General features: G+C 40.5%; 125 protein-coding genes, 4 tRNA genes and 1 other RNA gene (2 of these 130 only partly in view). 84 read left to right on the plus strand and 46 right to left on the minus strand.

Features of this window, described 5'->3' with window-relative positions; genetic code table 11:
* Positions 1-1,760, plus strand: the 3' portion of a protein-coding gene (locus M0R36_03745) for a protein kinase (GenBank protein ID MCK9554917.1). 1,060 nt of this gene lie to the left of the window's left edge; 1,760 of the gene's 2,820 nt are visible here — the last part of the coding sequence; its start codon lies beyond the left edge, outside the window; it ends in the stop codon at positions 1,758-1,760.
* A gap of 22 nt (positions 1,761-1,782) precedes the next feature.
* Here the strand turns inward: M0R36_03745 and lpdA are convergent, their stop codons facing one another.
* Entirely contained in the window at positions 1,783-3,156 is a 1,374-nt protein-coding gene (gene lpdA / locus M0R36_03750; protein MCK9554918.1) for a dihydrolipoyl dehydrogenase, read from the minus strand.
* Between the two features lie 301 nt (positions 3,157-3,457).
* On the opposite strand from lpdA, the gene M0R36_03755 reads away from it, so the two are divergent.
* Complete coding sequence (locus tag M0R36_03755; protein MCK9554919.1) at positions 3,458-4,051, plus strand: hypothetical protein; 594 nt, start codon at positions 3,458-3,460, stop codon at positions 4,049-4,051.
* Positions 4,052-4,157: 106 nt separating this feature from the next.
* Positions 4,158-4,961 carry a pyruvate, phosphate dikinase/phosphoenolpyruvate synthase regulator gene (ppsR, locus tag M0R36_03760; protein MCK9554920.1) on the plus strand — a complete coding sequence of 268 codons (804 nt, stop codon included), beginning with the start codon at positions 4,158-4,160 and terminating at the stop codon, positions 4,959-4,961.
* A 474-nt stretch (positions 4,962-5,435) separates the two neighbouring features.
* Here the strand turns inward: ppsR and M0R36_03765 are convergent, their stop codons facing one another.
* The 4 genes from M0R36_03765 to M0R36_03780 all read right to left on the minus strand — a co-directional run bounded on the left by M0R36_03765 (position 5,436) and on the right by M0R36_03780 (position 10,592).
* On the minus strand, positions 5,436-6,347 hold the full coding sequence (locus M0R36_03765) for a lysophospholipid acyltransferase family protein (protein ID MCK9554921.1): 912 nt from the start codon (positions 6,345-6,347) through the stop codon (positions 5,436-5,438).
* Positions 6,348-6,542: 195 nt separating this feature from the next.
* Positions 6,543-8,063, minus strand: coding sequence for a radical SAM protein (locus tag M0R36_03770; GenBank protein MCK9554922.1), 1,521 nt, complete (start codon positions 8,061-8,063; stop codon positions 6,543-6,545).
* Positions 8,044-9,561 carry a radical SAM protein gene (locus tag M0R36_03775; protein MCK9554923.1) on the minus strand — a complete coding sequence of 506 codons (1,518 nt, stop codon included), beginning with the start codon at positions 9,559-9,561 and terminating at the stop codon, positions 8,044-8,046. The genes M0R36_03770 and M0R36_03775 overlap by 20 nt, the downstream gene beginning before the upstream one ends.
* A 188-nt stretch (positions 9,562-9,749) precedes the next feature.
* A complete protein-coding gene (locus tag M0R36_03780) occupies positions 9,750-10,592 on the minus strand; it encodes an OmpA family protein (protein ID MCK9554924.1) in 843 nt (280 codons plus the stop codon).
* A gap of 159 nt (positions 10,593-10,751) precedes the next feature.
* On the opposite strand from M0R36_03780, the gene M0R36_03785 reads away from it, so the two are divergent.
* On the plus strand, positions 10,752-10,973 hold the full coding sequence (locus tag M0R36_03785) for a hypothetical protein (protein ID MCK9554925.1): 222 nt from the start codon (positions 10,752-10,754) through the stop codon (positions 10,971-10,973).
* Between the two features lie 48 nt (positions 10,974-11,021).
* Here M0R36_03785 and M0R36_03790 read toward each other — a convergent pair whose 3' ends face one another.
* Positions 11,022-11,594, minus strand: coding sequence for a hypothetical protein (locus tag M0R36_03790; GenBank protein ID MCK9554926.1), 573 nt, complete (start codon positions 11,592-11,594; stop codon positions 11,022-11,024).
* 130 nt (positions 11,595-11,724) lie between these two features.
* On the opposite strand from M0R36_03790, the gene M0R36_03795 reads away from it, so the two are divergent.
* The 5 genes from M0R36_03795 to M0R36_03815 all read left to right on the plus strand — a co-directional run bounded on the left by M0R36_03795 (position 11,725) and on the right by M0R36_03815 (position 16,126).
* Positions 11,725-12,180: a PTS sugar transporter subunit IIA gene (locus tag M0R36_03795; GenBank protein ID MCK9554927.1), complete on the plus strand. Its 456-nt coding sequence runs from the start codon at positions 11,725-11,727 to the stop codon at positions 12,178-12,180.
* Positions 12,181-12,188: 8 nt separating this feature from the next.
* Positions 12,189-13,889 (plus strand): cation:proton antiporter, encoded by a 1,701-nt coding sequence (locus M0R36_03800; GenBank protein MCK9554928.1) that lies wholly within the window; start codon positions 12,189-12,191, stop codon positions 13,887-13,889.
* A gap of 2 nt (positions 13,890-13,891) precedes the next feature.
* A complete protein-coding gene (mutT, locus tag M0R36_03805; GenBank protein ID MCK9554929.1) occupies positions 13,892-14,305 on the plus strand; it encodes an 8-oxo-dGTP diphosphatase MutT in 414 nt (137 codons plus the stop codon).
* Positions 14,306-14,508: 203 nt separating this feature from the next.
* Positions 14,509-15,159 carry a class I SAM-dependent methyltransferase gene (locus M0R36_03810; protein MCK9554930.1) on the plus strand — a complete coding sequence of 217 codons (651 nt, stop codon included), beginning with the start codon at positions 14,509-14,511 and terminating at the stop codon, positions 15,157-15,159.
* Position 15,160: 1 nt separating this feature from the next.
* Positions 15,161-16,126, plus strand: coding sequence for an AEC family transporter (locus tag M0R36_03815; protein ID MCK9554931.1), 966 nt, complete (start codon positions 15,161-15,163; stop codon positions 16,124-16,126).
* Positions 16,127-16,128: 2 nt separating this feature from the next.
* Here M0R36_03815 and M0R36_03820 read toward each other — a convergent pair whose 3' ends face one another.
* The 3 genes from M0R36_03820 to polX form a co-directional block, all read right to left on the minus strand.
* Complete coding sequence (locus M0R36_03820) at positions 16,129-17,319, minus strand: hypothetical protein (protein ID MCK9554932.1); 1,191 nt, start codon at positions 17,317-17,319, stop codon at positions 16,129-16,131.
* Between the two features lie 16 nt (positions 17,320-17,335).
* The gene (gene nth / locus M0R36_03825) at positions 17,336-17,977 is read right to left on the minus strand and encodes an endonuclease III (protein ID MCK9554933.1); all 642 of its coding nucleotides are present in this window, start codon (positions 17,975-17,977) and stop codon (positions 17,336-17,338) included.
* Positions 17,978-18,286: 309 nt separating this feature from the next.
* On the minus strand, positions 18,287-20,014 hold the full coding sequence (polX, locus tag M0R36_03830; protein ID MCK9554934.1) for a DNA polymerase/3'-5' exonuclease PolX: 1,728 nt from the start codon (positions 20,012-20,014) through the stop codon (positions 18,287-18,289).
* An 82-nt stretch (positions 20,015-20,096) separates the two neighbouring features.
* Here polX and folE point away from each other — a divergent pair, with 82 nt between their 5' ends.
* From folE to M0R36_03845, 3 genes are read left to right on the plus strand one after another with little or no spacing between them, the layout of a single operon-like run.
* A complete protein-coding gene (gene folE, locus M0R36_03835; GenBank protein MCK9554935.1) occupies positions 20,097-20,651 on the plus strand; it encodes a GTP cyclohydrolase I FolE in 555 nt (184 codons plus the stop codon).
* Between the two features lie 5 nt (positions 20,652-20,656).
* Complete coding sequence (locus M0R36_03840; GenBank protein ID MCK9554936.1) at positions 20,657-21,382, plus strand: cytochrome c biogenesis protein CcdA; 726 nt, start codon at positions 20,657-20,659, stop codon at positions 21,380-21,382.
* Between the two features lie 13 nt (positions 21,383-21,395).
* A complete protein-coding gene (locus tag M0R36_03845; protein MCK9554937.1) occupies positions 21,396-21,710 on the plus strand; it encodes a hypothetical protein in 315 nt (104 codons plus the stop codon).
* Positions 21,711-21,716: 6 nt separating this feature from the next.
* Here M0R36_03845 and M0R36_03850 read toward each other — a convergent pair whose 3' ends face one another.
* The 10 genes from M0R36_03850 to M0R36_03895 form a co-directional block, all read right to left on the minus strand.
* Positions 21,717-21,971: a hypothetical protein gene (locus M0R36_03850; GenBank protein MCK9554938.1), complete on the minus strand. Its 255-nt coding sequence runs from the start codon at positions 21,969-21,971 to the stop codon at positions 21,717-21,719.
* A 34-nt stretch (positions 21,972-22,005) separates the two neighbouring features.
* Complete coding sequence (locus tag M0R36_03855; protein MCK9554939.1) at positions 22,006-22,938, minus strand: thiamine pyrophosphate-dependent enzyme; 933 nt, start codon at positions 22,936-22,938, stop codon at positions 22,006-22,008.
* Positions 22,939-22,947: 9 nt separating this feature from the next.
* On the minus strand, positions 22,948-24,135 hold the full coding sequence (gene porA, locus M0R36_03860; protein ID MCK9554940.1) for a pyruvate ferredoxin oxidoreductase: 1,188 nt from the start codon (positions 24,133-24,135) through the stop codon (positions 22,948-22,950).
* Between the two features lie 24 nt (positions 24,136-24,159).
* On the minus strand, positions 24,160-24,486 hold the full coding sequence (locus M0R36_03865) for a 4Fe-4S binding protein (GenBank protein MCK9554941.1): 327 nt from the start codon (positions 24,484-24,486) through the stop codon (positions 24,160-24,162).
* Positions 24,486-25,067 (minus strand): 2-oxoacid:acceptor oxidoreductase family protein, encoded by a 582-nt coding sequence (locus tag M0R36_03870; protein ID MCK9554942.1) that lies wholly within the window; start codon positions 25,065-25,067, stop codon positions 24,486-24,488. Before M0R36_03870 ends, M0R36_03865 begins: the two co-directional genes overlap by 1 nt.
* A gap of 142 nt (positions 25,068-25,209) precedes the next feature.
* Complete coding sequence (gene recR, locus M0R36_03875; GenBank protein ID MCK9554943.1) at positions 25,210-25,809, minus strand: recombination mediator RecR; 600 nt, start codon at positions 25,807-25,809, stop codon at positions 25,210-25,212.
* A gap of 29 nt (positions 25,810-25,838) precedes the next feature.
* The gene (locus tag M0R36_03880) at positions 25,839-26,153 is read right to left on the minus strand and encodes a YbaB/EbfC family nucleoid-associated protein (protein ID MCK9554944.1); all 315 of its coding nucleotides are present in this window, start codon (positions 26,151-26,153) and stop codon (positions 25,839-25,841) included.
* Entirely contained in the window at positions 26,154-27,821 is a 1,668-nt protein-coding gene (gene dnaX / locus M0R36_03885) for a DNA polymerase III subunit gamma/tau (protein MCK9554945.1), read from the minus strand.
* Between the two features lie 26 nt (positions 27,822-27,847).
* Positions 27,848-28,113: signal recognition particle sRNA large type (gene ffs / locus M0R36_03890), an RNA gene on the minus strand.
* Between the two features lie 47 nt (positions 28,114-28,160).
* Positions 28,161-28,237 (minus strand) — tRNA-Arg (locus tag M0R36_03895).
* A 1,080-nt stretch (positions 28,238-29,317) separates the two neighbouring features.
* Between M0R36_03895 and M0R36_03900 the strand changes: the two genes are divergently transcribed.
* From M0R36_03900 to M0R36_03910, 3 genes are all read left to right on the plus strand, one after another.
* Positions 29,318-29,776 (plus strand): nucleoside deaminase, encoded by a 459-nt coding sequence (locus tag M0R36_03900; GenBank protein ID MCK9554946.1) that lies wholly within the window; start codon positions 29,318-29,320, stop codon positions 29,774-29,776.
* 336 nt (positions 29,777-30,112) lie between these two features.
* Positions 30,113-30,201, plus strand: a tRNA-Ser gene (locus M0R36_03905).
* A 140-nt stretch (positions 30,202-30,341) separates the two neighbouring features.
* On the plus strand, positions 30,342-30,755 hold the full coding sequence (locus tag M0R36_03910) for a hypothetical protein (protein MCK9554947.1): 414 nt from the start codon (positions 30,342-30,344) through the stop codon (positions 30,753-30,755).
* Between the two features lie 5 nt (positions 30,756-30,760).
* On the opposite strand, the gene M0R36_03915 is transcribed toward M0R36_03910, so the two are convergent.
* The gene (locus M0R36_03915; GenBank protein ID MCK9554948.1) at positions 30,761-31,066 is read right to left on the minus strand and encodes a hypothetical protein; all 306 of its coding nucleotides are present in this window, start codon (positions 31,064-31,066) and stop codon (positions 30,761-30,763) included.
* Positions 31,067-31,182: 116 nt separating this feature from the next.
* Between M0R36_03915 and M0R36_03920 the strand changes: the two genes are divergently transcribed.
* Complete coding sequence (locus M0R36_03920) at positions 31,183-31,554, plus strand: PilZ domain-containing protein (protein ID MCK9554949.1); 372 nt, start codon at positions 31,183-31,185, stop codon at positions 31,552-31,554.
* A gap of 20 nt (positions 31,555-31,574) precedes the next feature.
* Positions 31,575-31,784 carry a hypothetical protein gene (locus tag M0R36_03925; protein ID MCK9554950.1) on the plus strand — a complete coding sequence of 70 codons (210 nt, stop codon included), beginning with the start codon at positions 31,575-31,577 and terminating at the stop codon, positions 31,782-31,784.
* An 11-nt stretch (positions 31,785-31,795) separates the two neighbouring features.
* Here the strand turns inward: M0R36_03925 and M0R36_03930 are convergent, their stop codons facing one another.
* Positions 31,796-32,161: a PilZ domain-containing protein gene (locus M0R36_03930; GenBank protein ID MCK9554951.1), complete on the minus strand. Its 366-nt coding sequence runs from the start codon at positions 32,159-32,161 to the stop codon at positions 31,796-31,798.
* 281 nt (positions 32,162-32,442) lie between these two features.
* On the opposite strand from M0R36_03930, the gene M0R36_03935 reads away from it, so the two are divergent.
* Positions 32,443-32,530: transfer RNA gene (locus M0R36_03935), tRNA-Ser, on the plus strand.
* A gap of 229 nt (positions 32,531-32,759) precedes the next feature.
* On the plus strand, positions 32,760-33,674 hold the full coding sequence (locus M0R36_03940) for a tyrosine-type recombinase/integrase (protein ID MCK9554952.1): 915 nt from the start codon (positions 32,760-32,762) through the stop codon (positions 33,672-33,674).
* Between the two features lie 77 nt (positions 33,675-33,751).
* Here the strand turns inward: M0R36_03940 and M0R36_03945 are convergent, their stop codons facing one another.
* The 6 genes from M0R36_03945 to M0R36_03970 all read right to left on the minus strand — a co-directional run bounded on the left by M0R36_03945 (position 33,752) and on the right by M0R36_03970 (position 40,959).
* Positions 33,752-34,306: a hypothetical protein gene (locus M0R36_03945; protein ID MCK9554953.1), complete on the minus strand. Its 555-nt coding sequence runs from the start codon at positions 34,304-34,306 to the stop codon at positions 33,752-33,754.
* 88 nt (positions 34,307-34,394) lie between these two features.
* Positions 34,395-37,508 carry an N-6 DNA methylase gene (locus tag M0R36_03950; protein MCK9554954.1) on the minus strand — a complete coding sequence of 1,038 codons (3,114 nt, stop codon included), beginning with the start codon at positions 37,506-37,508 and terminating at the stop codon, positions 34,395-34,397.
* 219 nt (positions 37,509-37,727) lie between these two features.
* Positions 37,728-37,928: a helix-turn-helix domain-containing protein gene (locus M0R36_03955; protein ID MCK9554955.1), complete on the minus strand. Its 201-nt coding sequence runs from the start codon at positions 37,926-37,928 to the stop codon at positions 37,728-37,730.
* A gap of 250 nt (positions 37,929-38,178) precedes the next feature.
* Positions 38,179-39,198 carry a hypothetical protein gene (locus M0R36_03960; GenBank protein ID MCK9554956.1) on the minus strand — a complete coding sequence of 340 codons (1,020 nt, stop codon included), beginning with the start codon at positions 39,196-39,198 and terminating at the stop codon, positions 38,179-38,181.
* A 111-nt stretch (positions 39,199-39,309) separates the two neighbouring features.
* Positions 39,310-40,017, minus strand: a complete 708-nt coding sequence (locus M0R36_03965; protein ID MCK9554957.1) for a hypothetical protein — start codon at positions 40,015-40,017, stop codon at positions 39,310-39,312.
* A 165-nt stretch (positions 40,018-40,182) separates the two neighbouring features.
* A complete protein-coding gene (locus M0R36_03970; GenBank protein MCK9554958.1) occupies positions 40,183-40,959 on the minus strand; it encodes a hypothetical protein in 777 nt (258 codons plus the stop codon).
* Between the two features lie 337 nt (positions 40,960-41,296).
* On the opposite strand from M0R36_03970, the gene M0R36_03975 reads away from it, so the two are divergent.
* On the plus strand, positions 41,297-41,554 hold the full coding sequence (locus M0R36_03975) for a hypothetical protein (GenBank protein ID MCK9554959.1): 258 nt from the start codon (positions 41,297-41,299) through the stop codon (positions 41,552-41,554).
* Positions 41,555-41,560: 6 nt separating this feature from the next.
* Here M0R36_03975 and M0R36_03980 read toward each other — a convergent pair whose 3' ends face one another.
* From M0R36_03980 to M0R36_04000, 5 genes are all read right to left on the minus strand, one after another.
* The gene (locus M0R36_03980) at positions 41,561-41,785 is read right to left on the minus strand and encodes a helix-turn-helix domain-containing protein (GenBank protein ID MCK9554960.1); all 225 of its coding nucleotides are present in this window, start codon (positions 41,783-41,785) and stop codon (positions 41,561-41,563) included.
* Positions 41,786-41,801: 16 nt separating this feature from the next.
* Positions 41,802-42,278, minus strand: coding sequence for a hypothetical protein (locus M0R36_03985; protein ID MCK9554961.1), 477 nt, complete (start codon positions 42,276-42,278; stop codon positions 41,802-41,804).
* A gap of 164 nt (positions 42,279-42,442) precedes the next feature.
* Positions 42,443-42,616, minus strand: a complete 174-nt coding sequence (locus tag M0R36_03990) for a hypothetical protein (protein ID MCK9554962.1) — start codon at positions 42,614-42,616, stop codon at positions 42,443-42,445.
* Between the two features lie 177 nt (positions 42,617-42,793).
* Complete coding sequence (locus M0R36_03995; protein MCK9554963.1) at positions 42,794-43,108, minus strand: hypothetical protein; 315 nt, start codon at positions 43,106-43,108, stop codon at positions 42,794-42,796.
* 19 nt (positions 43,109-43,127) lie between these two features.
* Positions 43,128-43,361: a DUF5659 domain-containing protein gene (locus M0R36_04000; GenBank protein ID MCK9554964.1), complete on the minus strand. Its 234-nt coding sequence runs from the start codon at positions 43,359-43,361 to the stop codon at positions 43,128-43,130.
* Positions 43,362-43,474: 113 nt separating this feature from the next.
* On the opposite strand from M0R36_04000, the gene M0R36_04005 reads away from it, so the two are divergent.
* On the plus strand, positions 43,475-44,599 hold the full coding sequence (locus M0R36_04005; protein MCK9554965.1) for a hypothetical protein: 1,125 nt from the start codon (positions 43,475-43,477) through the stop codon (positions 44,597-44,599).
* 24 nt (positions 44,600-44,623) lie between these two features.
* On the opposite strand, the gene M0R36_04010 is transcribed toward M0R36_04005, so the two are convergent.
* The 4 genes from M0R36_04010 to M0R36_04025 form a co-directional block, all read right to left on the minus strand.
* Complete coding sequence (locus M0R36_04010) at positions 44,624-45,211, minus strand: histidine phosphatase family protein (protein ID MCK9554966.1); 588 nt, start codon at positions 45,209-45,211, stop codon at positions 44,624-44,626.
* A 13-nt stretch (positions 45,212-45,224) separates the two neighbouring features.
* A complete protein-coding gene (locus tag M0R36_04015) occupies positions 45,225-45,764 on the minus strand; it encodes a hypothetical protein (GenBank protein MCK9554967.1) in 540 nt (179 codons plus the stop codon).
* Positions 45,765-45,833: 69 nt separating this feature from the next.
* The gene (locus M0R36_04020; protein MCK9554968.1) at positions 45,834-46,325 is read right to left on the minus strand and encodes an HNH endonuclease; all 492 of its coding nucleotides are present in this window, start codon (positions 46,323-46,325) and stop codon (positions 45,834-45,836) included.
* 2 nt (positions 46,326-46,327) lie between these two features.
* Positions 46,328-47,491: a DGQHR domain-containing protein gene (locus M0R36_04025; protein ID MCK9554969.1), complete on the minus strand. Its 1,164-nt coding sequence runs from the start codon at positions 47,489-47,491 to the stop codon at positions 46,328-46,330.
* 233 nt (positions 47,492-47,724) lie between these two features.
* Between M0R36_04025 and M0R36_04030 the strand changes: the two genes are divergently transcribed.
* From M0R36_04030 to M0R36_04080, 11 genes are all read left to right on the plus strand, one after another.
* Positions 47,725-48,366 (plus strand): helix-turn-helix domain-containing protein, encoded by a 642-nt coding sequence (locus M0R36_04030; GenBank protein MCK9554970.1) that lies wholly within the window; start codon positions 47,725-47,727, stop codon positions 48,364-48,366.
* The gene (locus tag M0R36_04035) at positions 48,344-49,024 is read left to right on the plus strand and encodes a hypothetical protein (GenBank protein ID MCK9554971.1); all 681 of its coding nucleotides are present in this window, start codon (positions 48,344-48,346) and stop codon (positions 49,022-49,024) included. The genes M0R36_04030 and M0R36_04035 overlap by 23 nt, the downstream gene beginning before the upstream one ends.
* 9 nt (positions 49,025-49,033) lie before the next feature.
* Positions 49,034-49,537, plus strand: a complete 504-nt coding sequence (locus M0R36_04040) for a hypothetical protein (GenBank protein MCK9554972.1) — start codon at positions 49,034-49,036, stop codon at positions 49,535-49,537.
* Positions 49,527-49,919: a hypothetical protein gene (locus tag M0R36_04045; protein ID MCK9554973.1), complete on the plus strand. Its 393-nt coding sequence runs from the start codon at positions 49,527-49,529 to the stop codon at positions 49,917-49,919. Before M0R36_04040 ends, M0R36_04045 begins: the two co-directional genes overlap by 11 nt.
* A 341-nt stretch (positions 49,920-50,260) precedes the next feature.
* Complete coding sequence (locus M0R36_04050) at positions 50,261-51,208, plus strand: aldolase catalytic domain-containing protein (GenBank protein MCK9554974.1); 948 nt, start codon at positions 50,261-50,263, stop codon at positions 51,206-51,208.
* Positions 51,209-51,215: 7 nt separating this feature from the next.
* Positions 51,216-51,836 carry a bifunctional 4-hydroxy-2-oxoglutarate aldolase/2-dehydro-3-deoxy-phosphogluconate aldolase gene (locus tag M0R36_04055; protein ID MCK9554975.1) on the plus strand — a complete coding sequence of 207 codons (621 nt, stop codon included), beginning with the start codon at positions 51,216-51,218 and terminating at the stop codon, positions 51,834-51,836.
* A gap of 45 nt (positions 51,837-51,881) precedes the next feature.
* Positions 51,882-52,448 (plus strand): hypothetical protein, encoded by a 567-nt coding sequence (locus M0R36_04060; protein ID MCK9554976.1) that lies wholly within the window; start codon positions 51,882-51,884, stop codon positions 52,446-52,448.
* A gap of 55 nt (positions 52,449-52,503) precedes the next feature.
* Entirely contained in the window at positions 52,504-52,797 is a 294-nt protein-coding gene (locus tag M0R36_04065; protein ID MCK9554977.1) for an STAS domain-containing protein, read from the plus strand.
* Positions 52,798-52,839: 42 nt separating this feature from the next.
* Positions 52,840-53,379: a DUF2062 domain-containing protein gene (locus M0R36_04070; protein MCK9554978.1), complete on the plus strand. Its 540-nt coding sequence runs from the start codon at positions 52,840-52,842 to the stop codon at positions 53,377-53,379.
* A gap of 1 nt (position 53,380) precedes the next feature.
* Positions 53,381-54,721, plus strand: a complete 1,341-nt coding sequence (locus M0R36_04075; GenBank protein MCK9554979.1) for an AsmA family protein — start codon at positions 53,381-53,383, stop codon at positions 54,719-54,721.
* A 17-nt stretch (positions 54,722-54,738) separates the two neighbouring features.
* The gene (locus M0R36_04080) at positions 54,739-54,999 is read left to right on the plus strand and encodes a hypothetical protein (GenBank protein ID MCK9554980.1); all 261 of its coding nucleotides are present in this window, start codon (positions 54,739-54,741) and stop codon (positions 54,997-54,999) included.
* Between the two features lie 7 nt (positions 55,000-55,006).
* On the opposite strand, the gene M0R36_04085 is transcribed toward M0R36_04080, so the two are convergent.
* Entirely contained in the window at positions 55,007-55,261 is a 255-nt protein-coding gene (locus tag M0R36_04085; protein MCK9554981.1) for a hypothetical protein, read from the minus strand.
* Positions 55,262-55,326: 65 nt separating this feature from the next.
* Between M0R36_04085 and dusB the strand changes: the two genes are divergently transcribed.
* Complete coding sequence (gene dusB, locus M0R36_04090; protein MCK9554982.1) at positions 55,327-56,295, plus strand: tRNA dihydrouridine synthase DusB; 969 nt, start codon at positions 55,327-55,329, stop codon at positions 56,293-56,295.
* A 35-nt stretch (positions 56,296-56,330) separates the two neighbouring features.
* Here dusB and M0R36_04095 read toward each other — a convergent pair whose 3' ends face one another.
* Genes M0R36_04095 through M0R36_04105 form a run of 3 tightly spaced genes read right to left on the minus strand, consistent with a single transcriptional unit; the run spans position 56,331 to position 62,151 of the window.
* Positions 56,331-59,480, minus strand: a complete 3,150-nt coding sequence (locus M0R36_04095; GenBank protein MCK9554983.1) for an efflux RND transporter permease subunit — start codon at positions 59,478-59,480, stop codon at positions 56,331-56,333.
* Positions 59,481-59,483: 3 nt separating this feature from the next.
* The gene (locus M0R36_04100) at positions 59,484-60,668 is read right to left on the minus strand and encodes an efflux RND transporter periplasmic adaptor subunit (protein ID MCK9554984.1); all 1,185 of its coding nucleotides are present in this window, start codon (positions 60,666-60,668) and stop codon (positions 59,484-59,486) included.
* 19 nt (positions 60,669-60,687) lie between these two features.
* On the minus strand, positions 60,688-62,151 hold the full coding sequence (locus M0R36_04105) for a TolC family protein (protein ID MCK9554985.1): 1,464 nt from the start codon (positions 62,149-62,151) through the stop codon (positions 60,688-60,690).
* Between the two features lie 108 nt (positions 62,152-62,259).
* On the opposite strand from M0R36_04105, the gene M0R36_04110 reads away from it, so the two are divergent.
* Positions 62,260-63,486 (plus strand): cation:proton antiporter, encoded by a 1,227-nt coding sequence (locus M0R36_04110; protein ID MCK9554986.1) that lies wholly within the window; start codon positions 62,260-62,262, stop codon positions 63,484-63,486.
* Positions 63,487-63,503: 17 nt separating this feature from the next.
* Here the strand turns inward: M0R36_04110 and M0R36_04115 are convergent, their stop codons facing one another.
* Both M0R36_04115 and M0R36_04120 read right to left on the minus strand, forming a co-directional pair.
* The gene (locus M0R36_04115) at positions 63,504-63,923 is read right to left on the minus strand and encodes a YkgJ family cysteine cluster protein (protein MCK9554987.1); all 420 of its coding nucleotides are present in this window, start codon (positions 63,921-63,923) and stop codon (positions 63,504-63,506) included.
* Positions 63,924-63,971: 48 nt separating this feature from the next.
* A complete protein-coding gene (locus M0R36_04120) occupies positions 63,972-64,715 on the minus strand; it encodes a PHP domain-containing protein (protein MCK9554988.1) in 744 nt (247 codons plus the stop codon).
* A gap of 86 nt (positions 64,716-64,801) precedes the next feature.
* Between M0R36_04120 and M0R36_04125 the strand changes: the two genes are divergently transcribed.
* From M0R36_04125 to M0R36_04320, 40 genes are all read left to right on the plus strand, one after another.
* Positions 64,802-65,050 (plus strand): hypothetical protein, encoded by a 249-nt coding sequence (locus M0R36_04125; GenBank protein MCK9554989.1) that lies wholly within the window; start codon positions 64,802-64,804, stop codon positions 65,048-65,050.
* A gap of 134 nt (positions 65,051-65,184) precedes the next feature.
* Positions 65,185-65,273: transfer RNA gene (locus M0R36_04130), tRNA-Ser, on the plus strand.
* Positions 65,274-67,083: 1,810 nt separating this feature from the next.
* On the plus strand, positions 67,084-67,305 hold the full coding sequence (locus tag M0R36_04135) for a hypothetical protein (GenBank protein ID MCK9554990.1): 222 nt from the start codon (positions 67,084-67,086) through the stop codon (positions 67,303-67,305).
* 108 nt (positions 67,306-67,413) lie between these two features.
* Positions 67,414-67,977, plus strand: a complete 564-nt coding sequence (locus M0R36_04140; GenBank protein ID MCK9554991.1) for a sigma-70 family RNA polymerase sigma factor — start codon at positions 67,414-67,416, stop codon at positions 67,975-67,977.
* A gap of 53 nt (positions 67,978-68,030) precedes the next feature.
* Positions 68,031-68,300: a hypothetical protein gene (locus tag M0R36_04145; GenBank protein MCK9554992.1), complete on the plus strand. Its 270-nt coding sequence runs from the start codon at positions 68,031-68,033 to the stop codon at positions 68,298-68,300.
* 87 nt (positions 68,301-68,387) lie between these two features.
* Positions 68,388-69,812 (plus strand): DEAD/DEAH box helicase, encoded by a 1,425-nt coding sequence (locus tag M0R36_04150; GenBank protein MCK9554993.1) that lies wholly within the window; start codon positions 68,388-68,390, stop codon positions 69,810-69,812.
* Positions 69,763-70,062, plus strand: a complete 300-nt coding sequence (locus M0R36_04155) for a VRR-NUC domain-containing protein (protein MCK9554994.1) — start codon at positions 69,763-69,765, stop codon at positions 70,060-70,062. The genes M0R36_04150 and M0R36_04155 overlap by 50 nt, the downstream gene beginning before the upstream one ends.
* Positions 70,055-70,234, plus strand: coding sequence for a hypothetical protein (locus M0R36_04160; GenBank protein ID MCK9554995.1), 180 nt, complete (start codon positions 70,055-70,057; stop codon positions 70,232-70,234). The genes M0R36_04155 and M0R36_04160 overlap by 8 nt, the downstream gene beginning before the upstream one ends.
* On the plus strand, positions 70,231-70,632 hold the full coding sequence (locus M0R36_04165) for a hypothetical protein (protein MCK9554996.1): 402 nt from the start codon (positions 70,231-70,233) through the stop codon (positions 70,630-70,632). The genes M0R36_04160 and M0R36_04165 overlap by 4 nt, the downstream gene beginning before the upstream one ends.
* A gap of 14 nt (positions 70,633-70,646) precedes the next feature.
* Positions 70,647-71,366 carry a hypothetical protein gene (locus M0R36_04170; GenBank protein ID MCK9554997.1) on the plus strand — a complete coding sequence of 240 codons (720 nt, stop codon included), beginning with the start codon at positions 70,647-70,649 and terminating at the stop codon, positions 71,364-71,366.
* A 63-nt stretch (positions 71,367-71,429) separates the two neighbouring features.
* Complete coding sequence (locus M0R36_04175) at positions 71,430-73,625, plus strand: phage/plasmid primase, P4 family (GenBank protein MCK9554998.1); 2,196 nt, start codon at positions 71,430-71,432, stop codon at positions 73,623-73,625.
* 257 nt (positions 73,626-73,882) lie between these two features.
* Positions 73,883-74,209 (plus strand): hypothetical protein, encoded by a 327-nt coding sequence (locus M0R36_04180; GenBank protein MCK9554999.1) that lies wholly within the window; start codon positions 73,883-73,885, stop codon positions 74,207-74,209.
* Between the two features lie 299 nt (positions 74,210-74,508).
* Complete coding sequence (locus M0R36_04185) at positions 74,509-75,807, plus strand: site-specific DNA-methyltransferase (protein ID MCK9555000.1); 1,299 nt, start codon at positions 74,509-74,511, stop codon at positions 75,805-75,807.
* Complete coding sequence (locus tag M0R36_04190) at positions 75,807-76,430, plus strand: helix-turn-helix domain-containing protein (protein MCK9555001.1); 624 nt, start codon at positions 75,807-75,809, stop codon at positions 76,428-76,430. The genes M0R36_04185 and M0R36_04190 overlap by 1 nt, the downstream gene beginning before the upstream one ends.
* Positions 76,384-78,222, plus strand: coding sequence for a phage terminase large subunit family protein (locus M0R36_04195; GenBank protein ID MCK9555002.1), 1,839 nt, complete (start codon positions 76,384-76,386; stop codon positions 78,220-78,222). The genes M0R36_04190 and M0R36_04195 overlap by 47 nt, the downstream gene beginning before the upstream one ends.
* Positions 78,223-78,236: 14 nt before the next feature.
* Positions 78,237-78,440 (plus strand): hypothetical protein, encoded by a 204-nt coding sequence (locus M0R36_04200; protein MCK9555003.1) that lies wholly within the window; start codon positions 78,237-78,239, stop codon positions 78,438-78,440.
* A gap of 36 nt (positions 78,441-78,476) precedes the next feature.
* A complete protein-coding gene (locus M0R36_04205; protein MCK9555004.1) occupies positions 78,477-78,632 on the plus strand; it encodes a hypothetical protein in 156 nt (51 codons plus the stop codon).
* 178 nt (positions 78,633-78,810) lie between these two features.
* The gene (locus tag M0R36_04210; GenBank protein MCK9555005.1) at positions 78,811-79,026 is read left to right on the plus strand and encodes a peptidylprolyl isomerase; all 216 of its coding nucleotides are present in this window, start codon (positions 78,811-78,813) and stop codon (positions 79,024-79,026) included.
* Positions 79,023-80,615: a phage portal protein gene (locus M0R36_04215; GenBank protein MCK9555006.1), complete on the plus strand. Its 1,593-nt coding sequence runs from the start codon at positions 79,023-79,025 to the stop codon at positions 80,613-80,615. Before M0R36_04210 ends, M0R36_04215 begins: the two co-directional genes overlap by 4 nt.
* Positions 80,605-81,666, plus strand: a complete 1,062-nt coding sequence (locus M0R36_04220; protein ID MCK9555007.1) for a hypothetical protein — start codon at positions 80,605-80,607, stop codon at positions 81,664-81,666. The genes M0R36_04215 and M0R36_04220 overlap by 11 nt, the downstream gene beginning before the upstream one ends.
* 12 nt (positions 81,667-81,678) lie before the next feature.
* Entirely contained in the window at positions 81,679-82,422 is a 744-nt protein-coding gene (locus M0R36_04225; GenBank protein ID MCK9555008.1) for a DUF2190 family protein, read from the plus strand.
* A 14-nt stretch (positions 82,423-82,436) separates the two neighbouring features.
* Positions 82,437-83,399, plus strand: a complete 963-nt coding sequence (locus M0R36_04230; GenBank protein ID MCK9555009.1) for a major capsid protein — start codon at positions 82,437-82,439, stop codon at positions 83,397-83,399.
* Positions 83,400-83,465: 66 nt separating this feature from the next.
* On the plus strand, positions 83,466-83,822 hold the full coding sequence (locus M0R36_04235; protein MCK9555010.1) for a hypothetical protein: 357 nt from the start codon (positions 83,466-83,468) through the stop codon (positions 83,820-83,822).
* 26 nt (positions 83,823-83,848) lie between these two features.
* Positions 83,849-84,163 (plus strand): hypothetical protein, encoded by a 315-nt coding sequence (locus M0R36_04240; protein MCK9555011.1) that lies wholly within the window; start codon positions 83,849-83,851, stop codon positions 84,161-84,163.
* On the plus strand, positions 84,163-84,768 hold the full coding sequence (locus M0R36_04245) for a hypothetical protein (protein ID MCK9555012.1): 606 nt from the start codon (positions 84,163-84,165) through the stop codon (positions 84,766-84,768). The genes M0R36_04240 and M0R36_04245 overlap by 1 nt, the downstream gene beginning before the upstream one ends.
* On the plus strand, positions 84,765-85,235 hold the full coding sequence (locus tag M0R36_04250; GenBank protein MCK9555013.1) for a hypothetical protein: 471 nt from the start codon (positions 84,765-84,767) through the stop codon (positions 85,233-85,235). Before M0R36_04245 ends, M0R36_04250 begins: the two co-directional genes overlap by 4 nt.
* Before the next feature lie 13 nt (positions 85,236-85,248).
* Positions 85,249-86,394, plus strand: coding sequence for a phage tail tube protein (locus M0R36_04255; protein MCK9555014.1), 1,146 nt, complete (start codon positions 85,249-85,251; stop codon positions 86,392-86,394).
* A gap of 8 nt (positions 86,395-86,402) precedes the next feature.
* The gene (locus M0R36_04260; GenBank protein MCK9555015.1) at positions 86,403-86,828 is read left to right on the plus strand and encodes a hypothetical protein; all 426 of its coding nucleotides are present in this window, start codon (positions 86,403-86,405) and stop codon (positions 86,826-86,828) included.
* Between the two features lie 29 nt (positions 86,829-86,857).
* Positions 86,858-87,154: a hypothetical protein gene (locus tag M0R36_04265; protein ID MCK9555016.1), complete on the plus strand. Its 297-nt coding sequence runs from the start codon at positions 86,858-86,860 to the stop codon at positions 87,152-87,154.
* Positions 87,151-88,812, plus strand: coding sequence for a hypothetical protein (locus M0R36_04270; protein ID MCK9555017.1), 1,662 nt, complete (start codon positions 87,151-87,153; stop codon positions 88,810-88,812). The genes M0R36_04265 and M0R36_04270 overlap by 4 nt, the downstream gene beginning before the upstream one ends.
* 9 nt (positions 88,813-88,821) lie before the next feature.
* The gene (locus M0R36_04275; protein ID MCK9555018.1) at positions 88,822-89,160 is read left to right on the plus strand and encodes a DUF2460 domain-containing protein; all 339 of its coding nucleotides are present in this window, start codon (positions 88,822-88,824) and stop codon (positions 89,158-89,160) included.
* Positions 89,160-89,774 carry a hypothetical protein gene (locus tag M0R36_04280; protein MCK9555019.1) on the plus strand — a complete coding sequence of 205 codons (615 nt, stop codon included), beginning with the start codon at positions 89,160-89,162 and terminating at the stop codon, positions 89,772-89,774. The genes M0R36_04275 and M0R36_04280 overlap by 1 nt, the downstream gene beginning before the upstream one ends.
* Positions 89,771-90,184, plus strand: a complete 414-nt coding sequence (locus M0R36_04285) for a C40 family peptidase (GenBank protein ID MCK9555020.1) — start codon at positions 89,771-89,773, stop codon at positions 90,182-90,184. The genes M0R36_04280 and M0R36_04285 overlap by 4 nt, the downstream gene beginning before the upstream one ends.
* Positions 90,181-93,840, plus strand: a complete 3,660-nt coding sequence (locus tag M0R36_04290; GenBank protein ID MCK9555021.1) for a phage tail protein — start codon at positions 90,181-90,183, stop codon at positions 93,838-93,840. The genes M0R36_04285 and M0R36_04290 overlap by 4 nt, the downstream gene beginning before the upstream one ends.
* 9 nt (positions 93,841-93,849) lie before the next feature.
* Positions 93,850-97,269, plus strand: coding sequence for a discoidin domain-containing protein (locus M0R36_04295; GenBank protein MCK9555022.1), 3,420 nt, complete (start codon positions 93,850-93,852; stop codon positions 97,267-97,269).
* A gap of 8 nt (positions 97,270-97,277) precedes the next feature.
* Positions 97,278-97,454, plus strand: a complete 177-nt coding sequence (locus M0R36_04300; protein MCK9555023.1) for a hypothetical protein — start codon at positions 97,278-97,280, stop codon at positions 97,452-97,454.
* The gene (locus M0R36_04305) at positions 97,451-97,696 is read left to right on the plus strand and encodes a hypothetical protein (GenBank protein ID MCK9555024.1); all 246 of its coding nucleotides are present in this window, start codon (positions 97,451-97,453) and stop codon (positions 97,694-97,696) included. Before M0R36_04300 ends, M0R36_04305 begins: the two co-directional genes overlap by 4 nt.
* A gap of 50 nt (positions 97,697-97,746) precedes the next feature.
* The gene (locus M0R36_04310) at positions 97,747-97,947 is read left to right on the plus strand and encodes a hypothetical protein (protein ID MCK9555025.1); all 201 of its coding nucleotides are present in this window, start codon (positions 97,747-97,749) and stop codon (positions 97,945-97,947) included.
* Positions 97,944-98,261 carry a hypothetical protein gene (locus tag M0R36_04315; GenBank protein ID MCK9555026.1) on the plus strand — a complete coding sequence of 106 codons (318 nt, stop codon included), beginning with the start codon at positions 97,944-97,946 and terminating at the stop codon, positions 98,259-98,261. Before M0R36_04310 ends, M0R36_04315 begins: the two co-directional genes overlap by 4 nt.
* 117 nt (positions 98,262-98,378) lie before the next feature.
* Entirely contained in the window at positions 98,379-101,039 is a 2,661-nt protein-coding gene (locus M0R36_04320) for a site-specific DNA-methyltransferase (protein MCK9555027.1), read from the plus strand.
* Here M0R36_04320 and M0R36_04325 read toward each other — a convergent pair.
* Complete coding sequence (locus M0R36_04325; protein ID MCK9555028.1) at positions 101,036-102,511, minus strand: hypothetical protein; 1,476 nt, start codon at positions 102,509-102,511, stop codon at positions 101,036-101,038. The two genes, M0R36_04320 and M0R36_04325, sit on opposite strands and share 4 nt — an antisense overlap.
* A 212-nt stretch (positions 102,512-102,723) precedes the next feature.
* Between M0R36_04325 and M0R36_04330 the strand changes: the two genes are divergently transcribed.
* From M0R36_04330 to M0R36_04370, 9 genes are all read left to right on the plus strand, one after another.
* Positions 102,724-102,957, plus strand: a complete 234-nt coding sequence (locus M0R36_04330) for a DUF2188 domain-containing protein (GenBank protein ID MCK9555029.1) — start codon at positions 102,724-102,726, stop codon at positions 102,955-102,957.
* 140 nt (positions 102,958-103,097) lie between these two features.
* Positions 103,098-104,009: a DUF5655 domain-containing protein gene (locus tag M0R36_04335; protein MCK9555030.1), complete on the plus strand. Its 912-nt coding sequence runs from the start codon at positions 103,098-103,100 to the stop codon at positions 104,007-104,009.
* Between the two features lie 36 nt (positions 104,010-104,045).
* Positions 104,046-104,858 carry a Dam family site-specific DNA-(adenine-N6)-methyltransferase gene (locus M0R36_04340; protein MCK9555031.1) on the plus strand — a complete coding sequence of 271 codons (813 nt, stop codon included), beginning with the start codon at positions 104,046-104,048 and terminating at the stop codon, positions 104,856-104,858.
* A 10-nt stretch (positions 104,859-104,868) separates the two neighbouring features.
* Positions 104,869-106,872, plus strand: a complete 2,004-nt coding sequence (locus tag M0R36_04345; protein MCK9555032.1) for a DUF87 domain-containing protein — start codon at positions 104,869-104,871, stop codon at positions 106,870-106,872.
* Between the two features lie 25 nt (positions 106,873-106,897).
* Complete coding sequence (locus M0R36_04350) at positions 106,898-108,205, plus strand: hypothetical protein (GenBank protein ID MCK9555033.1); 1,308 nt, start codon at positions 106,898-106,900, stop codon at positions 108,203-108,205.
* Positions 108,206-108,214: 9 nt separating this feature from the next.
* Positions 108,215-109,327, plus strand: coding sequence for a hypothetical protein (locus M0R36_04355; GenBank protein ID MCK9555034.1), 1,113 nt, complete (start codon positions 108,215-108,217; stop codon positions 109,325-109,327).
* Positions 109,320-110,357 (plus strand): hypothetical protein, encoded by a 1,038-nt coding sequence (locus M0R36_04360; GenBank protein ID MCK9555035.1) that lies wholly within the window; start codon positions 109,320-109,322, stop codon positions 110,355-110,357. The genes M0R36_04355 and M0R36_04360 overlap by 8 nt, the downstream gene beginning before the upstream one ends.
* 22 nt (positions 110,358-110,379) lie before the next feature.
* Positions 110,380-111,255, plus strand: coding sequence for a haloacid dehalogenase-like hydrolase (locus tag M0R36_04365; GenBank protein MCK9555036.1), 876 nt, complete (start codon positions 110,380-110,382; stop codon positions 111,253-111,255).
* A 9-nt stretch (positions 111,256-111,264) separates the two neighbouring features.
* The gene (locus M0R36_04370; protein MCK9555037.1) at positions 111,265-111,471 is read left to right on the plus strand and encodes a hypothetical protein; all 207 of its coding nucleotides are present in this window, start codon (positions 111,265-111,267) and stop codon (positions 111,469-111,471) included.
* Between the two features lie 265 nt (positions 111,472-111,736).
* Here M0R36_04370 and M0R36_04375 read toward each other — a convergent pair whose 3' ends face one another.
* From M0R36_04375 to M0R36_04385, 3 genes are read right to left on the minus strand one after another with little or no spacing between them, the layout of a single operon-like run.
* A complete protein-coding gene (locus M0R36_04375) occupies positions 111,737-112,399 on the minus strand; it encodes a hypothetical protein (GenBank protein MCK9555038.1) in 663 nt (220 codons plus the stop codon).
* A 12-nt stretch (positions 112,400-112,411) separates the two neighbouring features.
* Positions 112,412-112,837, minus strand: coding sequence for a hypothetical protein (locus M0R36_04380; GenBank protein ID MCK9555039.1), 426 nt, complete (start codon positions 112,835-112,837; stop codon positions 112,412-112,414).
* Between the two features lie 12 nt (positions 112,838-112,849).
* Entirely contained in the window at positions 112,850-114,613 is a 1,764-nt protein-coding gene (locus M0R36_04385) for a hypothetical protein (GenBank protein MCK9555040.1), read from the minus strand.
* 63 nt (positions 114,614-114,676) lie between these two features.
* Between M0R36_04385 and M0R36_04390 the strand changes: the two genes are divergently transcribed.
* Positions 114,677-115,343 carry the 5' portion of a YhfC family intramembrane metalloprotease gene (locus M0R36_04390; protein MCK9555041.1) on the plus strand. It continues 128 nt past the right edge of the window, so only the first 667 of its 795 coding nucleotides appear in the window; it begins with the start codon at positions 114,677-114,679; its stop codon lies off the right edge, out of view.

A 115,343-nucleotide genomic window follows, 5' to 3' on the forward strand; every position in this document is an offset into this window, starting at 1 on the left:
GGACTCCGATTTTTGAAGATGACTTCAACCGGCAGGAAATAGGCAGCAACTGGGAAGCGTTTGCGGGAAAAAAAGCAATAGACACGCAGGAAGACCACTCGGTCTGGAAAATAGAAAACGGGGAATTATCCGTTCAAAGCTGGGAAAACGCGTTTATAATCCTCAAAAAGATTCCTGTGTCCGGCGACCTGAAAATGACGTTTGACGCCTACACCGTCCCTCCGCACGACAATAACATACAATGTTTCATCTCTGACGAGGCAAGAACAACGGGTTATGTATTTCACATAGGCGGCTGGAAAAACCAGAAAACCGCAATAACAAAAGGTTACGCTCCCAATATCCTGAACCAGACATCGCTGCTTAAGGTCGAGCCCGACAGAAAATATAAAATAAGGGTGGAAAAAGTGGGAAAAGACGTGAGGCTCTTTGTAGACAACAGGCTCATATTGAGAATAGTGGATTATATGCCTTTCATATCAATGGAAAACCAGTACGCGGGGCTTGATACATGGGGTTCTCATGTAAGGTTTGATAATTTCAAGCTGTATAGATTAAGCACGCCTTTAAAAACATCCCCGCTTGTAGCGGGGGAAAAATTCCTGGAGAGAGGGCTGTATAATGAGGCTATAAACGAATTCAACGAAATAACCGGCACATACAATGACAGGAAAGAAATAGTTTCTCTCGGGCAATTCTGGATCGGCATAGCATATGAGAAAATGGAACAGTATCACCAGGCGATAAACGAATATAAAAAGGTTATCAATTCATTCCCTGAATACGAAGACCTCGCGGCTCATTCAATGTACCATATCGGCCTTTGCTACCTCTCTATGGGATTGGAAAAAGAAGCGGACAGGATATTTCTTGAATGCCTTAGAACATTCCCCAGGAACGCGGTTCTCAGCAATATAGTATCCACATATACAAATGTCATTAACCAAAAATTAAAAGAGGTGCGGGCCAATATCAGAGATATTTCAGCTTCGGAAATCGCTTCGCTTGAAGAAAGTCTTTCATTTCTGGTGACTAATTTTCCGGAGCATAAAAACCTCTATTGCGATACCCAGGTGCAGATAGGCGAAACATGGACTGAATTCGGAGATATGACAAGGGCAAGGCTCGCGTTCCAGAACGTCCTGCTGTATTACGGCTCCTACAGGGCCCAGTGCGCTCTTGCCTTAAACAAAATGGCAAACATCTACAGGCATCAGAAAAGATTTGAAGATGCCGTATCGACGTACGAAAAAGTCAACAGGACCTACGGCGACCAGAGATATATATGCGCATGGAACCAGATCGACCTTTCCCACTGCTACAGGCTTACGGGTAAAATAAGCAGATGTATCGAGGCATTAAAAGACTGTATGGGAAAATACAGCGATATGAAGGAGCAATACGGCTGGGCGTTGATATGGTATGCGGATGTCTGTTACGATGTAAATGACATAGATGAAGCCGAGAGGCTGTTAAAAGAGGTGGATTACCAATTTGCAAAATCCGGCTATGAAGTGATTTATTCCATCAGCCTTTTTTACCTCGGGCAGCTTTCATATGACGACCTGGAAAATGTTTTCTCAAACGGGACAAGCGAATTCAACAACGACCCTCCTTATTTTATAGGAAGAAAATTTTATTTTCAGGGTGATTTCGGCAGGACTGTCGAATATATGGAAAAATGCGTAAAAGAGACCAAAGGGATAGACTGGCCGTTAGAGCTGGCGCTGAAATATATAGAAGAGTTATCGGAACAATAAAAACAAACCGGTTTCCCGGGCCTCAGGCAATTCCCTTCGCCGCTTCCATGTTTATTTCCGAAAGAGTGGGATGGGCGTGTATCATATCCGCAATATGCCCCAGGTTCAGCCCGCCGGTCTTCGCAAGCAAAAGTTCATGTATTAACTCAGCCGCTTCCGCGCCGGCAATATAAACAGCGATAACAGCGTTATCCGAAGGATTGTACAGGATTTTGATAAATCCTTCGGTTTTATTTTCAATGACGGCTTTCGGACAAGCCTTATACTGAAAAACAATCTTTTTATAATTTGTTTTGCTTTTTATCAATTCGCCTTCCGCCGGCCCGAAACCCGCTATCTGAGGTTCTGTATAAACCACTCTCGGAACATTCGAAACATCCACACGTTTGACGGGATTTCCGCCCGCAATATAATCAGCGGCAATTTCAGCTTCTTTTGAGGCAAGATGCGCCAGAAGAGGAGAATTTATCACATCCCCCGCGGCAAACACATTTTTTTCATCGGTCTGATAATAGTCACCCACTGAAATAAACCCTTTTTCCGTTTTAACTTTTATGTTTTCAAGCCCGATGTTTTCCGTATTCGGGACCCTGCCCGCCGCAACGAGTATTTTCTCCACTGCGATATATTCTTCCTTCCCGTTCTTTTTTACCTGAACCTTAAGAGTTTTTTCATCCCCTAGCGCCAAAGCCACTGCGCTTCCCGTATAGATTTTGATACCTTTTTTTACAAATGCCCTTTTTACCACCAGAGAAGCTTCTTCATCTTCCTGCGGCAGAATCCGGTCCATAATCTCGGCAATATGAACCTCAACCCCGAAAGAGTTCATTATATACGAAAATTCCGCGCCTATCGCGCCGCTTCCTATGATTAATACGCTTTTCGGAAGCCGCTCAAGCATCAAAGCGCCGGTGGACGATAGTATCTGTTTTTCATCGATATCAAATCCTTCAACCGGCCTGGGCCTTGAACCGGTGGCAATAATCATTTTACCGGAACTGATAATTTGTTTCCCGTCAACTGATATTTCATTCGCGGATTTTATAACAGCATTACCCGCTATAAGTTCCACACCAGCCTGCCTGAGCAGATAACGGACACCTTTGGAAAGCATTTCCGAAGCCTGTCTTGATTTTTCAAAAACCCTTCTATAATTAAAAGCTCCGGTATCTACTTTAATCCCCATGTCTTTCAGCGTTTCCGACGAATTAAAGATACCGGCGTGGTGAATCATGGATTTTGTAGGAATGCAACCCGCATTCACACAAACTCCACCCGGAATATCCTTCTCAATAACAGCGGTTTTAAGCCCCAGCCTGGATGCTCTTATGCTTCCAATATAACCTGCCGGGCCGCAACCTATTACAACAACGTCGTAATCAAATTTATCCGCCATGACATATTCTCCTCAAGGTAATTCAGAGATTTTGTCAGAAAAAGTCCATTATTGCAACTATATTATTCTCCGGTTTAAAAAGCGGCTTATATGGCAGTTATTACCACATGTTTTTCGAATATGTAGGCATTATCAACACATATCAATGCTAATTCTAATAAAAATTCGTGTTATCAAAAAAAATAACACTATATCTCTTTGCGCTACAGGATATTAAATATATAAGTTAAGTTTTTCAAAGTTCTGGCACAAGACTTGCTCTATATAATAACGGCTGTCAAAAAACGGAAGGAGGAACAAAATGAAAAAGCTGTTAATAGCAACTCTAACGCTGATACTGGTACTTGGGTTTTACTCAGTGTCCACAGCGGCAACGGAACAGGAAATGCCTTTCAACGTCTACAGTGACAACATGTCAAGAGGAAATCATTTTATCCCGTCGGGCTGGATGGGAGACTTTCACGCAATCAAATTCTCTCCAACAGCAAAAGACAATCCTCAATCAGGCAATCATTGCATTAAAATCAGCTATAATCCCGGTGAAGATGTTAAAGCCGGCTGGGCCGGAATTTACTGGCAAAACCCCGCGAATAACTGGGGAAAAGTCAAAGGCGGATTTAACCTCATAAAAGCAAAGAAAGTAACTTTCTGGGCAAGAGGCGAAAATGGCGGGGAAATAGCTGAATTCAAGGTTGGCGGAATCACGGGTGAATACAGCGACACTGATTCGGCTTCAACGGGCCCTGTTGAACTTACAAAAGAGTGGCAAAAATACGAAATAGACCTTGCTGAACTTGATCTTTCTTACATAAGCGGAGGATTCTGCTGGGTTTCCAGTTATATGGACAATCCTGACGGTATCACATTATACATTGATGAGGTGAAATACGAATAACGGATAACAGGCAGATTCTTCTACCCCTCGTGAACGCCCGGTATTTTCTGCCGGGCGTTTTTTTAATTTTATTTATAAACAGCAAAAAATTTCATAATATATATATATGAAGAAATTCAGGATAATAATCATATCTGACGCCACAGGAGACCTCGGAGAGCGTTTTATAACTTCTATACTCACCCAGCTTCCAAAGGAAACCTTTGAGATAACGATTGAAAATTTCGTTAATACGCCGCAAAAACTGCGCGCCGCGCTGCAAAAAACAACTGCCGACTCACTTATATTCCATCTTACTATTTTCCCGGAACTTAAAAAAATGATAGAACGGTTTTCCGCCGAACGGAATGTGCCGAGTTATGACCTGACCGGCGGGGCTATGGATTTTATAGTCCGGGCAACAGGAATAAAACCCAGATGGAGCCTGAACAGAATACACGAGATTGACACCGAATACATCTCGAAACAGGAGTCTATCGTTTTCACAATCAAACACGATGACGGCCTGAGGCCCGAAGACCTGAACAAAGCCGATATAATACTCGTAGGCGTATCCAGGACATCAAAAACCCCGACATCCATCTATCTTGCCGCTAAAGGATATAAAGTCGCCAATGTCCCGTTTGTTTCCGTATTCTCTTTTCCGAAAGAACTGCAGGCCGTCAAATCAAACAAAATCGCGGCGTTTACCATTAATCCCAGGACCTTATTCTCCATAAGGAAGGAACGCTCCAAATCTTACAGGTCAAAGGAAGGGGAGTATTCCTTTTTAAACAGCATATCCGAAGAAATCAAGACCGCGGAAAAATTTTACGCCGGTATGGGCTGGCCCGTCCTGGATGTAACCGACAGGGCAACCGAAGAAAACGCCGCAATGGTGTTGAAGTTGCTTGGGAAAAAGAAGGGATAAAAAAAGTTCTTCCCCTCTTTTGATTCATGGGCAACATAAAAGTCGGATAAATAAGTATTTTTCACTCTCTTTTTAGTCCCCGCATCTTCATTTTGCTTTGCAAAATGGCAGGGGACATTCTCGCGGTTCTCCTCGTCCCCCTTGATTTGTTTTTAAAAATAAAAACAAATCAAAACAGTGGGGACAGGTCAATCACTGAATTTAACATTCAGTTCCCGAATCCGTTCAAAACACTTCCTTATCCTCCCTGACTTAATGTATATAGTCTAACGCTAGGCAGGGAGTAAGGTTTAAGGGGTGTCTTTTTTGTAAGCGGCCATGGTGCCCGAATGGCGAGCGAGCCCTCCACAACGCATCGGCGGGCAAGCAAAAAAGTCAAGTGTGGAAAGACTCGGCGGGGCTTTCAAACGTCCCCGAAAAACTTATTCCCTGCCTAAAGCTGTATTCAGGCCAAAAAGAGAGGAAGAACTTTTTCTACCAGCGTTTGTAAATCCAGTTCCATTGGTCGGGATACTGCCTGATAACCTGTTCCAGGCTTTCGTTCATCTGTTTTAGAATATGGAGCATATCCTTTTCCAGATTGCCGGTTCTTTTCGGCCAGATAGTCCTTTCAATAATAAACTTATGTTTCGCGTCTTCTTTTTTCCTTACAAAATAAAGGCAGACTATCGGGCACCCTGTTTTCAGCGCAAAATACGCAGGGCCTTTGTAGGTAGATGCCGGTTTGCCGAAAAAATCCAGCATAATGCCGCGTTTACGGGCATTTTCATCAAACAGAAGGCATATCACTTCGTTGGCGCGGAGCCGCCTGACAACAGAGGACAGGTCTTTTGAAATATCTATCAGTTTGTTGTTGCCTCTCAGTCCAAACCATATTTTATTCAGATAAGGGTTAGTCGAAGGTTTAAACAGGATTGACATATTAAAACCCAAACGCGACCCGAACTCCGCGAGCATCTCCCAATTACCCATATGGGCGCTGGCAAAAATCACGCCCTTTTTATGCTCTAAAAGTTCCCGGAGATAATCTATCTGTTCCTTCTTATAGTCTGTCGCCGCAAAAAACTCGTCATCCGTCATATGAGGCATCTTGGCGAATTCAAGCGAGGTGATGCCTATGTTTTTATACACATTTTTCGCGATCAGCCGGATCTCCCCGGCGGACCTTTCTTCCCCAAAAACCCTGGTAAGATTATCTGTCGCCCTTTTTTTAGCGTAACGGATAATATAAAAAGCAAATAACCCGAGCGCCTTCCCGGCTTTTACCACGACTTTCCACGGAAGAATTCTTACGATGAAACAAGCGCTTATTGAAACGACATAGACAATATACCTGCGGATATCGGTAATAAACTTATTTTTTTTTATTTTTTTAAAAAAATCCATCGGCTTTGATTAGTAAAGCGCATACATTATTCTTTTATTAACCACAGATAGCTCAGATAATCACAGATTAAATCCTATTTTACATAAATAAAATTTTGATAACTTGTGTGCTTTTAATTTTTTTTATCTGTGTGTATCTGTGTAATCTGTGGTCATAATTTCTTTGTTTTTCTGATTTCTTGAAACTATATACTTCTATCCCATTGTATTGCAGGACTCGGCATAGCTTCTGAAAGGTATGACAAAACATCCACACATCTTCACCACTTTCTTCGTGCGGGGGTCTATTCTGTAATGGTGAGTCGCGCAATAAGGCATTTTTTCCCACGCGAAATTATATTTATCCGCGCCTACAAGATAATCTAATTGCACTTTGCTGTTTCCGGTCAGGTAATCCCTCATTTTCTTTTTCCCGAAAACTGACTTTACAGCCGATGAAAAGACTTTAATCAAAAACGAAGGCCTGATATAAAACAGTGTTATTACAAAGCCGGCGGGCACAAAGAAACCCAAATCCATCACCTTCCATAAAAACTTGCCAAGAAAAATACCGGAAAGCCCGCTTTTAATATTCCCCATCCGATGGATAAGCCCCGTTATTTTCGCTCCGTACCTGTAAATATTCTTATCCGGATTTCTGATGATCATATCAATAGCGGAGAAAATCGAGCCGTCCTCGTTTCTGCATATAAAACCCGAACTCCCGCACATGGGATGCGGCATACCGTACATCCAGACGTCTTCGGACAATAATCCCGCCAGTTTCAGAAATTCCAGCAGACGCGTGTAAAAAACCAGCGCCGCGGTAGCCGCTTTCATATTGAACGCCTTTTTTACCGTACTTTCGATACACTCCGGAGTAATCCTTTTTTCCACAAGTTTTTCGGGATGTTCCTGCCTTCCGCAAAAAACCTCAACCGAAACAGAAACTTTTCTCACTACGTCGCTGTTATCCAGGGCAAATTTTATAACCTCCGGCAGTTCGCCCTCGTTCAACCCCCTGACCATAGTAACTGAAAGCACAATTTTGGCTCTTTTGAATTTTCGCAGGTTTTCTATAGTTTTTCTTGACGCTTCGTAAGAACGGTAGCTCCCTCTTATTTTTTTACAGGTTTCTTTGTTAACACCGTCAAAGGCAAGGTAATACCACCTAATGCCCGCGTCATAAACTTTTTTGCAAAACTTCTCATCCGACAATGTAATTCCGTTGGTGGCAAGATAACATCTTTTCATAAGGCCCGCGTCCCTGACCAAATCAAGTATTTTAAAGAAATCCTTATGTATAGTGGGTTCGCCGCCTATTAATACAAGATGTGTTTCGGGGTCGCTCTCTTTAACCTTTTGTATCATCCTCTTAATATCTTCAAAGGGAATATCACTGCCTTTTGTGCTGGCGTCTATATAGCAAATGGGACAGTTCATATTACATCTTGGAGTTACCTCGATAAATACGATGGGGGACCTGCGCGAAATATGGTTCTGACATGAAAAAATACCGGCGCCGCATTTGTCTATACTGCAGTTTTGCGAACAATCATCCCCGGCAAGACCCATTTTCCCGATAAAAATATCTTTATTTGAAGAAGCAATGTCATTTACCTCCCCATGTTCCGGACACTCCTTTTTTATAAAAACCTTGCCGTCTTTCTCATAAAAAAGCCCTTCGATAGGTTTGTCGCATACGGGACATATGCTTTTAAACTTTTTCTGCCACATTTTTCCCTCTTGATAACCCTTTGTCAAACCCCGGTTTATTAAATTTTTCGGCTATGTCCTTCATTACTTTCTTCTTATGGCGTTCCCACGCGCAGACCGGAATATACTTAACGTCCCCGTCTCTGGTTTCAGGATAAACAAAAGAGGATGTGCACATTTTTAACCGGACAGCTTCCGTTGTATCGTAATCTTCAAACGGGAGGACCATTACCTGAAGAGCCCCCTTCATATCCGTTTCTTCCCTGATTACATCCTTAAGTTTACGTCCAAGGAGAACCTTGCTTATTATTTTCACCCATTTGAGAAAAGCGCTTAACCCTTTCCTGCCTACAGCGTTCCCGAAATTAAAATTGCTGAACAGAATATTCAAAATCGCCAGATAGACCTTGATCTTGAACAGAAAGCCTATTTTTTTATGACGGGAAATCTCGTCCCCGACTTTTTTCAGGTCGCCGACAAGATTAAACAATCCTTTTTTAAGGAATCTTGAAACAGGGAACAATCTCTGCCCGTCGGAAACAAGGACTGTTATGCTTTCACAGTTAGGATGGACTCCTACAAAAGGCATCTCTTTTAATTTAAGCACCTTATTGAAAACCTTTATATCAAGAGAACCCAAAGGCACAAATTCAACTCCGCCTCCCACCGCATCATCAACCATATGTTCCACATCTTCGGGAGTGGTCCTCTCGGGATTATAGTCCAGCCTGTCAGGCGACCACATATGCGCCAGGGGCATAATAAAAATACCCCTTGTAATCTTCTTGTTTTTCACACAGTAATCGAACAGCTTCTTTAAATCTTCGTTATCCTGCTCTTTCGAAGCCACCGTCATTAAAATGACTTTGCCTTTCTTTCTGTGAGCAAGGTTTTCAAGGGCTTTCAGCTTAAGATCCAACGCCCCGGGCATTCCCCTGAACATCTCATACATTTTCCTGTTAAAACCATCAAATGATATAAGGATTGAGACTCCTTCTTCCACCAGCTTTTCACAATAATCCCTGTCAGCAAGTTTCAGGCCGTTTGTGACAACCCTCACCGAGAGGCCGTATGATTTAGCGAGTCTGATAATATCAAAAAGGTCTTCTCTTACAGTCGGTTCTCCTCCAAAGAGCTGAACTGACGGTTTGGGATCCAGATTTGAAAGATTTTCAAAAATAAGCCTGAAGTATTCCATGTCCGGTTCAAATTCAAATCCCATGGAAGGAACGTTAGTGATACAGATAGGACAGTTCATGTTGCACCTGTTTGTGAGTTCTACAAATGCAATATTCGGGGCTTTATGTGTGCATTCCAGACAATTTAACCCGCAGCCTTCATAAATAAGCCCGCCCATAACATTAAATTTTTGCTTATATGCTTCGGCGTCGCTTGAAATTAAAGTTTCATTATCGCCACATTTTGGGCATTGCTTAAGAAGGTATACTTTGCCGTTCCGCACAACATGTTCGGCGGGCACTGTCTGCCTGCATTTATTACAAAACGCGAAATTAGCCATAAGTTTCAATCTCCAGAAGAGAAGAAATACGAAATTCTAAATACGAAGGCCCCCGACACCGGCCTGCCGGCCTTTAGGAATCTGAAGGGTTCCGGGAGCTCCGCCCCCGGGATCCTGTGAATTTTCCGGAACCGGAAATCTTTAGATTTCACGGGGGATATTCGATATCCGTGTTTCAATGCTTATATTTAATTAAGCGGGACATTCAAGACCTGCCCCACTTTCAGGTCGTTCGGGCTTTTAAGCTTATCTTTATTCGCGTCAAATATCCTGGTCCACCTTGTGGGATCGCCGTAAACTTTCTCGGATATTTTCCAAAGTGTGTCCCCTTTTTGGACAGTGTATTCTTTAATTTCAACCCTGACTTCGGGGGCTATTTCCTTTACATCTTTCATCGCGGCTTTTGTCCATTCCGTCATCGGGACTTCAATTATATCAGCCACCATAAACTGCGCGTTCCTGTCTTTCTGCATCCCTTCTATGTCGCCGACGGGAGCAACCGCATTTAATTTTCCCTTGCTTACTATGCGTATTCTTTCTTCAGGAACACCGTGCTGTATCATATAATTTTTAACAGCTTCGCCTCTTTTTTCGCCCAGCAGTATGTTATAAGCTTCTTTGCCTCTAGCGTCGCAATTTCCCGTTATAAGAACGGCGCTCCGGGGGTTCTTGCGCAGAAGTGTCACTCCTGTTTCAAGCACGGGAACGGCGTCATTTCTTATGTCGGCTTTGTCTGTATCAAAATAAACTTTCACATTCTTGAATATTTTTTTTATGACTATCGCCGGTTCCCCTTCGGAGCCGGGAATTATTTTATTCACATATATAAAACCCCTGTTGCCGTAAGGCCTGATCTGCCCCGGATAATCCGGCCACCACCAGTATCCCCCGCGGTCATCATCTTTTACAGGACCGGGTTTGGCATCCGTAGGCCACCATTGAAAATCTTTATCCGAATTTTCGGCAGAAACCGCAAAAAAAACTGTTCCTATAATAAACAGAAACGACAGAATAGCAGCTGTTTTTTTCATATTTTCCTCCTTCATTTCGTTTTATAATATAATACCTTCCGATTAATAGCAATTATAAAATATCACAAAACCCGGTAAACCGGAAAATGTATATTTTTCATTGAATATATTTTAAAAATGAGTAAAATCGACTAAGGTTTTACATTAAAAGGAGGAATTATGGCCGAAGAAACACAGGAAAATAAGATTGAACAGAAAGAGCAGAAAAAAGACGCGGCGCCCGCGGGAACGCCGGCGGCGGAAAAAGGGCGGAAAAAACTTTCCAAAATGACACTCAGTGAAGTCGACAACGCCCTTAAAGCCGCAAAAGATTCCATGGGAGGCGGCAAATCCAGATATATAGAACATCTGGAACAAAGGAAGAAAGAACTTCAGAAATGAAAAAACGGGCTGATTTTTATCAGCCCGTTTTACAAATTCCGCGGTATGTTAACGGTCTTTCTTAAAACATTTCAGAAACAGGTTCCGGGCGGATCTTTCACCGACAAACTGCACCGCCTCATTCAAAGGCATATCGCTTTTTGTGACATTCGAACCCACATCCCCGTGCCAGAGTTTCCTGCCCTTGCCGTCGGTAATATCATATTCAATCTCGTTTTCGACATAATTCTGGTCTATCGCAATATCCATGGCAAGCCCCACGGGATTTACGGGAGTCATCCCCACGCCTATAATCCCGTCATAAACAGGGTCTTCTTCCGAATACAGAAATTTCTTTATGTCGGCGTTAACGACAATGTCCGCTTCTGACGGATCGGCAACGATCATGAAATTATGCGATGTCCTTTTCTGCAGGGCATTGACAAGTATCTGCTTCTGCACTTCGGGGCCGGCGTCGGCATTCCCCGAAGAGTTTTTAAAATCCATGATACAGACCTTGCATACTTCCAGATTATTGACATAATCGGTCAGTCTTCTTTCGTTCCTTCTCGCTACAGCGGTATCGGCGGACAACACAAAAAGCGCCGCTGTCGCAAGAATGACGGCAAATATTTTTCTCATTGATACCTCCTGTTTAATTTTGAATATTCTGAATTAAAGGATAAACCAATATCGCAAAAAAGTCAATTAAAGTGAATTGACATGGATTTGCCTTTCTGTTACCCTGAAACCCTGTATTTTACGGTTATCTATGAAAAAAGACATATCGCAATATCTTGACAGAAAAAACGTTATTTTCCTTAAAGCGTCCGCAAAGAAAGAGGCTTTATCGGAATTAACCGACGCGCTTGCGCGAAATCCGGGGATTTCGGATAAAAAGGAACTTGAAGAGGGGATATGGCGGCGCGAAAAACTTATGAGCACGGGAATCGGACTGGGCATAGCGGTGCCCCATGTCCGCATTAAATCCGTGCAGGAACCGGTGTTAGCGGTCGGACTGTCTTCCGAAGGGATAAAAGACTACGAATCCCTGGACAACAATCCTGTTAAGATAATAATCATGATAGCCGCCGGCGAAAAACAGCATGCCATGTACATAAGCCTGCTTTCAGCGGTAACCTCTGTTCTCAAAGAAGCATCCGTCAGAGAAAAAATCCTTTCGAGCGCTTCAACCGAAGAAATATACGTTACCTTGACAGGAAGTTGATTTTTCTTATGAATACTATGAATACATTGTGCGGGATCAACCTTATATCTCCCGGAACAAACCTGAATCTGATGCTTCTGCTCGGCATCTGCATACTTGCGGGCACGGTGGGAGCCCGCATATTCCAACGCCTTAAGATACCCCAGGTGGTAGGCTATATTGTCATAGGCCTCATAATCGGGGAAGCCGGGTTAAAGGTTATCTCCGCCGAAACAATAGAAGTTTTAAGGCCCCTCACTTATTTCGCCCTCGGGATAATAGGTTTTATAATAGGAGGGGAATTAAAAACAGACCTTTTCAGGAAGTTCGGGAAGCAGTTCTTTGCAATGGTTATCGGGGAAGGGATGGGGGCTTTCCTGATTGTAACACCGGTTACCGCGCTGTTCGTCTGGCTTACAACCGGTAATTTCGCCCTGAGCATTGCCATATCCATAGTAATCGGGGCAATTTCATCGGCTACAGACCCCGCCTCTACAATCCAGGTTTTATGGGAATATAAAACCCGGGGACTCCTGACCACCGCCGTCATGGCAATAGTCGCGCTTGATGACGCTCTGGCCCTTACCCTGTATGCCTTTGCCACAAACATCGCCGACATCTTTATCGGAAAAACTTCCATAAGCATATCCCATTCTATATTCCAGTTTTCATATGAGTTGTTCGGCGCGGCGGCGCTCGGCGTAATATTCGGCTATATATTAAAAAAATCTTTCAGATACCTCAATGAACATGACAAGATGCTGCCTTTTTCAATCGGACTGATCCTTGTGACCATAGGATGTTCCAGCGTGTTCAACCTGGATATAATCCTTTCCTCGATGTTTTTTGGAATAACAACCGTCAATCTAATACCTAAAAGAAGCGAAGAAACATTTGAACTGGTTAAAAAGTTCGCGCCGCCCATATATGTGCTGTTTTTTGTATTTGTGGGAGCCAGGCTGCAGCTTTCACACCTCACATTCATGATTGCAATAATAGCGGTTATATATATCATAGGGAGAAGCTTCGGCAAGATAATCGGAGCCTATATAGGAGCAAAATTCTCGGGGGCTTCGGATACCGTCAAAAAATATTCCGGATTATGCCTTTTCACGCAAGGCGGCGTCGCGGTAGGGTTATCCATTATGGCCGGGCAGAAATTCAGCCCCGAAATAGCTGACATCATTATAACCGTTGTGACCACAACCACCCTGGTTGTCCAGCTGATAGGGCCTTCTTTTGTGAAATACGCGGTAAAGAAAGCGGGGGAAATAGGCCTGAATCTAACCGAAGAAGAGTTAATCGCAACTTATAAAGTCAAAGATATAATGGATATAAACCCGCCGGCCATAAGAACCAACTCCGTATTGGGGGATATATTAAAAACTTTCAGTAAAAGCGATTATTTTGCCTATCCGGTCATTGATTCCGAAAACATGCTCGCCGGGTTTATAACCTTCCAGGAAGTAAAACACGTGCTTACGACAACCGGACTTGATACGCTTCTGCTCGCGCACGATATAATGAATCCGGTCATAGACATCACAACACCGGAAACTCCGCTTAAAGAAGCGCTTGGACAGATGAAACAGACAAACACAAATTTCATCTGCGCCGTAGAAAATGCGCAAAGCAAAAAGCTTGCGGGTTTTCTTGAACTGAACAAGGTAAATATGAAGATTGCCGAAGAGCTGATTTCGCGAAGGAAAAAAGCTGAAGGCATAGTTTGATTATGAAACCCGTTATAAATGTCTGCGCGGCGATTATCGCGCAAAATTCGAAATTTCTCCTTGCGCAGCGGCCCGCGGGCTCCCACCTTGAATTACAATGGGAATTTCCCGGCGGGAAAATAATGCCCGGGGAAACGCCGGAACACTGCATACAAAGAGAGCTTAAGGAAGAGCTTGCCATTGAGGCCGAAGCGGTAAAACACTTTGATTCAGTCTTGTTTGCCTATCCCGAGAAAGATGTGCAGATAAGTTTTTATATATGCAAAATAAAAAGCGGAACGCCGCAGCCGCTGCAGTGCGCATCTTTCGCATGGATAAAACCGGAAGAGATAAATATTGCCGATTTAGTTCCGGCAGACAGGGTTATCCTGCCTAAACTGTTGAAATTCATGGAGCCCGGCAATCCGTCTCTTTAAATTTATGCGCAACTCTTTGCCGGAAAATAAGTTAAACAATATATTATAAGTTTTATCGTTATCTAAAAAAAGTCTTTTCTTAATCTATATCCTCTTGCGCCGTAGTGAGTTAATATTGTTTGACCTTATATATGCCTGATTTTTGGACCGGTAAAGAGGTTTATTATCTTGAAAACAAAACTGTTTTAAAATAAGATATACCTATGCCAAAGAGCAAGACAGAGCTAAAAACGGATGAAAATCCTTCCCGTTCAGTTGAAGTATTTACTGAATACGCAATAAAAAATAATTTTAATATGTCCGGTAATATGTTTGAACCTCTATGCGGCTCCGGTTCAAACGGGATAGTTTTCGCTAGAATGAACATAAATTTCTTCGGACTTGACCCGGATATGGAGCGTCTTAAAGAATTCCGGGCAAAAGCGTCTTTTGAAAATCTGCTGGGAAATGTCCATCTTTATAACCAGGATGTCGCCAAAACTTTCCCTTTTGAAGATGATTTCTTCGATTTTGTGCTTGATATATCAACGTCATCAACATTTATAAAGGAGGATGCTCTCCTTTTTTACTCATCGGAAATAACACGCGTCCTTAAGCCCGGGGGGAGGTTGATGATATCATACTTTTCCGGGGATGACGGCGGGCTGAAGAAACCGAAAAAATCCTCTTCTCCCGATATATTCAGCAGCAAAATAAATGATAAGCCGATCAGGGTTTTCTCACCGCCGGATTTCAGGGAAATCTACAACCTGAAACTTATTCCCAGATTCCAGACTAAAGTTGAATACGAAGAAACGGCGGGCGGGAAAAAACTCAACAGGAAACTTTTTGTAATGATACTGGAAAAATTCTGATATGCAGAATTTTATCTCCGCTTTTCAGCAAAGCTTCACATCCGTCATTTCCATTTTCTTCATAGGAATACTCGGGTTCTATATACTTAAGAAAGGTATTTTAGGCGAATGCTGCCTGAAAACCTTAAGCGATCTGGTGATAAATATCACTGTTCCGTGCCTTATTTTCAACACTATAGTTGAAAACCTTAAACCGTCCGACCTTTTTAAAATGTGGATATTTCCCGTTATGGCAATCGTAATTTTCGTAACGGCTCTTTTAATCGCTTATCTTTATACCCTGGCCGATAAATCAATAAAGGAAAATAGCGGCGTTTTCAAGGCCCTGGTATCTCTTCAAAATTCACTTTTCCTGCCGCTGCCGATAATAACCCTGTTCTTCGAAGGAGAACAGGAAACAATAATGCTTGTGGCGCTTTTTCTCTACGGTTTGGTAAACGGCCTTCTGACATACATATTCGCGCCTCTGCTGATGTCCGTCCGCGGCAAAGAACGTATTTCCACTTTCAAGCTGGTGCTCAACATGCCCACCCTGGCTACCGTCTTTTCGATAATCTTTGTTTTTCTCAGGCTGAGACAGTTCATCCCCCATTTTATCCAATATCCGATTGAACTGGTGGGAAACGCGACCGTGCCTCTGATAATGATATCCATAGGGGGGTTTGTCCTTGTCTACTTCAGGAAAAAGCCGAAAATCAATTACCCGTTTATAATAAAGACCGTGGTCTTTAAATTATTTGTCCTGCCCGCGGTATTTCTGGGGCTGATTCTTTTTTTCAGGCCGGAAGAATCCGTAAGCTTTATGCTTATAATACAGGCTTCCATGCCGCCGGCAACCGTATTGCCGCTCCTTGCGCGGGTGTACGGCGGAAATCACGAACTTTTGAGCCAGTGCCTGATTTATAACCTTCTTGTCACAATTATAAGCTTTCCCCTGTTCATCAGCGTTTTTAAAGCGCTGTTATAACATCAGCCGAACACTTTATCCTTAAAATCGGGCACCCTGTTTATAAGTTTCCGCCAATCAGCGGCAAAATCGCCGTATTTTTTAAAGCGGTCATCTTCCTTCTCATAATCACTTTCAATCTTCGAAAGGATATCATCAACTTTGCCGGAAAAACAGTTTTCCTGAGCATCGCCGTGCCTGGATTTTAAAAACGCCGCCGATGATCTTATCCTGGGAATAAGGCCGCTTTCCAGAAACTTCCCCGGATACGGCTGAAGTGACGTAATGTACACCCTTGTGAATCCTCCCGGGTCCTCACTCTGTGTCCTTATCTTTTTTCTCATATGTATAAAAGAAGCCGCATCTTTCCTGAACCTGTCATATTCCCCGGCCTCATCATATGTTCCGGTTCCCGCAGCCAGAAACTTACCGCATATGGCAATTCCCGCGCCGTTCATTTTTGCCGAAATCATATAATCGGTATCTTCCCGGCTTTCAATAAAAGGGTCGAAAGGCACTTTCTCAAACAATTTCCTGTGAAGGACCATACATCCGCCAAAATCAACTCTTTCCCCGTCGGGGATAGCGCCGCCGCCGGAGCGCTCATAAAGCTCTTTCACGGTGTTTTCTTCATCCCATGAACAGCCTTCCGCGTCAGGAAAACCGCCATATTTTTTTCTACGCGTAAAACCCAGCACACCGTAGATGATACTTTCATCTTCAAGCCTTTTTTCAATTTTTTCCGCCGCGGCGTCCAGCGAAGGTTTTGAATCGATAAGATTAGGCCCGTCTACAAGGACTATGATTTCCGCGCCGGCGATATCCGCCGCAAGAAGCCCGAGGTTTTTCACCTGTGAAGGGTTGCCCGGCTCCACATATTTTGTCAATTCTCCGTATCCGTTTATGGTCAGGATATCTCTTACCCTCGTCATTTCCCTGTAACTGAAAACCTTTATGTCGAGGCTGCCTTTCAGCGGGCCGGTTATCTCCCTCACTTTTTTCTGGGCCTTCAGATCGTAAGCCTTATGGTTCGACACCCCGACAACTATAACTGAAGCTTCGGGTTCAATTCCGGCAATCGCGGCGAGGATTGAAGGAAGGCCGTTTTCGGCGTCAATCGGCGTAAAATAACCGAACGCATAATCTTTCTTCATATTTTCCGCGCTGTTTGAAGGCGGCCCCCAGTAAGACAAAATCACAAAAGTTTTTTTCAATGTTTACCTCCGTACGTCAGGGTTTTTCTGTTTTTTCGGGATAAGAACATATTTTAGCGATACTGCATTTATAACAAACAGGCCTGCGGGCCCTGCACACCCTCCTGCCGTGAAAAATAAGCAGGTGGGAAAACATAGTCCACTTAGTTTTATCCAGGATTTTCATTAAATCAAATTCTATCTTTACCGGGTCTTTTTCCTTTGTCAGGCCGATCCTGCCGGACAGCCTTATGACATGAGTGTCTACAACTATGCCCGGAATCCCGAAAACATTTCCGAGTATGACATTTGCCGTTTTCCGTCCGATACCCGGCAGCCCGGTCAGCTCTTCCATTGCAGACGGAACCTTTCCCCCGTGTTTCTCCACAATACCTTTGCAGCAGGCAATAATATTTTTTGCTTTGTTCCTGAAAAAACCCGTGCTTTTAATTTCCTGTTCGAGTTCATGCCGCGCCGCATTTGCGAATGCCGCGGCGGTTCGATATTTCTTAAACAAGCGCGGGGTAACGATATTAACCCTCTCATCCGTGCACTGGGCGGATAATATGGTGGCAACCAGCAGCTGAAGCGGGGTAGAGAAGTTAAGCGCTGTTTTAGCGTCCGGATATTCTTTTAAAAGCAAACCGTATATTTTCTTGGCTCTGTCCTTCAGTTCCATGAATTTCCCCATTTCGAACAAATCTATTAAACGCTGATTTACGCTGAAAAAATTATGATTAAAATACGAAAAAACTCTTGAAACTTTTTAACCACAGATAGCTCAGATAATCACAGATAAAACTTTTAAATTTTTATTATATAATTTTTACTCTCTCTTTGTTCTTTTTACTATCCCCGCCTAAGGCGGGCAAGTGTGTAAATCCCTGCCTGCCGCAGGCAGGTGTTCAGTATTTCGGATTCAGCGCTTAGGATTTTCTTATATTTTCTAATCATATCCTTCCTGTGCCGTATCTGTATCCTGTTTTAATTACCGCTTTTTAATATTATCGAAAAATTTCTTAATTTCATCGGCCGACATAGTATTCAAAACATCTTTTTTCTCAAGCCAGCCTTTTCTCGCGGCTCCCACGCCGTAAATTATATCATCCAGGCCGCCGGCATTATGGGCATCGGGATTGATTGATACGGGTACGCCGCATTCCTTCGCCAGTTTACAGAATCTCCAGTCCAGGTCAAGTCTCTGGGGATGAGAATTAAGTTCTATGGATTTCCCTTCCGAAGAACATGCTTCTATTATTTTTTCAACATCAACTTCGTACCCTTCCCGCGTCAGCAAAAGCCTCCCCGTCAGATGTCCGATCATTGTTGTATATGGGTTTTTAACCGCTTTTATTATTCTTTCAGTCATATCTTCCTTTGTCATCTTAAATTTTGTGTGAATGGAAGCAATCACAAAATCGAATTTTTCAAGCACGGCTTTATCGTAATCTATGCTGCCGTCGGGGAAAATATCGACTTCAATGCCTTTGAATATCCTGAGGTTTTTGGTTTTCGCGTTCAACGAGTCTATCTCTTCCCATTGTTTCCTGAGTTTATCCTCGTTCAATCCGCCGGCATAATAAGCGCTTTTTGAGTGATCGCATATTCCGATATATGAATAGCCTCTCTTTTTTGTTTCGGCCGCCATATCCTCAAGCGCAGTCGACCCGTCCGAATAAGAAGTATGGACATGAAGAAGGCCTTTTATGTCTTTTTCTTCGACAAGGCGGGGTATTTTCCCGTTTGAAGCCGCTTCTATTTCACCCCTGTCTTCTCTTAGTTCGGGCGGAATAAAAGATAAACCCAGGGCGGTAAATATATCTTTCTCATTTTTGCACGGGATATTTTTACCTTTCCTGAACAGGCCGTATTCGTTCATTTTCATGTTTTTTGCTTTGGCCAGAGACCTCATTGCCGTGTTATGCTCCTTGCTTCCGGTAAAATGATGCAGAGCGTACGGGAATTCCTTATCCGACACAACCCTTATATCGGCATTTATCCCCATGTCCAGTTTAACGCTGGTCTTTGTGCCGCCCCCGGCTATAACATCCTTCACGCCTTCCAAAGACGCGAAAATGTTCATAACCTTTTCGGAATCAGACGCGCCGGCGACAATATCTATATCGCCTATCAATTCTTTTTTTCTCCTTAAGCTCCCCGCTATTTCTATTCTCTTAATATTGCCCTTTCCCTTTTTCTTCAGAAGGCCCTGTATCCTGACCGCTTCCCGCAACGCGTCGGATACCAGGAATTTATTCCGGTTCGAGCTGAGGTACTGAATTCCCTTGAGGATGTTTTCCTGCGTTTTGCCGCCAAACCCGTCTAAAGACGCTATTTTGTTTTTCCTGCATGCTTCTTCCAGGCCCCGCACGGTTTTTATCCCGAGCTTTTCATAAATCGCCCGGATTTTTTTTGGCCCAAGCCCTTCTATGGAAAGCATCTCCGTCATTCCCGCTGGAATCGAGCCCTTAAGCTCATCATAGTATTTGATATGTCCGGTCTCTGAAAATTCTTCTATCCTTTCAGACAAGCCTTTGCCTATGCCCGGTATGCCGGAAAGACTTCCTTCTTTCACGGCTTTTTCCAGCGGACCATGGTACTGTCCTATCGCTCTTGCGGCGTTATGATAGGCTCTGACCTTAAAAGGATTTTCACCTTTAAGCTCTAAAAGCGTTCCGATACTTTCCAATAATTCCGCTAATCTGTCTTTATCCATATTTTACTTATGTATTTTACCTGATTATTGTATAATGTCTTTTACCAAATTAAACTATTTTTTGCAAATCTCAAAAAATATTATGGAAAAACTCATAGAACAACTTTTAAAAGAACTCGGCGAAGACCCGAAAAGAGAGGGCCTGGCCAAAACTCCTTTAAGGGTAAAAGAGTCTCTTCTATTCCTGACAAAAGGGTATAGGGAAGACCCGAATAAACTCCTGTCAGAATCCGTGTATGAGGAAAAATATGATGAAATGGTCATTCTGAAGGATATAGAAATGTTCAGCATGTGTGAACACCACCTGCTGCCGTTCTACGGCAAATGCCATGTCGCGTACCTGCCGGATAAAAAGGTCATAGGATTGTCTAAAATACCAAGGCTCGTTGAAATTTACAGCCGCAGGCTTCAGGTGCAGGAAAGACTGACCACCCAAATCGCGCAAACCCTTCAGGATGTAATAAAACCGCTCGGAGTGGCCGTAGTCATAGAAGCCTTTCATCTCTGCATGGCAATGAGAGGGGTGGAAAAACAAAACGCGTACTGCACTACAAGCGCGATGCTCGGCGCTTTCCGGTCGAACAGCAAAACAAGGATGGAATTTATCAACCTGCTCGGGGCAAGAAAGAACTTTTAATTCATATGGAACAGGAAATAAATGTTACATACTTTCTGGCATTTTTTTACGGGTTCCTGTCTTTTCTTTCGCCCTGCATTTTCCCTCTTATCCCGTCCTATATATCTTTTATGACAGGAACTTCGATTGACCAGTTGTCATCTTCGGGCAACAGGTTGAAAAATCTTCTGACCATGATCTTCAGTTCCCTGCTTTTCATACTCGGATTTTCCCTGGTATTCATCAGCCTGGGCGCCTCAGCTTCAATAATAGGGACAGCATTTTTCGGCGCTAAAAGAATTATTGAAATCATAGGCGGCCTGCTGCTTATCGTGCTCGGTATCCATATGAGCAGGCTGGTAAACATACCTTTTCTTAATTTCGAAAAAAAAATCCATATCAGGAAAAAACCTTTCGGTTTTCTCGGCTCTTTTGCTTTAGGCCTTGTTTTCGCGGCGGGATGGACACCGTGTCTCGGGCCGCTTGCCGCGGCGGTTATAACATTCGCAAGCCAGACTAAAAGTATTTCCCAGGCTGTCTTGTTAATGCTGATTTTCTCGCTGGGAATAGGGCTGCCTTTTATGATCGTATCGGTCGGGCTGCAGAGTTTTCTTCAATTCAGCTCTTTCCTGAAAAAATACCTTGGCAAAATCCAGGTAGCATCAGGCGTGCTTATACTGCTTACGGGAATCCTGTTTATCAGCGGCAAATTTGAACTGCTGACATCCTTTATAACCAATCTTTTTTATTAAACGGAGGTTAATCATGAAAGTCATAGCTGTGTTATCCTGTTTTATTCTGTTTGTGCTGGCCTTCACGGACTGCATGCCGGAAGAAAGAATTATCCGCAGGACCTATCGTTCGGGCGGACCTTTTTATGAATCCGAAGAGATAGTTACAACAGAGTATGCCCCCGTAACACGCTCTTCGCGCACAACAATAATAGAGCGCCCCGGCGAAACAGTGGTGATTTATCCTTCAAGAAGGGTTAGAGTAAACCCGAACAGAGGCTATATTTACCAGACCGACCGTTACTCGACTTCTACAGTCACGCAGGAAACTGTCGAGATAGTAGAATAGGATAAATCAGTGCAAGCGGTTATTTTTAGGAAGAAAGAAAGTTTGTTCCTGGGTTGATTCCGAAATGTCTTCCAGTATATCCGCGATTTCCTCAAAATTGATTTCGCCTGCGGGCGAGTCAAAAAGAAGAAACGATATCATGTTTTTTATCTTATCAACAGCTTCTTCAAAATTGCTGCCACGGGCCGAAACACCGAGTTCGGGACAATGAACTTCAAAACCCGAACCTTCTTTTTGGCTGACTTTTATTGAAAAACGCATTGTTATCTCCATTTAGTGAAAAGAACCTGTTAATTTATTCATTAGTGCATTTGCACATCTTTAAAACACCCTGCCATGCCTGGTCCGTATCTTTCTGAATCTCTTCAAGCAAATGTTCATTCCCTTTTTTGAAGAGATGCCTGAACCGAGCCTGTAACTTTAAAAATTCAGATACGGGTTTTTTCCGGTCTTTTGGATCGTACGTCAGTGTATACTTACCGTTTTCAACTTCATATAAAGGCCAGAAACATGTTTCTTTCGCGAGGCGACCTATTTCAATCGTTTTACTGGGATCGTATCCCCAGCCGAGACGGCAGGGTTGAAATACATTAATGAATTTCGGCCCTGTTATGGAAAGAGCTTTTTCCACTTTCTTTGTAAGATCCGCCCATTCGCCGACGACTGTCTGCGCGACATACGGCACATGATGCGCGACAAGCACCGCGGTAAGGTCTTTTCTTTTCTGTGATTTACCCTGTTCGACTTTACCCGCGGGCGCTGTTGTCGTATTCGCGCCTTTCGGAGTAGCGCTCGACCTTTGTATGCCCGTGTTCATATAAGCCCCGTTATCATAACAAACATAAAGGATATCATGGCCTCTTTCCATTGCCCCGGAAAGCGATTGGAGCCCTATATCATATGTTCCGCCGTCACCGCCGAAAGCGATAAATTTCAGATCTTTATCGTATTTTTTCTGTTTTTTCAATGATTGATAACAGGCTTCGACGCCGCTTACGGTCGCTGCCGCATTTTCAAACGCGCTGTGTAAAAAAGGGACGTTCCACGAGGTGTAGGGAAATATGGTGGAAAACACTTCAAGACATCCCGTCGCATTCACGACCACTGCATTCCCGTCCGTAGCCATCATTACCTGTCTTGCCACTATAGCGGCCCCGCATCCCGCGCAACCGCGGTGTCCGTTCGTAAAAAATTTAGGTTTTTTCGCCAATTCCTTTAAAGTAGCCATTTTCTTCTCCTATTCCCTAACACCAAGATAGGTGACATTTTCATCAAATTGCTTTTTTGCCCGGGCTAAATCATCTATATCATTATATATCGATTCAAGTTCGCTAATCTGTACGTCTCTGCCTCCTAAACCATAAACATAAGAATGTATTTTGGGTTTCCTGTCATTATTATAAAGAGCCGCTTTTGTCTCAACGGCAAGAGGCCCTTCAAGCCCGCTCATAGCGTCGGACCTGTCCATTATAGCCAGAGCTTTAAGACCGGAAACGACCTGCGCCAACTCATCGGCGGGGAAAGGCCTGAAAACACGCATTTTTATAAGCCCTACTTTTTTGCCGGCCTTTCTCATGTTATCAACCGCGACTTTTGCCGTTCCCGTTAATGAACCCATTGCAAGAATGGCGACATCGGCATCATCAATTTTGTAAGTGTCAAAGAAACTGTATTTCCTGCCGAACTTAGTCCCGAATTCTTCGCAGCACTCTTTAATAACGCCCTTTGCCCTGCGCATAGCGTCAATGGCAACCATCTTATGCTCGAAATAATAATCCTGCAGGTCAAGACACCCGATCGTTATCTTTTTCTCCGGATTCAAAAGCCATGTTTTCGGGTCGTATTTGCCTATATACTTTTTAACCTCTTCATCGGGTATAAGATCTATATTCGCCATGCAATGGGAAATAATAAAACCGTCGGTAGAAACCATCATGGGCAGTCTGATTTTTTCCGCTATTTTAATGCCCATCAATATACTGTCATACGCTTCCTGCGCATCCTCGCAATAAATCTGCATCCAACCTGAATCCCTGACAAACATCGTATCCGAATGGTCGCAATGGATGTTTATGGGAGCCGAAATTGTCCTGTTTACTTCAGGCATCACTATGGGAAGCCTGAGCGAGCTCGCGATAGGAAGCATCTCGGCCATAAGCATAAGTCCCTGGCTTGAAGTAGCGGTCATACACCTGCCTCCCGCGGCGGCGGCTCCTATTGTAGCGCTCATCGCAGAATGTTCGCTTTCCACAGTTACAAACTCGGTATCAACCAGCCCGTCGGCGACAAATCCGGCGAATATCTGGGCGATTTCAGTCGCGGGAGTTATGGGATATGCTGCTACTACGTCAGGATTAATCTGGCGCATTGCCTCAGCCATTGCCTCGTTTCCCGTCTTGGCGACTGTTAACTTTTTATCAGCCATGTTTTTGCTCCTTTTTACAAAATTCTATTTCTGAAATTTTTTTTCATCTTCCATAATTATAGGGCGCTTGGAAACATCGTCTTTGCCTTTTCCCTTGTTTACGGGGCATTCATTCGCGCATATCCCGCAGCCTTTACAGTGATCGTAGTCATAACCCGTAACTTTACCGTCTTCCACTATTATCGCCGCATCGGGACAGACAACCCAGCAGGTAAGGCATTGGATACAATTTTCCTTGTGGAAAACCGGCCTTTGGCTCCGCCAGTCGCCGGTTTTGAACTCAGCAGATGTGCCTGCTTCTATCGAATCAGCATCCGGAAGTTCTTTCCATCCCAATTTTCTCTTTTCCATCAGCTTTTTACCTCCTCATAAGCCCTTTTGATAGCTTTAAGGTTCCCATCAACTACTTCAGGCTTGTTCCTGAATTTCTTTTCGAGCTTTTTCTTCATATCCTCAAGAACATGTTCTATGTTAAGTTTGCCGTAAACTTTCACAAGGGCTCCCAGCATCGGGGTGTTGGGGATATCCCGCCCTATTTCCTTTTTGGAAATGCCCGAAGCGTCCACCGTGTAAACCTTGATGCCCTTGTCCTTAATTTTCAGTTCTTCCGCAATTTTTTCAGGTGTCTTTTCGGTGTTGATTATTATCGTGTCCCCTTTATCCAGACCCTGAAAAACATCGACGGTAGCGATCAGTGTCGGGTCAAGAACGACAACTATATCGGGATTGGTCACGCCGCAATGCAGGGTAATGGGTTCCTGGCTTATCCTGTTAAACGACTGGACAGGAGCTCCCATTCTTTCGGGACCGTATTCCGGGAATGCCTGGATATGCTGACCAAGACTCATAGCAGCTTCGCCAAAAAGCAATGCTGCCGTCTTGGCGCCCTGTCCTCCCCGCCCGTGCCACCTTATTTCAGTAAGATTGCCCATATTAAATCTCCTCACAATTGTATTTTATATTGCCGGATTATATTTGAATGATAGAAAAATATCCCGTAACGTTATCACGAGCCGATTATTTAGTCAAGCCCCTTATTTAACTGAATTTTTTAAATATATTTTCCGGAACCGGTTATATTTCCCGCCTTCCTTCAAGAGCTTTTGATATCGTTACCTTATCCACATAATCAAGCAGTCCGCCTACGGGCAAGCCGAACGCTATCCTTGTTACTTTAACTTTGAACGGCTTGATTTCTTCGGCAAGATAAACGGAAGTGGCTTCCCCGTCAACATCCGAATTAGTCGCAAGAATAACTTCTCTGAATTTTCCCTTCTTAATTCTTCCCAGAAGCTGTGTTACCGTAAGGTGTTCGGGGCCTATCCCGTCAAGAGGAGAAATCCTTCCTTTAAGGACATGATAAAGCCCGTTGTAATCCGAAGTCGCTTCAATCGAATATACTTCTTTCGGCTCTTCGACGATACACAGCATGTTCCTGTCCCTGGTTTCGGAAGAACATATATCACAAATATCGCCGTCGGAAAAAGAGTGGCACAGCATGCATTCCCTGACGGAAGAAAAAACGTCGTTTATTGAACCGGCAAGAGCAAAGGATTCTTCTTTCCCTCTTCTGAGCATATCGAGCGCTATCCTCTCGGCGCTTCTTTTGCCGATTCCGGGAAGCTTTTGCAGCTCTGATATCAATTTTTCGATAGATTTGGGATAACCGGGCATAATTTTACCAGATTCCTTTAAACAGGTCTTTACATCAAACCGGGAAGACCGCCCGCAGGGCCGGAAAATTTTCCCATAACTTCCTCTGACGCTTTCCCTGCTTTGTCCTGGGCGTCACGCAGCGCGGCAAGCACAAGGTCCTGCAGCATATCCACGTCGTTATCTTTTAAAACTTCCGGGGATATTTTAACATCCTGTATTCTGAGTTCGCCGTTACAAGCCACTTTAACGGCGCCGCCGCCGGCGCTGCCTTCAACGGCAAGCTCTGATAATTTTCTTTGCGCTTCAAGCATATCTTCCTGAAGTTTTTTTGCCTGCTTCATCAGTTTTCCGAAATTAGCCATTTATCTCTCCCTTCCGAGCTTGACATCCGTTATCTGAGCATTAAAAAGGTCAAGAATCTGATTGACATGAGGATCTTTTTTGACTTCCTGTAACATCCCTTTGCCCTCTTCAAGCGGTTTTTCCGCCGGGGCAATATCAACTTTGCCGTTAAAATCAAATGTCACGGAGAGGGCCGATCCCAATCTCATACCGAACTGCCGCTCGATAATTTTAATGTTTTCAGGGGTTTTGAGCGCGTCCAGATGTATCTTCTGGAAATCTTCGTCAAACCCGATTACAAGGTTTTCTCCGTCAAACATTAAAGGCTTTCCTTCCACAAGATACGCCTTTAAAATAGGTTTCATGCGGCTTATTCCGGCAATCGCTTCATGCCATATATTTTTAACCTGTTTAAGATTCTCGTCCCCTGATGTATTTGACGCGTTTACGGGATATTCGGTTGAAGGTTCTTTTAAGAATTCCGGTTTTTCATCGGGGATTTGCTTTTTTTTTGAATGGACGGGAGTTCCGGCATCAGAAACATTGATTTTTTTTCTGAGGTCTTCAAGTTTTTGCACAAGTTCATCAATGGGTATTCTCTGTCTTGTTTTTACCAGTTCCAGCATCCTGACTTCCAAAAATGTCTTTACGGAAAGAGAACTGCTTATTCCCGCTTCGGTATCGATCAGCAACATTATAATGTCATTCAAGGTGTCCATGCTCAGTTTTTCGGATACAGCGCGGAAGGCGGCGGCTTCTTCCTTACCAACGCCCAGTTCATCCATATTCAAAGCAGATGCCTTTATCATAAGCACCGTACGGAAATATTCTATAAGCCCGCCCAGAAATGTTCCGGGGTCTTTCCCCTCATCAAAAACCTTTTCAACCAGTTTCAATATCTCGGGAGATGCGCCCTCAACAATCGCGTTTGCGACTTTATCGATCAGATCCTTCTCCACAACCCCAAGCATGGATACAACATCCTGTTCTTTAATATCAGAGTTAGTGAAGGAGACTATCTGATCCAGAATAGATTCCGCATCTCTCATGCTTCCGTCAGCAAACCTGGCAATCATAGACAAAGCGTTTTTTTCCGCCTTTATCTTATCGTTTTGCGTTATCCTGTTTAATTTATCGGCGATAATGTTTACGGGTATTTTCCTGAAATCAAGGCGCTGGCAGCGCGAACGTATGGTCAAAGGAACTTTAAGCGGCTCTGTTGTGGCAAAGAAAAATTTAACATGGGGAGGCGGTTCTTCAAGGGTTTTAAGAAGCGCATTGAACCCTTCTTTTGTAACCATATGGACTTCATCAATGATATATACTTTGTATTTTCCCCGCGCAGGCATATACTGAACGGTTTCGCGAATATTCCTTATGTCGTCTACCTTGTTATTCGAAGCTCCGTCGATTTCAATGACATCCATGCTGCTGCCGGATGTTATTTCCAGACAGCTCGGGCACTTGCCGCACGGTTCGGCATCTTTGGGTTGGCTGCAATTCAAGACTTTCGCGAATATCCTTGCCGTGCTCGTTTTTCCGATGCCCCGGGGCCCCGAAAGGAGATAAGCATGCGCTATCCTGTCATATTTGATGGCATTTTTCAGCGTCTTGACTATATGTTCCTGACCGGCAATCTCATCGAACTTCTGCGGTCTCCATTTCCTCGCAAAAACTAAATAGTCCATTTTTCCCCTTAAAATATTTTTCTAAGCCGTGCACCCGGCTTTGAGATCTGACGAAGCTTCTTTCGCAGCTCTCTCGCTCCGGCCAGGCAAACCCGCGACATAAGCAAATTTTTGCTTACCGCTGCTTCCTTCCGGACCTGACGGGGTTCACAAATATGCCTTCCGCGGGACCCGACTTTCACAGTTCGAGAAACTGTTTCAAAAGTATCCGCCGAAACCCTCCACCAGGAATTAAACCCTGCTAAAGCGGGTTGCAGGTTACAGGGCACCGCTACCTCCCCGTCTAGCACGGCAAATTTCAATTTCAAAGAAATAACATTTTCGATTATATCATAATTGTGGCGCGCCCGAGAGGATTTGAACCCCTAACCTTCTGGTCCGTAGCCAGACACTCTATCCAATTGAGCTACGGGCGCAACCCAAAACATTCGCTACCCGAAAACCTAAAATTTTATAAAACCGTTAATATTACACCCTTTTTTCACCCGCCAATGCTTTGTGGCGGGCTACGGGCGCTCCGCGAAACTGTAACTTATGGAACATCAGTGAACGTAAGTTGCCAAGTTGAGCGAATCCCCAGCGTTTTGATTTGCAAAGCAAATCAGCAGGGGAAAGAAACCTATAATAAAGAACATAAAAACCTTTTTAAACCACAGATTACTCAGATACACACAGATAAAAAAGCAAAAACTTAGAAATCATTAAGATTTTTTAGTTCTACCAAAATAGTGCTCAACTGTTAAACTTAATGCGCTTTTTCCCACAAAAGCGATTAAGGGTAACATAACCGCAATAAAAAAATCAAGCCAGTATTGATTTGCCTTTAACGCCTGATATTTTAATGTTTTTTAAACCGGACGGCTTGACAGAAACGGTGTTGAGTCGTATATTTATGTAACCGGTTACATAACGTGCAAGGACTGAAGCTGACTTGACAAACAGGATTCCATCATTATATTAAAGGATAACTGTCGAAACGTTTTTATGAGAAATCCGGATACTATGAAAATTATAACTGGGATCTTTTTCACTTTTATTTTTCTATTTTATGGCTTATACGCGGAAGCCTTTGATATTAATGGCTATGATTCTGCCCGTCATGACAGGTTTAACCAGGGATTTATGTATCAAATCCCCAGAATAATCTCTTGTTCTATCTGTCTTCATACGACCGGTCTGGAGCAGGATGGGAAACCAACTCTCCTTAAAGAAGCATAGCCATGTTTTTCGTTCTTCCTGATAAAAACAGTTTTTATTTGGATTTCACGGGTTATTTTATATAATATTTACAGGTAAATTATGCGGATAAAAATTTTATATATGATTTTCCTTTTAACTTTTATTGCCGCGGTTTTTTTATGCGCTTTTTCCCTGAAAGAAAAAATAAGCGGCACACAAAATTCTGTCTCCTTCCAAATCGAATTCCTTAAAGCTAAATAAAAATCTTTAAAACTCTTCTACATTTTAGCCTTTATTTTTTGTATAATCCTTTGCCTATGACATTAATAAAACCGGATTACATGGCTGAAGCCCTCAAGGAAGCTGTGAAAGCTTTCGACAAGGGGGAGGTCCCTGTAGGCGCCGTGATAATAAACAGGTACGGGAGCCTGATTGCAAGAGCGCATAACCAGTCCGAGACATTAAAGGACGCAACCGCTCACGCTGAAATGATAGCCATTACACAGGCCTCAAACGCGATAGGCGGCTGGCGGCTGGCGGACTGCACAATGTATGCAACAAAAGAACCCTGCACGATGTGCGCGGGAGCTATTTTTTTATCCAGAATAAAAAAAGTCGTTTACGGGTGCCCGGAGAAAAGGTGCGGGGGGCTCGTTCAGCTTATTAAAACGGGGAAGTTTCCCGAAATAGAAGCTTCGCTTGAAATAGAGTTTCAGGAAAACCGCGCCTGCGCGGAAATACTGGAAGAGTTCTTTGAGAAATTGAGGAAAAAGTAAAAAACAAAAATAATAAATATTTAAATTAAATTTTTTGTATTGATAGTATTTATCTGTGTACATCTGTGTAATCTGTGGTTTAAAAAAAGCTTTTTATGCTCTTTTTTATGAGTTTCTCCCCCCTATTGTTTTACTTCGTAAAACAAAGAATTGGGGGTATGTTCAACTAAATAACTTACGTTTACTTCGTTCCATAAGTTACAGTTTCATGAAGCAAGATGTTTTATGATAAATTAGGGCTCACCCCCTACTGATTTGCTTCGCAAATCAAAACGTTGGGGGTCCGCTCAACTTGGCAACTTATGTTCATTAACATTCCATAAGTTACAGTTTCGCGGAGAGGTGGCAGAGTGGCCGATTGCGCCGGTCTCGAAAACCGGTTCCCGCTTTGCGGGACCAGGGTTCAAATCCCTGCCTCTCCGCCATTCCGCCACAGGCGGAATGGCGGAACAATTGAAAATTGAGCAATAGATAAAAACAAGATTTTCAATTGTGGTCTATTTTCGATTTCTCTATTGTTCGAATAAATCAGTAAACACAACCAAGCCCCATAAAAAGGAAAATAATGAACAACAAATGCAAAAACTGCAGTGAATATAAAAGATGCAAAGACACTTTTGCATCGTGGATATTTTTTATCATCGGATTAATCGCGACAATCGCTATGCGCCTTGTAACGGTATTCATACATCTTAACCCTCTATACGGCAAACTGGCATGGTATGTAGGCGTAGGCGGCTTTTTTATCTTCTTTGTTTACAAATTCAGGGTAAATAAAGCCCGGGGGGAACTACTGGAAAAAAATAACTTAATAGACAAACTCCGCAATAAAGAAACTCTTTCAAGCGAAGATTCTCAATTAATAAGTTCCGTATTGTGCGGCATTAGATCCGCTAAAGAACAGATAAATTATTTTGTTATCTTCATTCTTTCGGCAGTAGCCATGGCTGTAGCTGTATATCTTGATTTTATCAGGTGAAAAATCTAATCGTCGGAGGTTATGCCGTATCCGGGGCCGGGCGAGTCATAAGGTTTGGGCCCGTCATTTATCTCAACGGCTGAAGGCTGGTTGACCGGGCTGTCTTTCCCAAACGGCATCGCGTCCAGCCCTTTTTCCACCGAAGGGATATCCGGCTGGTTGTAGGACCCGAACGGTTTGGGACCCGAACCTTCATGATCTGAAGTGCCTTGCACAGACTGTTCTTCCATCATCGTTTCCCAATCTTCAGAGAAAGATGCGCCAGAAATAATAAACGCAAAAACTAAAAAAAAGAAAATAACTCTGCTCATATTTATATTCTACCAGAATTTCCTGATTATGCGTGAAAATTATAAAAGTTTTTTCTTGTAAGAAACCGCAACAAAAAATAGAATTATATAGTTATACATTTATGGGGGGAAGGGAAATGATCAAACAACCCAAGCTGGTTGTTAAAGGTCGTCGTAAAGTCAGCCGCCTGAAAGTCCGCGGTAAAATAAAAATACTGGAAAAATCCCTATTCGCGAAAACCGAACCCTTCGAAGTAAAGATGTATGACATATCCGAAGGCGGCGCGAAGATAGTCTCGGAAAAACAATTAAAATCAAAACAGGAAGTAGTCCTTTCTTTTCAGACAAAAGAAATGATAAAACCGATTGAAATGAAAGGGGTTATCCTCTGGACAAGAATCCTGAAATCGGATAATAAGGATTACACGCTCGCCGGATTAAAGTTTACCTCACAAAATGGGAAACTATTCGAAAGAGTAGCGACAATGTTATACGCAAGGATGTTATAATCTTCCCGGGAAACACTGTTATGAAAGAAATAAAATGCCCCATCTGTAATAAAAGGATATCAAGCGATGTTCTTACCGTTAAACTGCACACGGAAGAACATATTGTCGAAGAAGTTAAAAAAAATCACCCTGAGTGGATTGAAAAAGACGGCGTATGCCCTATATGCCTTGAGCACTACAAGAAACTCTTCAGGAAAAAAATCGATTCCCATCAGAAGAAGAAGCGGTGAAAACCCCGCTTTCAGGCCATATTCGCGATAAGCATTGTGGCAACCCTGTCAAATATAGCTCTTGTCGCGTTCTTAAACGCAATTCCGGCAACGGTAAACCTCTTTTCCCCGGAACTTGCCGGACGCGTCCAGCAAACCCTGCCTTTGATTATAATGGGCACTATCATATCCCTTCCCTGAAAATGAAGATTCACATCACAGGAATCCTTCAGGGGAGATGGAACCGCGACTTTAACACCGGCTTCGCATATGTCAAAAACCCGGGCGCTCATAAAGTAGCCTTTTGAAAAAAGTTTTTCCTCCCGCAGGCGGATTAACCCTTTAACATTCATCCTGCTCTTTCTGCGTCTTTCATAACCCCTGATTACTTCTTTCATAGTTTCGCCTCCTTTCCCCACAATGTCACCTTTATATAACACGCGGAGAAGGAGTTGGAAATTACAAGATCCCGCTATTTTTGTAATGCCTAACTCGTAACGATAGAACAATATACACTTGCATTTTTGTCTATGCCGTGTTAAGTTAATTTCCCGTTGGGGCAGAACCTGCCTGAGGGCAGAGTTATTGAGATAGTAACCCGCCACAAAGCGTAGGCGGATAAACATACAATTTGTCTAAACCAATTGCTCTTTTTTTATAATATAATTGTTTTACAAACGGAGGAGTGACAGAGTGGCCGATCGTGGCGGTCTTGAAAACCGTTGTCCCTCACGGGACCGTGGGTTCGAATCCTACCTCCTCCGCCATTACTTTTTATCACGCCATAACATATCCTATTGACAAGCATTTACAGAAATGCTATTATACCAAATAAGTTGATGTGCCCATGTTGTGCCCATAAAATGGATATGAAAATGTGATGAAATAATGGCTACTCTCCGAAAAAGAAAAAATGCTTATTACATAGATTACCGCGTTAGCGGACGCCGGCACCGCAAAGCCGTAGGCAAATCTAAGAAGATAGCCGAACTCGCCTTGAAAGATATTGAAGTAAAACTCGCCAAGAACGAAATAGGTATAATTGAAAAAGACCACCAGTTAAACAAACTTTTTGAAGAATTCCTAAATTACACAAAAACAAATAATGCTCCTGTCACTCACCGGCGTTACCATGCAATCATTAATAACTTCAAGAACTATATAAAACAATACCCGTTTATCACAAAAATATCCCATCTCAGCCCCAAATTATTAGAAGACTATAAATCCCATAGGAAAGAGCTCGGCGCTTCTAATAGAACTGTAAATATGGAGCTTCAGATGATTAAAACCACGCTTAATTTGGCTATTAAATGGGGGTATTCAAAAGAGAATCCGGCTATAAATATAAGATTTCTTAAGGAAGATAAAAATAAAAAGGCACGTTTCCTTTCAAAAGAAGAATGTCAGATTCTTTTAGAAAAGTGCGACAAATCCCTATATCCCATTTTCTATACCTTTCTGTACACTGGAATGAGAAAAGCAGAATTGGAAAATCTTAAATGGGATGACATAGACTTTGAAAGGCGAAAAATTAAAATCCGCATTAAAGATGACTGGAGGCCCAAATCCTCTGAAAGGGAAATACCTATAAGCAACGGTTTATACGATGTTCTTAAGAAACAGGAAAACCTTAAAAAAGGCCCCTATGTATTTCATTATGCCGGTGATAAAATACCGCCTAACAGCTTAAGAAAGAAGCTCCTGCGCATTACAAAAAAGTGCGGTTTTCCTGAGGTAACAAAAATCCATACTCTAAGGCACACTTTTGCAAGTCATCTGGTTATGAACGGCGTGGATCTGCCAACCGTAAAGAAGTTGATGGGCCATTCGGATATAGCAATCACTATGATATATTCGCATTTAACAGATGATCATGTTGATAAGGCAGTGGAGAGGTTGGATTTTTAGGTCAAACCACAAAATCAAATGCTTAGTACAAGTATCGCTTCTAAAATGGATGGGGTTTGATTAGTTAAATTACTTTGTTACATATTCTCATATAATGCCTTAATTCTATTTTTCCCAGAAATCAATTTTAGCATTTCATGACTATCCGTTGTAAAACTTTGGGGGAAACCGGATAAATGTAAAAACTTAGAGAATTCTTCTTTATCATTCAATAAATTTGGGTATTTGAGACCAAACCATAGTTCAAACATTATTGCTGAAGTTGATTGTTTGTATTTTAAATGTATATTTGATGTTAAGTGTCTGTAGAGATAACAAGCTTCGTAGATATGAAAGGATAAGGCTTCCGTATCATAATCTAAAATGTCGTTCAAATCTCGATCAGCATGTTTGCAGAAATTTTGGGCTTTATGAAGATGTTCAATCCATTTCCCTTTATATTCAGATTTAACTTTATCTGAATCATGTAAAGGGGCTTGAATACCTCTTGCCTTTCCAATAGCTCTTAGAATCCCTATCACAGCACCTATTAACGTTTCAATTATCATAGGATGAGCATGGTCAAAAAATAAATATATGGCCTCAGTTAATTGTATTTCCGCAACTTCAATTTTTGATAATTTTAATTTCATAATTTATTTTTATCTAACAATGAATATCCACCTATCGTTTTTTTAAATAATTTTATTGCCGGGGTTATTTCACAAAACAGCTATTATTCTATTTTTTAATTTTTTCCATTTTAGGATAGATTTCATCTATCATTTTTTGAATTTTTATGGTTTTGCTCAGGGCTGTAACAATGCGACAATAGTATGGTGCATCATCCATACTTCTCCCTTTTCTGTCTTTTAAATATTTTTGTAACACCTGGTATCCGCCTATGTGATAATGCCAGACTTTTGGGACAACGCCTTCAAAATATTTATCCTTATTAATGTAAATGCGCTGTTCTTTTTCATTAAAAATAATCTTTTCAATGCAATCATTAGAACCACTCCCCTGATATTTTGCAACAGGTAGATCGAGTAGCGGACTTTTGAGCAAATGTAGATCAGCCAGTTCTTTGCCCATTTTTCCCATTTTTTTAAACAGGACATAATCAACGGTAAATGGCACGCGCGGAAAATCAATCTTTAGAAATTCGGCATATGTTTCGCGATAGATGTTACTGTAGAACACGCCGTAAACGTAGTAGAGAATCTCTTCAGGTGTGGGTTTCTTTTTATAAACGGATTTTAACTTTTCAAAAAGGGCTTGTGAAATATTTGGCTCTTTTTCGGTTTGATGCTGATTGAAAAGATCTTTTTTGTTCTTATCAGGATACAGATATAAGGGGAATAGATAGTTTATATCATAAGCACTAACAGTCTTGTGTCCGATTATATTTTCAGTTACTAAAGCACCCGGTTCTTCCTTAAATTGTCGTGGTGTAATAAGACCAATATTTTTTTTCAACATATGACGCATATATTCGGGTCTTCCCCAATCCACCATTTTTTCAGTGTAATAAATCGTTCTGATGTCAAAAGGGCGATAAAGAAATTTTTGATAATAGGAATCCCAGTCCAAATCTTCAGATAATTTTTTTCTTGCCGATGATATTTTCCAGCCTCTTGTATCTTTAAGATTATAAGCTTGCTCAATTATTTCATCTGAAAGAGCAAGGTTTCTAAATTGAAGTATTCTGTTTCTGATTTCGTTTTTATTAAAGCCAATTACAAACTTGTCTCGGGCCGTAACAATTCCGGTAACATTAACCGGAAATATTTCATCAATCCTTTCCCATTCTAAATATCGCTGTATATTCGAAGTATTTCTGGGAATAAAAAAATACCAGGGGGAAGTAGGTATAATTTCATGATAATTTTTTACATTAAACTCATTGTTATCCAGCCAATCATATTTTTCCTCTCTTAATCCATATTTATCCATATGAAAAACTCTTGGCTTTTTGGCTTTTTTATTTTTGATAAACAGAGCAATCATTACCCCCTGGCGTATATCAAATACATTTTCATCTTTTCCGCCTTCGGGTGTAATTTCTTTTTTCAGGTTGTTGCCATGCAGATCAAGAATATAAATTTCATCAAAAGTTTTCGTTAAACTCTGTCGCATGCCGCGAAACGTCGGGTTGTCCAAATAACTGTGATTGGTAATCATACCCACGATTCCATATCCAGATGTCTGGATTTTCCATTGGGCAAAACGCAGAAATTTGACGTAATCATCCTGAAGCCATAATTTTTTCTCGCCAAGCGGGTGCTCGTCTACTTTATAATAACTTTGCGTACCGTCAATATCTTCTTTTAACAATTGTTCTGTCCATTTATTGATATTGGCGGAAATACCACTGTAGGGCGGATTACCTAAAATTACTAGCACTGGTTGTTCTTTTTTTACTTTGCTCGCCAAATGGCTTTCTTCGCTTAAAGAACTTAATCCTGGAATGGCAATCTGTTCGATTTCTTCCATTTCTAGCGTATTGGTCAGGTAGAGTTTAAAGCGCTCGTTATCAGCCATTTTATAACCGAGTTCATCAAAAATAAATCCCATTTTTAAATGGCCGATAGCATAGGGTGCCATCATCAGTTCAAAAGCATAAAAGTTGGCAAGGATATGTTTGCTAATCCAGCGCTGCAAGCCACCTGCACCAAATTTTTCCTTGAATTCAGCGGCTGCTAAACGAATCGCTTCGGCAGGAAAGGTTAATGTCCCACCCGCTGGATCGAGCAATTTTATATCCTTATTGGCAAGACCATCTGCCAAACCAAAATGCGATTTTAAAAGGGAATGTATGGAACGGACGATATAACTGACCACGGCTTCCGGCGTATAATACACGCCACGACGTTCGCGGATTTCGGGATCATAATTAACCAGAAAAGTTTCATAAAAATGAATAATTGGGTCTCTGCCTTTTCCTGTCCGGCGATATTCATGCAAGATTTTATTAACATCAGTAACCTGTAATATTTCAGCAATATCTTCAACCATAATTTGTAATGCTTTGGGCGGTTCTTCCAGAGAGATAAAGCGAAAAACATCGCGCAAGATACCAATGGTATGGGGAATATAATCAAACGCCACTCGGCGATTAAATTCCTCTCCATCAATAGGTGACCTAGTTCGAGACGCAAAAAGGCCATAGGTAATGGTTTGGGCATAAAGATCGGCAAACTGTTTTTCAGTTAGTGTCCCAATCAAATATTTCTTGAAAGCCTCATAGAAACCAATGATTTGTTTATGTCCTTTACTATTGGTTTTGTCAATCTCCACAGCGATAACTTCATCTCGCAGAAAACGGGTGCGTTTGGCCAATTCAATGGCCAGCGAACGTGCCGTTTGAACTTTTGGCAGGGAGAAAGAAAAAAATGTTTCAAATAATTCTTTGAATTTCTCAACATTTTCTAGTGGGGGCGGAGTTTTTAATTTTTGAGCAATAATCGGGCGCCCGATCATCGCCTGTGCAATTCGTTGACCGTCGCGATAAAGCCGAAATTCATGAAAGTTGGTCAGAATAATGTTTGGGAAAGTGGAACAGTAACGTTTTAATTGTTCAGTGCCTTCGATATAATCTAGATTGGTAACGGAAGGATTTTTGGCTTCGATATATCCAGTGATATGGTTTTTCCCATCCCAAATGCGAAAGTCAGGATTACCTGCTTCTGTTTTTTTGGGCAGGATAGTAATATCAATATTTTTTATTTTTTGAATTTCTGTATACTTTTTAATTAAATCATTGAGATGTTTGTAATAGCTTTCTTCTCTGGCATCACCACGCTTGGTAGTATCTGTGAGGTGTTTTAGATATTGTTCCAATAATTTCTTCACTAAATAGTTTTCCTTTTGTAACAGAACTTAAACAATGGCAAAGATACATAAAACGGCTAAATCACTATTTTTATATCATACAGCAATTGGTATATGACTATCATTTTTTAAAAAAATTTTATTGCATTGATTTTAGCCCCATTTCTCGCTTTCTGTCAATTTATACTGAAATATATTTGCCCGAGGAAACTAAGCAAATCCCTTGTATTAATCTACGCCTTACATCTCAAACGAATCAATTAACCCCCTTATTGTAGGCTCAGGAAACCGCCAAACACCACCAACTCTGTAAACTTTTTTAATTCGACCTTCAGCTTTCCACAATTTCCACTTATTATAAACTGTCTTTTTACTTAATCTAAGCAATTTGGCAATATCTTCAAGGGAATATAATTGCTCAATCTTGGGTTTTTTATACACTTTCAGCCTCCTTTTCTGGAAAAAGGGCACAATGTAGGCACAAATTAGCGTTGCGTAATTATAGTATCTTTATTTGGAAGGTGTTCCAGACACATGCGGAAAATATATAATTCTAATATTTTGAGTTTAGCCGCATTGCGAAAAGTAGCGGAAAAAATGTCAGGTGGAACAATTTGTTATATATTCTTGTGCTTATTTTACCAACATTATTATTTCCAACGGTTTAAATAATCGCTTATCTTAATAGTATTTATTTCCCCGGTTCCAATTGATTTTGTTTTTTAATTATTCTATCCAAAGTTTTTTCATATTCTTGAATTTCATGCAAAGGAACATGAAGTTTACTTATTTGTGAATTTTCACATCCTTTTGTGAGCAACAATACACTATCAAACGAAGAGTTTTCAGGACCAACAATTCTATCCAATAAGGTTTTAAAATTTTTTAAATCATTTATTGGTACATAAAGCTTGTTTATGGGTGTCCCGCCAGAAAGCAGATTTGACTGGGTTGAAAAAATATCATATTGGTGGCCCACTATATTCTCAAGTACTTTTTTGAACTCTTGAATTTCTTTGATAGGCACTCGTAATTTATCAATTGGAGAATTGCTAACAAATGTTACAAAGTCATCGTTGCCAACAATGTTATTTAATATAGATTTAAATTTCTCAAGTTCTGAAACTGGAATAGTTTTTTGTTTTTTAAATGATTTAATTAAGTGTACTGATTCTTCAATAGCACCTTTCAAATTGAAAATACTTTTGTCTCTTTCTGCGAAATATGCAAGCTGTTCCTCTTTTGTTACGCTGATGTCTAAAAAATCTAATCTGACACCGTAGCAAATAGGAGAGTTAAGCAAGCTAGTGATACGTTCAATATGATAAATTTCTGTGTCCTTGTCGGTGTTTAGTTTTGAAAATATTTCTCTCTCTTTAACTGATATTTCCTGGTTCGTAACAAAAACAAAACCATCAGAGTTATGTTTAATTACCCCTTTCAAATCGTCATTGAATTTTTTCTTAATCTTAGCAAACTTTTGTTGGCCTCTTGGGAAGTAGCAACCACATACCCAACTCTTATCATCCTTTTTCGAAATAATGTCTTTTAAGTCGTCTCTTCCCCCAAGTGGGTGAGATGGATCAATTGATCTAAATCCGTCAGCTCTTAAAATATGACCGGATAAACGCTCAGATGCCTTCTGCCCTCTAGTCCATTCTTTAAGGCGAGCCCAAGTTTCGTCTCCTTTTTTTCTTCTATTTTCAGTCATATTCCTCCTTTACTCCTAACGGCTGAATACGCCACGTGGTAAAAACAACAGTTATCGCGAAACGCCACAAGCACCTATTCAACGTCCACTTCAGTGATTTGTTATATTAAATCAATTTTCAGCACGTTTAAAATTTTGAAAAAATTCCTCATTTTCTTTCTGTTGTTCTTTAAAAAGCTTATAATACCTAAAAATACATGCTCTATGTTTGTATATAATTATATGATTTGCATCCGTTAAAACATTTTTTCCATTAATTGGAACATAGATACCTGTTGCATTATGAAGATTATGCTTTGTTTGTATATAATTGTTTTCGAAGTCATAATCTACACCTTTAATCCAATGCATGCGTGCATAGTGCTTCCCATTTAAATCATAAGACGTATAAAAAACATCAACAGCAATAATTTTGTCTTTGAAATAAGTTCTAAATAGTGTTTTATCCTCATTCGGTTCAAATTTTGGAGCTGTCTCTTTGATTTTTATGATTGGCCATCCTATTTCTTGTATTGTTTTATAAAGGGGAAAGCACAAAACTAATACCAAGCAAATGTATGGCAAAATACTAGTTATTCCTTCAGATTTTTTCTCCAATATTTCCTTAATAGTATGTATTAAAATAGCAAAAACAAGAAATATGAAAAAAACTATCTTAAAGCTGTCAAACCAAGTATTTCCATAAATATAGCGTGCAATCACACAAATGATAAGATAAGAAACTAGAAAGATATAAAACATGCTTTTATTATAAAATTTTTTTTGGGCAAATAAAGTACTTTTCAATTTAGAGACTGTCCCGTCTTTTTTAATTTTCATCACCATATAACGACTGAAATCAGCGACGTTGCGAGCGCGTATGAATCAAAAAACTTGTTTTTTTGCGCAAGCCTTTATTCAACGTCCACTGGATTGATTTGTTATGTATTTTTGCTTAATACATATAGGGTTACAGCACTCCCGCTACTAGAGAGAAAGATAGTTTTAAATTTTTTCTACCAATAAATCCTTTACTAATGCTTTTTCATCCCCATTGTTTCTAAACCCAATTGTTCCATACTCTAAATCTATAGGGAAAGGAATTGTTACTGTTTCATTTTCTTTTCCAAATTTAAAAAGCACAGCTCCAGAAGGAATCTCCCATTTTTGAGTAAAAATAATATTATTTTTGTCTAATATCTTCATACTTATTATTTTTTTGTCGCACAAAATCTCACATTTATACCATGTATTTTTTAATAAAGCTTCACGAAATTCAAGCCCTGCATCTTTTGCTTCTTGAACCTTCCAACCACTATTAATTCTCAGATGAGGCCTGATTCCTTCACAGTTTATCTGCATCATAACATAATTAGACAAGTTTATTGCTCTTAGTATAATCCCTAAACACGTATTTATAATTTGAAAATCGAAAACTACTCTATAATCAGTCCAGGTAAAGATTTTTTGAAAAATAAATCCTGAATATGAACGTGTGATCATGTAGCTTTTATCAGTGCGAAAATATTCAAAGTTGCCTTCCCCAGCCCAATCATCTTTATCTTTTCTTCGATCAAAAGGAATATGAAAAAAAGCTCTCTCTTTCAGGCGAAAATATATCGTCAACACTAGGCCAATAAAGACAACCAATAATGATAATGACATTGAAATTTTAATATTATTCACAAAAATTAATGACACAGCCGTAAGAATAAATGATATTATTGCTGTAGCAATTTCATTTTTATATCTTTTTAAAAAATATTTTATTTTCTTTCCCATCACCCGTTTTCACTATTTTTTCACATAACTAATGATTATACGGATAAATTTCCGCATAAATCTTACCTTAAAATTACTTATAACCCTTCTAACAACTTAAATCAAGTGTATTTACAACATTATTGATAATTTCAAAGATAGTAAATATAGATTTCCGGTAAACTTCCCTGAAAAGGATTGAAAATGGCACATTATGGGCACAATTTTAGGGTACACATACATAACTTACTACTATATGGCAGGTTATGAATTAGGGCGTAGAGCTATCAATTCTCACCCCCATAAATTTGCATGAAAAATCTGATAATTTTTAATATAATTATTTTAGGGGTAAATCATGCCGGAATTAACCAAAGAAGAAGCTTTGACTATTGCCCAAAAGCATATTTCCTCTCATCTAAATAGCAATATCAAAATCACCTACATAGAGAATACGCTTCGCCACGGTAGACTTTATGCCACCCCAAAAGATTGCTGGTACATTTATTTTGATTCAAACCCTGATATAATAGGGCTTAAGAGTTCAGATCTAATCTGCATTTCAAAAAAGACCGGAGAAATAAAATATATGGGATCAGCCAGTGATGAGGGGTAAAACCATTTAAATATCAATTTTATATCGGGCTCTTCCGTTAACTCTTCTTTTCTGTATCCATTGAACCACCCTTGCCTCTTCAAACCTTATACATTTGCCCATACGAACATGCGGAATAAACCCTATATGCGCCCAACTGTAAACAGTTGAGCTTCGTATACTCAATTTCTGTGCTATTTCTTTCGCTGTAAGCAGGTCTTCCATAATATCCGTATCATTAAGTTTTGCCAAGTTCTTCTCTTTATGATTATTTTGTTTTTGCGTCTACGAGTTCAGCGTTTTTAGTCTGCTCAAACAGAATATTTATAATTATCTGGACGCCTTCACCAGATTCTTCTTTGCTTGATAACCTGCCTTTGAGCAATTGTGTGAGCTTTAATGCCGCAAGTCTAATGCTGTTATCGGGAACCATCCCAACACCCTTTTCATATTTCTCAGCTACCCGCAATTTCTTAAGAAGCTCTATGTCTGCTTCATCCGTTATGCCCATATGTTCAAGTAATGAATTGACCGTATAATCAAGTTTAATCAAGTTCTGGCTTGCTATAACGCTTGCAACATGTCTATTCTTGCAGTTGTAAACTCGCATAGCAACTTCAGTTGGAGAAATGCACTCTCCATTTGAAAGCGATTTAATTAACAAATTACGGAACAACGCTAATTTGAGAGCCGGTGTTGCCACCGCTGCTTTTCGATTTTGGTGCTTTGTTTTCTGCTTTTTCATTTTTGTCCTCCTTTTTGAAGTTATGCTGTTTTGCTGCTCCATAGTTAAGCTTGATTTCTTCAAACCCTAACTAAACACCGTATTTTTAAATTAAAAACTAACAGGTTCATGTCCTACGCATTTCCGCACTGTTTTTAATAAAACCTCATCTTAAGTTGATGATTTTATACGTTACCGGGCTTTTTATTGCCTATCCCCTTTCTATTTGGATTCCTACCCATTCTAAAAGGGTAAATCGGGCAATCTGTTATAGGGCACAACCTTATTTCCTTTAATTGCCCATTAGAGCAATCGACACATTTGGCTCTAATTGCTTTGATTGGTGTTAATGTTTTCATTGTTGAATACCTCCTAAATTTAAGCTCAACTGTACAAATTACAGAACTGTTCTGTAAAAATCTAAGAACTTTCAGCTTTCAATACCCCTTTCTTCTATGAAAATGTCAGAACTTTATATTTAACCCGTTTTTAAAATCTTCTGCACAAAAGACAGAGTATATAGATCTATACCATACCTATGAGCGAATATCGGGATCGAACTTCCCCGTGAGCTTGTATCTGCACATCCCACCAAATAACCCACCTTTTTTTGTTCTTTCGATCCACCCCTTTTTAATTAAGCCTTTCAGTGCTTTAGAAAAGGTATGATCTTTAAAAACAGGCCTCATTTGTGTGTATGTCAAGGGGATATCTCCATTATTTAGTCCTGTATAATTTCTTTTTAAATACACATATGTAATCTTTTCGGAATTGGTTAAATCAAACCAATCTTTACCAATTATCATTCTTCTGTTAAGCATCACAAATGGGGCTGATTTTTTCTTTTTCATCTTAATCTCTGTTCATTTGCTACTTATTAAAAATTAAGTCTTTTAAGGTTTTTATGGCATCTGAAAACGCCTTAGCATTTATCAGCGCTTCTTTTCTCCAATAAGAATCTGTGAGTTTCCGGCAAACGGCAACTTCTTCAAAAATAAAGACTTTTCTATTATTTTCGTTTTCTAACTGTAATAACTTACTGTTTGAGGCATAAAGGAAGGCTGCTTCATAAAGATCTCTTGTTCTGTATAATTGTTTTTTCATCTATTTCTCCTACTATTCATGTTTTTGATATACGACATACTTATGATATAATAGGAAAATAGTTGACATAATATTATGTAACTAACGTTTATATAAATAAATATGGATATTATATGAAAAGCAACAAAGAGAAACGCTGGTTGGAACCCCAAAACAATTCAAAGAAAATCATCCGACGTTTTAAGATAGCTAAAAGCTTGTGGTATTTAAAACTAAAGAAAGAGATAGAGATAGAGAAACAAGTACCACTTGAGGAATTAGAACCCTTTATTATAGAAGATATAAAAGCCATAAAAAATCTTATAAAAAAACATCCACAATACAATAAACTCCCCCGGGAAATAAAAAATAAGCCGGAAGAATTAGAATCTTTTGCAAAAGAAATCCTTGCTTCATATAAGCAAAAGCTGTCATCTTATGTAAAACAAAAGGGGGTGGTTAAAGAACTACCCTCATTGGAAAAATCTACAGATCTTAAAATTAAAGAATATATCAACCATTCTAAAAAAATAAAATTAGCAGTAAGCGATTTGCCTCTTATAGAAAACATATCCGATAGCCTGCCCGAGGAGATTGCCTACAAACCATCTAATTTTATTCAAAAAATAGATCCTGCTGCATTTAAAAAAACAAAGGAAGATAGGCATATCGAGGATATTGGAAAAGATATTCGATTAAAGCATAATAAAAACCTACTTGAAAAACATCCGGACATGCTCTCTTCTATATATGAAGTCTGCTATAAAGACACGAAATCGATTTATTCGATTGCAAAAAATGCCTCCGTGCCCTATAGAAAGTTTTTATATATTATTAAAAAACTCAACCTGCCCACAACAGAAATGGCCTATGGCAGAAAAGATATTCTTATTGATGAGAAATTAGCAAAATCGATTCTTGAGATATATCAATTAATATTGAAACAAACCGAGGTTTATTCTTCCTGGATTAAATTTTTAAAGAGAAAAAAATGGTCGAAAAGCAGAATTTCTCACTTCATGAAAAGGAAAACAGACAAAGGAATTGTACCTGAATATTACTTTGAATGGATTCGCCCCTCGCGGAAAAAATTTAACCGGATAAAAAAGAATGTCCCTCTTCGCTTAAACGAAATTTTCCCTGATTATACCGAGCAGCAGAGGATTCCCAATCTAATGACGAGGAAAGAAATTTTATCAAAACTTAAACCTGAACCCCTAGACTTTTTTGATTATTTGCGGAAGAAAAAAATCTTATAGCGACCCCGGGAATTTCTCCTCCTTTTATACAACAATCTCAACAAACCCCGCGTTTTTAACATCATTTGCGCGGATAAAAGCTCTAAATTCGCTCATTGACCCTTTGTGTAATTCAGATATACCCTTCTGCAACACCCAAAGCATCCCTGATATAAACTGTTTATGGCTGAATAGGGCAATGGTCTGTTCTTTTCGTTCTTTTGTCTTTTTTATCGTATTGTGGACTCGATTGAAAAAATCCCTGAAAGATTCTGCTCCGGGGCCGTCACAGTAATCATTATCGCTCTTGTCCCAATATCCTTTTACCATAGGAAATCGCTCTTTAGGGGTTGTATTTTGGCACTTTGCCGGTGATAAATAGGTAAACTCATGGGTATCCCACTCTTCGCTTGGGATATGGCTGAATTTAGCTATCACGGGCCCTGCGGTCTGCTTTGTGCGGATATAGGAAGATGTAACAATCAAATCAGGGGCTTTGGGGATGTTACTTGCCAGTAACTCTGCCTGCTTGAAGCCAGTTTCAGTGAGTTTTATCGATGCCGGATCGGATGTCGCAACCCCGATATTAGATTCACTCTCAGCATGCCTGATTAACCAGATTTTTTTGTTCATTGCTTTACAACAATTATAAATCTATTTTTCCAACACTATTATCTTTCTTTAGATAATATAATCTGATAACCCTGTTTTTTAACTCTTTGTAAATTATCGTTGCTCCAAATTGGTATTTATATCTATCATCTTCTAAAAACCGAATGACGATATCTTTGTCTTCTTCAGAATCTTCATCTTTTTTCGCTTCTATAACAAGGTAATGTTGCGCTCCTTGAACTTCAGTTGCTCGGGAATGGATTAAAATATCCGGTCTTACAATTTCTTCTTCACCATTTGCTTTCCTCAAATATTTTTGATTTCTATAATAGCGGTTATATTCAATATCTACTTTATAAACATTCTTATAGACTTTGGTAATTTCTTTTTCTAAGTATAAAGCAAGTCTATGATTTATACATACCTCATGAAGTTTTCTTTCAAGTTTTTTTCTATGCTTGTCATATTCTTCTATTTCTGCCTCCTTAGGCAGTTTAATTAGATCCGAATCATTCAACATGAGTAAATCAAATGAGTTAAGTATGATTTGTTTTGCTTCTTTAATTTGCTTCATTAACACCATGCAGCTATCCCTTTTCCATTGTGGAAAATATTATGTTTTATTTTTTAGAGGATTTCTAATTTATATAACATTGTTTGATTCTGGATGAAGTTTCCACCAATTTCGAGGCAACCGTAAGCTATTTCCAATAGATCTATTACAGTTTTCGCAAGCACAAACAAGATTATACTCGCTATGTGACCCGCCTAAATCTTGAGGAATAACATGATGAATCTCTATTTTTTTTTCAAATCCACAGTATTGACATAGAAATTTATCTCTTTGGTATATTTTGTTTTTAATATTTTTGTTAAATCTCTTGTTTTGCCCTTGAGCATAAAACTTATCCCATCTTCGTGCAAAATAACATGGGTTCAAGGCTACATGAAATCTACTATCCAACAAATCAATCTTTCTTTTAATTTCGGAATTATTTTTTAATGTTCTGAAAGATGTTAATAGTATTAATTCGTTAATTTCTATTTGTTTTTTAATAAATTTCAGAAAAGATTGAACTTCACCATTAGAACTAACAATTATAAGCTCTTCTAGTTTTTTAATAGATTCTTTCAATTTTACACTTCTATATTGATATTAGTTGTGTCACTTATTATCTCATACATTTCATCTGCGATTTTTTGTGCTCCAGGTCTACCTGATTTGCCCGCCGTAAAGTCTCCTTTGCTATCCCAACAATTTTTAATTTGTCGTTTAACCTTCGAGAGTTTCATCTGAAAACCCTCTTTTTTTAAAGATTTGGTTGTCAATAATTCGCTCATGAGTTTTCCTCCAATGATTCCCAATGTTTGCATTCCAGTATTTGTCATAAGCTTGTAATTTCTTGAGTCCATCCACTCAGAAGGCCAAAGTTCATGCACTGCGTTAAAATAATTAACAACCGCTGAAAATAGCGTGTCTTTATTATTGATACTTGCATGTTGTGGAAAATTTCTCAATAATTGTCGAACCCCATCTAATAAGCTCTTCTGCTTTATAAGATAAGTTTCTCCTTTTGTTTTCTTGCCACCTTTATGTATTTGACCACAGAAGGGACTTTTACCGTCATTGCCTAACTTGGTTACTATCCATAAGGCTTTATTGTTAGTCCATAGAACATCGTCCGGTGTAAGTTGTTGTTCTATTCTCAATAGATGTGAAACATCTAGTTTTTTTTGTTCAGCGTTAATTGTTCTGAATATGGATCTTTCATTCTCTATTGCAATATTTTCTATAATACAAAAAGGCGAATATACTTCCCTTAACTCCGTATATGTCTTAGGTCTGATTTCACCACCAGCAAAGTATAATCTATGATTTCCATCAACTCTAGAGATTGCAATTTTATTGTTTTTTTTATATTCATTTAATTTATCCCAATTTATCTGGATTTTTACAAATGACAAATTGGCATCTTTTGGTCCTTTAGCACGTGCTTGGTCTTTTATGCGGATCGTATCTTTGATCCGTATATTAAGAATAATTTCCGGCCATAATGAATTTTCCTTTTTATAATTATTTTTTGCAAATTCATATGCTTCTCTTGCATGCTTTGGTTTTAAATTTCTTTGGGTCCCGTTAGGGTTATTATTTTGATGATACTCATCTGCCTGAGACATCTTAGACAATATCGATAAAGGAGCAAACCCGCGATAACACTGTACTCCCAAGCAAATACCAGCCATAGCGTATATCGGACTAATTTCAATCTTATTTTTTTCAGTTTTTTTCTTTTGTGACATTTTTCCTCCTTATTTTTTAATTGAACAAAATCTATAACCAATTGCATTATAAAAACCATTAAGCCGGAGGAAAAACAGAGGTGAGATTTCAAAACGGCATAATAATAATATTCCTTTTAAATTATGGCGTCAACATATTGAACTGATTATTTTGAGTTATGCCTATAACAAATAACTTGACTTATCTGTATATTTTTGGTATTAATTGTATATTTATTGGAGATAATACAAATATGAGCAAGAATAAATTCAATTTTGAGGAAGCATGTATATACCTTAACCTCAAAAAAAACACTCTGTATAAGTATGTGGCGGATGGGAAAATCCCCTGCCACAAAGAAGGGAAAAACCTATATTTTATTAAAACAGAACTAGATAGTTGTCGGTCTTCTCAAGAAATTACTTCCAAAACACTCTCTTTCCTGAAAGATTGCGTCCATTATATTAAAAGTTTTATCAAACTCTTCTATAGACTTGCAAAAGACAAAACTATCTCACCGGCAGCACGTATCACCGCAGGCGTTGCTGCGCTATATATCATTACGCCGGTAGATCTTATTTTTGATGGACTGCCTTTCATCGGTTATTTTGATGACTTATTATTTTCAAGCCTCGCTATAGGTATTTTGTTAGGAGCCGCTGGAAAGGGTAAAATTATAGGACACTGGAAGGATATCACTGGTGAAGATAGTGAAAAATTCGACATTCTAATCTTCAATATCGAGTGTTCTGGTAAAAGTTATATGAAAAGCATTCGCAAATACGAAAAATTAAAAGCTATTTTTAAGAAAAACTTGGAAAAAGGATCTCTTATAGATAATAGCCAAGAAAACCATATAAAAGGATGGTGTGATGAAGATGAAAAATCTGCGTGAAGGAAAACTGAATCTCCTTCAAAAAAATCCTAAAAATAGCAAAACCCAAACAAATAGAAAGGGAGACGCTAACTCTCATTACAATACTACTTCTTTTAAAAATAATGCCGAGGTTCTAAACTATTTATTTTCTATGATTAAAATTAAAGCTAAGATGCTTGAGATAAAAGAAAATATAGAAGATGAAAACAAAAAAATCAAACAAGTCACTAAACTAAATCACAGGTTTAATGAACAAGAAAGAATCTTTAGCAAAAGACTTGCATTATCAGCGCATATTTTCCCAATACAAAAAATAATTAATAGATATCGGCTCACAGAAAAAGAATTCTGGTTAATAATTGCTATTCTTTATAATGAATGTCACCGTGGGATACATGCTTATGACTACCCTATAGCACTTGTTTCTTCCAACGAAATAGACTTCCTGAAATCACAACAATTATTACAGCCGGGCAGTAAATTGATAAAACATAATCTTATTATTATTCAGGAATATGAATTTTTTGATAGTGGTTTCAAAATATCTCAAGACTTAAAAACTTTCCTATTGAATGATGTACCCACAAATTTAGATCTGGAAGTGAAAAGACTGTTAATTAATAACTGCTTAGATATCAAAGATAAAGAGGGCTTTAGAAACCTTTTAAATAAATAAGGAGGGTTTATGGAAAAAATCTCTTTTGAAAAGGCCGAAGAAAAAGTAGACCAAATATGTAAAATTTTAAAAGATTTCTTCAGTGAAGAAACCTATACTACTATTAAAAAAGATTTAAATGGAGAACATTTTATCAATATTCATTTAGATAGGATAAAAAAACGTAGGGTTTTTATGTCAATTAACATGAATGGCGATTTAGGTGTTCACATTGCAAAAAAAACGCACCACACCGAACATAAAAAATTTCTCTTAAAGCTTAGGGAAAATGGGTTTAAGGTATATAAACAGCCGCCCCCATCTACTGTTAAAAACGATTATATCCGATGGGATATTCCAATCGAAGAATTAAAGCTCCTTATAAAACTTTTATACGAGTACTGGGCAGACGTCAGGGGATTTAAGAAGAGAAAGACCCCGCCGAGGTGTTTCCAAAAAGCAAAACATTTATTACACAACATACGAGAATGGGGAACCAAGATAATGAGATTGAGGGAAAAATATGAATCATGAAAATGTTACAAAAACCATATACTTTTCAATCTTAAGTGAGAAAATTCACGGCATAACTTTATTCGCCCTGCTTTGTTCAGGCATAGCATTTATTTTAACTTTTTTGCCCTACGACCTTCTGTTTGTTCCCCAAAAATGGATAGACTCTTTGCCCCTTATATTTACACACATGGCAATTTTGGTCTTTTTAGGAATTATAGGTACAAAAATAGGCAAAAAAGCCCGGTTGTTATGTGAAAATCAAAGAAGCAACAAAACAATATCCACTATTGCAATATTACTGGGTAGAACCATTGTTATATTCTGGATATTTGTATCAATATTTCTATTTATACAGGGGTTGCCATTTATAATCGGGTGGCTTGGGCCGTCAACATATTGAGCCGATTATTTCAACTTGCGCCCAAACTGTGCCCATCCGATGTATAAACTAACCGTAATAGAAATAATTAATGTAAATAATGTAATTTCATAAGGGGTTTTGGGGGAAGGGGTAAAGTCATAATATGTTAATATACAGGTGGTTATACAAACTGTTCCTGTCTGAATCCTACCTCCTCCGCCAGTCCCGCCTTTGGCGGGAGAGGGATGCCGAAGGCACCATCCTACTTGCCTATACTTCCCAATAACTTCCCACTTGCAATTTTACCCTCATCGTGCTAATTTATTCAGCCTGCCCCACAAGGGGTGCAGGGTTCTCAACTTAAAACAAAGGAAAATAAAATGTATAGACCGCAAATCAAGGTGCTTGACTGCACGATAAGAGACGGGGGGCTGATAAATAACCATCTTTTCGACCACCGTTTCGTAAAAGAAGTCTATAAAGGGATTTCCGCTTCGGGCGTTGACTACATAGAGCTGGGGTATAAAAACTCAAAAAGCCTGTTCTCCCCCAAAGAATACGGGGCATGGAAGTTCTGTGAAGACGATGAAATCAAAAAAATCAAAGAAGGTGTCGAATCGAACACTAAAGTCGCCGTCATGGTGGATGTGGGGCGCGTTAACTTAGATGATGTAAAGCCTAAGGCTGAAAGCCCGGTTGATATGATAAGGACCGCCACTTATGTAAAAGATATTGATAAGGCTATACATATGGCCAACCATTTTGCCGATAAAGGGTATGAAGCAACACTGAATATCATGGCCATATCACGTGACAGGGGTTCTGCGTTGACAGAAGCCCTGCACCAGATAGAAAAAGAAAGCAAAGTCATCGCCGTTTATATCGTGGACAGTTTCGGGACGTTATACCAGGAAACAACCGAGGAACTTGTAAAAGAATTCAGGTCTATTCTCAAAACAAGGGAAGTCGGGTTCCACGGGCACAATAATCAGCAACTTGCCTTCGGTAACACCATTGAGGCGATTATACATAACGCGAATTACCTCGACGCTACAGTGTACGGAATAGGCAGGGCCGCCGGCAACTGCCCGCTCGAACTGCTGGTAGGTTTCCTGAAAAACCCTAAATTCGATATACGGCCGATTCTTGATTTGATATCAAAGGAATTCATACCTCTCAGGAATGAAATCGAATGGGGCTACATCATACCCTACGCCATAGCCGGAATGATGGGCGAACACCCGAGGGCGGCCATGGCGCTGCGCAACAGCGACAAAAAAGAAAATTACCGCGAATTTTACGAAAGCCTGACTAACACGGGGCTGTAAATTTATTATGGATATAAGAGAGTTTAAGCAACTCCCTATTATGGGGATACTGCGCGGAATTGAAAAAAGTTCGATAGAACCCCTGACGGAACAAATCATATTATCCGGGCTAAAAACAATTGAAGTCGCAATGAACACAAAAGACGCCCCGGAGATAATCCGAAATATAAAGACACTGTCCAAAGGCCGCCTCACCGTCGGGGCGGGAACAGTTCTTACGCTTGATGACCTGCGTTCGGCGCTGGATGCCGGAGCTACTTTTATCGTTCTTCCCGTTTTGATAAAAGATGTCGTGGAATACTGCGTAAAAAACAATATTCCTGTTTTCCCGGGAGCATTAACGCCGCAGGAAATTTATAACGCATGGTCAATGGGCGCGTCTATGGTAAAAGTGTTCCCCGCAAAATTCTTCGGCCCGGCTTATTTCAGGGAAATAAAAGCCCCGTTTAATGATGTCGGGCTTTTAGCCTGCGGCGGCGTGGATAAAAATAATATAAAAGAATTTTTCTCATGCGGCGCGTCCGCCGTCGCGTTCGGCGCAAGCATCTTTAAAAAAGAGCTGATAAGAGGCGGCCGTTTTAAGGAAATAAGAGAAGACATAGAATCTCTTATCAACGCCTGTGAATAGCCTTGTTTATTTTTTCTTTTTATTTCATCACGCAGATGGTATAAAATGACCGTTATGGTTCGCTTGGCATTTTTCTCTTTTCTGGTCATGTTGTTCTCTGTCTTTACAGACAGCCCGAAGCATAATGCTTTCGCTGTCTCTCCCAACGCGCTGATGCGCCCCAACCTTGAAATCGTCGTAACAAAAAGCAAGACGGATTCCTTCGACGGGAGCGACTATGACAACCGCCAGCAGACGTTCGAATTCACCGTAAAAATCAAGAACAAAGACTTCAGCAAAGACCTTGAAAATCTGAACGCGGAATTGTATGTCATCGGAAAATACGTAACCTCAAACGAATATGTATTGCTCGACAAGGTAACTTCGTCTTTCGGCCTCCCGAGAGGCAAGGAGCACAGTTTTAAAGGCAACCCCATAGAACTTTCGTATGACGACAATCAGGCCGCCCGTTTCGGCGTAAAATATAACGGGTATCTGGTTTTTGTTGAAGACCAGGACGGCAATATTATCGCGGAAAAGGGGAACAAGACATCGTTCCTCAAATATATGGATAAACTCAGAAACCTGAGCAAAGAACAGAGATTCAACAAACAACTCGATATTACCGACTAATCCCTTTTCCCGGTTTTCTCTGTAATATCAACAACCCGAATCGGAGGGATCAAATATGGTCAATTATAAAACTGAAAACAACAAGCTTATCTGTTCATTTTCGCACAGGCTTGACAGCGCTAACTGCATCAAATGGGAAGAAGGCCTTTTCGAAAAAATCAAAGAAGCTAAAATGCCGGTTGTTTTTGATCTTGAAAAAGTAAACTACATAGCTTCTCATTTCCTGAGAATCTGCGTGAAAACCGCGAAAGAACTCGGGAAGAACGATTTTCTTATAATAAACTGCCGGGAACCGGTGAAAAAAGTGTTTAACATATCAAATCTGGAGAACGTGCTGGACATAAGATAATTTCTTTGACTATGAAAAAAAACTGCTATATCATAAGGCATTATGATACCCTTTGTTAAACTTCCCGTAAAAATCGTAAGGCTTTTCGATTCTAATACCTCGCCGTCTGAAGTAGCCGCAGGCTTATGTTTAAGCATGTTTATGGGGTTTATCCCTTTAAACGGCCCCATGGCAATTGTCCTTTTCCTGTGTTTCTTCCTGTTTAAAATCAACCGCCTGGCCGCAATGCTTGTTCTTCCGTTATTCAAACTTTTATACCTCGCGGGAATATATAAACTTACAGACTGGCTGGGGGGCGCTTTACTGATAGACGCGCAATTTCTTACATCGTTCTGGAGTTGGTTAACCCATTTGCCCGTACTGGCATTGTTACAGCTCAACAACACGCTGGTGGCAGGCGGACTGGTCTTATCCTTAATATTAACTATTCCGGTTTACATTGCCGGGAAAAAAGGGTTTTTACTGTTAAGGGACAGGTACTTCGTCAAAATCAAAGAATCCAAACTCGTAAAATTCATAAAAAAAATGCCGCTCGTCAGCAAATTAACCGCCCTGGTGGAAAAAGCGAGAACTATGTATTAATATGAAAATCATAAACATAAAAGGGATTTCCATAATATTAGCCGTTTTGCTGGTGCTGCATTTTGCGGTGGGCCTGATTATCTCGCCCGCGGCGGGAAAATTCATAATTAAAACAATCAACGAGAACAGCAACGCTAAAATATCTGTCGGGAAAATCAGCGTTTGGCCTTTAACATTATCATGCTCTTTGTCCGATGTAAAAATATTCGATCCCGAAAACGAAAAAGAGCGCATAATATACGTCCCCAAAGCGTCCCTGAGGCTAAGCCTTCTCGCTCTTCTCGGAAAAAGAATAGCCGTCGGCAAACTGAGCATATCCGATGCCGAGATAAACCTCAAAGGCGAGCCGGACGGCAGTTTCAATATACAGAACATCACGAAAAAGCCGGAAGCGGCGGACAAGGCTGAAAAAGCATCAGCTTTAGAACAGATGAAAGGGAAAAAAGACCTGTTTTCCAAAATATATGACAAAATTAAAAAGGAACCGTCAGGCAAAAAACCGGATGAGAAGGCGACACAGAAAGAAAAACCCAAAACTGTTGTGAGAGAAGTAACGCCCCTTCCCAAAGGAAGGTTCGTAACTTTTAAAAAACCTGAGGATAACTATCTGATAGAGATAAGGACCGCGCATATACATAACGCTTCTCTGCATCTTGAAGACGCAGAAAAACAGTCTATAGACTTCAAAAATGCCGAGATAAAAGCGGGCGGAATAGGAATCGACGCTGTTAACGGGGCTGCTTTCAGGGAGTTAAAACTTAAAGGCGCCGTAAACAAGAACGGCGTTGACGCGGGAAAGATTACTTTACATTACAGGCAATCGGGGTCGGATAAAACAGATATAGTCTTAAAAGCAAATGAAATTGATGTCCCTTCCGTAAGTTTCATATTTGAAGATTCACTGCCGGTAACAATAAAGAAGGGGAAAGTTGATATTGATTCGGAAACAAAAATAATCGGGACCGGCCTTGATTCGGAAAATTCGCTGAAGTTGAGCGGCCACGAAATTTCTCCGCGCAATAACGCGGATCTGGCCGTAAATATGATTCCCATGCCGCTTATCTGCGATGCCGTAAACCAGGTTAATCCTTTTGAGCTGAGATTTAAAATTACCGGCACTACCGAGAACCCCGAATTCAAAGGCTTTGAGGAATCCCTTTTCAAAATAATTAAACCTTATTTATCAAATGTTACGGAAAACCTGAAAAAACAGGGTGAAAATTACCTTAAAGGCCTGTTCGACAAAAAATCCGAACCCGCCGCGCCGGCGGCGCAAGAGGAAAGCTCTTCGCAAGACATAAAAGAAGACACGGTGAACAAGCTTAAGTCCCTTTTCAAATAACCCCCGGAGAAAGCTTCATGATATTCGAAGCCATTATGCTTCTATGTTTCGGAGCCGCATGGCCCGTTTCCATCTGGAAATCCTACAAATCAAAAAGGAATGAAGGGAAAAGCCCGTTTTTCCTTTACATAATACTTCTGGGATATGTTTCCGGGGCCATTTATAAGATATTTTATAATTACGACGTGATAATCGCGCTTTTTATCCTGAACATACTTATGGTTTCCGTGGATATAGGTATTTATCACAGAAACAAACGGCTTGCGGAATCAGCCTGATTCCGGGTTACTCATCGCGCATACTGCGTCTCAAAGTCCTTCTTTCCATAACCTGCTGCTGTGTTCTTTTGCGGGACTTTGAACTATTCGCAACCGCATACCCTTTATAGGTTTTTGCGGTCATATTGCCTTTATTATGAATTCTGCCGGAACGAGTATCGCCGGAATCTTCGTTTTGAAGTTTTCTGCATCTGTTTCCCGCAACACACACGCCGCCTGAAATCACCAGCATAAAAATAAGCGCGAATATAATCTTTTTCATTTAATCTCCTTAAATAATCACCGGCACATTATGATACAATAAAACGTCTTTTATGGCAACCGGCTATGTTAAAAATAGGCAATATCACAATTAATTCGCGTCTTATATTGGCTCCTCTCGCCGGAGTCAGCAATCTGCCGTTCCGTTTGATCTCAAGAAAACACGGGTGCAAATTCGCTTTTACGGAAATGATAAGCGCGCGGGCCATGTATTATAAAAACAGAAATACCCTGAAGATGCTTGAATCCAACCGGGATGATAAACCTCTGGGAGTCCAGATACTGGGCGATGACCCCGACATTCTGAAAGATTCATTAAAAATACTTAAAATTTTTCCATTTGATATATTAGACTTTAACGCCGCATGCCCGGTGGGAAAAGTATCTTCAAAAGACAAAGGGGCAGGCCTGCTGAAAAACCCGGCCAAACTGATAGACCAGTTGTCGGTTGTCATTGAAAATACAGATGTCCCCGTAACCTTAAAAATACGTTCCGGGTGGGACGAAGGAAATATCAACGCGGTTTATATCGCCGCGCAGGCGGAAAAAGCGGGAGCAAAAGCCATCTTCCTGCACGGCCGGACCAAAGTCCAGGGCTATGCGGGAAAAGTCGATTATTCAATCATAAAGGAAGTGAAAAAATCGGTCCGGATACCCGTTATAGCCAGCGGAGACAATGTAAACCCGCAGATGATAAAAAAGATGTTTGATGAGACAGGGTGTGACGCCGTTACGATAGCAAGGGGCGCTCTGGGCAACCCGTGGATTTTTGAAGCAACGGAAAAATACCTGGAAAAAGGCGCGCTTCCGGCTCCCCCGCCGGTAACTGAAATAATAAATACTATGAAAGAACATTTAAACCTCCTGAAAAATTTCTACGGCGAGAAAAAAGGCGCGGCTGTTTTCCGGAAATTCTTCGCATGGTATTCGAAGAATTTCAAAAAAGTAAAATCTCTCAGGGAAAAATCATTAAAAGCAAATAACGTTGAAGATATGCTCGCGGTCATAGAAGGATTAAAAGGTCTGCCGCAGTAAAAGGATGAAGACAAAAAACCAATTCCCGGTAGAATTCACTGCTGTAAAATCTTTTCTTCCTGTTTTCTTTTCGCGTCGGATTTGGACAGCTCGAATTTATCGAGGAATTTTTCCTGAATGTCCTGCATATAAAGGAACAGCCCCGGCGTAATAAACAATGTCACAACCTGGGCAAACGCAAGCCCTCCGACGATAATCAAACCGAGCGGCCGCCTGGCGGCGCCGTCGGCGCCGAAACCGAGCGCTATAGGCATGGCTCCTATTATCGTTGAAGCCCCCGTCATAAGAATAGGCCGGAACCTTGTTTTACAGGCATTGAATATCGCGTCGGAAGCATTCATGTTTTCTTCTTCCATATTCTGTTTAGCAAAGTCAACCATCATAATCCCGTTCTTAGACACAATACCCAACAGCATAAAAATACCGATATAAGCGTAGAGAGAAAGTTCCGCTTTAAACAGGAAAAGCGTCATCAATCCTCCGAAAGCCGCCGGAGGCAGTGTTGTCAAGACGGTTAAAGGGTGGATATAGCTTTCATATAAAATGCCGAGAATAACATACATTATGAATACCGCGATAATCATCAGTACCGCCAGGCTTTTCACTGCTTCTTCAAACTCCTGGGCCTGCCCCTGCATCTGTCCCATAACGCCCGGAGGCAATATCCGGGAAGAGAGCTGGTTAATCGCTTTTGTCGCGTCTCCGAGAGCGACCCCCGGCGCAAGGTTATATGAAATCGTGGCGGCGTTCAGTTGGTTATGATGAGGAACGTTCTGAGGGCTGATATCCTGTTCCCATTCGGCGATAACGCTCAGAGGAGCAAGTTTATTCGTGGTTTTTGAGCGGACATATATGTGTGTAAGGTCCTGCGGTTCTCTTCTGAATTCATCAATCGATTCAAGCATAACCCAGTACTGGTCTATATCGGTAAGATACAGGGTTGTTTTGCCTTTTGCAAACGCGTAAAGAAGCGTGTTTTCAATATCCGCGGCGGTAATTCCGAGAGAAGAAGCCCTGTCACGGTTGATATTGATATTCAACCTGGGCAAATCAATTTTTACACTGCTTTGAATCCCCGAAAAATACGGGAGGCCTTCCATTTTTTCCTGTATCTCTTCCGCGGCTTCATATACTTCATCCCGGTTTTGTCCGGATAAGACATATGAATACTGACTTCCTGTGGCTGTGCTTTCGGCGCCGGCGCTCAATTCAAGAGAAGGTTTCGGCATAAGATAAACAAACCCTAAATCTGAAAGCCGCATAAGGGATTTGTTAATTTCCCGGACAACCTGTTCTATCGGTTTTCTTTCATTTAAAGGTTTTAAGGTCGCTACAACCATACCGGTGCTTTGGTCCGCGCCGGTTTGCTTTCCCGTCACGGTAAAAAGGCTTTCAATGGCCGGGTGTTCGGCAATTATATCGTTCACTTTATCCTGGAAAAACCGTATTTCTTCCGTTGATGTTCCCAGAAGAGCCTGCATCTGCCCGAAAAAAAGTCCGCTGTCGCCTATCGGCATAAATGTTTTGGGAAGAGTCGAAAAAAGCCACAAAATTCCAGCTACACACCCTATCCCTCCCCAAAGCGCCGTATAACGATGCGACAAAACCCACTTGAGGGGCCCTATATAACTGCTGACAAGTTTCCCCACAAATTTATCGGTAAACTTTTCCAGCCCTGTTTTGGTGTCTTTAGCGCTTTGAAGCATTCTGGCGCACATCATCGGTGTCAGAGTTAAAGCTATGATGGTAGAACATATAATGGCAAAAACAACCGTTAAGGCAAATTCCTTGAAATTACGGCCAACAACGCCGCCCATAAATACAAGCGGTATAAAAACCGTTATCAGGGCAAAACTTGTCGATATAACCGTGCCGGTAATTTCTTTCATGCTTTTTACGGCGGCTTCAAACGGTTTTTTGCCGGCCTGGATATGACGAACGGTATTTTCAAGAACAACTATGGCGTCATCAACAAGAAATCCGACAGACAGGGTAAGCGCCATGAGAGAAAGGTTGTCAAGGCTGAACCCGGCCGCGAACATAACCAGGAATGTCCACAAAAGCGTTGTAGGCAAAACCATTGAAGGAACAAGCGTGTCTGTAACGCGGCCGAGAAAAATAAAAATAATCAACATAACAAGGCCAAGCGCTATAACTATAGTGGTTTTAACGTCGTTGACGGACTCTTTTATCTGGATTGCCTGATCATAAAATATATTTACTTCCAGCGCGCCTGGCAGCGTTGGTTTTATTTCATCAAGAAGGTCGCGCACTTTTTGCGACAGAGCCACCGTGTTGGCGCCGGAGGATCGAGTCGCGGCGACACAGATTACCCCCGGTTTTATCCCGTTTTCTTTGTTCCCGTACATAAAATTTATGACATCGTTTTGTATACTGTCAACGCACTTTCCGATATCTTTGAGGCGTATCGGAGCGTCATTCCTGTAAGCAATTATCAGTTCTTCGTATTCAGAAGGTTCAACAAGCTGTCCCTGCGGCTCTATTGAAAAAGCCCTGTATTTCCCGTTTAAATCTCCGCCCGGGGTTGTTACCGTGGCCGTATTTAACGCCTGAGCCACCTCATCAAAGCCCAACCCCAGATAAGCAAGTTTGTCGGGATCTATAAGAATCCTTATTGCCCTTTTCGCGCCGTAAATGTCAACTTTTGAAATTCCCTCTATCATATTGATTCTCTGGCCGATTGTCTTATGAGCGTAATCGTACAAATCTCCCTGGGTCATTGTTTCCGACCTGAGCAGGATATATATTATCGGCTGGTCGGAAGGATTGGTTTTTTCATAAGTCGGCGGTTGAGGCAGGTCGGAAGGCAAGTTGCTCTGCGCGCGCGAAATCGCCGCCTGAACATCAGGCGCGGCCAAATCAACACTTTTATCGAGGTCAAAACTAAGGGTTATTGTGGTCGAGCCGGGAGTATTATCGGAAATGATTGTTTCAAGGCCGGGAATCTGCATACATTCATCTTCGAGAGGCGAAGCGCAGGAAGACGCCATCATCGAAGGCGTAGCCCCGGGATATGTGACGGTGACCGTTATCACGGGATAATCTACCGACGGCAAATCACTTATGGGAAGAGCAAAATACGCCGCGAGTCCGAAAAGAGATATGGAAACAATAATCAGAACGGTCATTATGGGACGGCGGATAAAGATTTCGGAAAAAACCATTTTTTAATCCCCGGCAGAAGCCTTTTTCTTGCTGTTTGTTTTGTTTCCCCCGCCTTTTTCAGATTTTTCATCGGCGTTCTGGTCGTCAATATTCATTACCGGGATTCCGTCCCTCAAACCCAACTGCCCGTAAGTAACAACCTTTTCTCCGGAAGAAACTCCTTTTTCTATCACCAAATCCTCATCCTGCTGAAGACCTACGACAATATCCTGCCTTAACTCGGCGGTATTTTTATCGGTAACAACATACAGGTACATGCCTTTCTGTCCAAACTGAACGGCCGTTACGGGGACTATAACAGCATCTTTTTCCGTGTACACAATTAAACGAATGGTCGCATATTGTCCGGGCCAAAGGATTTTTTCCGGATTCTGGATTTCCGCCCTCAGAAGAATCATTCCGGTTTGGGAGTCGACAGCGTTATTTATCAAAGTCAGTTTTCCTTCATATGAATTTTCATCGCCGGCCGGATTAATTTTAACCACCAGCGTTTCTTCTTTCATCTGTTTGTGCACTTTCGGAAAATCTTTTTCGGAAATCGCGAAATCAATGAAAAGAGGGTCTACCGTCCTGATGTTTACAAGCGTCGGCCCCGTGTTGGCGGAAACAATATTGCCCGGGTCCACAAGGCGCTTGCCCGTTACGCCGCCTATGGGAGAACGGATGGAACAAAATTCGACATCCAGTTCAGCCTGTTCAACCGCGGCGCGGTCAAGGCTGACTTTAGCCTCCGCCGCGGCGGCATCCGACTGATATGTTTCAAAGTCCTGCTTGGAAATAAGATTTTTCTCCATAAGTTTTCTGTTTCTTTCAAGAGTATCCTGCTTCAGTTTCAGGTCAACCAAATCTTCGGCGAGCATCGCCTGTTCTTTTTCAAGTTCGGCTTTATAAGGCCTGACATCTATACTGAAAAGCAAGTCGCCTATCTTCACTTCATCGCCTTCGCTGAAATGGACAGCCGTTACTTCCCCGGTAACCCTTGACTGGATATTGACATTATAATAGGCATTTATTGTGCCGAAAGAATCGATATAAACAGGAACATCTTTTTTAGCTGCAACCGCCATTTTAACCGGTCTCGGATGAACAGGAGGAGCCGGCGGTTTTTTTGAACAACTTTTAAATATTAATATAAATACAATCGCAAGCGCTATTATCCATAACAACCTTTTTTTATTGAGATACATTTATTTACCCTCCCGAAAACTAATAGGCCGTTTCATCTTTAAAAGACCCCAATGAGCCCGTAGAGTGCGCAAGCTCGGCAACGGCAATGAAAAGCCCTTTTTGAGAGTCTATTAATTTGCTTCTCGCATCTGATAATTTAGTCTGGGCGTCAAGCAGATCGAGTATATCCTTCAACCCAGCCCTGTATCCTTCAAGCGCGAGTTCGTAAGATTCTTTGGAACTGGCAAGAAAAGCTTCGCTGAAAACCAGTTTCGATACAGCCGTTTTATACCCGTAATATTTAATCCAGACATCGGAACTCGCTTCTATTTCAGCCTGGATAAGTTTTTCTTTTTCTTCTTCGGCTTCGGCCTGAGCCTGCCGTTTTTTATTCAGGTTATAAAACCCGTCGAATATATCCCATTCCACCTTGACATAACCCATATATTCATGTTCCCTGAGGTTATTGTCCGTCTCATAATCATGATACCAATTCTTATCAGCCAAAGCGCCGCCTGTTATGGATGGCAACAAATCCGAGGTTGCCGACCTGACAGCCGCTTCTTTCGCGCGGACACCGGCCCTGAGAGCGCTTATGTCAGGCCGGTTTTCCAACGCATTGTCTATCAAAACCGTTATTTCATCCGTTTTAATATCACGCGGGGTTTCGCTTTTCGGCGGAGCTATCGAAAACTGCGTGTCAGCGGAAAACCCTATAACTTTTGCAAGGTTTCCTTTTGCGGTCTGTACATTTCCTTTAGCGTCTTCGAGAGAATACAGGGCATCATCAAAATTCGATTTCGCCTGCAGAACATCAAGCCTTGTAACAAGCCCGGCTTCGAATTTTTGCAGGGCTATAAGATGCGCTGTTTTGGCATCGGCAACATTTGCCTCGGCAACTTTAACCGCCGCCTGCGCGCTGAAAAAGGTATAGTAAGACGTTTCAACATTGAGCAAAAGATCCTGTATTGACTGGTTAAACTGGAAATTAGATGCGAGAAGTTGTTGCAAAGAACCCTCTATATCCGCATTTCTTCCCCCGAAATCAAGAATGAGAAACGTAATATCAACAGCCGGCCCGTAAGTCGCGAAATCGGTATCCTGCGAGCCCCCCAATTGAGACTGACCGGAGAACGGTTCGTTATACCGCTGTTTCTGGCGGCTAACCTGGGCTGAAACATCTGCCTGTGGATACCATTTGCTTTGCGCCTGTCTCAATTCCGCTTCCATGGCTTTTGCCGACTGCCAGTACCGTCGCGTGCTCGGATTGTTTTCAAAAGCAACAGCGACCAGTTCCGCGAGTGTTAGAGGCTCATCGCTCTGAAGTTTTCTATCTCTTATAGCCGGCCAGACGGTGTCTTTGAGTTTTGTTGCTTTAGACCAATCCGGCGCCTGCCATGATTCATAAGGGGTCTCGGGAGCCCTGAGGGACCTGCATCCTGACAGGAATAGGGTAAAACAAACCAATAAAGATAGTGCCACTCGATAAGAGATTTTTATCATATGTAAAATTTAGTGTTTTTTTATACAAAGTAATATAAAATAAATTCATTTAAAAAACAAGATTAGTATTTATATATTTGTTATTTAATATCCAAGGGAGAATGTAATATGGACCCTATTCTTATTGTGGGCTTGGTTTTGTTCGGCGGGTTCGTTTTCGGTGAAATCGTTTCAAAGTTCAACCTGCCGAAAGTCACCGGTTATCTTTTGGCGGGCGTGCTCCTGAACCCTACCGTTTTTAACTTCATACCGAAAGACGCTGTAAACCATACAAACCTGATAACAAATATATCTCTCTCATTTATCACGTTTTCTATCGGCGGGACTCTTGTTTATTCACAGTTAAAAGCCCTCGGTAAATCCATTCTTTATATAACGCTTTTCGAAGCCGAATTCGCGTTAATAGCCCTTGTAGCCGGTTTCCTTATCGTTTCTCCTTTCCTCGTTCACGTGCAGGGCGGAACATGGATAAGCGTATTTATACCCTTGAGCATTCTGATGGGGTGTCTCGGTTCTCCCACAGACCCTTCACCGATGCTGGCGGTAAGCCATCAATATGACGCAAAGGGCCCCGTAACATCGACTATCTTAAGCGTAGGGGCGTCAGACGACGTTATGGGTATTATGAATTACAGCATAACCGTCGTCATAGCTCAGGCATTTGTACTGCATAAGGCTTTCAGCCTGTCAAATACTATCTTAAAACCTTTGCTTCAAATATCAGGTTCTTTTCTGATGGGAATAATTTTCGGATTTTTGTTCATAGTTATAACCTGGTTTATAAGAAAGGAAAAAGAAGGTGTCCTGATTGTTCTTGTTTTCGGGCTGCTTTCGGTTTGCACCGGCGTGGCAAATCTTTTGAATGTAGATGAACTATTATCCACAATGACGATGGGCGTCATAGTCGCAAATTTCCATCCCAGAAGCGAAGCTATATTTAAAATGCTTGAACGATACACCGAAGAGCTTATTTTTGTGCTCTTTTTTACCGTAAGCGGCATGATCCTCGATTTCGGCGTGCTTCTCAAATCCCTGCCTCTCGTATTCTTCTTCATTATTTTCAGGCTCGCCGGCAAATTCACGGGAACTTATGTCGGCGGAAGTATTTCGCACGCTCCCGCAAAAGTGAAGAAATACACCATAGGAGGCCTGGTCCCTCTCGGTGGAATCGTCGTCGGCCTTGCGCTTTTAATGAAACAGGACCCGGCATTCAGCAAATTCTCGGACATTATTTTAAGCGTTATCATAGGCTCAACGATTCTTCATGAATTTATCGGGCCGATAAGCGGCAAATGGGCAATCAAAGCGGCCGGAGAGATGGGGAAAGCGGGCTAAACGCGGGCTCCGGTATTTTAATATTCGGCCCAGAATTTTTTGTAAGCTTCGACGGAAATCTCTCTTTTGACAAATTTTTCCGCTTTTTCGCGGGCTTTTTCAAAAAATTCTTTCCCGAGTTTTTTTGCCGCGGGACATTCGTCATCGATATCTATTTCCAGCTTCCCGTCGTCGTTGATATACGGATACAGAGGATATATCCTGCAGATAGTCGGACGGATATCGTGTATTGAACATTTCCCGTCGCTGTAAAAAGGGCACGGGTCCCCTTCGAAAACACAATAATCTTCTCTTTCCTCGATATGCCGGTCATGTCCCGCTTTGCAAAGTACTTTCCTTTCGGCTTCGCTCAGGATAAAATACCCGTTACAGCAGGGATCCTCGCATTTTTTACATAACTCTACGAAATCAACTTTTTCCATATTATAGATACCCATGGTTTACAGCGCGCAAAATATAAAATTATAAGGAAATCCGGGGATTTGTCAACCTTTAGGCCTGTTAAGGCGGATAAATTTTTCCTCGGGGGATTCTCCGAACACATACCTTATATACTTTAATTTTGAAAAAGATTCAAACATGATCTCATGCGTTTTCATAGGAGGCGCCACATTTTCCACACGCCCCGCTTTAACCGCATTTATTATTCCTTTTACTGATTTTTCCTCTACATATAAAAACGCGTAATTCCTGCCGAACATATAAAGTTTATGGCTGTCGGAAAAAGACAGGAGCGGAAGATTATGTTTTTCCGCGGCAATAGCCGCCTTTTTATTCGGGTTAAACCACCCGGTAAAAAAATGTGATATTTCAATACCGTCAAACATGGCAATGTTTTTTTCAAGTTCTCCGCCCAGACACTTGCCTGCCCAGAAATAAGGGTGGGCCGCCACCACCAGATTGCTGTCATTTTTCATCTCACTTAACTTTTCGAAAGAGTCTATCCACGAACCTTTCGGGAAATTGTACAAAAGGACGTGTTTCCCGTTAACGCACATTTCAATGCCGGGGAAAAGGATTATTCCGTTCCGGGAAGCTATACCGGAGTATTTCTCATCGTCAAACCACGTTGAATGATTCGTAAAAGAGATAGCGTCAAACCCGAGTTGTTTCGCTTTGAGGATATATTCCTCAGGGGTGGGCAGTTTTTCTTTCTCCATAACAGTTTCGACATAGTCCTCGCTGCTGTGGATATGAAAATCTACTTTTATTTTTATTAAGTCAGCCATACCGGGATATAAAATTATATAAAAAGCTTAACTTTTGCCAGTTTTTATTTATAATATACAGATATTTTTTAAAAAGGAGAAGAAAATTGATAAAAGACACTGGTGATTTCACACCTATAATAAGGGTTAATGATTTTATCACGGCAGAAGTTTTTTCAGGCGTTTTAAAACAGCACGGCATAAACGTGGCTTTAAAAGAAGATATCCTCCCGACGGCAAACATCCACGAAGATGAACCGTCAGAAGAAGCGTGGGGAACCCTGCTCGTCGAAAAACATAACGCGGAAACCGCCAAGAGAATCCTGAAGGAATTCATCAACTCCAAAAGGCAGTAATTCAGGTTGTCGGTATATCTCCTTCTTTACTATAATATATGCAGCCTTATTAGTTACTAAGTTATTGCGTTATTTAGTTACTGAGTATCAAAACTTAATAACCAATAACTCAATATCCGGTAACCAATCTCAGCGGAGAGGTGTCCGAGTGGCTTAAGGAGCACGCTTGGAAAGCGTGTGTGCCGTAAAGGCACCCAGGGTTCAAATCCCTGCCTCTCCGCCATTGGAGACTCCCAGGCGAACCCGTCTGGTTTAACGAGGGCATTTCACCGTTATTGGTGGGATGCCCTTCTTTTTTAAGTGGGTCTTCAGGGGAATCTTCGATGGGTTCTTTAATATGCATATTTATGGTCACTTTATCCTCATAAACTTCCACACTTTTCACTAGCGCTTTGATTAGGTTCGTTTGGGCTTCGGGTGATGATTTATCCATGTTTTTTAGTACAAACTTAATGTTTTCACGCAGGTATTGTCCTGAATGGGCGTTCATGTGTGAGATGCGTTTCTTTTCGGTGAGTTTTTCTATTTCGTATTCTACACGGGTGATATCTGCCTCAAGTGTCAGCATTTTCTCGGTATAAGTTGTGCCTTTAGGTATGGAACCATTTAAGGCTAAACTTAAGAGTTTCTGTGTTTTATTACGCAGGGTTGTAAGTTCTTTTGATTTTTTTGCTAATGTCTTTTCAACAGTTTCAAGTTTGATCTGGGAGTCAAGTATGGCGTCTCCGATAGCTTGTGTTATAATCTCCTGATTCTCTGAAACTTTCGTTAAATAATCTACTATTGCTTGGTCAAATATTTTAGCAGGCAATCTTTCCGCAGAACATCCCATCTTTTGCCGTGCCCGGCTACATTCATAATAAAAATATTTTCCTTTTCTTCGTCCGGAAGAATGTGTACATACCATATGACTTCCGCATAATCCGCACTTTATCAATCCAGCTACTTTATGAGAATAATCTCTCGGTTTGGGAGAGAACCTATGTTTGGGTAATCTTGCCGACAGGATCTTGTTGGCTTTTTCCCACGTCGGTTCATCTATAATCGACTCATGCTGTCCTTTGTGAATTTCTTCACCATATTTAATATACCCTTTGTAAAACGGATTTTTTATCATTTTTGATATGCCCTGTATTCGCCAGTCTTTACCGGTAGTTGTTTTAAAACCACGAACTCTAAGTTCATGTACTATTTCACCCAACGACGTGTTTTGTGCCGACATTTGCCATATCAGTTTTAAGTATGGAGCAACTTCTTTCACTATGACTAATTTATGTGGTTGTCTGCCGTTGGGCAGGGGATCACCGTTGTTTACAAGCTCGTATCCGTACGGAACTGTTCCACCCGGCCATATTCCTTGGCGCACACGAGCGATTGTAGCGGCTTTTACTCTTTCGCCGGTTAGCTCACGTTCAAAAGCTGATAATAGTCCAATTATGCCTATAACAACACGTCCGATGGCGGTGGAGCTGTCGAGGTTTTCTCTTACCGAAACGAAGTCTATGTCATTGTTACGAAAGAGGTCAATCATGGAATAAAGGTCTTTGGGATTCCGGGTTAATCTGTCCAGCTGAAAAAAGATAATCCCATCAAACGATTTTTTTCCATGTACATCGTTCAAAATTGCCTGTATTCCCGGTCGATTGAGATCTTTGCCGGAATAGCCGTCATCTGTGATAACGCCGTTTTTGCCGAATTTGGCAAGAGTATATCCAAACGCTTCAAGCATGTTTTTGCAGTGATGGGTTTGAGCATCCAGCGTTGTATAGTCGCCTTGCGCCTGATCGTCAGTGGAACAGCGAGTATAAATGACATATCGTTTGTTACTCGCACTATCGGTTCTTTTCATAATCATACTAATATTCTCCTTTCTACAACCCCTATAACAACCCCCGGTACAAGTCAAGCTATATAACCCCAATATCGCAGAAATAGCCTTTCATTGAGTACCTACGTATTTTTCGAGCAATTTGTATCAAGGCTGAGACAGTTTGTCTTAAAAGCACGTAGGTACCTGATGAGGGGTGATAAAAATGGGCAGAAAAGTAAAAACAAAAAACAGAGATATTGAACTCCATTTTGAGGATACGGCAACAAGTCCGGAAGATCAAAAGTATCGAAATAAAACGTTAAGTAATTCAATCTTTCGCATATTTAAGGATTTGTCGGGCAGAGAACCCACTTATGAGGAGATTACGGGACAGGCAGATATCCAGCTAGATAAGCGCATTCTGAAGCGAACAAGGACACAATAAAATCCTCCGGGAGGGCTCCGTGATGGAGATAGGGGCTTGAAAGGGCTAGCATTAAGTTAGGCTGATGATTGAGACACTCAAAAAAACCTTTAAAAGGAGGAGTGTCTCATGAATCGAAATTACAGCGGCTTATTTGAAAATTGGGAAATCGCAGTTGCTACAAAAGTTATCAAGCGTTATCAGAATGACGGAACAAGTCTCAGGTACGAATCATTTGAAGATTTACTTCAGGAGTGTTTAATCCAGTGGTTTTATTCCCGGGACAAATATGACAGCGAACGTGGAGCATTAAAGACAACGTACATGTCGAGAATTGTTACCAACAAACTGCACGACATTTCAAGGAAACGATCCACAGATAAACGCAAAATCCTACACGAAAGCTATTCCTTAGATCATCTTTCAGGAGATGAGGATTCCGAGTCAGAGGTAGATGGTTTATTTGCCGATACGGATACCGTTATCCAGACCGATCTCAAAATTACTCTTACTGAAACATATTCACAACTTACAGCAGACCAGCAGAGACTTTGCGCTTTGATGAGGGATGGATATTCCAACATTACAGAGCTAAGCGAAATCATGGGGATAGGAAGGGCAACGGTATATAGGGAGAAAGAAAGGATCAAAAATGTATTTGAGAAGGAAGGGTTGAAAGATTTTTTGAAATAACCTGAGACACTTTCGGAAAAAAGAACGTAGGTACTCAGTGAAAGGAGAAAAACATGCGAGTTTGCAGATTTAAATTTAAACAGAAAGTAAGCAAGGAACAGATAGAAGAACTGATAACTTTTGCGGTTATATCAGCGGAATGTACATACGGACAGGCAAAAGTAAGGCTGAACGCATCTTATCTCGCATCAGACAGCAAAGCTGTTATCGATGTTTCAAGTCCGGTAGGAGAACACATAGCGGAAATATTTACAGGGTTACTTATCAGAGATTATGGGGAGCAGTCATTCGATGTCGAAAGGGTTCGGGATGAAAGTCATTAAAGGTCTTAAAGATATTTATAAAAACCTTAGCGACTACAACAGAGAGAAGTTGCTAAGAGCCAATTGTAAGAAGTTAAGGAGAAAGAAGTGAGATTGTATGATCACCAAAAAGAGGCGATAAAATTCGCCGTTAACAACAAAGGATGTTGTGCGTTATTTCACGATCCGGGCTTAGGCAAAACCCTTTCAGGGTTAGAGATATATAACCATTACAAAACTATAAACCCAGAGTTAAGACTATTAGTTGTATGTCCGCTTTCCCTTGTGAATGCGGCTTGGGGTGAGGATATAAAAAAGTTTACCGGGTTTACATACTCACCATTTAAAGAGCTGAAGAAAGCAAAGACACTGCCGAATATAGTCGTTATAAATTATGAAGCCCTGATCTCGAAAAAGAATTTACCGGTGATTGAGACACTTATAAGAACTTATCCATTTATGTGCATACTCGATGAGAGTTCTCGCTTGAAAAATAATAAGAGCGTTACGACTAAAACACTTCTAAAGCTATCAGAGTATTTTCAGCACAGGATTATTGCTTCAGGTACGCCTATGCCTAACTCAGAAGTTGAGCTATGGGGGCAGATGAATTTTGTCCAGCCGGAGTTGCTTCACAAATCGTTTTATGCGTTTAGAAATACATATTTTCATTTGGAACGTAATGGCATCATGCGCCGTGGCAGTACGTATATGAGCAAGGATGAATTAAGGGAGATATTCAGCGAGGGATGGAAGTATGCCATTACAGACGAGAACAGAGAATTCCTCATGAATGAGATCAAGCCGTTCACGCATTGGGTTAAAAAAGAAGAAGCATTGGATTTGCCGGAAAAGATAGATGAGACCAGAGATGTATCACTTTCAGCACAGGAACGTCAGGCATACAAGGAAATGGAAAACACGCTCATAACCGAGATTGATGGGGTTGAGGTAGGTGTACAGATTGCGCTTTCAAAACTGATGAAACTCAGGCAGGTCACAGCAGGATTCATCTATTCAGAAGATGGAGAACCGCTTCCTATTGGTAAATCTTCAAAGGTTAAAGAACTGGAGAACGTTCTGGAAGAGCTTGGGAAACAGCAGGTTATTGTTTGGGTGCAGTTTCATCATGAAGTACGTGAGATCGAGAAACTGATACGTGAAAAGTTCGGCAAAGTTGTGACTCTGTATTCAGGTACGAAAGATCGTGAAGAGTCGATCAGACAGTTTAAAGAGAATGAAGCACAGTATCTGATTGCGCATCCCCGGTCAGCGGCTCATGGATTAACGTTTATAAACTGTTCAGCGATGGTGTTTTTTAGTCTGGATTATTCATACGAAGCCCATGCGCAGGCACGTGACCGTATTCACAGGATCGGGCAGAAGTCGAGTTGTCTATACATATATCTGGTAGCGACAAATTCAATTGATGAAGAACTCATTCAGGTATTACATCGAAAAAAATCATTACAGGACGTGGTTTATGGAATCGTCAGAAAAAAGACTCAAAGAAAAAGTTCTCGCAATGCTTAAAAAGGAGTTTCGAGATGCGTGGGTATATAAAACAGCGGATAGATGGAAATCAGGGATACCCGATGTCCTTGTGTGCAGAGGAGGACGCTTCTTTGCGTCGGAACTTAAAGTCGGGAAAAACAAAGCTACGAAGTTACAGCTTAACGTTCTCAAGAAGATTAAACGTGCCGGTGGGCGGGTGGCTGTGTGTCGTAGTGTGGATCAGGTCAGGAATCTACTTAATAACGAAGGAGGTGATTTAAATGATTAAAGTAAACGAAAAACTTCTCATAGCGGTAAAAGTGAAAAGCATCACTGAGTCAGAGGAAGGTATTTCGTATCGAGTTTGCCCGCTTGGCAAAGAGCGTTACACAGCGATGGACATAATCGATACGGATATTCAGTCGTGTTTGGTAAACGAAATCGAAGGAGGGAAGAAATGAATAAAGACAATGAAAGAGAGTTACTCTGCCGTTTCAAATGCGCTAAAGAACGCCGGAACGAAATGAAAGAGGCGTTAAGAGTAGCGCAGGAGGAATACGAGCAGATGGAATCTCAGCTCATCGAGTTTTTGGAGACGAATAGTGCGATATCTACAGCGAAGTATGAAGGTATAGGGTACGCACAGATTCAGAAACCGAGACTTTATGCGAGTTGTAGGCAGGAGAGAATAGAGGATCTATTTGAGTTTCTTAAACAGCAGAACCGAGAGGATCTCATTAAGACCACTGTCATGCCACAAAGTCTTTCAAGTTTTACGAAAGAATGCATAGAGGACGGCATAGAGGTTCCGGAGTGTATTAATTATTATCTAAAACCAACAGTCAGGCTTTATGACTAAAAAGGAGGCATATCATGTCTAATGAAATCACAAAACCAAACAGTTCGTTAATGCAAACCGACAAAAACCAGAGAGGTTTTGAATCGGGAGTTGATCAGGAAGATCTGATTATCCCTAGAGCAAAACTTATTCAGGCATTATCGCCGGAGATGCAGGAAGGGTTAGAAGGAATAAAGATAGGGTCAATAATAAACTCGCTCACTAAGGAACTCTTACCGGATGAGTTTATACCAATCTTCGCATTTAAAAATTATATCCGGTTCAACCCACGCAGTAAGGATGACCCGAATTTTGATCCGGCATTCGAGCCGGGTGCGATTGTATGGAGATCATCAGATCCAAGCGATCCGCTTGTTCAGGAACAGACAAGGTTCGGTCGTAATGGAGAAAAACCGGTAGCGACAACGTTTTTGAATTTCTTTTCTTACTTTCCCGGTGTACCAATGCCGGTGATAGTAAGTTTTTCAAAGACGAGTTACCGGACAGGAAAGCAGTTACTTTCGCTGGGTAAATTCTGCGGAGGAGATATGTTTTCCCGGAAATACAAACTCGCCTCACAAATGGAAACAAACGATATCGGGACTTATGCTGTACTTAAAGTTGTTCCTGTAGGAAGTTCAGCACCTGAAGAGTTTGCTGTCTGCGAAAAACTGTGGGATGACTTCGCCACCAAAGTGAAGGACATTCAAGTTCATGGGGAAGAAGAACCTGTGGATGAAGAAAGACCGTATTAATAGCAAATGCGAGGGTGGGGATGATTTGTCCCCACCCTTGTTTTACTGATAGGAGCGAAACATATGAAATTACCGGAACAATTAAGAGAGGATCGGTTCGGTTTTGTGAAACTGCAAAGACATTCCAAAGCACCGTTTGAGAAGGGATGGCAGAAGAAACCGTATAGGTTCAAAGATATAGAAGAATGGCTTCGCTCAGGGTGTAATTACGGTGTAATGGGCGGAGTCGGTGAGTTGGTAGTAATTGATGCTGACCATAAACGTATAGGTGAAATCGTTAGAGCTGATATCGCAAAAACGTTTACAGTTAAAACTCCGAAGAGCGGGCATCATTTTTATTTTTTATGTAACGACATAAAACGAAAGATTGTACTGAAAAAAGATAAAGAACATTTTGGAGAAATTATATCGTTTGGTTCGCAGGTTGTTGGTTCGGGATCAATTCATCCGGACACAAAAACAGCATATCAGATTGCATTAGATATTCCGATTATTAATTTATCGCAGAAAGAAATATTCGAGCCATTAGCCGAATTCATGATGGACGATAAGGGATCGTCTGGAGGTGTTAGCCCCGAGGATATGGATATTATGACGGTTCTTAATATGAACGGTATTTCACTTAAACAGACATCAGGACAGTATACATGCACGCATCCGGTACACGGATCTAATACAGGTGCGAATCTTGTTGTTAATCCTGAGAAGAATGTTTGGAAATGTTTTAGGTGTGATTCAGGTGGCGGTACGCTTCTCTTAATAGCTGTTATTGAGGGGGTTATTGACTGTTCGGATGCTAAGCCGGGGATGTTGCGTGGAGAGCTTTTCAAGAAAACTGTGCGGATAGCTGAGGAGAAATATGGATTTAAGATTCGACGACAGTCAGGAGGATCTATCCCATCAGGGTTATGGAATGACGAATGGAACGCAAAGTGCCTGATAGGAAGGCATAGGGAACGTATAAGGAACTGTGACAATCTTGGTGGATGGCATTTGTGGGATGGTAAAGCGTGGGTTGTTGATGAGGTGCATTCGATTACTTCTCTTTCTAGGGAAACTGTTAGTACGTTTTATTCGTATTTGCACGACATGGATGAGGACGGACAGAAAGCGTTTCTTAAACATATCAGATCATCAGGTAATGAGACAAAACTTAAGGCAATGGCGAATCTTGCTCGGAGCTGGACTAAGATGTCTATTCGCTCAGATGACTTTGATGCTGATCCGTATTTACTCAACTGTCAGAATGGCGTGGTTGATTTAAAGACAGGGACATTGCTCCCGCACAGTCCGGATTTACTGTTAACGAAGATATGTAACACGTTTTACGATACGAGTGCTGAGTGTCCTGAATGGTTAAAATTCCTGGATACGATATTTCAGGGTAATGATGAATTGGTTTCGTTTATTCAGAAGGCTGTCGGGTACGGGCTTACAGGAGATGTTTCGCAACAGATTTTCTTTATTTTGCATGGTGACGGCGCAAACGGTAAATCTACTTTTGTCGAGACTATTTACAAGATTTTAGGTGGATACGCCGCTATTACCCCCACAGCAACACTTATAGCTAAACGTGGTAGCGAAATACCAAATGATGTCGCACGGCTTAAAGGCGCACGCTTCATTATTTCATCAGAGCTTGAGCGATCCAAACTTCTCGATGAAGCATTGGTCAAAAGATTTACAAGTGAAGAACCTATTTCAGCACGGTTTTTGAGACAGGAGTTTTTTGAGTTTAAACCTACCGGCAAGATTTTTCTTTCAACAAACTACAAACCAACGATTAGAGGAACGGATGATGGTATCTGGCGACGTATCAGACTGATTCCGTTTGAACATAAATTTGAAGGTGAAGAAAGGATAGAGAAATTTGCTGATAAATTTTTGCTGCCGGAATTGCCCGGTATTTTGGCTTGGGCTGTAAGAGGGTTATTAAGGATGCGATCAGAAGGCATGAAACCACCGGAGATTGTTATGGACGCAACTCAGGAGTATAAGACGGCAGAAGATGGAGTAGGAGCGTTTCTGGACGAATATTGCGATCTTAAAGAAATGTATATGGTTTCGGTTTCTGATTTGTACGAAACGTTTAAAGATAATTCTGATTTTTTCATGAAAAAGAAAGATTTTAACGATTATCTGGAGAAGCATGGATTTGAGAAAATCAGAGGTACAGTAGGGAGATATAAAGGTAGATATTGTTGGAAAGGCATTCAAGTACGAGAGTATGAGGAGGATGAAAGTGCTAGCCCCTTCTAAAAAGTCCACCAGAGGGCAAAAAGTCCACCGAGCTAAGTCTTTACTGTGTAATGGTTTAAGGTGTTTTAGCCATTATGTGGTGGAGAAAGTGGAGTTTTTTGCCTATAACTCGTATACGAGAAAAACAATATACACATATACGCATATGGGGGGAATAGGCGATTTTGTCCACTTTCTCCACCCAAATACACAAGTCATTATAAACAAAGGGTTTAAGCGGTGGAGTTTTATTTTAAAAAGTCCACCGGGGTATTGATATGGATAAACACGAACAATTTAAACATATTTACAAAAAGTTCATTGATGGAACCCATTGGTTGAATAAAAGAATGGTTGAGGGTATAGCGACACAGGAAGACAAGGACTTATTCATGGAGCGTGTTGCTGGCCCCATGGATGCCTTATGGGCAGAGATGACGGACGATGAGAAGGAATACTGGAGTACAGTTTCAGATGCGGTACAGGTGTTTAATGGGACGATTGTTGTTGGTGAGTCAAGATCAACGCAGAAGAAAAAAGAAAGACAAATTCAAAGGAAAAAGGATCGAGGTAAGAGATGGAAAAAGTATTTCCAACAGTGCTGATAGTACTGGATGTATTAGCAAGTGTTGTTTATGTATGCAATGGAGACCTACGTCACGCAATTTACTGGTTATCAGCAGGAGTATTAACAGCATGTGTAACATTTTAACTATTTATAAAAATGCGGGTCCTTCTATGGGGGCTTGCGGTGAGGGTCGGGCGAGGCGCATTTTGTCAGTGATGGTAAAAAATAAAAAGGCGTGTCAGTGTCAGTAAGGATTAAACAAAGGGCAACAAGTGGGCAAGAAACGTCAATAAAGGCGAATTTTAGGGTGGAACAGCAAAAAAAGGAGAAAAACTAATGGGAAAGATTAATGTAAACACTGACATATGTGATGTCAGTCTGTCAGAGCTAAAACCAGCGCCGTATAACCCGAGATCGATTTCGGAAGAGGCTATGGTGGGATTGCGTCATTCACTGGAGAAGTTTGGTGTAGTTGATTTGCTGGTAGTCAATAAACGTAATATGCGGATTATATCAGGTCATCAGCGGTATAAGATTTTGCAAGCGGAAGGAGTTGAAAAAGTAAAAGCGATCATGGTTGATGTGGATGACATTAGCGAGATGGCAATGAACGTGACATTAAATTCGCAGGAGATAGTGGGATCATTTACTGAAGCCATTATACCGTTGCTCGAGAAGTTAAGAACAGAGGGCGGGGATGCGTATATCAATTTACGGCTACAAGAATTACGGGAACAGCTTAGAGACTTTGAAAATGAGAATAATGGAGATGGTACAACATTGCCTGATGATATGCCGGAAGCGCCTAAAACGGTTATTACAAAACCCGGAGATTTATGGATACTTGGTGATCATAGATTATTATGCGGGGACAGTACAAAAGAAGAAGATGTCGTACGATTAATGGATGGGCATAAAGCAGACTTGTTTGCGACTGATCCGCCGTACTGTGTTGATTACACAGGTAAAGATAGACCTAACGGAGGAAAGGACTGGACGGATGTTTACAAAGAAATTGATATCCCGGACGCTAAAGCATTTATGCGTGATTTTTATTCGTTGGGATTAAAATTTATTAAACCAAACACAGCGATGTATTTGTGGCACGCATCGAAACGTAGACGTGACATTGAAGATGTATGTGACGAACTGAATATTCTTATCCACCAGCAAATTGTTTGGGTGAAACCATGCATAATTTTGACATACTCATTTTATTCATGGAGACATGAGCCGTGTTTGCTTTTGTGGGTTAAAGGATCAAAACCACCATATCGACCGAAAGATAAATCAATCGGGAGTGTATGGACGGTTGACTTTGTCAAACAAGGTGATCCGACAACACCTGAATATTATACAGATATTTGGGAACTGGATTGGGAAGGAAAAAAGAGAGGGAATAAGATTGCGGAACATCCTACTGTTAAACCAACAGAATGTTTTGCGATCCCTATGCGGGTACATACAAAGGTAGGTGATATTTGTTATGAACCGTTTAGCGGTTCAGGATCGCAAATCATTGCAGGGGAAAGGCTTAACAGACGAGTATTTGCCATGGAACTCGAACCGTTCTTTGTAGATGTTGCGGTTAAACGATGGGAAGAGTTTACAGGTAAAAAGGCAAGGAAAGCGTAATGGCTGAAGAAAAACCAAAACAGAATCTATCGGAGATAGCACGAAAAAAACGGTATTTGCATTTAATTGAGAAAATCCATAGTGGAAAACCATTATCCAATAGGGAAATTCGGGAACTCGAAGAATTCGAGAAAGAACCTCAAAGCGATACGATAGTGAAGTCAGCAGAGGAAGTTGCAGAAGTCATGGACGTATCAGAGAGGACGATCTATAGGTGGCGCAATGAAGGAATGCCGGTAACTAAAGACGGATATTATGATCTTGAGAAAATTCGCATATGGGTTGAAGAAAAGGAAAAAGCGTCGAACGAATCAGGCAAAATATTCTGGGAAGCTAAGATCCGTAAATACAAAGCAACATTACTTGAAATCGATCTCAAAAAAGCACAAAACGAATTGGTTTTGAGAGAAGAAGTGGAGAAAGCGGAGGTCGCACGTATTATAGCTGTTAAGCGATCATTTTTAGCGTTACCGACACGGATGGCACCGATACTTGCGATGAAAGAACCCAGAGAAATTGAAACGCTTTTATACGAGGAAATTGGAGAGATTATTGATGAGTTTGCGGGAGTAAAGAATGAAGACATTGATACAAGACAGAATGATATGGAAAAAAGTTCATAAAGACGCATGGAAGCGTCCGGAAAAGATAAGCGCTAGCCAATGGGCAGATACGTTCAGGTATCTTAATCCGGTAAGTTCAGCAGAACCGGGTAGATGGAAAACTGATCGCACACCATATTTAAGAGGCATTATGGATGCTTTTACGGATAACACTGTCGATGAAATAACCGTTATGGCATCATCACAGGTTGGTAAAACGGAAGCAATGTATAACATGCTCGGATATGTCATTGATCAAGATCCCGGACCCACTCTTATGGTTATGCCGAGAGAAAACGACGCAAAAAGTGTTTCATACAATCGTGTGCGCCCGATGATTGAAGGTTCGCCAGCATTAGTTAAATATATTCCGTCAAATTCAGACGACCTGACAAAACTTGAATATCGGCTAGATAGAATGATTTTATACTTTGCGGGATCGAATAGTCCGGCTGATCTAGCTTCACGTCCGATACGTTATTTGTTTTTAGATGAGATTGATAAATATCCGAAGTTTTCGGGTAGAGAAGCGGATCCCATTAAACTGGCAAGTGAAAGGCAAAAGACTTTTTGGAATAAGAAAACGGTTAAAGTGTCGACGCCTACGACAAGGGATGGATATATTTTCAGAGAATACGAGAAATCCGATAGACGTAAATTTTATGTACCATGTCCACATTGTGGTGAATATCAGGTTTTAGTTTTCGGACAGATAAAGTGGAATCAAAAAGAAACTTCAGCGGAGAAAATCAAGAACGAGCGGCTAGCTTGGTATGAATGTTCAAAGTGTAACAAAAAAATAAAAGATTATCAGAAACCAAACATGCTTAATGCCGGCAAATGGATAGCAAAAGACCGGGAGATTAAAAGTAAACACAGAGGTTTTTGGATCAATTCGCTATATTCGCCGTGGCTGACTTGGAGCGATATTGCGTGTGAGTTTTTAAAATCAAAAGATTTTATAGAGTTACTAATGAATTTTGTTAACTCGTGGCTGGCTGAGGTATGGGAAGAAAAAATCGAAGAAACCACGGTTGATCGAGTTCGGCAACTTGCATGCGATTATGATGAAGGGTTTGTCCCGGACGAAGTAGTTGTTCTAACAGCCGGAGTTGATATGCAAAAAGACCATTTTTATTATGTTATTCGTGGATGGGGGTATAGCGAACAATCTTGGCTTATCAGGTGCGGGCAGGTTGAATATTGGGAAGATATTGTTGAGATAATTTTTAATACAGATTATCGAAAAATATCTGGATCAGAAACTTTACCAGTTTATATGACATGTATAGATTCAGGGTACAGGACGGATGAAGTATATCATTTTTGCCGTAGATGGCATGATAGAGCAAAAGCCATTAAGGGACAGGAAGAAATTTCAAGTGGTAGATTTTATCGTGCATCTAAGGTGGATATAAATTCACTTACAGGCAGTGTTATAAAAAACGGATTAGTACTTTGGAATCTTAATGTAAGTCAGTACAAGGATAAGATAAGCAGATTAGTTTCAAGTAAGGATCCGGTTAAATGGCATATTTTTAACGAACCTACGGAAGAATATCTAAATCAATTTACGGCGGAACATAAAGTATTGGTACGAAACAGGAATACCGGCAAAGCTAAAGAAATCTGGCAGAAAAAACGATCAACAGTCGCAAATCACTATTTAGATGCTGAAGTGTATGCCTTGGCGGGAGCAGATATAATCAGGGCACTAAACCTGCGCAGGGAAGATAGGAAAGTGCATAAAGCGGTCAAACAGGAACATAGCCGTTCAGAATGGATTCGTAAGCGGGAAGGAACGTGGATCTAATGGGCGGACGATGGTTGAAAAGAAATAAAAACTGGATAAAAGAAGAACCAGTAAAAATTACAGAACCTGTAGATGATAGCGAATATGGGGTGCCATTCATTCCAATACGCTGTCCGAAATGCAACAGTAAGGATGTGAGGTGTTATGTTTCCAGACCGCCGATAAGATACCATGTATGTAAAACATGCGAGAAGAAATTTAAAAGTGTTGAAGTATAATATCCTTTTTGGTTTAAATTAACGAAGGGGGATAAAATGTTATCAAAAGAAATGGTTGAAGAGTATCAGAAAATAATGAAAGAAACATATGGAGAAGAGATTTCATTTGATGAAGCAAAAGAACAGGGCGAGAATTTAGTGAGGTTTTATCAGTTACTAATCGATATTGACATGAGAAATAAGAATAAATAACTTTGTACTATTTTGTAGTAAACAGCATATTGAAAAAGATTTTACATGAGATAAACTATAAGTAGATAAACAGGACAAGCAAGACGGCTGATCACCGTTTAGCCCAATAAAATTATAAAACCCGATTCCTTAGCTAAGGGGGAATCGGGTTTTTTTATTGGCATAGAGAAGGAATAAGATGAGTGCACCTACAAAACAAGAAATGCTTGAAAATGTTGAGAATGCCATAAACGCACGTATGACAGGTGGTGCTGTACAGTCGTACTCAATTGGTGGCAGAAATTTGCAGTATATCAGTTTGAGTGAAATGGTGGCTTTACGAGATAAATTGAGACAGGAAATAGCATCGGGAAGTTCACGGACAACATATGTTACGTTTGGAGATCCGGTATGAGTATAAGTGAAAAAATAAATAATGGAATAGATGGTGTTGTAGGTTTCTTTTCACCCAAAGCAAGCCTTAAAAGGCGCATGTATAGATCAGCAATAAAAGTAACAGAAAAATTTGGAGCATATCAGGGAGCGAGCAGAAACAGATTACGATCATCGTGGATACCCGGTGGAGGGTCTGCGGATGAAGATATAATTCCAGACCTTTCAGCACTTAGAGAAAGAAGCCGTGATTTAAATCGTAATGATGCGCATGCTTCGGGCATAACATCGACAATGACGACAAATGTCGTAGGAGTGGGGATTAAACCTCAGAGCAGAGTGGATGGCGAGGTATTAGGTAAAAATGATACCGAAGCAAAAACATATCAAAAGAAAGCTGAACAGGCGTGGAAGAAATGGTTAACTTTTGCCGATGCGGGAAACCGCATGGATTTTTACGAGATACAGCAACTGGTTGATAGACAAATCTTAGAAAATGGGGAAGCGATAATTATCCCTACTATGATTAAAGATAAACGTAGACCTTTCGCATTAGCTTTGCAGGTGCTAGAAGCTGACAGGCTGGATACTCCGCCGAATAAGCGGGGAGATAAATCTGTTCGAGGTGGTGTGAGAATTGGCGAGAACGGAGAACCGGTCGCATATTTTATACAGAAAACACATCCGGGTGATTACAGGTTCAGTAAATCAAGAGACCGTGAGTTTATAGAGATACCGGCAAGGAACGAATTCGGTAGGCAGAATGTATTTCATTTGTTTCCGGTACAACGTTCAGGGCAAACACGTGGAGTACCCTTTTTTGCGCCGGTACTTAATTATTTTAAAGATTTGGGTGAGTATGCGGAAGCGGAACTTGTATCAGCACGAATAGCGGCTTGTTTTTCACTGTTTATAACATCAGAAGCGTCAATGGATTTAAATAACGGTTTTGATCGTAACATGAAAGGTCAATATGTCGAGTCGTTAGAGCCGGGAATGATAAAACATTTATTGCCCGGAGAAAACATAACTTCTTTTAATCCTCAGAGACCAACAGCCACTTTTGAACCGTTCGTCGAAAGAATGTTAAGAGCGATATCAGCGTCGCTGGGATTGCCTTACGAACTTGTTGCGAAAGATTTTAGTAAGACAAATTATTCATCGGCAAGAGCGGCACTATTAGAAGCACGCAGATATTTTAAGGTCAGGCAGGAATGGATCGCCCGCAAATTATGTCAACCAGTATGGGAAATGGTTTTGGAAGAAGCCTATCTCAAGGGAGAGCTGGGCAATATTTCTTTTTATAAAAATAAAACATACTGGACAAATGCGTCATGGGTAGCCCCGGGATGGGAATGGGTCGATCCGCTAAAAGAAGCTAAAGCGTCGGAGGTGGGATTAAAAAATGGAATTGTTACATATTCAGATCTTTACTCCTCTCAGGGGAAAGACTGGGAAGAATGTTTTGAACAAAGAAAAAGAGAACAAGAAAAAATCAGTGAACTCGGTCTCAATCTTGGAGAAGACAGAAATACAAATATCTCACAAGAATCAGATGAAAATGCCGGAGACGCTGAGGATACAGATACAGGGGTGAATAATGAGGAATAATTTATTTAGAACGGATGTGGTTCGAGCCGGTGATATGAAGATTGATCGTGATAACAATATCATTTATGGATTTGCGGTAGTTTCAAAAGGAGTAACTAAAGACGAACGTGGAGAGTTTGACGACAAGGCATTGGATGATGTTGTGTGTTTCGGGAACAAGTCGACAGTAGGAGTGAAGTCGAGATTTGGGCATCCCAACATGTCAAATACGGCACTTGGAACATTTCTAGGCAGGGTAAAAAGTTTCAGGCGAGATGGAGAAGTTGTGAGAGCTGACTTATATATCGACAAAACCGCATTTGATGCTCCGGACGGAGATTTAGGCGGGTATGTGCTTAAGTTGGCTGAAAGCGATCCCGCAATGTTCGGAGCGTCGATGGTAATCCATTGGGATGCTGAGAAGAAAGAGGAGCTTGACGATAAAGGTAATGAGTTACCACCGATTATACGGGTAACAAAGCTGTTGTCAGTGGATGTTGTAGATGATCCAGCCGCAAACAATGGGCTGTTCGGATCAGCATTTTTTTCAGACAGTGTTAAACCATCTGCAGAGATGTCAGGGTTTCTGGACAAGTTTCTTGCGGAGGCATCTGCCGTAGACAAAATGATCGGGTTTTTAGATAGATACAGGACAAATAAAGAACTTATGCAAAAGGAGGAAAAAGGTATGGAAGCTATAACAATCGAACAATTGAAAAATGAGCACAAAGAGTTGTTTGACACGGTTTTTCAGCAAGGTGTTGAAAATGGTGTTAAAGAGGAAAGGACAAGGGTAGTTTCTATCATGAAAACAGCTGAAGAGTTTACTGGTATGAATCAGCTTGCTTTATCAGCGATAGAAGAAGGCTTGAGTGAAGACAAATCGAGAATCAATTTTCAGCATAAAAGATTAAAAGATCTCGAACTTTCTTCAGCGCCACAAGTCGGACCTGATGACGAGGAAGAACCAAAGAAACAGATGAGTCATTTGGAAAAAGCAAAACAGTTTCAGCAAGAGCATGGCGGAACGATAACGGATGCATTAAAAGCAACAGCAGAGAAAAGAACCTAAAAGGAGGAGAAAATGTCACAAGAAAATATAGGAATGAAAGCATTTACAGCAGGAGAAGATTTAGAAGCTTTTCGCAGGGTGAAATTAAGTGCGGGTAGCGGAACACAGGTAGAGTATGCCGATGCGGGAGACGACTTTATCGGTATTACAGCCGGGAAAGTGTTAGAAGGTGATTTTGTAACCGTAGCGTTAAAACATGCGGGAAGAACATTTAAGCTGACAGCAGGCGAAGCTTTTTCAGTAGGAGCAACATTGTATGGTGCCGATGATGGAAAAGTCGCTGATACAGCAGTAGGCAATTCGATAGGAACAGCATTGGAAGCGGCAACTGCCGATGCAGAAATAATCGAAGGTGTACTCGATAACGGTTCAGCTTCTGATATAGACGGAGCAAGTGTAGCAGTTGAAGCGGAAAACGCAAACGGAGCGATTCCGGTAGTATTTGCTAAAACGGGTATTACTGATGCTACAACAGCAGTCGATATTGTAGAGTCGTTGCCATTTAAATGCAAAGTGATCGATTGGTATTTGATATCAAGAGACACAACGGCTTCAAACGTAAAATTGCAGGATGGAGAGGCGACACCTAACGATATTACGGCAAATAAAGCTAAAGGCACAGCGGATGACACTATCGTAGCCGGTGGGACAATAATCGCTGAACAAGACGAGTTGGAAGCAGAATCAGCGTTAAAAGTTTTAGCGAGTGCTGAAGCGAGTTTCGATGTTTTTGTAACGGTAATAAAAATTAGCTAAATAGGAGGATAAAAATGGGCATTGAATATTCAGGACAGAGAGCCACACCGAGAATGGATCTAGGAACGGCTCTTTTAGAGTACGTGGAACAGGAGAAGGAGTTCATCGGCACGTCAGTCATGCCGATATTTAAGACGCAGAAACAAAAATCGGTATATCCTGCGATAACCCGGGAAAGTATTACTCGAAATGCTGATACAAAAAGAGCCATGAGAGGAAACTATAACCGTGATGGGTTCAGCGCAAAGGATAAATCGTATAACTGTCAGGAACACGGTTTGGAAGGAGTATTGGATGATAGCGAAAGAGAGATGTACGCAAGTGATTTTGATGCGGAGTTGATAACGACAAAAATCACCATGCGTAGAGTTCTTCAAGCGCAGGAAAAAAGGATAGCAAGTGCATTATTCGATACAAGCGTATTTACGGGATCTGATTTGTATACAGACATATCCGGATCAGCTCCGTGGGACGCTGTAGGGAGCAAAGTTATTACACAGATACGCACAGCAAAATCCAAAGTGCGATCTAACTGCGGAATGAATCCAAATGCGCTTATCATGAGTTCGACAAATATCGAACGGTTGAAAGCGAATACGGAGATAGTTGATCTTATCAAATATACACAGAGACCGACAGATGCTGAGGTGAGATCGGCTTTAGCTGATTTGTTCGGGGTGAAATATATATTTGAGGGGAAAGCTATACAAAATACCGCAAAAGAGGGGAAAGCCTTTGTAAGTGGCGATATATGGAGCGACGACTATGTTCTTTTAGCTCTTGTGGCGAATGACGGACAGGATTTGTCACAGCCGGGTATAGGCAGAACATTTTTGTGGGAAGCAGACAGCCCTGATAATGCGGTAGTTGAACAGTATCGTGCGGAAGATGTGAGAAGTGATGTTTACCGAGTTAGGCAACATGTAGACGAGCAGGTTATTGATTCGTATTTTGCTCATCTTTTAAAAGTAGACTGATCTGGCAGGGCGGGGGATTAACTCCCTCGCCCGCTTAGCTTGGAGGAGAATATGATCAGCAAAAATATGACAAAAGAATTATGTGGAGAGAAACACATCGCTCTGGAGAAAGAAAACAAAGAAACAAAAGAACAGTTAAAAGAGCATGATGAAAAGATACGGGTAGCAGACGTTAAATTCACAGAACTCTCAGGCGATATCAAACATATCAAAGATCGTATTGATAATGGGCTGTCGAAAACTGTGTATGAGATCAGAGAAAAGATGGATGAGTTTATCCCGGTTGTAAGAGATAGCGCAGAGTGGGCGGGAAAATTTAAACAGGCAGTATATTTCATTTCTGTAACCTGTATAGCCGGGGGGCTTATCGGGTTAGCTTTTTATGTAACTGGTCTTCTAATAGAAAGGATTATTTCAACATGAGTTTTAAAGAACAGCTACCAGATGATATGAAGCAAGTATTTCTTAATACAGATGAATTTGCCGATGAAATAGAGTATGCGTCTTCGGGCGTATTGCCGAAAGAAATAAAAGCGATAGTTGTTTTTAAAGAGCTTGAGCTAACTGGAGAGAATAACGGCAGGGCGATAAAAAACCAAGCTGAGATATATATTCTAAAAGATGAGGATGACGGTGTTTTGCAGATCAACAAACAGAATGACAGAATAACATTTAATGATTCTGAAGGAATAGAACGAAGGGGAAGGATAGTTGATATTATTACGCAAGATGAAGGAATGTTTCATCTACTGGTAGGTTGGTAATGAGTTTAAACGTTGAAATAGATTCAAGAGAACTGGATAACGCAATCAAAATAGCGCCGAGACAATTAAAAATTGAACTTGGTGATGGGATGGATCGTATCACCAAGGGTTTTCTGAAAAGGTTTAGACAGCAAAAACTTCAGGGCCCACCGGGTGTGAGAGGAGCATCAGGACACGGTCTTTTTGGAACATTTAAACGTGTATCGCTTGTCACTTCATCAATTTATGATATGGGCATGGAAGTGTATACCGATTCTAAAATAGCACGGTTGCACGAAGAAGGCGGAATAGTAAGGGATCCAAGTGGCGGACGGTTAGCTGTACCGTTATCAGCAAGATCTCAAATGTTCACAGGGAAAGGAAAGCTGAGAAAAAGATACAAAAGTCCGAGAGAACTTAAAAATGTAAAACCGATGAGATTTAAAGGGAAAACGTTTTTGACAAGAGTGTGGAAGGGGACAGGCAAACTAATGCCATTATATGTTTTAAAAAGGCAAGTCAGGATTAAACCCCGATTAGGTTTTTACCGGACTTGGGATGGATTGGATAATTACAGGATAAATATTTTGAATAGTTCGATAGACAAGGCTTTGAAGAAAATATGAATGAAACAGTCAGAGAAAAAATATTACAAAATCTTAAGACCACGCTGGAAAGTATCACTACTGATAATGGCTATAATTTTGATTTCAACGCAGATACAGTTCAAAGATGGTCAATGCACGGTAACAGTCTGGTTGATGTTCCGACAGTTATTTTAAGCCCCGGTGACGAGGAGGAAAAGGGCGGAACATTACCGTATATACAATGCGAGTTGACAGTGTACTTAGATGTGTTTTTTATAAATAACGAGTCGGACAGTATTGTGACCGATACTTATCTGAACAGATTGCAGGGGGATATAAAAAAAGCGGTTTTGTCGGATTATTCAAGAGGAGGATACGCAATTGATACAAATGTTCGAGGGACGACTCCATTTGAGACAACGGAAGGACAGCAGTATGCGGGGATAATTATTGAGATAGGGATAACATATCAGCATAAACGAAACGATCCGACATTAGTAAATTAAAGGGAGGAAGATAATGTTAACAAGAAAAAGACAGTTAGCTGTTAAAGAGGAATCAATAGAAGGTACGGCGGAAACTCTATTGGCAGTAAATGCGGGTATACAGGTCAAATATTATCCAAAGGCAAACTATGACCCTGAAATGTATCAGAGAGATATAGTTCGTTCGTCATTAACAAAACTGGGAAAACTTACAGGTAAAAGATCAGCGGGATTAGAGTTCAGTCTCGAATTAAAGGGGGCGGGAGATATTGAAAACGAACCCGAATGGGCTGACATAATTAAGGCATGCGGTTTTGAAATAAACAGTTTGCAGAAAATAACGATCGGGGCAATAACTTCGGGACCCTTTCAGCATGGCGAGACTATTATTGGAGGCAGTTCGGGAGCGCAGGGAAGGGTTGTCATAGAGACATCTACAGGAACAACGACGTTGTATTATGTCGCAATAAGCGGTACTTTTGAAAACAGTGAAACGATTACCGGTTCAACTTCAGAAGCCACGGCTACTACAGGTTCGGTGCCGGGTACTGCCGGTCAGGAGATTAAACCAATTAGCGATAATGTTACATCAGTGACCATGGGTTTATATGAAGATGGTGTCAGAAAACTGCTGAAGGGTTGCAGGGGGACTGTTAAATTCAATTTCAAAATAGGCGAGCCTGTTTCAGCGGATTTTAGTTTTATGGGTGTTGAAGCGGGTGTATCAGATGCATCACTTCTATCAGGATTGTCGTTTGATCAGACAGTGCCGCCAGTGCTTTTGAATGCGACTATGCTATGTGACGATATTTCATTAAATGTCGGAGAAGTCGAGATCGATATAGCGAATACACTTGCACCAAAAGATAAGATCAGTGATTCGAAAGGTATTCTATCGTACATGATAACCGGTAGAGACGCACAAGGATCATTTAACCCGGAAATGGTGTCTGTAGCGACACATGACTTTTTCGGGAAATGGTTTAACAATACTCCTGTAGTTATGGACTTGGAGTATGGAGAGACGGCTGGTAACAAATTCAGATTCTATTTACCCGCAGTCATATATAACAAAGTAGATGATAACGACAGGGACGGAATACAGTTAGCGCAAACCGGCTTTGATATAACCGGATCTATAGACCCGGGTGACGATGAACTAGCAATACTATTAATCTAGGAGGAAGTATGTTTACAGGAGTTGATATAAGTTCAACAAGAGAGTATGTGTCAAAACACGATCCGGATAAAGATAACCCAACAATATTCCATATTGGTGTTATGGATCCTGTATTGAGAGCGGAGATAGACGATGAAAGCAGTTTATATGAGATGAGTTCAGCGAATCCGGATGAGAAAGCCAATGTAAGGCTTAACTGGAATAAACGCCAGATTAAAGCAATTAAATACGGGCTGAAAGGGTTGGATAATTTTATTGATCCACAGACAGGTAAACCGTTAACGCTAGGTTTTGAAACGTTGAGATATGCAGGAAAAATGCGTGAATCTGTACCGGATAGGATCATTGCAATGTTTCCGAACAATTTAAGACAGGAACTGGCAGAAGTGATTCTGGAAGAATCGAAGTTGAGCGAGGCAGAAACAAAAAACTAATACTGGCAGTTCATGCGGGTGAAATATCGGTGAACTGCCAAGCCTGTTTTAAAGGGCATAAGGGATTTTGTGAATATGAACAACCGGGACAGGAAGAGTGGGAACTCTATGGGGAAACTTATACAGGATGTCCATTCAGGATAATCACAAAACAAAGCGGTACGTATTTAAAAGCGTATAAATATTACAGAGAAGGGTATTTCCCGAATGAAGGTGGATGGTTATCACAGCCAGCAAAGTTTTTGGATGCTTTAGAGATAATTGAACGGGAACTCAAAAACATTGAATCTGAACGAGCTAAAAAGAGGGAACGGTTTAAAAAGTGACAAACAAACAGCTTTCAATAATATTACGGCTTAAAGATGAAGCCAGTAAACGTTTGCAAGGTATACGTGGCAATTTGCAGAGGTTCGCTAATTCATGGAAAAAGAACTGGCTCGCTATAACTGCGGCAATTACAGCATCGATAATGGCGCTTCGCAAAGCATGGGATTTGATGGAACTTGGTGCTAAAGCTGAACAGCAAAAACAAGCGTTTAATAATCTAGCGACGTCTTTGGGTGTAAGTGCGGACAAAATGATACAGGATTTACGCCGGATGTCCGGGGAAACGATGTCTACAGCCCAAATAATGGAAAAAGCTTCACAGGCGATGATATTGGGTATCGATCCGGATAAATTATCAAAAATGATGGAGATCGCAAGAGCCTCGGCAAGAGCATTTGGTAAAGATGTTGGGTTTATGTTTGAAAGTATAGCAATCGGTGTCGGCAGACAGTCAAAACTTGTTCTTGATAATTTGGGTATTATCGTGAGTGCGGGTGATGCATACGAGAAATATGCCAAGAGTATAGGGAAGTCAGCTAAAGATTTAACTGAGCATGAAAGGAAGCAAGCATTTTTAAATGCCACACTTGAGGCAGGCGAAAAAATACTTAAACAAATAGATACATCTACAATGACAAACCTTGAAAAGATGCAGAAGTTAAAAGCCGGATGGGCTGATTTTTCTATGCAGGTAGGTCAAGCGCTATGGCATGTTCTCGGGTTATTCCAAGGATTTTTAGAGCAGATATATTCCGGATTTTTTAAGTTAATGGAAATAGGTGTAGTCGTATTCCAAAAACTACTTATCCCATTGCAAAAATTTTATGATCTTTTAAGCAAGTTACCCGGAAATCTTGGTGAAACGTATAGAGAAGCCAGCGAGTCTATACAAAGACTATCAGAGAGCATGAACATAAATAGAGAAGCATTTGAACTCGCTTCGATGGATAGCGCTCAAAAAGCGATGGAGCAGTATGAACTTGTTTTTGCGAAAGTTCGGGATTCGGGGACGAAGACAACAGAAGTGCTTAAAACGGTTGCGGGGCAAGTTGTGAAACAGGCACAAAACGTAAATAGTTCATTTAACGCAATGGAAGAGTTTGCCAAACAATCAGCACGAAACATGCAAAACGCATTTAGTCAGTTTTTCTTTCAGGTCTTCACCGGAGAACTAAAAAGCGTTAAAGATATATTCAGTGAATTTTCAAGAGCAATGCTTCAGATGATATCAAATATTATTGCGAAGATAATGCTTATAAAGATGTTCAGTGCTATGGCAGGAGCTGGCGGGTCACTTTTTGGTATACCTATAGGGCAACTGTTTCATTCAGGAGGGGTAGTAAGAAAATATCATAATGGCGGTATTATCAGGGCTCATCAGGGGTTAGCTCCGGACGAGGTTCCCATAATAGCGCAGACAGGTGAAGGGATACTTTCCAGACGTGGGATGAGGAATATTGGCGGGTCTGACAATTTACGTGCACTCAATAAAGGCGAAACAGGGACGGGAACGCACGTTACAGTAAACGTAAACCAAGTTATACAGGCATGGGACGCACAGGATGTGTGGCGTAATAGAAGAACATTATCTGATGCGGTAGCGAAGGATCTGGAAACAAACGGAAATTTCAGAAAAGCATTGAGACAATATGCGTAAGGTGGAGATGTGGCTGTATTAAATGTAATACCAGATTTTGTTTTTGAAGAGAAGATAGAGTTCGAGACGTTGATCACGAAATTCGAGAATGGAGTAGAACAGCGCCGATCGAAACAAAGCATTCCACTACGAAAATGGACATTACAGTTTCATAATAGAACAACAGAGGAGTTAACTACTATTAGATCATTTTATGTCGCACGTAAAGGTAGTTATGAATCATTTACTTGGGTAAACCCCAACGACAGCGTCGAGTATGCAGTTCGGTTTGACAGCGATAGCTTTGTTTTTGTGAATAAAGCTTCAGGTATATATGACTGTTCATTTTCTTTGACGGAGGTGAAGTAATGCGATCGTCAGGTGAAGGGTTCATAAGCGAAAAAGCAAAACAGGCGAACCGTCCGGTACTTCTATTTACAATACACGATTATACGGGAACAGAAGGAGAAGACCTCAATTTTTGTGATTATGATCAAGATATTGTTTATGCAGGTGTGACATATACAAAATTTCCAGTTAGGTGTGATTTTATAGGAGACAACGCACAAGGAAGTATAAATACAATTAAGGTAGTTCTGGGAAATGTATCAAGGCTGATACAGTCATATTTAATGGTGTACGATCTCAGGGGGCTGAAGGTCTCAATTAAGCTGGTTTTTGCGGATAAGCTGGATGATGAAGACGCATATGTTGAGGATGTTTATTACATAGATAGTTATCAAACAAACCAGCAGGATGCGGTATTTGAGCTTACTGGCAAATTCGATGTTTTATCACTCAACTTGCCGGGCAGGGTATATTCCCGGAACTATTGTTCGTGGAAATTTAAAAGCGAAGAATGCGGTTATGCCGGGGCAGAAACAGAATGTAATAAAACTTTGCAGAGATGTCGGGGTTTAAGTAATACCTTACGTTTTGGCGGGTTCCCTTCGATACCGACATCAAGGATATACGTGAGATGATAACACAAAAAACAATTATAGAGAAATATGTTGGGATACCATACAGGCATTGTGGACGTAAGATATCAGGACTTGATTGCTGGGGGTTAGTTAAAAATGTGTATAAAGATTTGGGGTACGAACTGCTTGACATGGATGAAGATAGTTATGCTGTTAACTGGGCTCGTCTTGGTAATAACTATTTCATAGAAAACTATCATAAAGAATGGGAACAAGTATATTGTCCGCAAACTTATGATGGTGTGCTGTTTCAAAACAGAAAAGGGATATGTGATCACGCCGGGGTTGTGCTTAGCGGGAATAAATTTATTCATACATGCCGAGCAGGTACGGTTATTTCTAGTCTAAACAACAAGTCTTGGAAAGATAAGATATATGGGTTTTATAGATTAAAGAGGATGTCAGGATGATAAGAGTTGTATTTATTCCAAACATTTTAGAAAAGAAAAACCGGAAGAATGACGAAATCATTTACCGTGGGGGTATGACTGTATCTGATTGCTTGAAGTGTTCCGGCTTTGATGTTAAGGGATGCGGAATAATACTTAACGGTAAAAAGGTTAGTGATGACAGTATCTTTGTCTCTGACGGTGATGAAATACTGATCGTACCGGAGATAAAAGCGGCTATAGGAGCCGCAGTTATTGCTATCTTTTCATTTTTAGCAAACAACGCCGCATTGATCGGAATGATTGCTATAGCGGGAATAAGTTACGCTATTCAGGCAAGTAATAAACCAAAAATGCCAAGTTTCGGGAGCACCGGAACAGATACCTTTGAGGATAGTTCTCCCACTTATGCGTGGGATGGTATCCGCACATTATCAGATGTGAGCGTTCCGATACCCATAATCTATGGTGAGCATAGATGCGGTGGAAATATTATTAACCAGTTTGTATGGAATGATGGCGAAAAGAATTATCTCAATATCTTGATTGGCTTATGTGCAGGTGAAGTAGAAAGTATCGACAGTATAAAAATAAACGACAATCCAATGGAGAATTTCTATGGAGTGGATGTGTATAAACGCTACGGTACAAACGATCAGGATATAATTCCCGCATTTGAAGACTTACATCAGAGTTTTGATATCGGGGCTAAATTAAGTTACGACACTCCGTATGTCTATACAACATCAGACACAGAAGTTGAGGCAGTTGAAGTGCAGTTAAATTTTCCATACGGATTATATGAACAGGGGAATAGCGGTGGCGTATATTCTGAAACTGCAAAATACCGTGTTGATTATAAATTGCACACAGCGGGAGAGTGGACGGAACTTGAAGAACAAGAAGTGACCGGAGAAACTCGGTCAGCCGTAAAGCGTATATACAGAATAGAAGGGCTCACTGCCGGGCAATATGATATTCGTATAACCAAAACAAGTGAAGATGGAGATAACGCAAAACATATCAACGAAATGTATTTGCAACGTATGGATGAAATAACAACAGATGATTTAATTTATCCAAAAACTGCGCTTCTAGGTATACGGTTTCTTGCGACAGACCAAATATCAGGAAGCACGCCGACAATAACCGTCCTTGTTAAAGGCAGAAAGATAAGAGTGCCGGAAATTAAAAATGGTGAGAATGATGTTGATTGGGAAGACTATTATTGGGATCCGGTATCTGAAACATACAAATTGTTGGCGGACGATACTGTATTGAGCTGGGACGGTGAAGCATATGTTACCAAATATTCCGCTAATCCAGTGTGGTGCATGAGAGATTTGCTGACAAATAACATTTTCGGGTTAGGGGACTATATCGAGAGCAATGATATAGATGATGATTTATATCTTGAAATGTCACGATACTGTGAGGAAAAGGTTGAGGTCACAGATAGCGATGGCACAACTTATTATGAGAAACGGTTTAGGATAGATGCTGTTATCGATGGAATGTCAAGAGCACTTGATTTAGTTAATCAGATATGTGGCGTTTTCAGGGGCATGGCGTTCTTCTCTGAAGGAAAGATAAAAGCCAAAATAGATAAACCTGACGATATAGTCCAAATATTCGGCATGGGATCCATAGTTGAAAATTCATTTATTCAAGAATGGAAATCCCGTAAAGATATGCCGAATGTTATCGAAATTCAGTATATGGATAAAGATAAGGATTATAAGAACGAAACAATAGCGGTGATTAATGAAACATCATTAGCGAACGGTGATCCAGTACGCAAACAAGCGGTAAGATTATTAACCACAAGAACATCATATGCACTCAGAGAAGGACGGCATATTTTAAACCGAAGCAGAATAATTAATAGTTCAGTGCGTTTTAAAGCAGGGATAGACGCTGTAACAATTCAGAGTGCGGATCTTATCGGGATTTCACACGATTTACCCCAATATGGTTATTCCGGCAGGATATTGTCAGGTTCAACGGTTTCTTCAGTAAAGATGGATAGGGATGTTGCGGTAGCTTCTGGCAAGACATACAAACTGCAGGTGCAATTTGCGGATGGGACTATTGAGGAAAGGACAGTTACAAATGCTGAAGGGACATATTCGGAGATAGCAGTATCAGTTCCGTTTAGCCAAGCCCCACAGGTATATGATTCATACGCATTTGGAGAAAATAACAAGGTCGTTAAACCGTACCGAGCATTGTCAATGCAGAGGGATTCAAAAAACGAAGTTACAATTATAGCTATTGAGTATGACGAATCTGTATATGATGACTCGGCAGTCTTATTGCCAAGCAATAACTATTCGCAGTTTGCCGGAGATATCCCGGATATTACAGATTTAAAATTACATGAAGAGATCAAAGTTTTAGGTGACGGTACAGTCGAGAGCACGATCGGTGTGTCATGGAACAATCCAAACGTATCGGGATATGATTTGAAAAGTTTTGCTGGAGTGAGAATATTTACTTCAAAAGATGGCGGAGGAACTTGGACGCTAAGGGGAACAAGCACAGGCACGATACACACGATAATGGGAGACTTGCTGGAAGGCGATAGTGTAAAGGTAGCGGTTGTATCTATATCTGACATTGGTGGACAGAACAGTATAGGGGACAGCCCGCAAGGGGATATTGTGATTGAAGGTAAAAGTGCGCCTCCGGGAGATGTTGGTGGATTTTCTGTTTCATTTGCCGGAGATTACCTGCACTTTTCATGGGCTGAAGTCGGAGATCCGGATTTAAGAGGATACGAATTAAAGCAGTTACCGTTTGCGGATGCTGAATGGGCATTGGGAACAATAATAGCGGAAAACATAACTGGTTCATCATATGACTTGCTCACGGTAAGTTCAGGACAGAAACATTATGCTATTAAAGCGGTTGATACTTCAGGGAACTATTCAGATGAGATGACTGTTTTCAGTTTATACATTACTGATGTTCCTGAACAAAATATAGTTTTATCTGAAGACTACAATTTAAGTGAAGGCGTTCTAACTGGGTCAGCGGAACGAGTATGGATGAAAGGATATTCACAGGATTATTACAGAATTGGTATCCAGATTGAAGCGCAGAATAAGTGGGATACTGAGCATGCTTGGTGGGACGAATTGGGGATCACATGGGATGAGCCTGTTGAAGTAGATGAAGCCGTATATATTTCTAAAGTATCAGATCTTGGCGGAATACTAGAATCCAATATTTCCATGCAGACTGGCATTTTTAATGAGCAAGGTGGTTCAGTTCAAATCTTTATCGCTTATTCAGATACTGAGACGGAACCGGATAATTGGGAAAGTTTTTCTACAGGAAGATATTCTGGTAGATATTTCAGGTTCAAATTAGTCATGAAATGTAACGATGCGGACTATATGTTAGCACTATACCGTTTATGTGTAACGTTTGATGTGGATGACAGAACACAGGAAGGCATGGGCATTGACGTTTCGGGCAGTGGATGGACAACGATCAGTTTCAATAGTTTTATAGAGGTTAAAGGATTGCTTGTAGTTTGTTCCGGATCAGCATATGTGGTTGACGTTGATCAGAGCAGTTTGCCAGAAGGTTTTAATGTCAGATTAAAAGACCCGGCAAACGTTATGGTACAAACTGCGGGGAAAATAAATTATTACGCAAAAGGGTATTAAGGTGATGTTATGGCAAAAGCAATATTTCCAGCGGTAGGAAACGAAAGCACAAAACCGGTATCGGGAGGATCCCCGGTATCGAGCGATATAAGAAACGCATTAAGCGCATTATTCCAGGGCGACATATCCGCATTACGTCCACAGGCGCAAGATACACCTGATATGACAGTGGAAGTATCAGGGAGTAATATAGAAAACTATTTTTACCAAATTCATCGTAATGGTGAACCTGTAGTTTTTGAAGGAGGTAATTCTCCGGGCATAACTGCGCCAACAGGAAACCCCAGAGTTGATATTCTTTATCTGAATAACGCAGGCGATCTTGCTTGGTGTCAGGGTGACGAAGACGCAACACCGGTAGCCAAATGGAGCAATTTGCCGGATGATGCAATATCCATATGTTCGGTTTATTGCAAAACGACAATGACAAAGATAGTTAATTACGAGGACAAGGACGCTAATTCGAACGAGGGGTATATATATCAAGATGTAAGAACGCTGTATATGATACCGAAAGAGACAGACTTAAGTGATTCTATAGATAATTTTACGATCAAATATGTTAATAGCAAACTTCAGGTAGCAGATCGTATTGAAAGTAACATCATGCTGGCATTTTTCAAGATAGCCAGCAATGAGAGTTTATCTAAGTTCGGTATGGTTGATGGGATTATAGATTCTTTTGAAGATAGTTCAGGGATAGATTCGGGAGCGAGTTCAAACTATTCTATTGAGGATGGTGTTGTATCACCACAGAAAAGCGGCGGAGGGATAGACAGTTATGTAAAGCTGTTAACTCATTTTAACGGTGCTGGTGAAATACTTTATCAAGGTAATTTTTCGAGTTCGCTTACAGTTTCCAGTTCATATGAGACAGACAAACTCTTAGATAAGAAATCAACAACGTACTGGGGAGATCAAGCGCATCAGGGTGCAAGCCATACATTAACTTATGATTTCGGTAGCGGTAACGCAAAGGTTTTGAAAGGGTATTGTCTCGGCGCTCAGAACGACAGTTATTACGCACGTACTTTTAACGCATGGAATTTTCAGGGATCGAACGATGGTACAAATTGGGATACACTTGACTCGCAGTCAGTAACTTGGGGTCAGGGCGAGAGAAAATATTTTTCATTTACAAATAGTACAGCCTATAGGTATTACCGGTTCAGTTTTTCTTCTATACAAACTGCTGATGAAGGACATTTATCATGGCTTGAATTTTATTCTGATGAAGTAGGATTTAAAGATATATCAGATAGCGGGCAAACTATGACCCCGACCAACAATAGTGCAATAATGCCAGTTCAAACAAGCAGGACAGCCGGATTTTTTGATGGTGATTCTGATTACTTGAAAGTCGACTGGACACCTACATGTTGGAATTCAAACTATACGCTTGAATTGGAAATTCTGTTTCACGAAACACCGCAAGGGTATCCGTTTACACATTACACAAGTGATTCATCGTATTTAGGGTTAAGTGTCAGCAGTTCGAGTATTGTATGGGGAGGCACGTATTCGCTCTGTACGGCATCAGGGTTGAGTTTAGCGCAGAACACATGGTATCGCATCAGGATAATACGAAACGGTAACGATTACAGCATATATTTAAACGAAGAACTGATCGGAACAAACACCACATCAACGACGGTATCGCCAACAGGGAAGGTCGGAATTGGAGCATTGAGATATGGAGAGAACATAGCCAATAGCCATACATATAGCTGGATAAAATATTTCCGGATATCAGATACGGTAAGACCAAATGAAGCGCCGACACTACCTTATATGTCAGATGTGAATACTTTGTTGTTGCTAAATTTTGATCCGCCGTCAGGGGTGAATAATCCTTTGGGGAGTGGTGCGTATTTTGACGGTACAAGTGATTGTTGGCTTTCAGTACCAGACCATGCAGATTGGGATTTTGGAACAGGAGCTTTTACTATTGAAGGATTTTTCAAGTGGGATGGTTCTGCCGGAGGCACATGTATGGTTGATATTGGTGCTGGTGGAACAGGCACAGGAATCAGGATGTCAATATATGATGGAGGCGGAACTTCAGGGTTTCATACTTATTTAAATGCTACTGAGTATCAGGGATTGGGTTTCACTCCGATACCGAACGTATGGTATCACTTTGCTACTTGTCGAGATAGTAGCGGGAATCTACGGATGTTTATAAATGGAATGCAGAGCAATTCTACTGCAACCGGAACAAACAGTAAAAATATTGCAGGAACACTGTTGATGAAAATTGGAGAAGTGGGTGGAGGCGGTGCTAATTGTAAGGGTTGGATGAGAGAATTACGAGTTTCCAATACAGCGAGATATACAGCTAACTTTATCCCGCCGATAGTAGCTTTCACTTCTGATGTTAATACAAAATTACTCATGCACTTCGATGGTACTCCTGACGATACAAGCGGAGATATTTTTGCTGATAATGGAAATACAGGTCATACAGTAACACGTAATGCTGATGTTGTCTGCCGATTCACAGAAGATTATCGAAATTGCATCATAACAGATGAGAGCGCCAATGGGTACAATGTTATTTGTGTAGGCACAGCCAAACTTGATTGGGTGTCAGTATTCGGCTCAGGTGCGTATAAAGGGTTTTCAAATAGCGATTATCTGACAATCCCCGGCGGATCAGATTTCCAGTTTGGGACTGGCAACTTTTCGGTAGATTGCTGGTATAAACCTTTGGAAACTTCAACCGAACACTTTCTGGTCAGTAATTACAATAGTGGTGGAGTATCGTGGACAATCCGGAAGACATCTTCCAATTATATTCAGGTATATGTTGTAGATACAAATTACACGACAACCTTACCTTTGATCTTTGGGGAATGGTATCACATCGAAGTATGCCGGGCAGGCACAGGTTCAAATCAGTTACATATTTTTGTTAATGGATCGCTGATTTACTCCGGAACGTGCAGTATGGATATTCAGGCAACGGCAAATGTTACTATCGGGAACGAAACATATTCGGCAAGAAGGTATGGTTTGAAAGGATGCCTTGATGAGCTTAGGATTTCAAAAGGCATAGCAAGACACACAGCGTCTTTTATTCCTCCGATATCTGAATATGACGAAGGTACGCCTGAAAATATGGATCTTCATAGCGCTCAATTTGTTGCTGAAGAAAATCCGGATACTGTACGTATAGTCGTTCAGGAGGAAGACGTTGAAAGTATTACGCTTAATTCAGATTTAAAAGCGTACATCTCACGTGATGACGGATCGACTTGGGAAGAAGCTACTCTGTTGGAGGAAGGTGATTACGGTACAGGCAAAAGGATATTACACGCTGTAGCGGATGTTTCCAGTCAAAGTGCTGATAGCGATGTGAGGTATAAGATTACGTCGCATAATAACAAAGACTTAAAACTGCATGGCGTAAGTTTAGCATGGGATTAGGAGGCGATATGGTTAAAAGATTGATTACAGAAAAACAATTGAAAAAGTTAAAGGAAAAAGTCCAAGCGAGGAAGGAGTTAAAATCAGCGATTACTAAGATCAAAAATGTATGCGGATTAACCGCAAAAGAAGTAAAAGCGTTAAGTATCGCTTTTGCTGAAAAGGAAGAAGGAGGCACGAAATGAATAAGTTGATATTAGACTATGTTACGGGAAATATTCCACAACTCTTGACGGCAGGTGTTGGCATCGGGGCGGTATGGTTTATACTAGCTAAGGCACTAAAGGTGCTTAAAGAGATCAGCGAGCTACTGAACGCTGTACTGGTAGCTTTTGCGGATAAGAAACTGACTAAAGACGAGATAGCGGTCATAGTCAAAGAGGCAAAAGATATACCGCTTGCGGTAAAAGCGGTAGTTCAGAAATAACTTGCCAACTATAACACTCTATGGCCTACTCTCACAGAAAAGGAGGAGTCATGGAATCTAAAGAAAAAAGTCGCAATGAGCTTATGCTGATTGACAAGGATCGTGGGATTAAGAATTTCCGCATTTTAAATAAAGATGAGCTTATGCATCTTCTCGGTGAAGGCATAACTCAACAGGAAATTGATGCGCTTGTATCTGGAGCGGTTAAAAGATGGAAGTCCGGCTGGGGTTCAAGGAAGGTGAAAAAGTGAAAGTTAAAATGGAACTGGATTTGGATGTGCAAATGGGTGTCGGTTCACTCAACGGAACAGGCTGTCAGGGGTATTTGCCCAAAGGAACAACGTATGATGATATAGTGCGTGTGTTCGGGGGGCCGCAGATGACATCATCGCTAGACGGTAAGATTCAGGTGGAATGGTACGGGAGGATCAACGGTTTGCAGTTTACAATTTACGACTACAAATCATCTGTTGAACCTGAGCGCAACACTGACTGGCATATAGGAGGAAATTATAAGTTTGTTGCGGAATTAGTAAAACTCTATTTAATTGAATATAAAATCTAAATTCGATCAGTAAATCCCTTTTTATGAATATGGAAAAAGAAAGGGATTTATTGGGAGAGAGGAGTTCACGGAAAATTCGCTTGAAGTAAGTATCATATTATGGTAACTTAAGCAAGCATGGCTACTCAATTGTTTAAATCCATATATTTTAAAGAAGATGGAGCTTTTGATTTTGCAGGTGGAAAACGAGTCACGGTTTCCTTCTCTGCAAAAGAAAAAGACGTATATAATTTGATATCATCTCTGACTAATGAGGAAATTCGAGAAATCATCACTGTCGACACGTATCAGCAATTATTGGAAATGGCTTCGGCTGAGGAAAGGACGTTGAGCAAATTTATTAAATTAAGGTTAAAAAAATCTATCAAAGATTTCCCCCTGGTTACAGCCACAGACGCTACCTTCCAAAGTAGTAAAAAAATTCCTTTTCAAAGGTGGCTTCCCTATGTTGAAGGATATTCTCCCGATTTTGTTATAGCGCTATTGAAGAGATATGCCCCTAATGCGACAAGTGTTTTTGACCCATTTGCTGGGACTGGAACAACTGTTTTTGCGGCAGATTCATTGGGTATAAAAAGTTATTTTGCCGAGGTTAATCCTCTTTTGGTCTTCCTTTCTCAGACAAAAATTGAGGTTCTTTTGCTTGAAGAAGCCGAGAGACGCAATTTGGCAGAAAGTTTATTAAGTGAAAAAGATCGCATTATGAAGTTGATTGATGATTACGAGGAAGATTATCTTTTGTTAAGCAACTATAGAGCACTTTTTGGTGAGAGTAAATATTATGATCCAAAAACTTTTTCCCACATACTGAAGCTACGGACTTATATCGACTTAGTTGCTGAGAGAGATTTACTGTTATCAAAGGTTCTTTGTGTTGGTGTCGTAGCAATACTCCTGAAAGTATCTTACTTGAAAAAAGTAGGAGATGTTCGTTTTAAAACAAAAAAGGAATTGGAAAGAGAAAGCCACGATATAGGGAAGGAGTTACCTCTTAAAATATCTGAGATAGCAGATGATATCGCTAATGTTGATTATCATTTAAAAAGGAAACCGGAATTTTTATTTTATAATTCGAAAAAATTGTCATTACTGGAGGATGTAAGTATTGATACGGTTGTTACGAGTCCTCCGTATTTAAACGGGACAAATTATTTGCGTAATACCAAGATCGAACTTTGGTTTCTACGAGACATAAGATATTCTACTGATTTAAGGGGATTGCGGAATCAAATTTTGACGTCTGGGATTAATGATGTCAGAGCAAAGAACGGAGTGAGCACGAAAGAACAAAACGATTTCAAAAGCGAAATACTTGATGCGACTTTAATTGCATTGAGAAAGAATGCATACGACGGCAGGATCCCGGTAATGGTTGATAGTTACTTTCACGAGATGTATTCTGTTTTTGATGGAATGCGGTATTTGCTGAAAAAAGACTCGAGAGTAATGGTTGATATTGGCGATTCAATATTTGCTGGTGTTCACATTCCGACAGACAAGATACTGGCGGAAATTTTGTCAGACATGGGTGGATATAAATTAAAGGAAAAGTTTACTTTGCGAAAACGACGTTCAAGAAACCAGAATGTTTTGACTCAAGAATTGTTGGTGTTCACTTTTTCAAAGAATATGCCAGAACCTACTAAGAAAGTATATTTTAATACAAATTCTTGGAATTCGTTTATAAAGGATGTGCCTCATCAAAAAAACGGGTTTTCCAAAAAGAATTGGGGGCATCCTAATCATTCAATTTGTTCTTATGGAGGCAAATTGAAGCCAGCAATTGCACGCCATCTGGTCGATATATTTGTTCCTGAAAAGGGTCGAATTTTTGACCCTTTTTCTGGGGTTGGAACAATCCCATTTGAGGCCGCTTTGTCAGAAAGGCGATCTTTCGGAATGGATATAAGCAAGCCCGCATATTATATTTCAAGAGCTAAAATTAAGAGATGTAATGACGCAGACGCGATGCATTATTTGGATGAGATGCAAGAATTTATTAATCGAGAGGGGTTAACCAAGCACGACAAAAGTCTTGCTGAAAAATTCGGATTTAATAAAAAACTTAAAGATTACTTCGAACCAACGACATTAAAAGAGGTTCTTTTGGCGCGAAGGTTTGTAAAGGAACATCGACCAGAAGGTCCGAGCCAAATGTTAGTGGTTGCCTCATTGCTTCATATTTTACACGGCAATCGACCATATGCATTAAGTCGCAGATCGCATCCAATCACTCCGTATGCACCGACTGGCGAGTTTGTATATAAAAATGTGTATGAAAAAGTGAAGACCAAGGTGAAAAAATCATTAGAGGCTGTTTTGCCAGACAATTTTTGTGAAGGAGACGTTTTCTTGCATGATTCCACAGAAGTTTGGCCGCAAGATATTAGTGATCTGGACGCAATAATTACGTCACCTCCTTTTTTTGATAGCACGAGATTTTATTTATCCAACTGGATGAGAATATGGTTTTGTGGATGGGATGACAGTGACTTTAAGCATAAGACCAGTCTATATGTGGAGGAAAGGCAGAAAAAGAGTTTCGATGTATACGATAATATCTTTAGGCAGGGAAGGGAGCGTCTAAAAACAGGAGGCGCTTTTGTTTTTCATTTAGGCAAGAGTAAAAAATGTGATATGGCTCAAGAAATAATCAAAGGAAGCAAGCGATATTTTAGGAAATATGATTTATTTGATGAGTCAGTGAAACATTGTCAGTTACACGGAATTAGAGATAAAGGGTCTGTAACGAGTCACCAGTACTTAGTCCTATATTAATGGTGAATTGTTATTGTTGTTGGATATTTCCCGGTCTTTTCTTTATAGGCGTCTAAAAGATCGGTAGTGGGACCACTACTATTGATGACGTTATGTAGAGCGTGAACGATTAAATCTGCGGCTTTTTTACCTTTTCTAATTTTCTGGTAATCTTTATCCGACAGGAAATCATCGAAAAACCAAACAATTTTATTACACAATTCATCGACCGCAATTCTGTTAATGGGACGACTTTGTAATGTTGCTAGCGGCAGATTTGTGATTTTAGACAATTTGTCAATTTTGTCTTGTGGATAGAAATCTATTGGAAATTTATCGCTCTTAGAACTGTTGCATGTTTGGCATAAACAAGTTGCAGTTTCATCTAACGGCCATAAATAGGCCAAAGGCATGGTGTGGTCCAAATTCATATCATTTGGTGTATTGAGCAGAGTTCCGCAGTTAAAACATTTTTTATCAAATTTCTCCCATATTGCAACATCAAACTCTTTTCCCTTAGACAATCTATATATGTGATAAATCCATTTGCGCTCTAGGAGTTTACCTACTAAGACCTCGAACGCCCTTCGTCTTAATGAATCCTCTCTGTGTTGGGTGCTGTCACGGAGAGGATTCAGAGGGAGGTTAACAAAGAACTTTTTGCAAACTTTACATTCAAGTTGGTGTCCAAAATGGCTAGTTACTAATTGTCCGTTGCTAATTTTAGGTATTTTTATCTCAGAGCCTATTTCAATTTTGTATGTCGAAAATGCTGAGTGTTGGCAAGGAGCTCGGGAGACACAATGATTGCTGAAGCTCAAGGTGTTTCTTTCATTTAAAATATCGATCGGTAAAAATCGTGAGCATCGATTGCATGATTTACAAACGATTGGAACAGATTTCAGTGGTTTAGAGTTTCCTATAATTGTCGAGTATGGAAGTTGAGAAATTGTCGGGTCAATGTATAAAATTTCTGGAATATATAATGATGTTTTTTCAAGAAAAGCATCATATACGTCATTATCAATAAAGAAAGGATGTTTTATACTGTCACAGATTAACCCAAAAAAACTGATGGGGGTTTTAGTCGCGATGGTTAAAGTTATGATAACATTCTTTATTTGCGAATGAGGACGGTGTGCACTTATTTCAAGTAGCGAACCAAGTTTTACCCAGTCATTCGTTTCAATGTGTTCAGGTTTTAAATCAACGGAATTATTTTGCCCGTGGTGAGACCATTTAATCGTTCCGGTAATCGCACACTTGCTATTGGCTTTTAAGTAATAGCCAATGCCGATGATGCTAAACTGCCTCTTGAATAAGAGGGGAAGATCGATTGCGTGTTTATTTGCCTGAACAGAAATCACGCCTTGATCAGGATGCAACTCATCTGTATGGAGCAATTTACAGGTTGACCCTTTTTTGTCCCCTGAAACATTAAAACCACTTCGCTGTCGGGTTAGTCTTCGTCTTGGAGTTCTAAATTTGGCCATTTATTCATAATACCAATAATATACGCCAATGTCCATAATTTTGCTTGACTTTTAACCATTTTCTTTATATAAGTGTATATGAATCATTATGTTATCTCGTCCCGAGTTGGAAGGGGTAAATCCCGGACGTTAAAAAAGAAAAACCTTCAGCAGGGGTGTATTGCCTTGTTGAAGGTTTTTTATTTTTAGGGCAACACTAAGGAGGTGCTGTTATGACTAAAAAGAATCAGCATGTAGTAAAGACTGATAATGGTTGGGCGGTAAAAGGTGCAGGGAACTCCAAAGCAACTTCAATTCATCGTACCCAGAAAGATGCTATTGATACTGCACGTGATATTGCTATCAATCAAAAAACGGAAGTAGTTATCCATGGGGTTGATGGGAAGATTAGAGATAAAGATAGTTATGGAAACGACCCTTGTCCGCCAAGAGATAGGAAGCATTAATTTGTTCGGAGAAGAAGCAAACTCTCTTGCGTGAACTTTGAGAAAAAATAAATTCATAATGGTTGAGTAGTAGAAATCTAAGCTAAAGCAGAATAGATTATTTTTTAATAATTCCCAAAATTTAAAAACAAAGGGATAGCATGAGTGATATTAAGCTTTTTAAATTGAACAAAGGCATTTTAGACGAACTGGAGTGTGGTGCTTTTACGTTTGAAAGAGCATTGCAAAAATTAATAGAAGACAATATGGAGGCTGTCTTTGGAATAAAGTTTTTAAAAAGTGAATATGCCACAGGAAAAGAACATGGGGGGCGTATTGATTCTCTTGGGATAGATGAAAACTATTGCCCGGTTATTGTTGAATACAAGCGTTCGATTAATGAAAATGTTATCAATCAAGGGCTTTTTTATCTTGATTGGCTAATGGATCATAAAGCTGAATTTGAACTTATGGTGATAAAAACGCTTGGCAAGGACTATGGAGACAAGATTGAGTGGTCTATCCCCCGATTGTTGTGCATAGCCGGGGACTTCACTCGGTATGACGAGCATGCAGTAAAGCAGATTAATCGGAATATAGAGCTTATCCGGTATAAAAAATATGGCGAGGATATGTTTCTTTTCGAGTTGGTTAATTCTCAGATCGTAACTGAGTATGTTGATACTAATGATAAAAGCTCAAAGAAGGCGCAGAAGTATAAAACATATGGGGAGTTTTTTGAACAAGCAGATGAAGATTTAAAGAATTTATATCAAGCGGTAGCGGATTTTATAAAGAATCTTGGTGATGATGTGCAAGAAAAGGAACTTAAATATTATAAGGCTTTTAAACGAATAAAGAACTTTGTGTGCTTAGAGGTTAGACCGCAAACAAAATGTTTACTGCTTTATTTGCGGCTTGATCCAGACAAGGTTGACTTTAAAAACGGTTTAACTCGTGATGTGAGGGATATCGGTCACTATGGAACTGGAGATGTAGAAGTTAAGATATCAGACGTTGATGATTTTGAGCAAACAAAGCATTTGATTATAAAAAGCTATGAAGCAAGCTAATAAATAATGCTTTGGTCTAGGTGATTAGGAATATTTATGAAAATTGATAAAAGATTAAAATTTATAAGGTATCCGGGAGGAAAACAGCGATTAATGTCGCAGTTGATTCCACATCTGCCTACGAGGAATGATATCGAGGGCTCGTTTGTTGAGCCTTTCTTAGGTGGTGGAGCTGTGTTTTTTGCAATGTCGCCTCGGAAGGCAATACTATCTGACATAAATCCGATATTAATAGACTTATACAGAGGATTGAGAAGATATCCCAGAGAAGTATGGAATATCTTTCGTCAATTTCCAGCAACAAAAGAAGGATATTATCGAGTTAGAGATACACGTGAAGAAAATGGGTTAGCATTTAGGGCCGCTAGAACATTATATCTAAACAGAACTTGTTTTAAAGGCATGTGGCGAGAAAATGCAAATGGGCAATTTAATGTAGGTTATGGTGGGCAGGACCGTAGATGGGTCATAAAAGAAGAAACGTTATTGGCTGTATCAAGGTTTTTAAAAAAGGCAAAATTATTCAAAAGCGATTTTGAAGAAATTATAGAAAATTCTAGTAAAGAAGATTTTTTGTTTTTGGATCCGCCGTATAGACCGGGAGAAAAAGAATTAGTACATGATCATTACGTTCATTCCCGATTCACCTTTGAAGAACATGGTAGGCTTGCAAAGGCATTAAGAACAGCGACAAAAAGGAAAATAAAATGGGCTATGACAATTTCATCGCATAGAGAAATTTTGGATCTATATAAAGGATTGAAAGTTATTCCGATAAAGAGAGGGACTGGCAAAATGCCCGGTGCTTTTTCACGTAAATCAGGAGAAGTGTTGATTTGTAATTACTAGGAGGATTACTATGAGAAAATTTCTAGATGACGCCGCTAATCAAAACCATCCACTCAGAATTTTAAAAGAATTTCTGGAAAGGGAAGAAGCCTTTGAGAAGAGCAAGCAGTATGATCATATGCGCTTTGTCGGTTATGTTCTAGAAATTGGTTATGAAGAAATAACAATTATTACTAGTGATCCCTTTAAGGTTGCGGTTGGTGGTGTACCCAGAAATTCACTATTAATAATGTGTCCATCATCTTTTGAAAATGAAAATGTTTCCATTCCGCCACATTTTACATTGCTGAGAGTTTTAGATTCTGCATCAACACCTCTTTCGGGTGAAGTGCAACAGACATATTTCGAGCTACAAAAAAAATCAATGCCTGAGCTTGATGTTTTCACGCAAAGTGAGTTGCAATGGGGAGCTTTGAAAACAGGTGTTTTGGGTATGTTTTATCCCAACCCACAAAAAGCAGATGCGGTAGAATTTTCTGGGGACTTGAACAATTTTGTGAGTGCACATAAATATCGCATTTATGCCCCAGATGATAAATTATTAGACCTTGTTAATAATTCGATGGTCCCAGAACAGAATAGATTTCAAATAGGTAAATTGAGGTTAACAGAATGTAGATTACCATTGCCGAATAAACCACAACCCAATGTGGATGTTTTTCTTTCTACCATGGATTTTCTTGGGAGCAGGACCGCAATGTTTGGAAAAACAAGGCTTGGCAAGAGTAATGTTGTTAAATTGATAATACAAAGTATTTTAGAAACCACTAAAACAACAAAAAATGCTGGGCAATTGATTTTTGACATTAATGGTGAGTATGCGAATGACAACCCTCAGGATGATAACAGATCAATTGCAACTGCTTTTCCGGAAGTTTGTTCGATATATGCTTTAACACCTAAGCCCAGCACTCCATCGCAACCATTGAAGTTAAACTTTTATGAGAATCCTAGCCAGTCAAAATTAGTCCTAGCAAGCCTTTTAAGGGATGCTGGCCGTACTTCAGGTTATATCGAGACGTTTAACAGTGTTGAATTACCCGTCTTGGATGAAGTGCGACAGCTTGTTGCCGGAAGTGAGAAGATACGAGCAACGAGAAAATTGCAAATGTATTGGGCTGTATTAAATAAGGCAGGGTATACAGCAGATGAGGCGAGGCTGAGAACTTTAGCTCCAACTGGGAATGCGGTAAGTCAGTTTAATCCGGGACTAACTGTGCAGTTAAGGAATGCCGCATATGGTAGTGAGAACGTGCAAGTACCTAATCCACCAAGTACTTTAGGTGAATTAGTTAGAGAGTTGTCGATTGTGGCAAGATTCAGGAGGAGCAATAGTTCAAATGCAGTTTTTCAGACAAGCAGTGGCAATCCACTTTTTGATGCAGATGATATTGCAATTTTAGAATTTCTTGAACCGGCTTCAGGACGAAGTGGTGTTTCATTAATTCAACCATTTAGAATTTATCACGATCAAAATGCAGGTAATTTCATTACTGAAATCCTTCAATTTTTAGATCAAGGGCGGACGGTAATTTTAGACCTCGGAAATGCGAACGAATCTGTCATGCAGTATTTTTCGAGGGAATTGTCTGAGGCTGTTTTTAGACATCAGACTACAAAGTTTACCAGTAACAATTTAGGAAATCACTTCATTCAATTGTACTTCGAAGAAGCGCATAATCTTTTTAAAGATAATGATAACAGCGATGAGACTCGAATATATCGCAGATTTGCTAAAGAAGGAGCAAAATACCACATTGGCATGGTTTATTCAACGCAGTCACCTACGACTATTAATTCAGATTTATTAGCCCAAACCGAAAATTTCTTTGTAGCTCATCTTGCTTCTCAGGATGATGTGAATAGATTAGCCAAGGTTAATGTGGCATATGAAAGTATGAAAAATGATATTTTGCATGCAAAGACACAAGGTTATATTCGCATGTTAACAAGATCTCATAGATTTGTTGTTTCGATGCAAGCGTTGAGGTTTACACCACCACAGAGAGGTTGATATGCCATATCAAGGAGGAAATAGATTGCCAGCGGAAAGAGCTAGTAAACTAGGTCACCTCGAGGTGATAAAGAGTCCGTTAGTTTGCAAGCTGTGCAAAAATTTTGAAGATCCCAATAGTTGCACTCCAACACCGCCGAATGTCTCATGGCAGGCGCTACCGACTTCAGGGAAAGAACGCAGGATTATTTTTTCTACAGACGGATCTTTGCAGACTATTGAAAATCCACAACCACCATATAAAGCGATTGCTTTTATAAAAACAGCGTTGCTTAAGTTGGATCAATATTCAATTGCAAAGCTGGATAAAGAAACTCCCAATCCATTTGCTATAAGGGACCTTATGAAGGATTCTGCTCTCTTTCATGCAACGGCTTTTCCATTAAGACATGTTAGCATTCCTGGGAAGACGATATATCATGCTGTAAGGGAAATAATATTTGAGTCGGTAAAAGATAAGGGGCTTAATGATGCTCTTAACGGGGCGATGATGGAGACTTTAAAGTGGTTAGTATATGAGAAGTGGAATCCAACACCTAAAACGAAATTGGAAGAGTTTGGATGTCCACATTGTAATCAAAATGTAGCAACGTTGCCTTTTGATCAAGAAAAAGGGGATTGTCCGGGATGTGGTAAAGAAATATTTATCACTGACATGTTTGGGCTCCACTTAAATATGCAGGATGATTTTGCGCCCAATCAGTTAGCATCAGATTATATGTCAGTAAGTGAGACACTTATGATTTTAACGCCAATTAGGCATTTTTGGGAAACAAACAAAGAAGTTTTAAATAATTGTCTTATGGTTAAAGACGGTCCATTATCTTTAAGGGCGACTCTATCAAAACTGGCGGCACCTATAAGACGGTTTTTTAAGCACGCAAAGGAGAATGGAGTGTATGTGGCTATGATTGGACAAGAAAAATCTGGCATGTTTTTTGACCATTTACAATTAATTGGGAAGCATGCTCCGGTCGGGTCTATATTCATACCAAACAATGATTATATAAGAGGTGAAATCCAACACTCAAATTCCGTAGGACTATATGGACAAGATACAAATTATGGCGCAAAACTCTTTATTAAGTATAACGATTATCACAAGATGGTAATTAACATACCCACAGGGGAACGGGGAGAATTTGTTCAAAGTCCATCGTTGAGTCATTTAATTGGGTTGGAAAGTATTGTTGCAACACTTCCTAAAATATTGAGCAATCGTTTTGAAGGTGCGCTTTTACCTATTGAATTGGCAAATGGGGTGGCATCATTGTCAACATATCCTTCTGCAAAAGCGTTGGAATTATTTTCTGTTGCGGTTGGAAAGGAGTAGGCTGGAATTATGGCAAATTATCATCAACGCTTTACTTTTGATAGTTTCATTAAGGCGATAGATTCAGATCTGTTGGCGCAGTATTTTTCTGCACAACGAATAGCCGTTCCTGATGGTGTCTCAATCAACGATCCGGAAGTAGTCCGAAAATTGATAGCCAGTTGCGATCAAGGGAAACGATTGATTATCAATGAAGAATTACGCCGAACTAATGATCTTGCTGTTAGGCAGATGGAACGAGTGATGGAGGTCATTAGCGAATATGAAATAAAATATGTAGAGGATGAAAAACCAATAACTACATGTTTGCGAACATACTTTTGCAAAGATAGAGACGTCTTCGACAAACTTTATGATTATTATTTATATGACATCTATTCTGAAAGATTGTATTACTACCGGTTTGATAAAGAACAGTATAAATTTTCAGAGAAAAATTTGGATGCTAAGGTCGATAAATTTCAGTCAGAAATGGCAGAACATTTTAAAAAGGATGGAAAAGGCGATGATTGTGTTATTCGTCGAGGCAAGGATGGAGATGAGCATTTCTTTATTATAATGAGGGGCAATGGAATAAAAACTGATTACGAATTTTCGGAAAAGAAAGTTAGAATGTTAACTTTTCATCAGGCGAAACAGGAGTTAGTTATTTTTAATCCCAAAACAGGAACAATAAGTGTAACATCAGGCATTAGAAAGATGGGAGATAAGAAGAAGTATGTGGAATCATTCGGTGTGAATATTCTGGGGCTTTCGGAAGTGCCCGAGCTGACGTTTCAAGAAGAACTTGTTAAGACTGATCCGTTAAAAGACGAAAGTTTTTATCAACCGACAAAAGATATTGAGAAAATAACCGTAAGACAGGCAGTTTTGTTGAGAAAGGGAAAGGTATTTACAACTATCACTGTTAAATCTAACGATGTATTGGAGTCTTTTAATCAAATGCATCTCAAACTTGAGTATTACGATATAAAATCTATGGCTCTTAGGTTTAAACTTTACAATGTAGCTAAGGAAATTCCTGTTGAAATTATCCCACCCGAACATACTGAGATAAAGCATCGAGAAGGAGATGAGATAATTAAGAAGTATTTAAAAGAAAAAGGTGTATTGCTTGTTTAATGCTTTGATGATACATATCCTAAAGCGGTTAGAAGCATTCCCGGATGCCACATTTAGGGGAAGCGAACTTGTTGGTATCTCGAAAAGATTGTTTGATCAAATGGTGAAAGATACAATGATTGAATTTAGCCATCGTGATAAAGACGGTGATTCCTATATTTCTGATCGGCTTGGTGATAGTGGTATCCAGAGAAATCTTAGAATACGTGGCAGGAAAATAACAGCATTTTCGGGAGACCCAGAAGTTGATACAATTGTCTTAGAAGAAGAGGAAATTCTATATTATCGGTTTAATACAAATAAGCTAATTTCACAAATACGGTCTCAAAATAAGCTCGAAGAAACGGTGGATAGTCTTAGTGAGCGTTTATTTTTTATTGGCAGTTTGCAGATGGCTGATGAGCGTGCGAGCCTGTATTTAGCTCTATTTGAGAATTCGCATGACTATGCTGATAGTTTAAAAGCATTGACTATTAGTGGTGGTCGATATGATAGATATGTTGTGATTAGCCCATTTGCAAAGGTTTCCTGTCAAAAAACTAGAAATATACTAAACGGTATTAAAATAAGCCAGTTTACTTTTGAGGAAGCCTTTGAGAAAGAGTATGTTTTAAGATCTGGATTGGTTTTTAGCGAGACAAAAGCTACTCTTCCAAAGACTTTATATTTGACAGGTAAGATTGAGAAAGAGAAGCATATTGTTTCGGTTGATAAAAAGGAAGGTGGTTTGACTGAGGCTAACTTCAAGCTCTTGCTTGAATTAGTGGTAGCTCTAAAAACAACCGAGGATGGTTGGATTTATACAGGTGAAGGCGACTGGCAATCAATAGACCGATTAAAAGGAGATTTTCAGCGAGTATATCCCGGATATGAGTTCAAGAAATTTATAATCAATGGACGGAAGAAATATCGGCTAGTTTTACCTGCAGACGCAGTGACTTATGACAGAGCGATGCTTAAAAAAATAAAAGATGGTACTTCGATTCCTGATCTTGTGAACAAATTGCCGATAATACGTAAACGAAGATGAAATTGTCGAGGAGTAGGATTGTATGGGAAAGTATAGGCATAATGTTATAGCATTGGTTTATGATTTTGATGGGACTCTGACTCCTCAACCGATGCAAGAATATACGATTTTTCCTGATCTGGGAATAAAAGACGGTAAAAAATTCTGGAAGGAAGTTAGCGATGAGGCTAAGAATACTCAGGGTGAAGGGATTGTAACTTACATGCGTCTCATGATCGAAAAATCAAAGGCACAGAAATATCCAGTCACAAAAGCAAAATTAAAGAAACTAGCAACCCAAATAGAATATTTTGCAGGAGTTGAAAAGTATTTCCAGCGCATAAATAAATATGTTAAAGACAAGTTTGATCGTGATGTTGAGTTGAGGCATTATATTATATCAGCTGGATTGAAAGAGATCATAGAAGGCACAAAAATAGCAAAATACTTTCATAGGATTTTTGCTTCAGAGTATTACTACGATGAATATGGTGCGGCTACTTTTCCAAATGTTATAGTTAATGATACCCTTAAAACTCAATTTATTTTCAGAATAAATAAAGGATTAGAAGAAATGCATACGAATATAAATATGCATATGCCGAATTCTTTAAGAGCAATACCTTTCCAAAATATTTTATACATGGGTGATGGTCTTACAGATGTTCCTTGCATGACTGTAATAAGAAAAAATGGAGGGTTTGCAATAGCGGTGTTTAAAAAGCGAGATAAAAAAGGCAAGAAAGTATGTGAGAGTTTATTGAAAGCTGAGCGTGTAGATTTTATAGCGTCGGCAGACTATTCAAAGGATTCAGAATTGGATAAACATATTAAACTGTTATTAAATAATATTCTTGAGGGGATACGTTATGGAAAGGCGTCTTTTAACCAAGCTCAAAAATATTTAAAAAGCAATTAGGGGGACAAAATGAGACACAGAACAATGACACAATTGAATGCAAGTTATTATGCAGGGAAGCATTCACAGCTGCCAAATAGTGGCAATTATTCAACGACAATTGAATCTGGCATATATAACGTGGGAAGGAGCGCCAAGACAGGTAAGCTGACTACAGTAAAAGGAACTGATGGTCATGTAAGTGTAGGGACTGTTAAAGGGAGAAAAAAGAAATAATATCAAGTGATAGCAATGGCAGGGATGATTAGCTCAAACTAACCAGAATCCCGACATCCCGGCGTTTTTTCATTTTCACAAGTAGCGGTATTGATTGGGGTTGCATTGTTCGACTTAGGTCGCCACCAGCCCGCCAGTCCCGCCTTTGGCGGGACAGAGTTCCGCAGCAGGCGGAACGGTCTAATCTCTATTGTTCTATTTTCAGTATTTATCCCCAGGGTTCGTTTCGAAGCAAAGAGTAGAACAGTTGAACCCTGAAGGGCGGTCAAACAGCTTCCCACACAGGTTTGCCGAGGAATGCGGATAATTTAGCGGTATCTTCCTTGAGGCGTTTCAGGTTGCCGTGGTCTACAACGTTTATACGCGAGCCGTCTTTAAGCACAATATTTAATTCATAACTGTAATATGAACTTTTATCGCTCCGGCAGTATTCGGAAATTATCTGGAATGCGTGAATATCTTCGAGGCTTGCAAACCATTTTTTCGGCTCGGAATCAAAGAACTTCATAGGGTCTTTTCTGCCTTTCCAGAAATACCCTGTCTGCCTGTCGAAAACTATCGGGGCGGTGCCGAAATACAGCATAGTAGCGCCTACCGCCGCAAAAATAAGGCCGATAACAAGCGGCAATATAGTCTCTACCCCAAAGGGAAAAGACCTCTTTATAATAAAACCAGCGGTAAACCCTATAAATACTCCCATTCCTATAAGAAAAAAAAGCGCATAGAAAATTTTTGCGCCTACAGACGCCCTGAATTCATACCTGAAGGGTTCAACTTCCACCAATTTATGCGTGCAGAAATTTGCCCCGCCGCCTTTTAAGGGAGTCCATTCGGTTTTCTCGGCCAGAGGGTCTTTGAATATAAGCGGGTTTACCGGATTTTGCGTCCTGAACTGGGAGCGAAGCGTATCAATAAGCTTTTTAAGCATATCTTATTTGTCCTATTTGAAATAATAAAGCAGGCTGATACTGATTTCAACTTCTTCGTTTATCGCCTGGAATAAGCCCGGTTTCCCGTTACACATATCAAGTTTGGGGTTTACCACAGCACCTGTCCTGTCCACGATATTCATTTCGCCCAGGTCGAGTTCCTTAAAAATTTTTGCGTACAATTCATTTATATCCTTACCGCTGTTTTCTTTGATAAAACATCTCAACTTAACATCATAACGGTTGCCCATAATTGAATACTTATGTTCCAGTATTTCTATGAGAAAACCGTCGAATATCCCGTAATATGAATATTTCGATTCAAGTTTTTCCACTTTCTGCAGGAATGCCGAGTTGGACTGGATAACAAGCGTGCACCAGCACACAAGCACAAACGCGAAAAAGAGAATAACCAGAGGAAGATTTTTTCTTATCATATTAATACTTTTTTACTCCGAGCCGGCTTCTTTTGACAACCCGGGGATTATACTATTCAAACCGAGTTGTACTATTTCTTTTGCCCTCTTTGGTGTTGAGGCAATGGCATAATTTCTGAATTCCGGGGCGTTGCCCGAAGGCCTCAGATGCGAGATGTCACCGTTTGCAAAGAATATCCTGACGCCGTCTATATAATTCACGGCTATTATATCAGAAAAGCCGTTCTCTTTCTTAAAAAATGTTTCCAGATGCCGCTTAATAGAGAAAAACTCGCTGTTCCCGGGAAACGTTTTAAAGGAACCGTCTGGATAAGATACCTCGGCTTTTTTCCCCTTAAAAATTACTTCCCTGACATTTTTTTCAGCGCCGGGCGAAATTGACTTTATGATCGCGCGGCTTTTCTCCGGGGGAAAATCTTTTTTTCTGTCGGCATGTGTATAGCGGGCGGGCAGCTCTTTGATGAGTTCGGAAACCGTTTGAGCCCTATCCATGCTCAGCGAAAGAACGGAAACCAGAGGCAGCACCGCGTCTCTTGAGGGCAGGGCCCTTAATGTTTTGCCTCCTATATTTAAATCATTGCCTGTCAAAAATCCCCCGTTAGATTCCCATGAAAAAGCATTCCACTCGCTGCCGGGCTTAACATGTTTCTTCCTCGACTCTATCATAGCCGCAATAACATAAGGAGAGCCGATTTTTGTCTTGGTTATTTCAATTTTCTTTTCGCCCAGAACTTTGTCTATCGCGTCGTTCGCGCTTATGGGAACCGCAACCGCATCAATATCAACTCCCGCCTGCTTAAGACCGAGGACAGCGAGCAAGCCAAGTATATCCCCTGTAATATAATTGACTTCATCCGTCGGCTTACCGCCCTTAAATACCCTGTAAACCAGCAGCGGCCTGTCGGAATCGCCGTCCATAGTAACTCCGATATCGATATTGTGTTCATTCATGATTTTCTTGAATACGGCCATGGTAAGATTTGAAACGCTCTCCGTGTCCACGGGAATAAAGGCTTCGCTTCTCAATGCCGTCTGCTCTTCTTTTCTTTTGCCGGATTCATCGGTATAGCTGACGGTAACTGCTTTTTCGGGCGATAAGACCTCCGCCCCGAGCTCTGCAAAAATTTTCCTGCCGAAATCCCGGGCGACAGCGGAATGCTGGTAGAAAAACATTTTGCATTTACACAGCTTGCCTGAAAAAACATCTTTATATCTTTTAACGTATTTATCGATCGAAGGGCCCGAGTATTCCTTTCCCTTCAGCAGCCAGCCGGCCTTTTTTGCCTCAGCTGTTTTAAACATCCCGTTTTCATCGAAGATGAGCTCTTTTTCTGAAAGCGAGTAAACTTTCTTGCGCTCCTTTGCGACATTTTTCAAAATACCGCCCTCATCCGATTTCAGCACCTCGCCAGCCCTTTTGGTAAATTTTATGCCGTTCCTGTCCGCGGGAATGTGACTGCCGGTAACCATAACACTCGGCATTTTCTCCCTCATCGCATAATATGTAAGCGCCGGAGTGGAAACAAGGCCCTGGTCATCAATATGGCCTTTCATATCCCTTATAGCTGCCGCAACGGCTGATTTTATCCTCACTGTGCTCGGCCGCCTATCCCCTCCAAGGACAACAACAGAACCTTTGTTGAAGTCCCCTGTTTCCTGCATATATGACAAAAACCCTCTCGTGTTTATATAACATTCCATATCCGTCATATTTTCAACCGTATCCCGAAGGCCGCTTGTCCCAAAGCTCAATTCTTTAAACTTGCCGAAATCCATAAAAACCCCCAGCTCAAACTTAAGTTTTACTTAAAATAGAGTTCTGCTATAATCAATTAACTTATGTATAGTAAGATTGTATCATACCTTTCAATTGAAATACTGCTTCTCCTGGGGCTTATAGCGTCCTGCATATTCATAGTCAGGAAGAAGCTGAAGGTATCCTTAAAGTTCTTCTTTTTCGGCGTGTTGGGATTTTTAATATCACAAATTATCCATTTGCCGCCGATGTACATTTCACCAGGCAAGAATATCCTAAACCAACTGCTGCAAAACTCCATATTATATTACGCTCTCGCGGTAGGCCTGTGGGCAGGATTATGCGAGGAAATAATAAGGTTCACAATGGTAAAACTGAAATATCCTTCGATAACAAGAAACCAGGCTGTTACTTTCGGGTTGGGTTGGGCAAGTTTGGAAGTTATTATGGTCCTCGGGATTGTCGTAAGCACACTCATTTCACTTCCTTTTATTTACAACACAAATGCAGAAACATTATTGAATAAAGGTTTTTCCGAAGCCGATGTAAAACTTGTAATGAACCAGATCGAAGTATTCAAGGCGCAGCTTCAAAATGTAACTATATGGGTGGCGTTAAGCGCGGTTGCCGAAAGACTGTTTGCCGTTATACTGCATACGGCTTTCTCTCTCCTTGTATATCTCGCCGTTTTGAAGAAAAATTTACTTTATATTTTACTTGCAATCGCAGCCCACACTGTAATAAATTCTA

This window comes from bacterium (assembly GCA_023228325.1).
Classification (GTDB): Bacteria; Auribacterota; UBA6266; order UBA6266; family UBA6266; genus UBA6266.

Coding starts and splice junctions, on each gene's coding strand:
- lpdA (MCK9554918.1), bottom strand. CDS start 3,156: ATGGCGGATAAATTTGATTACGACGTTGTTGTAATAGGTTGCGGCCCG.
- M0R36_03755 (MCK9554919.1), top strand. CDS start 3,458: ATGAAAAAGCTGTTAATAGCAACTCTAACGCTGATACTGGTACTTGGG.
- ppsR (MCK9554920.1), top strand. CDS start 4,158: ATGAAGAAATTCAGGATAATAATCATATCTGACGCCACAGGAGACCTC.
- M0R36_03765 (MCK9554921.1), bottom strand. CDS start 6,347: ATGGATTTTTTTAAAAAAATAAAAAAAAATAAGTTTATTACCGATATC.
- M0R36_03770 (MCK9554922.1), bottom strand. CDS start 8,063: ATGTGGCAGAAAAAGTTTAAAAGCATATGTCCCGTATGCGACAAACCT.
- M0R36_03775 (MCK9554923.1), bottom strand. CDS start 9,561: ATGGCTAATTTCGCGTTTTGTAATAAATGCAGGCAGACAGTGCCCGCC.
- M0R36_03780 (MCK9554924.1), bottom strand. CDS start 10,592: ATGAAAAAAACAGCTGCTATTCTGTCGTTTCTGTTTATTATAGGAACA.
- M0R36_03785 (MCK9554925.1), top strand. CDS start 10,752: ATGGCCGAAGAAACACAGGAAAATAAGATTGAACAGAAAGAGCAGAAA.
- M0R36_03790 (MCK9554926.1), bottom strand. CDS start 11,594: ATGAGAAAAATATTTGCCGTCATTCTTGCGACAGCGGCGCTTTTTGTG.
- M0R36_03795 (MCK9554927.1), top strand. CDS start 11,725: ATGAAAAAAGACATATCGCAATATCTTGACAGAAAAAACGTTATTTTC.
- M0R36_03800 (MCK9554928.1), top strand. CDS start 12,189: ATGAATACTATGAATACATTGTGCGGGATCAACCTTATATCTCCCGGA.
- mutT (MCK9554929.1), top strand. CDS start 13,892: ATGAAACCCGTTATAAATGTCTGCGCGGCGATTATCGCGCAAAATTCG.
- M0R36_03810 (MCK9554930.1), top strand. CDS start 14,509: ATGCCAAAGAGCAAGACAGAGCTAAAAACGGATGAAAATCCTTCCCGT.
- M0R36_03815 (MCK9554931.1), top strand. CDS start 15,161: ATGCAGAATTTTATCTCCGCTTTTCAGCAAAGCTTCACATCCGTCATT.
- nth (MCK9554933.1), bottom strand. CDS start 17,977: ATGGAACTGAAGGACAGAGCCAAGAAAATATACGGTTTGCTTTTAAAA.
- polX (MCK9554934.1), bottom strand. CDS start 20,014: ATGGATAAAGACAGATTAGCGGAATTATTGGAAAGTATCGGAACGCTT.
- folE (MCK9554935.1), top strand. CDS start 20,097: ATGGAAAAACTCATAGAACAACTTTTAAAAGAACTCGGCGAAGACCCG.
- M0R36_03840 (MCK9554936.1), top strand. CDS start 20,657: ATGGAACAGGAAATAAATGTTACATACTTTCTGGCATTTTTTTACGGG.
- M0R36_03845 (MCK9554937.1), top strand. CDS start 21,396: ATGAAAGTCATAGCTGTGTTATCCTGTTTTATTCTGTTTGTGCTGGCC.
- M0R36_03850 (MCK9554938.1), bottom strand. CDS start 21,971: ATGCGTTTTTCAATAAAAGTCAGCCAAAAAGAAGGTTCGGGTTTTGAA.
- M0R36_03855 (MCK9554939.1), bottom strand. CDS start 22,938: ATGGCTACTTTAAAGGAATTGGCGAAAAAACCTAAATTTTTTACGAAC.
- porA (MCK9554940.1), bottom strand. CDS start 24,135: ATGGCTGATAAAAAGTTAACAGTCGCCAAGACGGGAAACGAGGCAATG.
- M0R36_03865 (MCK9554941.1), bottom strand. CDS start 24,486: ATGGAAAAGAGAAAATTGGGATGGAAAGAACTTCCGGATGCTGATTCG.
- M0R36_03870 (MCK9554942.1), bottom strand. CDS start 25,067: ATGGGCAATCTTACTGAAATAAGGTGGCACGGGCGGGGAGGACAGGGC.
- recR (MCK9554943.1), bottom strand. CDS start 25,809: ATGCCCGGTTATCCCAAATCTATCGAAAAATTGATATCAGAGCTGCAA.
- M0R36_03880 (MCK9554944.1), bottom strand. CDS start 26,153: ATGGCTAATTTCGGAAAACTGATGAAGCAGGCAAAAAAACTTCAGGAA.
- dnaX (MCK9554945.1), bottom strand. CDS start 27,821: ATGGACTATTTAGTTTTTGCGAGGAAATGGAGACCGCAGAAGTTCGAT.
- M0R36_03900 (MCK9554946.1), top strand. CDS start 29,318: ATGACATTAATAAAACCGGATTACATGGCTGAAGCCCTCAAGGAAGCT.
- M0R36_03910 (MCK9554947.1), top strand. CDS start 30,342: ATGAACAACAAATGCAAAAACTGCAGTGAATATAAAAGATGCAAAGAC.
- M0R36_03915 (MCK9554948.1), bottom strand. CDS start 31,066: ATGAGCAGAGTTATTTTCTTTTTTTTAGTTTTTGCGTTTATTATTTCT.
- M0R36_03920 (MCK9554949.1), top strand. CDS start 31,183: ATGATCAAACAACCCAAGCTGGTTGTTAAAGGTCGTCGTAAAGTCAGC.
- M0R36_03925 (MCK9554950.1), top strand. CDS start 31,575: ATGAAAGAAATAAAATGCCCCATCTGTAATAAAAGGATATCAAGCGAT.
- M0R36_03930 (MCK9554951.1), bottom strand. CDS start 32,161: ATGAAAGAAGTAATCAGGGGTTATGAAAGACGCAGAAAGAGCAGGATG.
- M0R36_03945 (MCK9554953.1), bottom strand. CDS start 34,306: ATGAAATTAAAATTATCAAAAATTGAAGTTGCGGAAATACAATTAACT.
- M0R36_03960 (MCK9554956.1), bottom strand. CDS start 39,198: ATGACTGAAAATAGAAGAAAAAAAGGAGACGAAACTTGGGCTCGCCTT.
- M0R36_03965 (MCK9554957.1), bottom strand. CDS start 40,017: ATGAAAATTAAAAAAGACGGGACAGTCTCTAAATTGAAAAGTACTTTA.
- M0R36_03970 (MCK9554958.1), bottom strand. CDS start 40,959: ATGGGAAAGAAAATAAAATATTTTTTAAAAAGATATAAAAATGAAATT.
- M0R36_03975 (MCK9554959.1), top strand. CDS start 41,297: ATGCCGGAATTAACCAAAGAAGAAGCTTTGACTATTGCCCAAAAGCAT.
- M0R36_03985 (MCK9554961.1), bottom strand. CDS start 42,278: ATGAAAAAGCAGAAAACAAAGCACCAAAATCGAAAAGCAGCGGTGGCA.
- M0R36_03990 (MCK9554962.1), bottom strand. CDS start 42,616: ATGAAAACATTAACACCAATCAAAGCAATTAGAGCCAAATGTGTCGAT.
- M0R36_03995 (MCK9554963.1), bottom strand. CDS start 43,108: ATGAAAAAGAAAAAATCAGCCCCATTTGTGATGCTTAACAGAAGAATG.
- M0R36_04000 (MCK9554964.1), bottom strand. CDS start 43,361: ATGAAAAAACAATTATACAGAACAAGAGATCTTTATGAAGCAGCCTTC.
- M0R36_04005 (MCK9554965.1), top strand. CDS start 43,475: ATGAAAAGCAACAAAGAGAAACGCTGGTTGGAACCCCAAAACAATTCA.
- M0R36_04010 (MCK9554966.1), bottom strand. CDS start 45,211: ATGAACAAAAAAATCTGGTTAATCAGGCATGCTGAGAGTGAATCTAAT.
- M0R36_04015 (MCK9554967.1), bottom strand. CDS start 45,764: ATGAAGCAAATTAAAGAAGCAAAACAAATCATACTTAACTCATTTGAT.
- M0R36_04025 (MCK9554969.1), bottom strand. CDS start 47,491: ATGTCACAAAAGAAAAAAACTGAAAAAAATAAGATTGAAATTAGTCCG.
- M0R36_04030 (MCK9554970.1), top strand. CDS start 47,725: ATGAGCAAGAATAAATTCAATTTTGAGGAAGCATGTATATACCTTAAC.
- M0R36_04035 (MCK9554971.1), top strand. CDS start 48,344: ATGAAGATGAAAAATCTGCGTGAAGGAAAACTGAATCTCCTTCAAAAA.
- M0R36_04040 (MCK9554972.1), top strand. CDS start 49,034: ATGGAAAAAATCTCTTTTGAAAAGGCCGAAGAAAAAGTAGACCAAATA.
- M0R36_04045 (MCK9554973.1), top strand. CDS start 49,527: ATGAATCATGAAAATGTTACAAAAACCATATACTTTTCAATCTTAAGT.
- M0R36_04050 (MCK9554974.1), top strand. CDS start 50,261: ATGTATAGACCGCAAATCAAGGTGCTTGACTGCACGATAAGAGACGGG.
- M0R36_04055 (MCK9554975.1), top strand. CDS start 51,216: ATGGATATAAGAGAGTTTAAGCAACTCCCTATTATGGGGATACTGCGC.
- M0R36_04060 (MCK9554976.1), top strand. CDS start 51,882: ATGACCGTTATGGTTCGCTTGGCATTTTTCTCTTTTCTGGTCATGTTG.
- M0R36_04065 (MCK9554977.1), top strand. CDS start 52,504: ATGGTCAATTATAAAACTGAAAACAACAAGCTTATCTGTTCATTTTCG.
- M0R36_04070 (MCK9554978.1), top strand. CDS start 52,840: ATGATACCCTTTGTTAAACTTCCCGTAAAAATCGTAAGGCTTTTCGAT.
- M0R36_04075 (MCK9554979.1), top strand. CDS start 53,381: ATGAAAATCATAAACATAAAAGGGATTTCCATAATATTAGCCGTTTTG.
- M0R36_04080 (MCK9554980.1), top strand. CDS start 54,739: ATGATATTCGAAGCCATTATGCTTCTATGTTTCGGAGCCGCATGGCCC.
- M0R36_04085 (MCK9554981.1), bottom strand. CDS start 55,261: ATGAAAAAGATTATATTCGCGCTTATTTTTATGCTGGTGATTTCAGGC.
- dusB (MCK9554982.1), top strand. CDS start 55,327: ATGTTAAAAATAGGCAATATCACAATTAATTCGCGTCTTATATTGGCT.
- M0R36_04095 (MCK9554983.1), bottom strand. CDS start 59,480: ATGGTTTTTTCCGAAATCTTTATCCGCCGTCCCATAATGACCGTTCTG.
- M0R36_04100 (MCK9554984.1), bottom strand. CDS start 60,668: ATGTATCTCAATAAAAAAAGGTTGTTATGGATAATAGCGCTTGCGATT.
- M0R36_04105 (MCK9554985.1), bottom strand. CDS start 62,151: ATGATAAAAATCTCTTATCGAGTGGCACTATCTTTATTGGTTTGTTTT.
- M0R36_04110 (MCK9554986.1), top strand. CDS start 62,260: ATGGACCCTATTCTTATTGTGGGCTTGGTTTTGTTCGGCGGGTTCGTT.
- M0R36_04115 (MCK9554987.1), bottom strand. CDS start 63,923: ATGGGTATCTATAATATGGAAAAAGTTGATTTCGTAGAGTTATGTAAA.
- M0R36_04120 (MCK9554988.1), bottom strand. CDS start 64,715: ATGGCTGACTTAATAAAAATAAAAGTAGATTTTCATATCCACAGCAGC.
- M0R36_04135 (MCK9554990.1), top strand. CDS start 67,084: ATGGGCAGAAAAGTAAAAACAAAAAACAGAGATATTGAACTCCATTTT.
- M0R36_04140 (MCK9554991.1), top strand. CDS start 67,414: ATGAATCGAAATTACAGCGGCTTATTTGAAAATTGGGAAATCGCAGTT.
- M0R36_04145 (MCK9554992.1), top strand. CDS start 68,031: ATGCGAGTTTGCAGATTTAAATTTAAACAGAAAGTAAGCAAGGAACAG.
- M0R36_04155 (MCK9554994.1), top strand. CDS start 69,763: ATGGAATCGTCAGAAAAAAGACTCAAAGAAAAAGTTCTCGCAATGCTT.
- M0R36_04160 (MCK9554995.1), top strand. CDS start 70,055: ATGATTAAAGTAAACGAAAAACTTCTCATAGCGGTAAAAGTGAAAAGC.
- M0R36_04165 (MCK9554996.1), top strand. CDS start 70,231: ATGAATAAAGACAATGAAAGAGAGTTACTCTGCCGTTTCAAATGCGCT.
- M0R36_04170 (MCK9554997.1), top strand. CDS start 70,647: ATGTCTAATGAAATCACAAAACCAAACAGTTCGTTAATGCAAACCGAC.
- M0R36_04175 (MCK9554998.1), top strand. CDS start 71,430: ATGAAATTACCGGAACAATTAAGAGAGGATCGGTTCGGTTTTGTGAAA.
- M0R36_04180 (MCK9554999.1), top strand. CDS start 73,883: ATGGATAAACACGAACAATTTAAACATATTTACAAAAAGTTCATTGAT.
- M0R36_04185 (MCK9555000.1), top strand. CDS start 74,509: ATGGGAAAGATTAATGTAAACACTGACATATGTGATGTCAGTCTGTCA.
- M0R36_04190 (MCK9555001.1), top strand. CDS start 75,807: ATGGCTGAAGAAAAACCAAAACAGAATCTATCGGAGATAGCACGAAAA.
- M0R36_04195 (MCK9555002.1), top strand. CDS start 76,384: ATGAAGACATTGATACAAGACAGAATGATATGGAAAAAAGTTCATAAA.
- M0R36_04205 (MCK9555004.1), top strand. CDS start 78,477: ATGTTATCAAAAGAAATGGTTGAAGAGTATCAGAAAATAATGAAAGAA.
- M0R36_04210 (MCK9555005.1), top strand. CDS start 78,811: ATGAGTGCACCTACAAAACAAGAAATGCTTGAAAATGTTGAGAATGCC.
- M0R36_04215 (MCK9555006.1), top strand. CDS start 79,023: ATGAGTATAAGTGAAAAAATAAATAATGGAATAGATGGTGTTGTAGGT.
- M0R36_04220 (MCK9555007.1), top strand. CDS start 80,605: ATGAGGAATAATTTATTTAGAACGGATGTGGTTCGAGCCGGTGATATG.
- M0R36_04225 (MCK9555008.1), top strand. CDS start 81,679: ATGTCACAAGAAAATATAGGAATGAAAGCATTTACAGCAGGAGAAGAT.
- M0R36_04230 (MCK9555009.1), top strand. CDS start 82,437: ATGGGCATTGAATATTCAGGACAGAGAGCCACACCGAGAATGGATCTA.
- M0R36_04235 (MCK9555010.1), top strand. CDS start 83,466: ATGACAAAAGAATTATGTGGAGAGAAACACATCGCTCTGGAGAAAGAA.
- M0R36_04240 (MCK9555011.1), top strand. CDS start 83,849: ATGAAGCAAGTATTTCTTAATACAGATGAATTTGCCGATGAAATAGAG.
- M0R36_04245 (MCK9555012.1), top strand. CDS start 84,163: ATGAGTTTAAACGTTGAAATAGATTCAAGAGAACTGGATAACGCAATC.
- M0R36_04250 (MCK9555013.1), top strand. CDS start 84,765: ATGAATGAAACAGTCAGAGAAAAAATATTACAAAATCTTAAGACCACG.
- M0R36_04255 (MCK9555014.1), top strand. CDS start 85,249: ATGTTAACAAGAAAAAGACAGTTAGCTGTTAAAGAGGAATCAATAGAA.
- M0R36_04260 (MCK9555015.1), top strand. CDS start 86,403: ATGTTTACAGGAGTTGATATAAGTTCAACAAGAGAGTATGTGTCAAAA.
- M0R36_04280 (MCK9555019.1), top strand. CDS start 89,160: ATGCGATCGTCAGGTGAAGGGTTCATAAGCGAAAAAGCAAAACAGGCG.
- M0R36_04285 (MCK9555020.1), top strand. CDS start 89,771: ATGATAACACAAAAAACAATTATAGAGAAATATGTTGGGATACCATAC.
- M0R36_04290 (MCK9555021.1), top strand. CDS start 90,181: ATGATAAGAGTTGTATTTATTCCAAACATTTTAGAAAAGAAAAACCGG.
- M0R36_04295 (MCK9555022.1), top strand. CDS start 93,850: ATGGCAAAAGCAATATTTCCAGCGGTAGGAAACGAAAGCACAAAACCG.
- M0R36_04300 (MCK9555023.1), top strand. CDS start 97,278: ATGGTTAAAAGATTGATTACAGAAAAACAATTGAAAAAGTTAAAGGAA.
- M0R36_04305 (MCK9555024.1), top strand. CDS start 97,451: ATGAATAAGTTGATATTAGACTATGTTACGGGAAATATTCCACAACTC.
- M0R36_04310 (MCK9555025.1), top strand. CDS start 97,747: ATGGAATCTAAAGAAAAAAGTCGCAATGAGCTTATGCTGATTGACAAG.
- M0R36_04320 (MCK9555027.1), top strand. CDS start 98,379: ATGGCTACTCAATTGTTTAAATCCATATATTTTAAAGAAGATGGAGCT.
- M0R36_04325 (MCK9555028.1), bottom strand. CDS start 102,511: ATGGCCAAATTTAGAACTCCAAGACGAAGACTAACCCGACAGCGAAGT.
- M0R36_04330 (MCK9555029.1), top strand. CDS start 102,724: ATGACTAAAAAGAATCAGCATGTAGTAAAGACTGATAATGGTTGGGCG.
- M0R36_04335 (MCK9555030.1), top strand. CDS start 103,098: ATGAGTGATATTAAGCTTTTTAAATTGAACAAAGGCATTTTAGACGAA.
- M0R36_04340 (MCK9555031.1), top strand. CDS start 104,046: ATGAAAATTGATAAAAGATTAAAATTTATAAGGTATCCGGGAGGAAAA.
- M0R36_04345 (MCK9555032.1), top strand. CDS start 104,869: ATGAGAAAATTTCTAGATGACGCCGCTAATCAAAACCATCCACTCAGA.
- M0R36_04355 (MCK9555034.1), top strand. CDS start 108,215: ATGGCAAATTATCATCAACGCTTTACTTTTGATAGTTTCATTAAGGCG.
- M0R36_04365 (MCK9555036.1), top strand. CDS start 110,380: ATGGGAAAGTATAGGCATAATGTTATAGCATTGGTTTATGATTTTGAT.
- M0R36_04370 (MCK9555037.1), top strand. CDS start 111,265: ATGAGACACAGAACAATGACACAATTGAATGCAAGTTATTATGCAGGG.
- M0R36_04375 (MCK9555038.1), bottom strand. CDS start 112,399: ATGCTTAAAAAGCTTATTGATACGCTTCGCTCCCAGTTCAGGACGCAA.
- M0R36_04380 (MCK9555039.1), bottom strand. CDS start 112,837: ATGATAAGAAAAAATCTTCCTCTGGTTATTCTCTTTTTCGCGTTTGTG.
- M0R36_04385 (MCK9555040.1), bottom strand. CDS start 114,613: ATGGATTTCGGCAAGTTTAAAGAATTGAGCTTTGGGACAAGCGGCCTT.